This window comes from Pseudomonas sp. BIGb0558 (genome assembly GCF_024807515.1).
In the GTDB taxonomy this organism is placed as follows: domain Bacteria; phylum Pseudomonadota; class Gammaproteobacteria; order Pseudomonadales; family Pseudomonadaceae; genus Aquipseudomonas; species Aquipseudomonas yamanorum_A.
In genome coordinates this window covers 1-90,125 of sequence record NZ_JANUEW010000024.1, presented here as the reverse complement: position 1 = coordinate 90,125, position 90,125 = coordinate 1, and the positions used below count along the sequence as shown (strand labels likewise).

At 61.3% G+C, this 90,125-nt stretch carries 78 protein-coding genes; 43 read left to right on the top strand and 35 right to left on the bottom strand.

The annotated features are described in order from the left end of the window. Positions 1 to 449 precede the first annotated feature (449 nt). From M2400_RS23830 to M2400_RS23805, 6 genes are all read left to right on the top strand, one after another. Entirely contained in the window at positions 450 to 2,075 is a 1,626-nt protein-coding gene (locus M2400_RS23830; protein ID WP_259198411.1) for an ABC transporter substrate-binding protein, read from the top strand. A 67-nt stretch (positions 2,076 to 2,142) separates the two neighbouring features. Next, positions 2,143 to 3,096: an ABC transporter permease gene (locus M2400_RS23825; protein ID WP_177047818.1), complete on the top strand. Its 954-nt coding sequence runs from the start codon at positions 2,143 to 2,145 to the stop codon at positions 3,094 to 3,096. Next, positions 3,093 to 3,929: an ABC transporter permease gene (locus tag M2400_RS23820; protein ID WP_177115885.1), complete on the top strand. Its 837-nt coding sequence runs from the start codon at positions 3,093 to 3,095 to the stop codon at positions 3,927 to 3,929. Before M2400_RS23825 ends, M2400_RS23820 begins: the two co-directional genes overlap by 4 nt. A gap of 2 nt (positions 3,930 to 3,931) precedes the next feature. After that, positions 3,932 to 5,569 carry an ABC transporter ATP-binding protein gene (locus tag M2400_RS23815; RefSeq protein ID WP_177122164.1) on the top strand — a complete coding sequence of 546 codons (1,638 nt, stop codon included), beginning with the start codon at positions 3,932 to 3,934 and terminating at the stop codon, positions 5,567 to 5,569. 84 nt (positions 5,570 to 5,653) lie between these two features. Beyond that, positions 5,654 to 6,823: a hypothetical protein gene (locus M2400_RS23810; protein ID WP_029615849.1), complete on the top strand. Its 1,170-nt coding sequence runs from the start codon at positions 5,654 to 5,656 to the stop codon at positions 6,821 to 6,823. Positions 6,824 to 6,972: 149 nt separating this feature from the next. Further along, the gene (locus tag M2400_RS23805) at positions 6,973 to 7,848 is read left to right on the top strand and encodes a LysR substrate-binding domain-containing protein (protein WP_259198405.1); all 876 of its coding nucleotides are present in this window, start codon (positions 6,973 to 6,975) and stop codon (positions 7,846 to 7,848) included. Here the strand turns inward: M2400_RS23805 and M2400_RS23800 are convergent. The 5 genes from M2400_RS23800 to fae form a co-directional block, all read right to left on the bottom strand. Next, positions 7,814 to 8,917, bottom strand: a complete 1,104-nt coding sequence (locus M2400_RS23800; RefSeq protein ID WP_259198401.1) for a hypothetical protein — start codon at positions 8,915 to 8,917, stop codon at positions 7,814 to 7,816. The genes M2400_RS23805 and M2400_RS23800 overlap by 35 nt on opposite strands. Before the next feature lie 104 nt (positions 8,918 to 9,021). Further along, positions 9,022 to 10,392: an MFS transporter gene (locus tag M2400_RS23795; protein WP_259198398.1), complete on the bottom strand. Its 1,371-nt coding sequence runs from the start codon at positions 10,390 to 10,392 to the stop codon at positions 9,022 to 9,024. A 190-nt stretch (positions 10,393 to 10,582) separates the two neighbouring features. Then, entirely contained in the window at positions 10,583 to 12,016 is a 1,434-nt protein-coding gene (locus M2400_RS23790) for an NAD-dependent succinate-semialdehyde dehydrogenase (RefSeq protein WP_259198395.1), read from the bottom strand. Then, the gene (locus M2400_RS23785) at positions 12,013 to 13,047 is read right to left on the bottom strand and encodes an aldo/keto reductase (RefSeq protein ID WP_169388176.1); all 1,035 of its coding nucleotides are present in this window, start codon (positions 13,045 to 13,047) and stop codon (positions 12,013 to 12,015) included. Before M2400_RS23785 ends, M2400_RS23790 begins: the two co-directional genes overlap by 4 nt. A 10-nt stretch (positions 13,048 to 13,057) precedes the next feature. Then, positions 13,058 to 13,570 (bottom strand): formaldehyde-activating enzyme, encoded by a 513-nt coding sequence (fae, locus tag M2400_RS23780; RefSeq protein ID WP_177047804.1) that lies wholly within the window; start codon positions 13,568 to 13,570, stop codon positions 13,058 to 13,060. 318 nt (positions 13,571 to 13,888) lie between these two features. Between fae and M2400_RS23775 the strand changes: the two genes are divergently transcribed. Next, positions 13,889 to 15,139 carry a ribonucleotide-diphosphate reductase subunit beta gene (locus tag M2400_RS23775; protein ID WP_259198392.1) on the top strand — a complete coding sequence of 417 codons (1,251 nt, stop codon included), beginning with the start codon at positions 13,889 to 13,891 and terminating at the stop codon, positions 15,137 to 15,139. 52 nt (positions 15,140 to 15,191) lie between these two features. Then, positions 15,192 to 15,680, top strand: a complete 489-nt coding sequence (locus M2400_RS23770) for a DUF1289 domain-containing protein (RefSeq protein WP_003208512.1) — start codon at positions 15,192 to 15,194, stop codon at positions 15,678 to 15,680. A gap of 124 nt (positions 15,681 to 15,804) precedes the next feature. Here the strand turns inward: M2400_RS23770 and mdeB are convergent, their stop codons facing one another. Continuing rightward, positions 15,805 to 18,483 (bottom strand): alpha-ketoglutarate dehydrogenase, encoded by a 2,679-nt coding sequence (mdeB, locus tag M2400_RS23765; RefSeq protein ID WP_259198389.1) that lies wholly within the window; start codon positions 18,481 to 18,483, stop codon positions 15,805 to 15,807. Positions 18,484 to 18,674: 191 nt separating this feature from the next. Here mdeB and M2400_RS23760 point away from each other — a divergent pair, with 191 nt between their 5' ends. The 3 genes from M2400_RS23760 to M2400_RS23750 all read left to right on the top strand — a co-directional run bounded on the left by M2400_RS23760 (position 18,675) and on the right by M2400_RS23750 (position 21,352). Continuing rightward, entirely contained in the window at positions 18,675 to 19,601 is a 927-nt protein-coding gene (locus M2400_RS23760; RefSeq protein WP_259198387.1) for a class I SAM-dependent methyltransferase, read from the top strand. Between the two features lie 148 nt (positions 19,602 to 19,749). Continuing rightward, on the top strand, positions 19,750 to 20,466 hold the full coding sequence (gene pcsA / locus M2400_RS23755) for a phosphatidylcholine synthase (RefSeq protein WP_177047796.1): 717 nt from the start codon (positions 19,750 to 19,752) through the stop codon (positions 20,464 to 20,466). A gap of 106 nt (positions 20,467 to 20,572) precedes the next feature. Continuing rightward, a complete protein-coding gene (locus M2400_RS23750; protein ID WP_169388171.1) occupies positions 20,573 to 21,352 on the top strand; it encodes a TSUP family transporter in 780 nt (259 codons plus the stop codon). Here M2400_RS23750 and nudC read toward each other — a convergent pair. The 4 genes from nudC to M2400_RS23730 form a co-directional block, all read right to left on the bottom strand. After that, positions 21,320 to 22,153: an NAD(+) diphosphatase gene (nudC, locus tag M2400_RS23745; RefSeq protein ID WP_177047792.1), complete on the bottom strand. Its 834-nt coding sequence runs from the start codon at positions 22,151 to 22,153 to the stop codon at positions 21,320 to 21,322. The two genes, M2400_RS23750 and nudC, sit on opposite strands and share 33 nt — an antisense overlap. Before the next feature lie 6 nt (positions 22,154 to 22,159). Further along, entirely contained in the window at positions 22,160 to 22,972 is an 813-nt protein-coding gene (locus tag M2400_RS23740) for a crotonase/enoyl-CoA hydratase family protein (RefSeq protein ID WP_177047790.1), read from the bottom strand. Between the two features lie 223 nt (positions 22,973 to 23,195). After that, positions 23,196 to 24,491, bottom strand: a complete 1,296-nt coding sequence (locus M2400_RS23735) for an ATP-binding protein (protein ID WP_177047788.1) — start codon at positions 24,489 to 24,491, stop codon at positions 23,196 to 23,198. Between the two features lie 3 nt (positions 24,492 to 24,494). After that, the gene (locus M2400_RS23730; protein WP_010165572.1) at positions 24,495 to 25,196 is read right to left on the bottom strand and encodes a response regulator transcription factor; all 702 of its coding nucleotides are present in this window, start codon (positions 25,194 to 25,196) and stop codon (positions 24,495 to 24,497) included. 349 nt (positions 25,197 to 25,545) lie between these two features. On the opposite strand from M2400_RS23730, the gene M2400_RS23725 reads away from it, so the two are divergent. The 10 genes from M2400_RS23725 to M2400_RS23680 all read left to right on the top strand — a co-directional run bounded on the left by M2400_RS23725 (position 25,546) and on the right by M2400_RS23680 (position 37,388). Continuing rightward, entirely contained in the window at positions 25,546 to 26,703 is a 1,158-nt protein-coding gene (locus M2400_RS23725; protein WP_177047786.1) for an efflux RND transporter periplasmic adaptor subunit, read from the top strand. Positions 26,704 to 26,715: 12 nt separating this feature from the next. Beyond that, complete coding sequence (locus tag M2400_RS23720) at positions 26,716 to 29,814, top strand: efflux RND transporter permease subunit (protein ID WP_177047785.1); 3,099 nt, start codon at positions 26,716 to 26,718, stop codon at positions 29,812 to 29,814. 53 nt (positions 29,815 to 29,867) lie between these two features. Continuing rightward, positions 29,868 to 30,509 carry a DUF1345 domain-containing protein gene (locus tag M2400_RS23715; RefSeq protein ID WP_177047783.1) on the top strand — a complete coding sequence of 214 codons (642 nt, stop codon included), beginning with the start codon at positions 29,868 to 29,870 and terminating at the stop codon, positions 30,507 to 30,509. Between the two features lie 74 nt (positions 30,510 to 30,583). Beyond that, positions 30,584 to 31,423: an AraC family transcriptional regulator gene (locus M2400_RS23710; RefSeq protein ID WP_177115893.1), complete on the top strand. Its 840-nt coding sequence runs from the start codon at positions 30,584 to 30,586 to the stop codon at positions 31,421 to 31,423. Between the two features lie 54 nt (positions 31,424 to 31,477). Next, complete coding sequence (locus tag M2400_RS23705; protein WP_259198378.1) at positions 31,478 to 32,077, top strand: LysE family translocator; 600 nt, start codon at positions 31,478 to 31,480, stop codon at positions 32,075 to 32,077. Between the two features lie 110 nt (positions 32,078 to 32,187). Next, positions 32,188 to 33,252 (top strand): LacI family DNA-binding transcriptional regulator, encoded by a 1,065-nt coding sequence (locus M2400_RS23700; RefSeq protein WP_310503557.1) that lies wholly within the window; start codon positions 32,188 to 32,190, stop codon positions 33,250 to 33,252. An 89-nt stretch (positions 33,253 to 33,341) separates the two neighbouring features. Beyond that, positions 33,342 to 34,124 carry a sugar phosphate isomerase/epimerase gene (locus tag M2400_RS23695; protein ID WP_259198373.1) on the top strand — a complete coding sequence of 261 codons (783 nt, stop codon included), beginning with the start codon at positions 33,342 to 33,344 and terminating at the stop codon, positions 34,122 to 34,124. Next, a complete protein-coding gene (locus M2400_RS23690) occupies positions 34,117 to 35,061 on the top strand; it encodes a sugar kinase (RefSeq protein WP_177047775.1) in 945 nt (314 codons plus the stop codon). The genes M2400_RS23695 and M2400_RS23690 overlap by 8 nt, the downstream gene beginning before the upstream one ends. Positions 35,062 to 35,115: 54 nt before the next feature. Continuing rightward, positions 35,116 to 36,411 carry an MFS transporter gene (locus tag M2400_RS23685; protein WP_010165554.1) on the top strand — a complete coding sequence of 432 codons (1,296 nt, stop codon included), beginning with the start codon at positions 35,116 to 35,118 and terminating at the stop codon, positions 36,409 to 36,411. Beyond that, on the top strand, positions 36,411 to 37,388 hold the full coding sequence (locus M2400_RS23680) for an NAD(P)-dependent oxidoreductase (RefSeq protein ID WP_177079611.1): 978 nt from the start codon (positions 36,411 to 36,413) through the stop codon (positions 37,386 to 37,388). Before M2400_RS23685 ends, M2400_RS23680 begins: the two co-directional genes overlap by 1 nt. 109 nt (positions 37,389 to 37,497) lie before the next feature. On the opposite strand, the gene M2400_RS23675 is transcribed toward M2400_RS23680, so the two are convergent. Continuing rightward, a complete protein-coding gene (locus tag M2400_RS23675; RefSeq protein WP_177115895.1) occupies positions 37,498 to 39,123 on the bottom strand; it encodes a methyl-accepting chemotaxis protein in 1,626 nt (541 codons plus the stop codon). Between the two features lie 235 nt (positions 39,124 to 39,358). Between M2400_RS23675 and M2400_RS23670 the strand changes: the two genes are divergently transcribed. From M2400_RS23670 to M2400_RS23660, 3 genes are read left to right on the top strand one after another with little or no spacing between them, the layout of a single operon-like run. Further along, positions 39,359 to 40,786 carry a nucleobase:cation symporter-2 family protein gene (locus M2400_RS23670; RefSeq protein WP_259198365.1) on the top strand — a complete coding sequence of 476 codons (1,428 nt, stop codon included), beginning with the start codon at positions 39,359 to 39,361 and terminating at the stop codon, positions 40,784 to 40,786. 13 nt (positions 40,787 to 40,799) lie between these two features. Beyond that, a complete protein-coding gene (locus tag M2400_RS23665; RefSeq protein WP_177047767.1) occupies positions 40,800 to 41,261 on the top strand; it encodes an LEA type 2 family protein in 462 nt (153 codons plus the stop codon). Between the two features lie 4 nt (positions 41,262 to 41,265). Then, positions 41,266 to 41,826, top strand: a complete 561-nt coding sequence (locus M2400_RS23660; protein ID WP_259198362.1) for a GNAT family N-acetyltransferase — start codon at positions 41,266 to 41,268, stop codon at positions 41,824 to 41,826. Positions 41,827 to 42,066: 240 nt separating this feature from the next. Here the strand turns inward: M2400_RS23660 and M2400_RS23655 are convergent, their stop codons facing one another. Together M2400_RS23655 and M2400_RS23650 are read right to left on the bottom strand one after the other, a co-directional pair. Then, on the bottom strand, positions 42,067 to 42,993 hold the full coding sequence (locus M2400_RS23655) for a carbon-nitrogen hydrolase family protein (protein WP_177115897.1): 927 nt from the start codon (positions 42,991 to 42,993) through the stop codon (positions 42,067 to 42,069). Positions 42,994 to 43,102: 109 nt separating this feature from the next. Further along, a complete protein-coding gene (locus M2400_RS23650) occupies positions 43,103 to 43,987 on the bottom strand; it encodes a LysR family transcriptional regulator (RefSeq protein ID WP_259198358.1) in 885 nt (294 codons plus the stop codon). A 118-nt stretch (positions 43,988 to 44,105) separates the two neighbouring features. Here M2400_RS23650 and M2400_RS23645 point away from each other — a divergent pair, with 118 nt between their 5' ends. The 3 genes from M2400_RS23645 (at position 44,106) to M2400_RS23635 (ending at position 47,815) form a co-directional block, all read left to right on the top strand. Continuing rightward, on the top strand, positions 44,106 to 45,494 hold the full coding sequence (locus tag M2400_RS23645; protein ID WP_259198357.1) for a M20 family metallopeptidase: 1,389 nt from the start codon (positions 44,106 to 44,108) through the stop codon (positions 45,492 to 45,494). A 67-nt stretch (positions 45,495 to 45,561) separates the two neighbouring features. Next, positions 45,562 to 46,851 (top strand): MFS transporter, encoded by a 1,290-nt coding sequence (locus tag M2400_RS23640; RefSeq protein WP_259198356.1) that lies wholly within the window; start codon positions 45,562 to 45,564, stop codon positions 46,849 to 46,851. Positions 46,852 to 46,897: 46 nt separating this feature from the next. Next, complete coding sequence (locus M2400_RS23635; protein WP_259198354.1) at positions 46,898 to 47,815, top strand: LysR family transcriptional regulator; 918 nt, start codon at positions 46,898 to 46,900, stop codon at positions 47,813 to 47,815. Here M2400_RS23635 and M2400_RS23630 read toward each other — a convergent pair. Further along, the gene (locus tag M2400_RS23630) at positions 47,790 to 48,041 is read right to left on the bottom strand and encodes a hypothetical protein (RefSeq protein WP_003217960.1); all 252 of its coding nucleotides are present in this window, start codon (positions 48,039 to 48,041) and stop codon (positions 47,790 to 47,792) included. The two genes, M2400_RS23635 and M2400_RS23630, sit on opposite strands and share 26 nt — an antisense overlap. A gap of 164 nt (positions 48,042 to 48,205) precedes the next feature. Between M2400_RS23630 and M2400_RS23625 the strand changes: the two genes are divergently transcribed. Further along, on the top strand, positions 48,206 to 48,526 hold the full coding sequence (locus M2400_RS23625; RefSeq protein ID WP_010172915.1) for a YqjD family protein: 321 nt from the start codon (positions 48,206 to 48,208) through the stop codon (positions 48,524 to 48,526). 40 nt (positions 48,527 to 48,566) lie between these two features. Here the strand turns inward: M2400_RS23625 and M2400_RS23620 are convergent, their stop codons facing one another. Next, on the bottom strand, positions 48,567 to 49,604 hold the full coding sequence (locus tag M2400_RS23620) for an Ldh family oxidoreductase (RefSeq protein ID WP_177079601.1): 1,038 nt from the start codon (positions 49,602 to 49,604) through the stop codon (positions 48,567 to 48,569). Between the two features lie 172 nt (positions 49,605 to 49,776). On the opposite strand from M2400_RS23620, the gene M2400_RS23615 reads away from it, so the two are divergent. Further along, a complete protein-coding gene (locus tag M2400_RS23615) occupies positions 49,777 to 54,867 on the top strand; it encodes a DUF6543 domain-containing protein (RefSeq protein WP_259198347.1) in 5,091 nt (1,696 codons plus the stop codon). A gap of 53 nt (positions 54,868 to 54,920) precedes the next feature. Here M2400_RS23615 and M2400_RS23610 read toward each other — a convergent pair whose 3' ends face one another. Then, entirely contained in the window at positions 54,921 to 55,190 is a 270-nt protein-coding gene (locus M2400_RS23610) for a PepSY domain-containing protein (RefSeq protein WP_010172920.1), read from the bottom strand. A 151-nt stretch (positions 55,191 to 55,341) separates the two neighbouring features. Here M2400_RS23610 and M2400_RS23605 point away from each other — a divergent pair, with 151 nt between their 5' ends. From M2400_RS23605 to M2400_RS23575, 7 genes are all read left to right on the top strand, one after another. Beyond that, on the top strand, positions 55,342 to 56,337 hold the full coding sequence (locus tag M2400_RS23605) for a FecR family protein (RefSeq protein WP_177131486.1): 996 nt from the start codon (positions 55,342 to 55,344) through the stop codon (positions 56,335 to 56,337). Positions 56,338 to 56,696: 359 nt separating this feature from the next. After that, positions 56,697 to 57,116, top strand: coding sequence for a hypothetical protein (locus M2400_RS23600; RefSeq protein ID WP_405046205.1), 420 nt, complete (start codon positions 56,697 to 56,699; stop codon positions 57,114 to 57,116). After that, positions 57,116 to 57,664, top strand: coding sequence for an adhesin (locus M2400_RS23595; RefSeq protein ID WP_259198342.1), 549 nt, complete (start codon positions 57,116 to 57,118; stop codon positions 57,662 to 57,664). Before M2400_RS23600 ends, M2400_RS23595 begins: the two co-directional genes overlap by 1 nt. A 68-nt stretch (positions 57,665 to 57,732) precedes the next feature. After that, positions 57,733 to 58,491, top strand: a complete 759-nt coding sequence (locus tag M2400_RS23590) for a hypothetical protein (protein ID WP_259198339.1) — start codon at positions 57,733 to 57,735, stop codon at positions 58,489 to 58,491. Between the two features lie 61 nt (positions 58,492 to 58,552). Then, on the top strand, positions 58,553 to 59,233 hold the full coding sequence (locus M2400_RS23585) for a C39 family peptidase (RefSeq protein ID WP_259198337.1): 681 nt from the start codon (positions 58,553 to 58,555) through the stop codon (positions 59,231 to 59,233). 39 nt (positions 59,234 to 59,272) lie between these two features. Beyond that, entirely contained in the window at positions 59,273 to 60,022 is a 750-nt protein-coding gene (locus M2400_RS23580; RefSeq protein ID WP_259198336.1) for a hypothetical protein, read from the top strand. A 49-nt stretch (positions 60,023 to 60,071) separates the two neighbouring features. Beyond that, complete coding sequence (locus tag M2400_RS23575; protein ID WP_259198335.1) at positions 60,072 to 61,373, top strand: hypothetical protein; 1,302 nt, start codon at positions 60,072 to 60,074, stop codon at positions 61,371 to 61,373. Between the two features lie 62 nt (positions 61,374 to 61,435). On the opposite strand, the gene M2400_RS23570 is transcribed toward M2400_RS23575, so the two are convergent. Beyond that, a complete protein-coding gene (locus M2400_RS23570) occupies positions 61,436 to 62,764 on the bottom strand; it encodes a sigma-54 dependent transcriptional regulator (protein ID WP_259198334.1) in 1,329 nt (442 codons plus the stop codon). A gap of 341 nt (positions 62,765 to 63,105) precedes the next feature. Between M2400_RS23570 and M2400_RS23565 the strand changes: the two genes are divergently transcribed. Continuing rightward, a complete protein-coding gene (locus M2400_RS23565) occupies positions 63,106 to 63,366 on the top strand; it encodes a hypothetical protein (RefSeq protein ID WP_177047729.1) in 261 nt (86 codons plus the stop codon). A 137-nt stretch (positions 63,367 to 63,503) separates the two neighbouring features. Here the strand turns inward: M2400_RS23565 and M2400_RS23560 are convergent, their stop codons facing one another. Genes M2400_RS23560 through gnd form a run of 3 tightly spaced genes read right to left on the bottom strand, consistent with a single transcriptional unit; the run spans position 63,504 to position 66,852 of the window. Then, positions 63,504 to 64,328, bottom strand: coding sequence for an HAD family hydrolase (locus tag M2400_RS23560; protein ID WP_177079594.1), 825 nt, complete (start codon positions 64,326 to 64,328; stop codon positions 63,504 to 63,506). Further along, positions 64,325 to 65,848: a glucose-6-phosphate dehydrogenase gene (gene zwf, locus M2400_RS23555; RefSeq protein WP_259198329.1), complete on the bottom strand. Its 1,524-nt coding sequence runs from the start codon at positions 65,846 to 65,848 to the stop codon at positions 64,325 to 64,327. The genes M2400_RS23560 and zwf overlap by 4 nt, the downstream gene beginning before the upstream one ends. Beyond that, positions 65,845 to 66,852, bottom strand: coding sequence for a phosphogluconate dehydrogenase (NAD(+)-dependent, decarboxylating) (gnd, locus tag M2400_RS23550; protein ID WP_259198424.1), 1,008 nt, complete (start codon positions 66,850 to 66,852; stop codon positions 65,845 to 65,847). Before gnd ends, zwf begins: the two co-directional genes overlap by 4 nt. Before the next feature lie 244 nt (positions 66,853 to 67,096). On the opposite strand from gnd, the gene M2400_RS23545 reads away from it, so the two are divergent. From M2400_RS23545 to M2400_RS23530, 4 genes are all read left to right on the top strand, one after another. Next, positions 67,097 to 67,273, top strand: a complete 177-nt coding sequence (locus M2400_RS23545; protein WP_256348195.1) for a DUF6026 family protein — start codon at positions 67,097 to 67,099, stop codon at positions 67,271 to 67,273. 153 nt (positions 67,274 to 67,426) lie between these two features. Then, entirely contained in the window at positions 67,427 to 69,166 is a 1,740-nt protein-coding gene (locus M2400_RS23540; RefSeq protein WP_177047719.1) for a phosphoethanolamine transferase CptA, read from the top strand. A gap of 155 nt (positions 69,167 to 69,321) precedes the next feature. After that, the gene (locus tag M2400_RS23535) at positions 69,322 to 71,559 is read left to right on the top strand and encodes a TonB-dependent siderophore receptor (protein ID WP_259198326.1); all 2,238 of its coding nucleotides are present in this window, start codon (positions 69,322 to 69,324) and stop codon (positions 71,557 to 71,559) included. A gap of 152 nt (positions 71,560 to 71,711) precedes the next feature. Continuing rightward, positions 71,712 to 71,927, top strand: coding sequence for a hypothetical protein (locus tag M2400_RS23530; RefSeq protein ID WP_177047715.1), 216 nt, complete (start codon positions 71,712 to 71,714; stop codon positions 71,925 to 71,927). Positions 71,928 to 72,027: 100 nt separating this feature from the next. On the opposite strand, the gene M2400_RS23525 is transcribed toward M2400_RS23530, so the two are convergent. The 4 genes from M2400_RS23525 to M2400_RS23510 all read right to left on the bottom strand — a co-directional run bounded on the left by M2400_RS23525 (position 72,028) and on the right by M2400_RS23510 (position 74,877). Next, positions 72,028 to 72,519 carry a GNAT family N-acetyltransferase gene (locus M2400_RS23525; RefSeq protein ID WP_177047713.1) on the bottom strand — a complete coding sequence of 164 codons (492 nt, stop codon included), beginning with the start codon at positions 72,517 to 72,519 and terminating at the stop codon, positions 72,028 to 72,030. 91 nt (positions 72,520 to 72,610) lie between these two features. Beyond that, positions 72,611 to 73,744: a cell division protein ZapE gene (gene zapE, locus M2400_RS23520; protein WP_259198324.1), complete on the bottom strand. Its 1,134-nt coding sequence runs from the start codon at positions 73,742 to 73,744 to the stop codon at positions 72,611 to 72,613. Positions 73,745 to 73,766: 22 nt separating this feature from the next. Beyond that, positions 73,767 to 74,108 carry a nuclear transport factor 2 family protein gene (locus M2400_RS23515; RefSeq protein ID WP_177047709.1) on the bottom strand — a complete coding sequence of 114 codons (342 nt, stop codon included), beginning with the start codon at positions 74,106 to 74,108 and terminating at the stop codon, positions 73,767 to 73,769. A gap of 52 nt (positions 74,109 to 74,160) precedes the next feature. Continuing rightward, positions 74,161 to 74,877: a YafY family protein gene (locus M2400_RS23510; RefSeq protein WP_177047707.1), complete on the bottom strand. Its 717-nt coding sequence runs from the start codon at positions 74,875 to 74,877 to the stop codon at positions 74,161 to 74,163. A gap of 182 nt (positions 74,878 to 75,059) precedes the next feature. On the opposite strand from M2400_RS23510, the gene M2400_RS23505 reads away from it, so the two are divergent. Continuing rightward, on the top strand, positions 75,060 to 76,115 hold the full coding sequence (locus M2400_RS23505; protein WP_177079586.1) for an aldo/keto reductase: 1,056 nt from the start codon (positions 75,060 to 75,062) through the stop codon (positions 76,113 to 76,115). A 137-nt stretch (positions 76,116 to 76,252) separates the two neighbouring features. Here the strand turns inward: M2400_RS23505 and pepN are convergent, their stop codons facing one another. Genes pepN through M2400_RS23475 form a run of 6 tightly spaced genes read right to left on the bottom strand, consistent with a single transcriptional unit; the run spans position 76,253 to position 82,760 of the window. Beyond that, positions 76,253 to 78,910 carry an aminopeptidase N gene (gene pepN, locus M2400_RS23500; RefSeq protein ID WP_259198320.1) on the bottom strand — a complete coding sequence of 886 codons (2,658 nt, stop codon included), beginning with the start codon at positions 78,908 to 78,910 and terminating at the stop codon, positions 76,253 to 76,255. 13 nt (positions 78,911 to 78,923) lie between these two features. Next, on the bottom strand, positions 78,924 to 79,754 hold the full coding sequence (locus M2400_RS23495; RefSeq protein WP_259198421.1) for a DUF2797 domain-containing protein: 831 nt from the start codon (positions 79,752 to 79,754) through the stop codon (positions 78,924 to 78,926). Continuing rightward, entirely contained in the window at positions 79,751 to 80,011 is a 261-nt protein-coding gene (locus tag M2400_RS23490; protein WP_003217900.1) for a YeaC family protein, read from the bottom strand. Before M2400_RS23490 ends, M2400_RS23495 begins: the two co-directional genes overlap by 4 nt. 15 nt (positions 80,012 to 80,026) lie before the next feature. Then, positions 80,027 to 80,902: a rhomboid family intramembrane serine protease gene (locus M2400_RS23485; protein ID WP_177047700.1), complete on the bottom strand. Its 876-nt coding sequence runs from the start codon at positions 80,900 to 80,902 to the stop codon at positions 80,027 to 80,029. Further along, positions 80,899 to 81,873, bottom strand: coding sequence for a metallophosphoesterase (locus M2400_RS23480; protein WP_259198419.1), 975 nt, complete (start codon positions 81,871 to 81,873; stop codon positions 80,899 to 80,901). Before M2400_RS23480 ends, M2400_RS23485 begins: the two co-directional genes overlap by 4 nt. Continuing rightward, positions 81,870 to 82,760: an NAD(+) kinase gene (locus tag M2400_RS23475; protein ID WP_010210870.1), complete on the bottom strand. Its 891-nt coding sequence runs from the start codon at positions 82,758 to 82,760 to the stop codon at positions 81,870 to 81,872. Before M2400_RS23475 ends, M2400_RS23480 begins: the two co-directional genes overlap by 4 nt. A 143-nt stretch (positions 82,761 to 82,903) precedes the next feature. On the opposite strand from M2400_RS23475, the gene M2400_RS23470 reads away from it, so the two are divergent. Continuing rightward, complete coding sequence (locus M2400_RS23470) at positions 82,904 to 83,890, top strand: DUF1853 family protein (protein WP_259198307.1); 987 nt, start codon at positions 82,904 to 82,906, stop codon at positions 83,888 to 83,890. Here M2400_RS23470 and M2400_RS23465 read toward each other — a convergent pair. The 5 genes from M2400_RS23465 to M2400_RS23445 all read right to left on the bottom strand — a co-directional run. Further along, positions 83,865 to 87,161 carry an ImcF-related family protein gene (locus M2400_RS23465; RefSeq protein WP_259198305.1) on the bottom strand — a complete coding sequence of 1,099 codons (3,297 nt, stop codon included), beginning with the start codon at positions 87,159 to 87,161 and terminating at the stop codon, positions 83,865 to 83,867. The two genes, M2400_RS23470 and M2400_RS23465, sit on opposite strands and share 26 nt — an antisense overlap. Continuing rightward, positions 87,158 to 88,318: a hypothetical protein gene (locus M2400_RS23460; RefSeq protein ID WP_259198303.1), complete on the bottom strand. Its 1,161-nt coding sequence runs from the start codon at positions 88,316 to 88,318 to the stop codon at positions 87,158 to 87,160. Before M2400_RS23460 ends, M2400_RS23465 begins: the two co-directional genes overlap by 4 nt. A gap of 3 nt (positions 88,319 to 88,321) precedes the next feature. After that, entirely contained in the window at positions 88,322 to 88,582 is a 261-nt protein-coding gene (locus M2400_RS23455; protein ID WP_177047689.1) for a PAAR domain-containing protein, read from the bottom strand. 158 nt (positions 88,583 to 88,740) lie between these two features. Beyond that, complete coding sequence (locus M2400_RS23450) at positions 88,741 to 89,517, bottom strand: hypothetical protein (protein WP_259198302.1); 777 nt, start codon at positions 89,515 to 89,517, stop codon at positions 88,741 to 88,743. Beyond that, on the bottom strand, positions 89,514 to 90,125 hold a 612-nt coding region (locus M2400_RS23445), incomplete at its 5' end, for a hypothetical protein (RefSeq protein WP_259198299.1). The genes M2400_RS23450 and M2400_RS23445, both read right to left, overlap by 4 nt.

Here is a 90,125-nt window from a genome sequence, read left to right as displayed (position 1 = left end):
GTGTGTGCCCCCCCCCCCCCAAAACCCCCCCCCCCCCTACGCGGCGGGGCCGGGGGGGGGGGGTTGGTCGGGTTTTTACCCCAAACCCCCAACCCCCCCCCCCCCCACGGCTCGACAGCTGCTACGCATGAGTGAGTTTGGGCCATGCGCATGAATGGCTTTAGATCGATGGGTGGGCTTGGGATCGGTGAGTAACATGCGTTTATAGAACGTTCCAACGCAGAATTTGTCGTTTGTCGATCTTTGCGCAAATGACAAAACTGCGGGCATCTCTAATAAAAACAACATGAGAGCTGCCCTATGTCCTATCCCATTGCCACCCTCCCGACTTCGTTGCGCCTTGTTCTCCTGCCGGCTTCACAGAGGTCCCGGCTGCGCCTTCGCGGCGCTTGCCACTGACCCTTGCGGTTCAACAAAAAAACGCACATTCGCAAGTACCGGAGAGGCTTATGAAAGACTTGACTACCCTGGACGGCGCCGCGCCGCATCCCGCCGTAAATGATCTGTGTGCCCAAGTGCAAAGCGGCGAAATCAACCGCCGCCAGTTCCTGCGCACGGCCGCGCTGCTGGGCATTACCGTCGCCAGCGCCAGCACCTTTCTCGGCTCCGCACTGCTGGGTAACAACGCCCAGGCCGCCGAGCCGCGCCAGGGCGGCAGCCTGCGGTTTGCCTGCGCGATCCAGGAAATCCAGGACCCGATGCTGATCACCTGGATCGAAGCCTCGAACCTGTTGCGCAACTCAGTGGAATACCTGACCTGGGTCGACGCCGACAACATCACCCACCCGTACCTCGCCGAAAGCTGGAGCCCGTCGGAAGACCTCACCACCTGGACCTTCAACCTGCGCCAGAACGTGAAGTGGAGCAACGGCGACACCTTCAACGTGGATGACGTGCAGCACAACATCGAACGCTGGATCGCCGCCGACTCCAAGTCGGTGAACCGCACCGCGTTCCAGGACATCAAGGCCTTCGAGAAAGTCAGCGAGTTCCAGTTCCGCCTGGTGCTCAAGCGGTCGATCCTGGCGATCCCGGAAATGCTCAACGCCTTCACCTGCGCCATCGTGCACCGCAGCTTCAAGGCCGGCGATGACTGGGCGAAAAACCCACTGGGCACCGGGCCGTTCAAGCTGACGTCGTTCGCCGTGAACAAGCAGGCGACTTTCGCCAAGCGCGCCGATTACTGGGGCAAACCGGCGAACCTCGACGAGCTGCGTTATGTCGACATGGGCACCGACGTGTCCACCCACCTCGCCGCCCTGCAAGCCGGGCAAGTGGACGTGCTGTACCGCGTGACCGTGGCCGAGCTGGACCTGGCCAAGCGTCTGCCCGGCGCGCAACTGCTCACCTGCAAATCCGCGCAAACCGTGGTGATGCGCATGGCCTGCGACCAGAAGCCGTTCACCGACCTGCGCATTCGCAAGGCCGTGGTGTTGTGCGCCGACAACGCGCAGATGCTGAAGATCGCCTATCGCGGCATGGGTACCCTCGGTGAAGACCACCATGTGGCGCCCTCCCACCCCGAATATTTCCCGCTGCCCAAGCGCAATCGCGATGTGGCGGCGGCGAAGAAGCTGTTGGCCGAGGCCGGTTTCCCGAACGGCATCGATATCGACCTGATCGTCGGCAACACCCAGGGCCGCTACGAGCAGGACTGCGCGCAGATCCTGCAACAGAACTGCCTGGAGGCCGGGATCCGCATCAACCTCAAAGTGATCCCCGCCGCGCAGTACTGGCCGATCTGGGACAAGGCCGCCTTCAGCCTCACCTACTGGGCCCATCGCCCGCTCGGCGTGATGTCCCTGGAGCTGGCCTACCGTGGCGGCGGCGCCTGGAACGAAAGCCATTACAGCGACCCGGCGTTCGATGCCGCGCTGGACAAGGCCATGGGCATCATCGACCCGAAACAGCGCGCAGTGGCGATGGAAGACGTCGAGCGCATCCTGCAGGACGCCTGCGTGATCGTGCAGCCGTTCTGGGGCGACAAGTTCACCGCCGTGAGCAAAAAGGTCCAGGGCTTCCAGGTGCACCCTTCCGACTTCTACCCAATGGACAGTGTGTGGATGAGCGCTTGAGTTAGCCGCGCCCTCCTCCCTGCCCGCACGCGGGCAGGCATCCCTTGAACAGTCGGAGCATGCACCCATGGCTCATTTTCTGATGCGCAAGTTATTGGCGCTGGTGGCGACCCTGCTGTCGGTGTCATTGATCGTGTTCCTGGCCCTGGAACTGAATATCGAAGACGTGGCGATCAACGTCCTCGGCCCCTACTCCGCCGCCGACCAGCGTGCGGCGTGGCTGGTGGAACACGGCTACAACCAACCCTTTGTGTGGCGCTACCTGGTGTGGCTCAAGGATTTTGTCAGCGGCGACTGGGGCACCTCGGTGTACTTTCGCGAATCGGTGATCAAGCTGCTGCTGCCGAACCTCGCGCAAACCCTGACCCTGGCCGGCCTGGCGCTGCTGGTGATGGTGCCGGTGGCATTGACCCTGGGCGTGCTCGCCGGGATTCGCCAGGGCTCGGCGCTGGACCGGCTGGTGTCGTTCCTGTCGATCGTCACCACCTCGATTCCCGACTTCGCCAGCGCAGTGTTTGTGTCGGCGATCTTCGTGTTCTGGCTCAACTGGCTGCCCGGTGTGAGCAGCATGAGCGACGGTTTCAGCGCCGTGCAGCTGGTGCTGCCCTTGATGGTGCTGTGCCTGTTCGGCATCGGCTACCTGGCGCGGATCACCCGGGCCTCGATGGTGGAAGTGATGCAGGCGCCGTACATCCGTACCGCGCGGCTCAAGGGTGCGTCCACCTCACGCATCGTGCTGCGTCACGCCCTGCGCAATGTGCTGATCGCGCCGGTCACGGTGATCATGCTGTACATCCCGTGGCTGCTGTCGAACGTGATCGTGGTGGAGGTGTTCTTCGCCTACAAGGGCTTCGGCTCGCTGCTGTACACCGCCTCGCTGAACCATGACGTGTACCTGATCGAAGCCTGCGCGATGGTCAGTGCGGTGGTGGTGGGCATCACCAAGATCTTCTCGGACCTGGCCTACACCTGGCTCAACCCGCGCATCACCCTGCGCAGTCTCGGCGGAGGTGCCCAATGAACCTGCTGCATTCCTTCAAACATCCTTTGGCGTTGCTGGGTTTGCTGCTGGTGGGTGGCTGGGTGTTGATCGCGCTGTTCGCGCCGTGGATCGCACCCCATGACCCGCTGGAAAGCTTCACCCCGCTGCTGACCCCGATGACCACCGGTGACAACGGCCAGAGCTTTCTGCTGGGCACCGACATGATTGGCCGTGACATTCTCTCGCGGCTGATCTGGGGCACCCGCACCGTGTTGTTCTGGTCGATCCTTGCCACCCTCACCGCCTTTGCCGTGGGCATCGCCATGGGCCTGTGCGCCGGTTACTTCAACGGTTGGGTCGACAGCGTGCTGTCGTATGTGGCGGACACCGTGCTGTCGTTCCCGGTGCTGGTGTTGTACATCGTGATCATCATCGCCCTCGGCGCTTCGGCGCTGAATATCCTGATTGCGGTGACGTTCACCAGCGCGCCGGCGATCTTCCGGATCATGCGCGCCCTGACCATCGACATCCGCTCCCGGGACTACGTGCTCAGCGCCATCACCCAGGGCGAAGGTTCGCTGCGGATCATGCTGGTGGAAATCCTGCCCAACTGCGGCGGGCCGCTGATTGTCGATTTCTGCCTGCGCATCGGCTACACCGCGATCATGATCGGCGCCCTGGGCTTCCTTGGCCTCGGCCTGCCGCCACCCACACCGGACTGGGGCGGCATGATCAACGACGGCCGCGCCATGGCCATCGCCTTCCCGCACCTGGTGATCTTCCCGTGCATCGCCATCTCCACCCTGATGCTGGGCCTGAGCCTGTTGGCGGACGGCCTGGATGAACACGCCCAGAAAGGCGCAAGGAGTTGAGCATGAACCACACACAAGTGCTGCGGGTAGAGAACCTGTCCATCGAACTGCCCGCAGGCGCCGACCGCAGCCATGCGGTGCAGGGCATCAGCCTGGACGTGCGCAAGGGCGAAATCCTCTGCGTGATCGGTGAGTCCGGCTCGGGTAAGTCGGTGCTGTCGGCGGCGATCATGGGCGACTACGCCAAGGGGTTGCGGCATACCGAAGGCGTGATCGACTTTCTCGGCGATGATATTTGCACCCTCGATGAGGAACGGTTGCGCCAGTTGCGGGGCAATCGCATCGCGATGATTTTCCAGGAGCCGATGGCGGCGCTCAACCCGGCGATCCGCATCGGCAAGCAAGTGGAAGAGATCTTCGATATTCACGCGCCACAGATGCCGGCGGCCGAACGTCGCGAGCGCATGCTGGCGTTGCTGGAATCGACCCAACTGCCGGACCCGCCACGCATCGCCAACAGCTTTCCCCATCAACTGTCCGGCGGCCAATGCCAGCGGGTGGTGATCGCCATGGCCCTGGCGATGAACCCGGACCTGCTGATTGCCGACGAACCCACCACCGCGCTGGACGTGACCACTCAGGCGCAAGTACTGAAACTGGTGCGCGAACTGCGCGGTCGCGGGCAGCACGGCATTCTGTTTATCACCCATGACTTCGGCGTGGTGGCGCAGATTGCCGACCGTATCGCGGTGATGGAAGGCGGCCGGCTGGTGGAAATCGGCGAGCGCGACCAGGTGCTGAATGCCCCGGCCCACGCCTACACCCGCAAGCTGATCGCCGCCGTGCCGGCGCTGCATCCGGAGTTGCACACGCCGAGTGCCGACGGCGAGCTTGCCTTGCGCATCGAGCACCTGACCAAGACCTACACCGTCGGCGGCAGCTCCGTGGCGGCCTTGCGCAACGTCTCGCTGCAACTGCCACGGGGCAAGACCCTGGCGATTGTTGGCGAATCCGGCTCGGGCAAAAGCACCCTGGTTAAGGCCGCGATCCGTTTAGTGGACAGCGACAGCGGCCATGTGTGGGTCGGCGACACCGATTTCCTGGCCCTGCGCGGCTCTGCACTGGCGGCGAATCGGCGGCGCATCCAGATGATTTTCCAGGACCCGTACGGCTCCCTCAATCCTCGGCACCGGGTGGGCGACATCATCGCCCGCGCCGCGCAGTTGCGCGGGTTGTCGGCCAAGGATGCATGGGCCGAAGCCGGTGACCTGCTGGAACAGGTAGGCCTCAAGCGTGACGCCCTCAAGCGCAAGCCCCGGCAGTTCTCCGGTGGCCAGCGCCAGCGCATCGGCATCGCCCGCGCCCTGGCGATGCGCCCGGAAGTGTTGATCGCCGATGAGAGCGTGTCGGCCCTCGATGTGTCGGTGCAAAAGCAGGTGCTGGAGCTTTTGGCCGAACTGCAGCAGCGGCTGAACCTGAGCATCCTGTTCATCACCCACGACCTGCGGGTGGCGGCGCAGATCAGCGACTACATCGCGGTGATGCGCCAGGGCGAAGTGGTCGAGTACGGCACTGCCGAGCAAGTGCTGCTGCGGCCGCAGAACACCTACACCCAGACCTTGCTGGCCGCCGCCCCCGGCGCCTCGGAGCTGCCTGCCGCCGGCCCGCCGCTGCGGCTGATTCGCCCCCAGGCCCAGTGAGTCAACCCTTTACCCCGCGTCGCAGCGTTCGTTGCGGCAAGGGGCTGCTGTTGCCAGAAAATAACCAATAACGAGAGCAAAACCATGCGACCAACCCTTCGTTACATCGCTCTGGTCCCTGTGCTCGGCGCCCTTGCGGCACCGGCCATGGCCATTCAAGTCACCGACAACCTGGACCTCGGTGGCGCCGTGCGCGCCCGTTGGGACTACGACCCGGATCGCGGCATCCAGAAGTTCGGCCTCGACACCGCGTTCCTCAGCGCCAAGTACAACTCCGACACCTGGATCGGCGAGGCGCAGTACCGGTTCTACGGGCGCTCGTACCCGTACCAGTACACCAAGAACTACGGCGATATCCAGTTCGCCAAGTTCGCCTGGGTGGGCTACAAGTTCAACCCCGACCAGCAGGTGCAGGTGGGTCTGAACACCGTGCCGTTTGGCTTGCAACCGTACTTCGGCAGCACCTTCTACGAAACCCTGGGCAACGTCATTGGCCTGGAAGATGTGCAGCAGGTCGGCGCCAAGTACATCCAGCAAAGCGGCGACTGGAACATCCAGGCCGGTTACTACCTGCGCCCGGCGTGGCAAGGCAAAGGCACCAGCAAGGGTGTGACCTATTCCAGCGTGATCTCCGAGGCCGACAGCTACGTCGGCGACGGCAGCAACAACCAGGAACGCAACACCGTGGTGGTACGGGTGGCCAAGGCCATGGACCTGGGCAACTGGAAGTCGGAAGTCGGGCTGTCCGGCCTGACCTCCACCCTGGAAAACAAAGACACCAACAACGATGGCCGGCGCAACGCCGTGGCGATCCACTACCTGGGCAAAAACGGACCGTGGGGCGTGCAATTGCAGGCGGCGCGGCAGCAGATGTCACCGCGTAACCCAGGCACCGACAGCGTGGTGACGCTGGGCGGTTACGACGGCACCTTCAACGTGGCCAGCCGGGGTAATTTGTATGTCGCGGACCTGAGCTATGACGTGGGCGGCAAGTACCTGTTTGACCAGATCAGCGGCGTGAAGCTGTATGCCAACTACAGTGCGTTTGACAAGTCCGAGGACCAGTTCAAGACCTCGCAGCGGGTGATTCTGGGTACTTCGTTTTCGGTCAGCAAATTGTGGGTGGCCACGGAGTGGTTGATCGGCAAGAACGATCCGTATATTGGTGGGAGCAGCTATACCGAGAGTCTGGGGGCTGGGGGGAGTAACCAGTGGGAGAATCAGTTGTATATGAACATTGGGTACTACTTCTGACTTAAGCTCTGTAGCGCTTCAACTGGCCTCATCGCAGGCAAGCCAGCTCCCACATTTCGATCGGCGCCGCGGTCAAAATGTGGGAGCTGGCTTGCCTGCGATAGCGTCAGTACCAACACCATAAAAACAATAAGTGTGGAATCCCTTTCATGCGCCAACTGCCCTCCCTCAACATGCTTCGGGTTTTCGAAGAAGTCGCCCGCCACCGCAGCTTCAGCCAGGCGGCCGTGGGCCTCAACGTCACCCAGGGCGCCGTCAGCCGCCAGATCAAACAACTGGAAGACTACCTCGGCGTCGCCCTCTTCATCCGCACGCCCCAGGGCCTGTCCCTGACCGAAGCCGGCTTCGCCCTCTCCCCGCACCTGAGCGACGCCTTCGACCATATCGAACGCGCCTTGCAAGCCGTGCGCGTACCCAACCTGCGCCAACGCCTGCGCATCGTCGCCCCGCCGACCTGGGCCACCCGCTGGCTGTCCGCACACCTGCGCCGGTTTTGCGAGCGCTACCCCGACATCAACCTCAGCGTCACCCACCAGAACAGTCACGCGAGCCTGGCGGAAATCGACTGCCAGATCCGCTTCGGCCTGGAAGCGGCCCCCCATTGCAGCAGTGAACTGTTGGTGATGGAACGGCACATCGCCGTCGCCAGCCCGGAACTGTTCAGCGACGGTCAGCCGCCCGACCTGCGGCGCTTTGCGCTGCTGCACATCCTGCACGACGGCAAGCGTTTGAAGGTCTGGGAAAACTGGCTGGCGGCCATGGGCCGGGACGATATCGATGCAGAACAGGGCCTGGAATTCAGCACCTTGGACCAGGTGATCCACACCGCATTGGCCGGCGGTGGGCTGGCGGTGATCGACCGGCAGATGATCGAACGCGAGTTGGCCAATGGCAGCCTGCTGCCGATCACCCCGGTTGAGGTGATCGGCCCGTACGGCTATTGGCTGGATGTGGCGAGTGACAAGCAGGGATTATCCAAGGTTCGGTTGTTTACGCAGTGGTTGAACCGGGTGAGTAATCCCTGAATGTGCCGTCGTCAGGCAATGTGACTCGCATGTACTGAAGCTTCAATCCGAACTCAGTGTTCAATCTCTGAATAAATTGGTTAGTGCCCGAATCGAGTTCGGGCTCGGCGACAATGAACATCTTTTCCGGTTCAAGCCCCTTTGGGCGATATGCGTATTCAAGCAATTGCCCGAGCGCATCTCTAACCGCTCGGGCCGCGGTCGACGCCACTTTGATCTCGTACAAAAAGCACCGATTGTCACTGAAGCGGACCAGCGCATCGGCATAACCGCCGGAACCCGATGACTGCTCGGTTCCCACAAGCCCTTTAAACTCGTGATCCAACAACCGAAACAACTCGGTTTGCAGCTTATTGTGCCGTAACCATACTTTCCGCTGAGCAGCCGGTAAATCGTAATAGGCTTCATCAGGCCGCTTTGTATGCCCGGCCTTGAATGAGACTACGTGTTTTTTATTGCGCAACTGCTCGAATACAAACCAGGGGAACATATTACGTTCCAGCGTTTTATCGCTGAAAATCGATAAAGAGCCTAGATGTTTTGCCAACGCTTGAGCCTTATGAGCCCAGTTGCCGTCAGGCACAGAAAATCCGGTATTTTCAGTCAGCCATTGAGAAACCTTGTCCTGCATATGAGGTGCAACCAGCGTGTGATAAACCTCGGGATGGAGGGTCGCGAACGCGCGACCTATCAACAGCCTGGGGAGCTTTTTGGTTAGCTTGTCATCGCGCCATTTCATTAGTCTAAGCAAAACCTGCTGATACTTCTCAGGAGTGCCGTCGGCTGCGATCTCAAGCGTCAACGCCTTGAATTCCTCACGTAAACCGTTGATGGACTCCGCTCCCAATCCACCCTGCCCGATATTACATACGCCATTGTTCGGAGTAAGCCAGATTCTGTCGACGATATCGCCCACACGGCCTTTGTCGATGGCGGACTTCACCTCATCTACTGTTTCCCTGTAATGCGGTTTCCATGAACTCTGATAACGATTTTTAGGCTCCATAAACCTATCGATCATCATCGTTACATCGTTGTTGGCATTGATTCGATAAGTGATCTCGTCCATGACTTGGCTCCACTCAACGGCAGGCTAATGAAATTTGGCGTGTAAGGTACGCCGTTCATGCCGCCCTTCATAGACGAGACCATGACGATTACTAATCGCCGGTTTCATATCGGCGCTACAACCTTAACTCTCCCCTTCGCAGACAGGTTTTCGTCCACGGGGCTCTGCGCCTTGCACGCCTGGCTCAACGTCAACGCCTTGGTCTCCGGCGCCCAGGCCCAGGAGATGATGGCGCCCAACACCAGGATCGCGGCGAGGATGCCCATGGTCGGGCTCAGGCCGATCCCGGCCACGCTCACCGGCAACAGGAAGGTACTGACTGCCGAGCCCAGCCGGCTGACCGCCGTGGCCAGCCCGATGCCGCTGGCCCGCACTTCAGTCGGGAAGCTCTCCGCCGGGAATACACCCACCAGGTTGCTCACCGCCGACAGCACCAGGGTGAACACGCCGAACGTCAGCACCATCAGCCACGCCATGCTGCCCGGCAATACCGCCAGCAGGAACAGCGCCGCCGCAAGGATGATGAACGAGTTGATCAGGAAGCCGCGCCGGGAGAATTTCACGGTGCACCAGATGCCAATCAACGCGCCGATGATCAGCAGCAGGTTGAGCATCAACTCCGTGCCAAAACCTTCGGCCAGGCCCATCTTCTGCAGGATCGACGGCAGGAAGGTGTAGATGGCGAAGTACGGCATCACGATGCACACGAAGAACAGGCAATTGAATGCGGTGCGCTTGCGGTATTCGCGGCTGAACAGCACGCCGTAGCCGGAGCGGGTTTGCGTCGACGGTTCTTCGTCGAGTACCACATGCTCGCCCAGGTGCTTTTTGACGATGGCCCGGGCCTCGGCAATCCGGCCCTGGTTGACCAGCCAGCGCGGCGATTCTGGGGTGCCGATGCGGGCGATCAGGATCAGCCCGGCGGGAATTGCCGACGATGCGAGCATCCAGCGCCAGGCATCATCACCGAGGCTGAGCATGGCCGTGCCGACGAAGGTGGCGGCCACGTAGCCGACGGTCCACACCACGCTGAACGAACCGAGCAGCACCCCGCGATGTTTCTTCGGCGAGAACTCGGCGAGCATGGCGTGGCCGACGCTGAAGTCGCCGCCCAGGCCGATACCGATCAGCACCCGACAGAGGAACAGGCCCATGGCGGTTTCGGCATAGAACTGCATCACCGAGGCAACGGTGATCAGGATGAAGCTGACCAGGAAGATCTTCTGCCGGCCGAGGGTGTCGGAGATCCAGCCGAAAAACAGGCTGCCCATGAACAAGCCGATCAGGGCGGAGGCGCCGATCAGGCCTTGCCAGAAGGCGTCCAGCTGCATCTGTGGGCTGAGCAAGGTGAAGGCAATGCCGATCAGGCCAAGGATGTAGCCGTCGGTGAAGTGCGCGCCGAAGGTCAGGCCGGCGATTTTAAGGTGGAAGCGACCGATTGGCAGGTCGTCGATTTTGATCGATTGAGTGGACATGGTGTTCTCCCTATTTTTGTTTTTGACGGAGTAACAGCGGGCAGGCCGAGGGTGGTGGTGTGTGAGCTTTTTTGTGGGAGCTGGCTTGCCTGCGATAGCGGTGGGTCAGGTTGATCATGGGAGGCTGACAGACCGCTATCGCAGGCAAGCCAGCTCCCACAGGGGATTTGTGGTGTTTGGGGGAATGGGGTTAGAGACCGCCCATCAACAGGTATTTGATCTCCAGGTAATCCTCCAGGCCGTACTTGGAACCTTCACGGCCCAGGCCCGATTCCTTGATCCCGCCAAACGGGGCGACTTCAGTGGAGATAATCCCTTCGTTGATCCCAACCATGCCCGCTTCCAGGCCTTCGGCCATGCGCCATACCCGGCCGATGTCGCGGCTGTAGAAGTAGGCCGACAAGCCGAATGGCGTGTCATTGGCCCGTTGCAGCACTTCAGCTTCGTCCTTGAAGCGAAAGCACGCGGCCACCGGGCCGAAGGTTTCTTCCTGGGCGATCAGCATTTCACCGTGGGCTTCGGTGAGGATGGTCGGCTCAAAGAACGTGCCGCCCAAGGCGTGTCGACGGCCGCCGCACAAAAGCTTGGCGCCTTTCTCCAGGGCATCGCCGACGTGGGCTTCAACCTTGGCCAACGCAGCCGCGTTGATCAGCGGGCCCTGTTCGGTTTCGCCGTCCAGGGCGCTGCCGATGCGCATCTGCGATACCGCTTCAGCCAGTTTGCGGGTGAACGCATCGTATACGCTGTCCTGGATAAAGAAGCGGTTGACGCACACGCAGGTCTGGCCGGTATTGCGGAACTTGGAGGCCATGGCGCCTTTGACGGCGGCGTCCAGGTCGGCATCGTCGAACACGATAAAGGGCGCGTTGCCCCCCAGTTCCAGGGAGACCTTCTTCAGGGTGTCGGCGGCCTGGCGCATCAGCAGTTTGCCGGTGCGGGTGGAGCCGGTGAACGACAGCTTGCGCACTATGCTGGAGGATTGCAGCGCGCCGCCAATGGCCACGGCATCGCCGGACACGATGTTGAACACACCGGCGGGAATCCCGGCCTGCTCCGCCAGCACCGCGAGGGCGAAGGCCGACAACGGGGTTTCTTCCGACGGCTTGAGGATCATCGTGCACCCCGCCGCCAGCGCCGGGCCGACCTTGCGGGTGACCATGGCCAGCGGGAAGTTCCACGGGGTGATCGCCGCGACCACGCCAATCGCCTCCTTGGTCACGATGATCCGCGCATCGGCCTTGTGGCTCGGGATCACGTCGCCATAGGCACGCTTGGCTTCTTCGGCAAACCATTCGAGGAAGCTTGCGGCGTAGACCACCTCGCCCATGGCTTCGGCCAGCGGCTTGCCCTGCTCCAGGCTGAGCAGGTTGGCCAGGTCCTTCTGGTTGCTCAGCATCAAGTCGCTCCAGCGCTTGAGGCGCTGGCTGCGTTCCTTGGCGGTCAGTTTGCGCCAGGCCGGCAAGGCACGGTTGGCGGCGGCAATGGCCAGGTTGGTTTCTTCGGCTCCAGCGCGTTGCACCTCGGCGATCTGCGCGCCATTGGCCGGGTTGAGCACCGGGTAAACCGGCCCACCACTGGACCATTGGCCATCGATGAAATTGCCTGTGCGAATCAGCGGGTTCATGCCACGGCCTCTATCAGGTTAAAGCGGTCCAGGCCCGGACGGGCGCTGCGCAGGATGCGTTTGCCGGCGGTGTAGTCGTTGATCACGTCGCACGGTGTGTAGTTGCGTTCCAGCTCATGCAGTTCTTCGGCGTCGAGTTGGGTGTCGAGGGCGGCGAGCGCGCTGTCAAACTGTTCGGTGGTGTCGGCGCCCACCAGCATCACGTCCACACCCGGGTGATTGGCGACCCAGGCCTGGGCGATCTGCGCATTCGACACGCCACGGGCACGGGCCACACGTTGCACCGAGTGGGCGATGTCGAAGGACGCCTGGTCGCTGTACATCTGTTGGGTGAAGAAGTCGGTCTGGTTGCGGGTGGACTGCACTTCACCGGTGAGCAAGCCACGGGCCAGCGGGCTGAACACCGAGACGCCCAGGCCCTGGTCGCGGCAGAACGGGATCATCTCGCGCTCTTCTTCGCGGTAGGCGCAGTTCAGTTGCAGCTGCATGTTGATCGGCTTGACCCAGCCGTTGCGCTCGCAGGCCATGAGGATTTTCGCCAGTTGCCCGGTGAGCATGGTGGACACGCCGATGTAGCGGGCCTTGCCGGAACGCACGATGTCGTTGAGGGCGCCCATGGTTTCTTCCACGGGGGTGTTCACGTCGAAGTAATGCAGCATGAACACGTCGACGTAATCCATGCCGAGGCGGCTCAGGGACGCGTCAATGCTGTCCATGATGTGTTTGCGCGAATGGCCGCTGGCGTTGATGCCGCTGCGGGTGCCGTAGCCGACCTTGGTGGTGACCACGATGTCTTCACGGCGGGCAACGCGCTTGAGGATGCGCCCCACCACTTCCTCGCCGACGCCGGCAGAGTAGAAGTCGGCCAGGTCGATGAAGTTGACGCCGTTGGCCAGGGCGTGGGCGACGATGGGTTCGCTTTGTTTCTCGTCGAAGATCCACGGTTTCCAATCCGGGGTGCCCATGTTCATGGTGCCCAGGCACAGGCGCGAGACTTGCAGGCCGGAGTTGCCCAAACGGATATATTGCATGGGACAGTCCTCAGGCTTTTGGCGTGTAGAAAGGGTTGCTGATGTGGTTGACCACATCCGCCAGTTGCGCGGTGTGCGGCAAGCCTGTAAGGGCGGCGCGGATCGCGGTGCGGCAGGCGTTGTAGTTGTTCAGGTAGACCGCATCCAGGTCATCGCAGGCCGGGTTGACCCAGTTGGCGGTGACGATGGCCCACTCGTCGCAGGCTTCCGGCGGCAGGGTGCCGTCGAGCAAGGCCTCGAGCACCGCCTTGGCGATCCCGGCCTGGGACGCGCCCCAGGTGGCATTGCCGTGCAGGTCGCTGCCGATGGCGGCCTTGTTGACGTAGAGGGTCATGGGTTTGACCGGGATGTTCGGCTGGGCAATCACCATGAACGGGCAGTGGCCCTGGCTTGGGGACGCCAGGCTGGTGGCGAACGCCTGGCCGGCCGGGCCGTTGCGCGGGCCGATGAGGATGTTGATGTGGGCAGCATTGACGCCTGGGCCTTCGAAGCCTTCGCCGATGTACAGATCAAGTGCTTTCATTTCGCAAACGCTCTTTTTTGTTATGGGGAGCTGGTTGGCGAATTTTTAGCACTGGCCCGGGCGGCAGCCGTAACCATTAAAAGTCATGGGGGTGTGAGTTTTGGTCATGTCCCTGCGACCATCAGACCCTTCCTACGCGTTGACCATCGTTAACACACACCATATAGTGTGCCCACAAACACAGACAACCACTACATAGTGTGCAGGAACGCAGTATATCGACCACACTATGCGCAGTATTTCAATGCCTTGAAGCCTGCAAAACGCACATTTTTGAACGCGGTCACGCCGTCAAACGGACCAGGAAGGAGTAATTCAATGCTGAGTTGGGATGAAGCAGATCAACCAGACACCGGTGACTTAGTCATCCGAGGCGCCAACGCCGGCCACGCCACCGAAGCCAACATGGACCGCCTTGACGGCGCCGGCGCTGCCGCTGCCCTCGAAGCCCGCAACGTGACCGCCAACGACTCGGCCGCGATCATCCGCGCCAAGGCTGCGCTGGACAAACTCGACGTCGCCGAAGGCCTCGCCGAGCTGGAAGGCTCCGCCGCCCGCGTCGCCGTTGACGAAAAGCGCATGATCAACTGCCGCGCCGACCTCAACCAACTCGTACCCTTCAAGTACGACTGGGCCTGGCAGAAATACCTCGACGGCTGCGCCAACCACTGGATGCCGCAAGAGGTCAACATGACCGCCGACATCGCCCTGTGGAAAAACCCTGAAGGCCTGACCGACGACGAGCGCCGCATCGTGATGCGCAACCTCGGCTTCTTCTCCACCGCCGACTCGTTGGTCGCGAACAACCTGGTGCTGGCCGTGTACCGCCTGATCACCAACCCGGAGTGCCGCCAGTACATCCTGCGCCAGGCCTTCGAAGAAGCGATCCATACCCACGCCTACCAGTACTGCATCGAATCCCTGGCCATGGATGAAGGCGAGATCTTCAACATGTACCACGAGATTCCATCGGTCGCCAAAAAGGCTGCCTGGGGCTTGAAGTACACCCGTTCGATCTCCGATCCGAAGTTCGAAACCGGTACCGTCGAGACTGATAAAGAGTTGCTGCGTAACCTGGTGGCTTACTACTGCGTACTGGAAGGCATCTTCTTCTATTGCGGCTTCACCCAGATTTTGTCCATGGGCCGTCGCAACAAAATGACCGGGGTGGCCGAGCAGTTCCAGTACATCCTGCGGGATGAGTCGATGCACCTGAACTTCGGTATCGATGTGATCAACCAGATCAAAATCGAAAACCCGCATTTGTGGGATGCCGAGATGAAGGAAGAAGCGACCCAGATGATCCTGCAAGGGACTCAGCTGGAGATTGAATACGCTCGCGACACCATGCCGCGCGGCGTACTCGGCATGAACGCGGCGATGATGGAGGACTACCTCAAGTTCATCGCGAACCGTCGTCTGTCGCAGATTGGGTTGAAGGAAGAGTATCCAGGGACGACTAACCCGTTCCCGTGGATGAGCGAGATCATGGACTTGAAGAAGGAGAAGAACTTCTTCGAGACCCGTGTGATCGAGTACCAGACCGGCGGCGCGCTGAGCTGGGATTGATTTAAAGCGGCCCCTTCGGGGGCCGTGTTGTTTTAACTGTCGATGCTTTTTTATGCCCAATCAAACCATCAAGACACCCTGCGTCGGCCTGTGCTCCACCGTCTACGGAGACCTGGTGTGCCGGGGTTGCAAGCGATATCACCATGAAGTGATTCAGTGGAACGGCTACAACGCCGAGGAGAAACAGGCGGTGTGGCTGCGCCTGGAACAGCTGCTGGTGCAGGTGATGACCAGCAAGCTGCAGGTGCTGGACCCGCAACGCCTGCGCCAGCAACTGGAAGACCGCAAGATTCGCTTTGTGCCCCACCAGTCGCCGTACTGCTGGGCGTATCAGTTGATTGCCCGGGGCGCGCGGGTGATTTCCAAGCTGGATGCGTATGGGTTGGCGCTGTTGCCAGAGTTTCGCGAGCGCAATCTGGCGGATCTGCGGGATGCGATTGACCGGGAGTTTTTCCTGCTGTCCGAGGCGCATTACGAGCGGTATATCGCGCCGGGGTTTCTGCGGGAGTCTTTTGGGGCGCCGTTGATAGCCAGTATTTAGGCGACAACACAAAACGAATGTGGGAGCTGGCTTGCCTGCGATAGCGGTGGGTAAGCCTGTATCGTTGGTGACTGACACACCGCTATCGCAGGCAAGCCAGCTCCCACATTTAGATCTTTGTCGCTCAGGAGGTCCAGGACGGCTCGCGATCGGTCTGCAACCCATAACGCTCTATCGCCTCTTGGCAAACCTGCCTGTCCAGACTCCCCTGCTCCACCAACGCTGTCAGCGCCGCCAGCACGATGTGATAGCGATCCACCTCAAAGAAATCCCGAAGCGCCGCCCGGGTATCGCTGCGACCAAAGCCGTCAGTGCCCAGCACGGTATAAGCCGAATCCACGTACGACCCAATCATCTGCGGCACCGCCCTTACATAGTCAGACACTGCCACCACCGGCGCGCCTTTGGGCAAGCACTCCGCCAGATGACTACACCGCGCCGGCTGTTGCGGATGCAGACGGTTCCAGCGCTCCACCTCACGAGCATCCCGCGCCAGTTCGCTGAAGCTGGTGACACTGAACACTTCAGCTTCAACCTGCCAATCATCTGCCAGCAACTGCGCCGCGGCCTGGGCTTCACGCACCAGCGTGCCGGAGCCAAGCAGGCGCACCTTGCCGCCGGTCTGCCCGCTCAACCGGTACATGCCTTTGATAATCGCCACTTCGACGCCTGCCGGCAGGCTCGGCTGCGGGTAGTTTTCGTTCATCAGGGTCACGTAGTAGAACTCGTCCACATCGTGCTCCAGCATCTGGCGCATGCCATGGTCGAGGATCACTGCAAACTCACCGGCAAACGCCGGGTCGTACGCGCGGCAATTGGGCACCGTGGCGGCGGTCAGGTGGCTGCTGCCGTCCTGGTGCTGCAAGCCTTCGCCACCCAAGGTGGTGCGCCCGGCGGTGGCGCCCAGCAGGAAGCCACGGGCACGCTGGTCGGCGGCGGCCCATATCAGGTCGCCCACCCGCTGAAAACCGAACATCGAGTAATAGATGTAGAACGGCAGCATCCGCAGGCCATGCACCGAATAACTGGTAGCCGCCGCCACCCAGGAGCTGATGGCGCTGGCTTCGCTGATGCCTTCTTCGAGGATCTGCCCGTCGGTGGCTTCGCGGTAGCTGAGGATCGAGCCGATGTCTTCCGGCTCGTAACGCTGGCCGACACTGGAATAGATACCGATCTGCTTGAACAGGTTGGCCATGCCGAAGGTGCGCGCTTCATCGGCGACGATGGGCACGATGCGCGGGCCGAGGGCCTTGTCCTTGAGCAGATTGGTGAGCATGCGCACAAAGGCCATGGTGGTGGACATTTCCTTGCCGTCCGCCTGGGTGGCAAACGCGCCGTAGCCCGACACCGGCGGCACGCTCACGGTAGGCGCCTGCTGGCCGCGACTCGGCACATACCCGCCGAGGTCGGCGCGGCGCTGGTGCAGGTAACGCATTTCGAGGCCGTCCGGCGCCGGTTTGTAGAAGCTCAGGGATTCGGTCTGCTCATCCGACAGCGGCAACTGGAAGCGATTGCGGAAGGCGATCAAGGCTTCGCGGTCGAGCTTCTTCTGCTGGTGGGTGGTCATCTTGCCCTGCCCGGCCTCGCCCATGCCGAAGCCCTTCTTAGTCTGGGCCAGGATCACCGTGGGCTTGCCGCTGACCCGGCGTGCGGCGTGGTAGGCGGCGTGGATCTTGACCATGTCATGGCCACCGCGCTTGAGGCGGTCGATCTGTTCATCGCTCATGCCTTCGACAAGCTTGGACAGCGCCTCGCTTTGGCCAAAGAAGTGTTCACGGTTATAGGCACCGTCCTTGGCGGCGAAGGTCTGGAATTGCCCGTCCACGGTCTGCGACAGGGTGCGCGCCAGTTCGCCGTCGGTGTCCTTGGCCAGCAAGGCGTCCCAGTCCGAACCCCAGACCAGTTTGATCACGTTCCAGCCGGCCCCGGCAAACAAGGCTTCCAGCTCGTCGATGATCCGACCGTTGCCCCGCACCGGGCCGTCGAGGCGTTGCAGGTTGCAGTTGACCACCCAGGTCAGGTTGTCCAGGCCTTCGCGGGCCGCCAGGGTCAGGGCCGACATGCTTTCCGGCTCGTCCATCTCGCCGTCGCCGAACACGCCCCAGACGTGACGGTCGGTGGTGTCCTGCAAACCACGGTGTTGCAGGTAGCGCATGAACCGCGCCTGGAAAATCGAGCTGATGGGGCCAATGCCCATGGAGCCGGTGGGAAATTGCCAGAAGTCCGGCATCAACCACGGGTGCGGATAGCTGGACAGGCCCCGGGCGCCCGCCTTGCCGGCACCGATTTCCTGGCGATAGTGGGCCAGGTCGGTTTCGCTCAGGCGGCCTTCAAGGAAGGCGCGGGCGTAGATGCCAGGGGCGGAATGGGGTTGGTAGAACACCAGGTCGCCGCCAAAACCGTCGTTGCGGGCGCGAAAGAAGTGGTTGAAGCCCACTTCAAATAAATCCGCCGCACTGGCGTAGCTGGCGATATGGCCGCCCAGCTCGCCATAGGCCTGGTTAGCGCGTACCACCATGGCCAGGGCGTTCCAGCGCACCACCGAGGCCAGGCGCTCTTCGGTGGCCAGGTCGCCGGGGAACGGCGGTTGCTGGTCCACGGCGATGCTATTGATATAAGGCGTGCCGTGCCGGGGTTTCCAGGCGATGTGCGGCGCGCCGCCGGCGTCCGCCAGCATGTCGAGGATCTCCCGGGCCCGGGCGGCGCCGGCGTTGGCCACCAGGGAGGCCAGGGCATCGCGCCATTCCGCCAGTTCTTCCTGGTCCATCGCTGTGTGACTCACTGCACTCGCAAAACCGTTCATGGGCACCTCCGGGCTTTTTTTCCAGTTTATGTCGGTGCCAAGGGATTTTTTGACTGTTGTAAGCCGTCCAACCAATCCTTTTGAGCACAAATCACTGCCAATCGTCTAATTCAGAGCACGTTGTGCTTCAACTCCCTGAAAGCCCGCAATTGTGTTTAAAATGCCGCCCGCTCAATGACCGACGTTGCCCGATGAACCCAGACGCACTCGCCACCCTGCACGCCCATTTGCTGACCGCCCTGCACACCGTCCCCGCCGAGACCCGGCGCCTGTTTCACGGGCGTGGCCGCTGCTGGCCGGGCCTGGAACAGCTGACGGTGGACTGGTTGCAAGGCGTGGTGCTGGTCTCGCTGTTCAAGGAGCCCGAGGCTGCACAGCTTGAGGCGTTGAAGCAGATGCTGGTGCAGTTCGATTGGTCGTCCTATGGTGCCCATACCGTGGCACTGCAACACCGCTACCTGCCGCAAAGCACCACCGAATGGCTGCTGGGCGAGGCGGTCGACGAACTGATCATCACCGAAGGCGGCCTGCGCTACCTCATCGACCTGGGCAAAAAGCAGAACAGCGGGCTGTTCCTCGACATGCGCTACGGTCGCAACTGGGTACGCGAACAGTCCCGGGGCCTGCGGGTGCTGAACCTGTTTGCCTACACCTGCGGCTTCTCCGTGGCCGCCATCGAAGGCGGCGCCGAGCATGTGGTGAACCTGGATATGGCCCGTGGCCCCTTGAGCCGGGGCCGCGACAATCACCGCCTCAATGGTCATGACCTGGGCAAGGTGAGCTTTCTTGGCCACGACCTGTTCAAGTCCTGGGCCAAGGTCACCCACAGCGGCCCGTACGACCTGGTGATCATCGACCCGCCCTCCTTCCAGAAAGGCAGTTTCCTGCTGACCAAGGACTACCAGCGCGTACTGCGCCGTCTGCCGGATTTGCTCACGGCCCAGGGTACGGTGCTGGCGTGCATGAATGATCCGGCCTTCGGCGAAGACTTCCTGATCGACGGCGTAACCCGCGAAGCGCCTGGCCTGCGCTTTGACCAGCGGCTGGAAAACCCGCCGGAATTTCCCGATATCGACCCGCAAAGCGGATTAAAGGCACTGGTGTTCCGTCAAGGCTGATGCCGAAACGTCTTACGCTTGCTACGCTTAACCTACGCCGGGTGGTGAACCTTATCCCACCCTTCCCGGTCGATACTTGCACACTCTGGCCAGATTCGACGGTGTTACCCCGTCGGCTGCCCTGTTTCACCCTTTGGAGAACGCCCCTGTGATATCGACCCTGCATGTAGCCCGTCTCAAGGCCTGGGGCGCCCATGGTTTTACCGCCACCGGCGTGGTCCTGGCCTTCCTGGCCACCCTGGCGCTGCTGGAAAACTCACCCAAGGCCTGCCTGCTGTGGCTGGGCCTGGCGCTGGTGGTGGACGGTGTCGACGGCTCACTGGCGCGACGGGTGAATGTCAGCACGGTATTGCCAAGCTTCGACGGTTCGGTGCTGGACCTGGTGATCGATTACCTCACCTACGTGTTTATCCCGGCACTGTTCATCTATCGCTACATCGATCTGCCGGAGTTCACCCACCTGTTTACGGTGTCGGTGATCCTGGTGTCGTCGCTGTTCTGCTTCTGCAACGTGAACATGAAGAGCAAGGACAACTACTTCGTCGGCTTCCCCGCTGCGTGGAACGTGGTGGCGCTGTGCGTCTATATCATCCAGCCGGATGCCTGGGTCACTTTGCTCACCGTGATCGGCCTGGCGTTGCTGACCGTGACGCCGATGAAGTTCCTGCACCCGTTCCGGGTGAAGCGCTTCATGCCGATCAATATCGCCGTCACCACCATCTGGCTGCTGTGCAGCTTTTTGATGGTGGTGGATTACCCGAATACCAACCCGTGGACCTTTGGGTTGTGGTCGCTGATGTCGGCGTACTTTCTGGGAATCTGCATCTGGCGTACGGCGCTGGAGTGGGTCGGGACACACAAATAAGCAAGCGGCCCCGCTCCCACATTTGGATCGCCTCATACCCGGGTTATGGGTAAGATACCGGCCTTTCGCGCAGCCCTTTCTGCGCCTTGCCGAATAAGTCTTGCCCATGCCCTTCGAACTCAGCGTCGACCTCACTACCCTGGCGATTCTCGCCGTTGTTGCCTTCATCGCCGGTTTCATCGACGCCATCGCCGGCGGTGGCGGCCTGCTGACCACACCCGCCCTGCTGACCGCCGGCATGCCGCCCCACCTGGTGCTGGGCACCAACAAGCTCAGTTCCACCTTCGGCTCGGCCACCGCCAGTTTTACCTTCTACCGCCGCAAGCTGTTTCACCCGCGCCAGTGGGTGCATGCCATCGTCGGTACCCTGATCGGCGCACTCACCGGCGCGGTGGTCGCCCATTACCTGCCCGCCGAAACCCTGAACAAGATGCTCCCGGTGATTGTGTTCGGCTGTGGTTTGTATCTGCTGTTCGGCGGCACGCCCAAGGCGGCGCTGGACAACGACGCGCCGATCAAAAAGAAATGGCAGTCCACCCAGGGCTTTGGCCTGGGCTTCTATGATGGCGTGGCCGGCCCGGGCACCGGGGCGTTCTGGACGGTGAGCACGATGCTGCTGCACCCCATCGACCTGGTAAAAGCCAGCGGTGTGGCGCGCAGCATGAACTTCGTCAGCAACGCGGCGGCGCTGACGGTGTTCATTTTCAATGGCTCGGTGGACTGGATTGTCGGCCTGTGCATGGGCGTGTCGGTGATGTGCGGCGCGTTCTTTGGCGCACGCAGCGCCATCAGCGGCGGCGCCAAGTTCATTCGCCCGGTGTTCATCACCGTGGTGCTCGGCCTGACGGTGCGCCTAGCCTGGCAGCACTGGTTCAGCGTGGCCTAAACGACGGGCCAGGTAGAGGTCGATCAGGTAGCGCGCAATCGAGCGGGACGCCGGCAACGGCGGCAGCTCATGGACGTTGAACCACTGCGCGTCTTCGATCTCGTCGGCCTGGGGCACAATATCGCCGCCGGCATACTCGGCGTGAAAGCCCAGCATCATCGAGTGCGGGAACGGCCAGCACTGGCTGCCCATGTACTGGATATTCTTGACCTCTACCTGCACTTCTTCACGCACTTCGCGAATCAGGCAGTCTTCGGCCGACTCACCAGGCTCGGCGAATCCTGCCAGGGTGCTGTAGACCCCCGTGACAAAGCGCGGCGAACGGGCCAACAGGATCTCATCGCCACGGGTCACCAGCACGATCATGCTCGGCGAGATACGCGGGTAGCTGCGCAGGTCACAGGCCTGGCAGAACATCGCCCGCTCCCGTGGCACCTGCACCATCGCCTGGCCACAGCTTCCACAGAAACGATGCTCACGCGCCCAGGTGCCGATTTGCGCGGCGTAGCCCAGGACTTTGTACAGGGTGTGGTCGCCTTGCAGCATGAAGCCGCGCAGGCCCTGCCAGCCGCAGCCCGGCACATCGGCGGGGCTGTTGAGCTCCAGCAGGTACACCGGCTCACCGTCCAGATGGCCGATGCCATGTTCGGCAAACACCGACAGGTCCTGGCGCTTGAGCCATTCCCGGGGGAACAGCGGGCCGTTCTGGTCGTGTAAAAAGCCTTCGCGACTGCGGGCCACAGCCCAGCCGCCCGGGGCGTCGTTGTCCAGCAGCGTTGTGGTAATCCAGCCTGGGGTCATGTTCAGTCAATCCACGAATTCGGGTTTCTGCTTGCTCATATGGGCCGCGATGGCCACGCGCAGGTCGTTGGATTGCAACATAGCTGAGTTCCAGGTGGCAACGTATTCCAGACCATCATTGATGCTGTGGTCACGCATGTAGCTGATCATCGCCTTGGTGCCGGTGACTGCTATAGGTGATTTGGCGGCGATTTCCCGGGCGATTTCCATCACGCCGGCCAGCAGGCTCTCGTGATCGCTGTACACCCGATTCACCAGGCCGATGCTGCGCGCCTCGATGGCACCGAACTGGCGGCCGGTGTAGGCCAGCTCGCGGAGCATACCGTCGCCGACGATTCGGGGCAGGCGTTGCAGGGTGCCGACGTCGGCGGCCATGCCGATGTCGATTTCCTTGATGGAGAATTGCGCGTCTTCAGCGGCGTAGCGCATGTCACAGGCGCTGATCAGGTCGATCGCGCCGCCGATGCAGTAGCCGTGGATCGCCGCGAGTACCGGCTTGCGGCAGTTGTCGACGGCGTTGAACGAGGCTTGCAGTTCGAAGATCTTGCGCCGCAGCAGCCGCGCATTGCGGCCGACGTCCTTGCCGAATTCGTTGGCTACCGAGGCCAGCATCATCAGGTCGATGCCGGAGGAAAAATGCTTGCCGGCGCCGCTGATGACCACGGCCCGTACGGCGTCGGTGTCTTCGATCCATTGGAAGATGTCGATGATCTCGGTCCAGAACGCGGCGTTCATGGCGTTGATCTTTTCCGGGCGGTTGAGCTGCACATGGGCGACGTTGCCGCTGAGTTCGACGACAAAGGCTTGGTATTCGGACATGGCAGTGATCCTTGACTGGCGGCTGGGGTAAGGGCCGAACTATATCAAGGGTGTGTGATGGCGGGTAAGGCTGTGCATGCGCCAAAAACAGGACTGAAGAACAGCGAAGATCAAATGTGGGAGCTGGCTTGCCTGCGATGGCGGTGTATCAGTTAACAAAGATGCAAGCTGACCCACCGCTATCGCAGGCAAGCCAGCTCCCACAATGGTTTTGCGGTGTTCCTTAGCTTGGTAGCCAGAGGCGGAAGCGTGCGCCGCCCAATGGCGAAGCCTCGGCCGTAAGGGTTCCACCTTGTGCCTCCAGCGCCCGCCGACTGATAGCCAACCCCAAGCCAAAACCGCCAGTAGCGCGGTCACGACTGCGATCCAGCCTATAAAACGGCTCGAAAATCCGCTCTCGCTGATCCGCCGGAATGCCGATGCCGTCATCATCCACCCAGATCTCACACCCCTTGGGACACACCTTCACCCCTACCTGAATCCTTCGCTCGCAATATCGCATTGCGTTGCGCAGCAGGTTCTGCAGGGCCCGGGCAGTCAGGCGCGGGTCCAGGGTGAAGCGCTCCACCGCGCAGTCCAGCACCACGTCCATCACGATGTCGGGGTTTTCCAGTTCGTCGTCGACGCTGCCCAGGATGCTGTCGATAAACTCATCCAGCACCACTTCCACCCGCTCCGGGGTTTGCGCAGGGTTCTGCAGGCGGCTATAGGACAGCAGCTCCAGCACCAGTTCGTCCAGTTCACGAATGTGTGCCACCAGGCCTTGCAGGCGTTCGCGGCTGGCGGCCGGCAGCTCGTCGGACAGCGCCAGGGCCAGGCCGAAATCCAGGCGCGTCAGTGGCGTGCGCAGTTCATGGGAGACCGCGTTGAGCAGGTCGCGCTGCTGATTGAGCAGTTGCTCGATGTCGTTGGCCATGGTGTCGAACACCGCCGCCAGGCTGCCGATGTTGGAGCTGGGGGGAATCTTCGTGCGTGCCGCAAGGTTGCCCTGGCCGAGTTCGGCCGCTGTGCTTTTCAGGCGCTCCAGGTCGCGCCAGTGGGGCCGCAACCAGAACAGCAGGCACGCCAGCAGCGCCGCGCCGATCAGCACGTTCATGCTCCAGTACAACAGGTTCATGTCCAGCGGGTCCGGCGGTACCGAGACCTTGACCACCAGTTGGTCGTCGAGGGCCGAACTGACGTCATCCGCCCAGCCCCACTCGCCCAGGCGAATCACCATCTGGTCCTTTTCCAGCAGGCGCTGTTCTTCCGGGGTGTAGCTGGCGTCCTGGATACGCAGCAGTTGCACCTTCAGCGGCGCAAAATCCGCCGCCAGGCGTACGGTGACATTGGCCCACTGCTCCACCGGCACCCGCTGGTATTCCTTGACGATCAGGCTCTGCATCCCTCGGGACTGCTCGATGTTGTAGCTCATGTAACGGTGTTCAAACAGCTGGATCACCGCCCGCGGCACCAGGTAGATCGCGGCGGCGAAGGTGACGATGGTAATCAGGTACAACCGAATCAGGACGCGAAACATGGCTCAGCATTCCCACTCGGATCGGCTGAACAGATAGCCCTTGCCCCACACCGTCTTGATCTTGCGCGCTTCACCGGCGTGGTCGTCGAACTTGCGCCGCAGCTTGGAAATCGCCACATCCACCGAGCGGTCGGTGCCGTTGAATTCGATGCCCCGCAGGCGTTGCAGGATCTGGTCGCGGCTGAGCACTTCGCCGGCATGCCGGGCCAGCACCACCAGCAGGTTGTATTCACCGCTGGACAGCTCCACCGCCTGGTCGCGCCAGGTCACGGTGCGCTCCGACAGGTCGATGCACAGGTTGCCCATCAGGATCTGGTCGTTGGCGACCTGGGGCTCGGTAAGGCTGCTGCGGCGCAGCAAGGTACGCACGCGGGCCAGCAATACCCGGGGCTCACAGGGTTTGGTGACGTAGTCGTCGGCGCCCATTTCCAGGCCCAGTACCTGGTCGTGGCTGTCGTCGCGGGCGGTGAGCATCAGGATCGGCAGCGTGGCCGAATCGGCCCGCAGCAAGCGGCAGACTTGCAGGCCGTCGAGGCCCGGCAGCATCAGGTCGAGGATCACCAGGTCCGGCGGGTTGAGCCGTGCGCGCTCACGCACGTGGTCGCCCCGGCTGAGCACACTGACGTGATAGCCGTTGCGTTCCAGATAACTGGCAATCAATTCGGAGAGCGCGGCGTCGTCTTCCACCAGGAGAATGTTGGGCATGGTATTTCCAAATAATACAATTTCTAAGTCGTACGCAGATCCAATGTGGGAGCGGTTTTGTGTGGGAGCTGGCTTGCCTGCGATGGCATCTCCCCGGTTTTACTGAATAAACCGAGGCGTCTGCATCGCAGGCAAGCCAGCTCCCACAAAAGCCCAGCTCTCACACAAGCCCCACACATTAGATCTTCGGTGCCTGGAACATCGTGTAAGGTTCGGCGGATATGAAGGATATACGCCCCCGCGCACCTGTGGGCCGCACCTTACATTTCTTCACACACCACCTACAGAGCTTCACAGCACTGTGGCGGGGGCGCCCGTAGGATGCGCCAGTCAATATTGGGATATGAGCATGTCGAAGAATCTGTTTGCGCCGTCTTGCCTGTTGGCCCTGACACTGGCGCTGAGCGCGTGTGGCAAGTCCGCAAGTGAGACCGCCGAGGCACCACTGGCCAAGGTGCGGATCGAAACCCTTGAAGCCAAGCCCCTGTCCATCACCAGCGAGCTGAGCGGGCGGATTGCCGCCCCACGCATCGCAGAAGTGCGCGCCCGGGTCGCCGGCGTGGTGTTGCAGCGGGTGTTCAAGGAAGGTCACGACGTGAAACAGGGCGATGTGCTGTTCCGGATTGACCCGGCGCCGTTCAAGGCCGACCTCGACAGCGCCCAGGCCAGCCTGCGCAAGGCCGAGGCCAATGCCTTCCAGGCGCGCCTGCAAGAGCAGCGCTACAGCCAGTTGGTGGAAGGCAACGCCATCAGCGGCCAGGAATACGACAACGCCCGCGCCGCCGCCCGGCAGACCGCCGCCGATGTGGCCGCCAACCAGGCCGCGGTGCAGCGCGCCAAATTGAACCTGGGTTATGCCACCGTCACTGCGCCGATTTCCGGGCGCATCGGCCGCGCGCTGGTGACCGAAGGCGCACTGGTGGGCCAGAACGAAGCCACGCCGATGGCGCTGATCCAGCAACTGGACCCGATCCACGCCGACCTGACCCAATCCACCCGCGAGCTGAATGACCTGCGCCGGGCCTTCCGCGCCGGGCACTTGAAGCAGGTCGGCCAGGACCAGGCCAAGGCCACGCTGATCCAGGATGACGGCAGCCTGTATCCGTTGCCGGGCAAGTTGCTGTTCGCCGAGATCAGCGTCGACCCGGGCACCGGCCAGATCATCCTGCGCAGCGAGTTCCCCAACCCGGACCTCGACCTGCTGCCCGGCAGCTTTATCCGCGTACGCCTGGAGCAAGCCGTCGACCAGCAAGGCATCAGCGTGCCGCAACGGGCAATCACCCGCGACAGCGCCGGGATCCCGATGGTGTTGCTGCTGGACGCCGAGCAAACCGTAAGCCAGCAGCCGGTGGAACTGGGTTCGGTGGTGAATGACCGGTGGGTTGTCACCAGCGGCCTCAAGGCCGGTGACCGTATCGTCGTCGAAGGCCTGCAACACGCCCGCCCTGGCGAGAAAGTCCAGGTTGACGACAGCCCCGCGCCAATCGCCCAGGCATCCGGCCAATAAGGATCGTTTTCCATGCCGCAATTCTTTATCGACCGCCCGATCTTCGCCTGGGTGGTCGCACTCTTTATCCTGCTGGCCGGCGCCCTCGCCATCCCGCAGTTGCCGGTGGCGCAGTACCCCAACGTCGCCCCGCCGAAAGTCGAGATCTACGCGGTGTACCCGGGCGCCTCGGCGCAGACCCTGGACGAAAGCGTGGTCAGCCTGATCGAGCAGGAGCTTAACGGCGCCGATCACCTGCTGTATTTCGAATCCCAGAGCAGCCTGGGTTCGGCCACTATCACCGCGACCTTCCAGCCGGGCACCGACCCGGAGATGGCTCAGGTCGACGTGCAAAACCGTCTCAAGGCCGTGGAGCCGCGACTGCCCCAGGCAGTGACCCAGCAAGGCTTGCAGGTAGAGAAAGTCTCCGCCGGCTTCCTGCTGCTGGTCACGCTGACCTCCAGCGACGGTAAGCTCGATGATGTGGCGCTCAGCGATTACCTGGCGCGCAACGTAATGAACGAGCTCAAGCGCCTGGACGGTGTGGGCAAGGCCCAGCTGTACGGTGCCGAACGCGCGATGCGGATCTGGATCGACCCGCAGAAGCTGATCGGTTTCAACCTGACCCCGGCCGACGTCAACGCCGCCATCGCCGCGCAGAACGCCCAGGTATCGGCCGGCAGCATCGGTGACTTGCCGGGCACCAAGACTCAGGAAATCACTGCATCGATCCTGGTCAAAGGCCAGCTCTCGACCCCGGCCGAGTTTGCCGACATCGTGCTCAAGGCCAACCCGGACGGTTCCACCGTGCGCGTCGGTGACGTGGCGCGGGTGGAAATCGGCAGCCAGGAATACCAGTTTTCCACCCGCCTGAACGGCAAGCCGTCCACCGCCGTCAGTGTGCAGCTGTCCCCCGGTGCCAACGCCTTGAGCACTGCGACCCTGGTGCGGGCGAAGATGGACGAACTGGCGCGCTACTTCCCGGCCAACGTCGAATACAAGATCCCTTACGACACCTCGCCGTTCGTGAAGGTCTCGATCACCAAGGTGGTGTACACCCTGGGCGAGGCGATGTTGCTGGTGTTTGCGGTGATGTTCCTGTTCCTGCAGAACATCCGCTACACGTTGATCCCGACGCTGGTGGTGCCGATTGCGTTGATGGGCACCTTTGCGACGATGCTGTTGCTCGGCTTCTCGATCAACGTGCTGACCATGTTCGGCATGGTGCTGGCGATCGGCATCCTGGTGGACGATGCGATTGTGGTGGTGGAGAACGTCGAGCGGATCATGGTTACCGAGGGCCTGTCGCCCAAGGAAGCCACGCGCAAGGCCATGGGCCAGATCACCGGGGCGATTGTCGGCATCACCCTGGTGCTGGTGGCGGTGTTCCTGCCGATGGCGTTCATGCCGGGTTCGGTGGGGGTGATCTACCAGCAGTTCTCGTTGTCGATGGCTACTTCGATCCTGTTCTCGGCGTTCCTCGCCCTGACCTTGACCCCGGCCCTGTGCGCGACCCTGCTCAAGCCGATTGCCAAGGGCGAGCACCATGAGAAAGGCGGGTTCTTCGGCTGGTTCAACCGGCGCTTCGAGCAGTTCACCGACCGCTATGAAGGCTGGGTGGCGTATGCCCTCAAGCGCAGCGGGCGCTATCTGGTGATCTATCTGGTGCTGGTGGTGGGCCTTGGGGTGTTGTTCAGCCGCCTGCCCTCCTCGTTCCTGCCGGTGGAAGACCAGGGTTACACCATCACCGATATCCAGCTGCCGCCGGGTGCGAGCAAGAACCGCACGGTGCAGGTGGCCGAGCAGATCGAGGCGCATAACGCCGGCGAGCCGGGCGTGGGCGATACCACGATGATCATGGGCTTCAGCTTCTCCGGTTCGGGGCAGAACGCGGCACTGGCGTTTACCACCCTCAAGGACTGGTCGGAGCGCAGCAGCAAGGATTCCGCCGCCGCGATTGCAGACCGCGCCAACGCGGCCTTCAGCGAACTGAAGGATGCGATCGCCTATGCAATCCTGCCGCCGCCGGTGGATGGCCTGGGCACCTCCAGTGGTTTCGAGTTCCGTCTGCAGGACCGTGGTGGCGTCGGTCATGCCGCGCTGATGGAAGCCCGAACCGAACTGCTGGCCGCCGCCGAGAAAAGCCCGATCCTGGCCAACGTGCGGGAGAGCGCTTTGGCCGAGGCGCCTCAGGTGCAACTGGAAGTGGACCGCAAGCAAGCCAATGCCCTGGGCATTTCCTTTGCCGATATCGGCAATGTGCTGTCCTCGGCCATCGGTTCGGCCTATATCAACGACTTCCCCAACCAGGGCCGCATGCAGCGCGTGGTCGTTCAGGCCGAAGGCGATCAGCGCAGCCAGGTGGCCGACCTGATGAAGATCCATGTGCGCAACAACGCCGGGAAGATGGTGCCGCTGTCGGCCTTCGTTGAAGCGCGCTGGATCCAGGGCCCGGCCCAGTTGACCCGTTACAACGGTTACCCGGCCATCGCGATTTCCGGTGAGTCTGCGCCGGGCCACAGCACCGGTGAGGCGATGGAGGAAATCCAGCGGCTGGTCAGCCAACTGCCCGCCGGCCTGGGCCAGGAATGGACTGGCCTGTCGCTGCAGGAGCGCTTGTCGGGCTCCCAGGCACCGCTGCTGCTCGGCTTGTCGCTGTTGATTGTGTTCCTGTGCCTGGCGGCGCTGTATGAAAGCTGGTCGATCCCGACTTCGGTGCTGCTGGTGGTGCCCCTCGGCGTACTCGGCGCGGTATTGGCCGTGAGCTTGCGCGGGATGCCCAACGATGTGTTCTTCAAGGTCGGACTGATTACGATTATTGGCCTGTCGGCGAAGAACGCGATCCTGATCATCGAGTTTGCCAAGGACCTGTATGACCAGGGTGAAGACCTGATCGATGCCACGTTGAAAGCCGCACGCCTGCGTCTGCGGCCGATCATCATGACGTCCCTGGCGTTCATCCTCGGCGTGGTACCGTTGGCGATTGCCACGGGTGCCAGCTCGGCGAGCCAACAGGCTATCGGTACCGGGGTGATCGGCGGGATGATCACCGCGACGCTGGCGGTGGTGTTTGTGCCGGTGTTCTTTGTGGTGGTGATGAAGCTGGTGAAGAAGCGCCACAAAGACAGCTGAACAAAGGACTCAGGTGGGCTAAGGTAATGCAAACCCTGGCCCATCGAGCTCCCATGCCCTTCCTTGCCCGTACCCACCCTCGCCTGTCCTCCGCCGCCGTATTGGGCCTGGCGGTGGGCCTCCTGGCTCCGGCCGACACGATCATCAGCAAAATCCTTATCGGCTGGAACGCCGGGGTCTGGACCTACCTGGTGCTGATGCTGTGGCTCACCAGCCATTCCCGGGCCGACGACGTAAAGCGCATCGCCGAGATCGAAGACGAGAACGCCAGCCTGGTGCTGTTCATGGTGTGCATTGCGGCGATTGCCAGCCTGGCGACCATTACCTTTGAACTGGTGGGCAGCAAGGACCTGAGCAGTACCGAGCGCCTGTTGCACTACGGGTTTACCGGCCTGACGGTGATCGGTTCGTGGTTGCTGATCGGGGTGATTTTCAGCGTGCATTACGCGCGCCTCTACTACACCTGGGACGGCCCCGAGCCGGCGTTGCGTTTTGCCGAGGATTTACGCACGCCCAATTACTGGGACTTTCTGTACTTCTCGTTCACCATCGGGGTGGCGGTACAAACCGCGGACGTCGGCGTTGCCACCCGCGGCCTGCGCAAGGTGGTGCTGGGGCAGTCTCTGATCGGGTTCCTGTTCAATACCGCCATTCTCGGCTTCTCGATCAACATTGCCGCCGGGCTGTTCGGTTGAGGCTGCACAAAACTTCTAGACGCCAGCCCGCGCCCCGGCGCTAACTGGCGGCAACTACCCGTCATCGGTGCTTTATGACCGCCCACAACTGGATCGACCTGGCTCAGGACGCCGACACCGGCATCGAGACCTTGCGTGCGCATTTCGAGGGGCATGCCTATGACCCCCACTGGCACGACAGTTTCCTGGTGGGCGTTACCGAACAAGGGGTGCAGCAATTCAACTGCCGCCGCACCCGCCATCACAGCACCCCGGGGCAAGTGTTTTTGCTGGAACCGGGAGAAATCCATGACGGCAACGCCCCCACCGCCGAGGGCTTCACCTACCGCATGCTGTACCTCGACCCGCATTGGCTGGAGCGCGAAGTATCGGCCGTGTTCGAGGAAGCGCCGGCCAACAGCCAACTGAGCTTTGCAAGCACCTTGACCACTGATCCGCGCCTGGCACAGGCCACCAGTCACGCCTTCCACAGCCTGCACCACGGCGAACTGCGCATCGTACGCCAAAGCACCCTCGATCAACTGCTGGAGCGCCTGACCGGCCAATTGCAGTGGCGCCAGCGCTATCACGAAGACCCTCGTTTGCCGCTGGTAGCCCACAAGGCCCGGGAATACCTGCACGCCCACCTGCATCAAGACATCGGCATGGACGAGCTGGCGCTGGCCACCGGTGTCGATCGCTTCCGTCTGACCCGCGCCTTCAAGAGTGCCTTTGGCCTGCCGCCCCACGCTTACCTGGTGCAACTGCGCCTGGCCCGCGCCCGCAACCTGCTCGCCAAGGGCGAACAACCCGCCGAAGTGGCGACCGCCCTGGGGTTTGCCGACCAAAGCCATCTGGGCCGCTGGTTCGTGCGGGCCTATGGCCTTACACCGGCGGCCTACCGCAAGCGCTGCTCAAATCTTCCAGACAGATAACCACGCCTTTGTGAAGATCGACGCCATTGATCTGCTCACTGGAGTCGCGCTGCCATGTTCCCTACCTTGCTGCCGTTTTTGCTGTTTGCATTCGTAGCCTCCATCACCCCCGGCCCGACCAATATCCTGGTGCTGAGCAACAGCGCCCGTTACGGCTTCAAGGCGGCCGTGCCAATTATTCTCGGCGCCTGTGTCGGCGCAGCGGGAATCGTACTGTTGGTGGGCTCGGGGTTTGGACAGTCCCTGGCACATTTGCCGAGAGTACAAACCGCCATGCAATGGGCGGGCGTCGCGTGGTTGAGTTACCTCGCCTGGCAGATCTTCATCGCCCCGGCCCATGCGATCCATCCCGATGCGCCCGGAAAACGCCTGGGCCTCACCGGCGCCGCCAGCCTGCAACTGGTCAACCCCAAGACCTGGATGATGGCCCTGGCGGTGGTCAGCGTGTTCGCCGGCAACGGCGAGGAACGCCAAAGCCACGTGGTGTACCTGTCCCTCGCGTTTTTCCTGATCTCCCTTCCCTGCCTGGCCACCTGGGCATTGCTGGGTATCGGCTCGGCCCGGGTGTTCCGCTCGGCCAAGGCCATGCAGCGCTTTAACCGTTGCATGGCGGGGCTGCTGTTGGGGTCGACCTGGTTGAGCGTGCTGCTCTGAATCGCACCGACTATCGGGCCTTGTCCTACAAATTCTTGACGACTTTCCTACTTTAGTGGTTTCCTGAAACCGGTTTCAGTCATTCCAATAAGAAAAGAAGGTCTATGACCGTGAACACTTTTTCCGCCGCCCAGCGCAGCCGCGTGACCATGCTTGACGTTGCCGAGCGTGCCGGCGTTTCCAAAGCCAGCGTTTCACGCTTTATCGGTGAAGACCGCGCCCTGCTCTCAGACGCCATCGCCCTGCGCATCGAACAGGCCATCGACGAACTCGGCTACCGCCCGAACCAGATGGCTCGCGGCCTGAAGCGCGGGCGCACCCGCCTGATCGGCATGCTGGTGGCCGATATCCGCAACCCCTATTCGATTGCCGTGATGCACGGCGTGGAAACCGCCTGCCGCCAGCACGGCTACAGCCTGGTGGTGTGCAACACCGACCGCGACGACGAGCAAGAGCGCCAGCACCTGGCCGCCCTGCGGGCCTACAACATCGAAGGCCTGATCGTGAACACCCTCGGCCATCACCTCGACCAGTTGCTGGAGCTGCAACGGGAAATGCCCCTGGTGCTGGTGGACCGCAAGGTTGAGCCATTGCACAGCGACCTGGTGGGGCTGGATAACGCGGTAGCGGTGCGCATGGCGGTGGAGCATCTCGAACAGCAAGGCTATCGCGACCTGCTGCTGGTCAGCGAACCCACCGATGGCACCAGCTCACGCCTGGAACGCCTGGACAGTTTCAAGGCCGAAATCGGCGAGCGCCCGCTGCTTACCGGCTCGGTGCTGGAGATCGATGATGATTTGAACAGCCACCTGCACGCCTTTCTCTCCCGTGATCACGCCGGCCCCAAAGCCTTGTTTTGCGCCAACGGCATCGCCGCCCTGGCCTGCACCCGGGCGCTGAAAGAACTGGGCTGCAAGCTGTTTGAAGATATCGGCCTGATCGCCCTGGATGACCTGGATTGGTACCCGCTGGTGGGCAGCGGCATCACCGCCCTCGCCCAGCCTACCGAGGCGATTGGCGCCAGTGCGTTTGACTGTTTGCTCAAGCGGTTGCGCGGGGATACAGCTCCCACACGCACCCTGGATTTCCTGCCGCAACTCATCATCCGGGGCTCCACCCAATCCCTTGTAGGAGCTGGCTTGCCTGCGATGGCGGTTTCTCAGGCGACACAGTAGTCGACTGACACACCGCCATCGCCGGCAAGCCGGCTCCTACAGTTTTGCTTTGCGTATAAAAATGAAACCGGTTTCAGAGGTACACAACAATGCATAAATACCCCGTTTCCATCAGCCTCTCCAGCTACGGCGCCGACCTGGTCCGCGATCGCGGCCAACTGACTTTTGTTGATGTGTTGGCCCGGGCCAGCGCGCAACGCATCGAGTGGCGCGAAGAACTGCTGACCACCGAACAGCCCGCTGAACTGGCCCAGGCCGCAGCGGATCAAGGCCTGGAATGCGTATTCTCATCGCCCCTCGAACTCTGGGTGGCCGGCCGCTCGCAGCCCAACGCCGAACTGGCCGCCACCCTCGACCGCGCCCAGGCGTTCGGCGCCCGCTGGCTGAAAGTCTCCCTGGGTTACTTCACCGACACCAACGACCTGGACAGCTTGAGCGCCCTGCTCAACCGCCATCCGGTGAAGCTGCTGGTGGAAAACGACCAGACCCTGCACGGCGGACGCATCGAACCGATGCAGCGTTTTTTCAACGAAGTCGAACGCCTGGCGGTGCCGGTGAAAATGACCTTCGATATCGGCAACTGGCAATGGCAGGACCAATCGGCCCTGACCGCCGCGCGCCTGTTGGGCCGGCACGTGGATTACCTGCACTGCAAGGCCGTCGCCCGACGCGCCGACGGCAAACTGGTAGCCCTGCCGCCGGGCGCCGCCGACCTGCATCTGTGGGAACAACTGCTGAGGCACATGACTCAAGGTATTACCCGGGCCGTGGAATTTCCGCTGCAAGGCGATGACCTGGTGCAGGTCACCGCACAGCAGGTCGCCGCCCTCGCCGTCCTTGGCCAGCCCCGCGTGGAGAATGCCCATGTCTGAGATCGATATCCTGTCGTTTGGTGAAACCATGGCGATGTTTGTCGCCGAACAGACCGGCGACCTGGCCCAGGTTGCGCAGTTTCACAAGCGCATTGCCGGGGCCGACAGTAACGTCGCCATCGGCCTGTCGCGCCTGGGGTTCAACGTGGCATGGCTGAGCCGAGTGGGCGCCGACTCCCTCGGGCGCTTTGTGGTAGACACCCTCCAGAACGAGGGCCTGGACTGCCGGCACGTGGCGGTCGACCCGCTGCATCCCACCGGTTTTCAACTCAAGTCCCGGGAAGAAGCCGGCGCTGACCCTCAGGTGGAATACTTCCGCCGTGGCTCGGCCGCCAGCCACTTGTCGGTGGAGGCGATCAAGCCCGAGCTGCTGCAAGCCCGGCACCTGCATGCCACAGGGATTCCGCCGGCGCTGTCGGACGCCACCCGCGACCTGTCGCGCCAGTTGATGACGCAAATGCGCGAGGCTGGCCGCAGCGTGTCCTTCGACCCGAACCTGCGCCCGTCCCTGTGGGCCAATGAGCAACGCATGATCAGCGAAATCAACGCCCTCGCCTGCCTGGCGGATTGGGTGTTGCCGGGCCTGAGCGAAGGCCGTTTGCTCAGCGGTTTTGAAGACCCGGCCGACATCGCTGCGTTCTACCTGGACCAGGGCGTGGAAGCCGTGGCCATCAAGCTCGGCCCTCACGGCGCGTACTACCGCACGCAGCTGGACCAGGGTTTCGTCGCCGCCGTACCGGTGGCCAAGGTGGTCGACACGGTCGGCGCCGGCGATGGTTTTGCCGTGGGCATGATCAGCGCGCTGTTGGAAAACCTCAGTTTTGTCGAGGCGGTGCAGCGCGGCAACTGGATCGGCAGCCGGGCGGTGCAGAGCCGTGGCGACATGGAAGGCTTGCCGTTCAGGACCGATTTGCCGCATGCGCAAAAAGCCGGTTGATCAGATTTACCCGTTACCTGTTGCCACAACTACAACAAGCTCAGGAGCAACCCTATGGAACCGTTGAAACTCGCCACCCGCCGTTGGTGGTACATCATGCCCATCGTGTTCATCACCTACAGCCTGGCGTACCTGGATCGCGCCAACTACGGCTTCGCCGCCGCCTCCGGGATGGCCGAAGACCTGATGATCACCCCGGGCATGTCGTCATTGCTGGGGGCGCTGTTCTTCCTCGGCTACTTTTTCTTCCAGGTGCCCGGCGCGATCTACGCGCAAAAGCGCAGCGTTAAAAAACTTATTTTCGTCAGCCTGATCCTCTGGGGCGGCCTGGCCACCCTGACCGGCATGGTGTCCAACGCCTACATGCTGATCGTGATCCGCTTCATGCTCGGGGTGGTGGAAGCCGCGGTGATGCCGGCGATGCTGGTGTACCTGTGCCACTGGTTCACCCGCGCGGAACGCTCCCGGGCCAACACCTTCCTGATCCTCGGCAACCCGGTGACCATGATGTGGATGTCGGTGGTGTCGGGCTACCTGGTGCAGCATTTCAGCTGGCGCTGGATGTTCATCATCGAAGGCCTGCCGGCGGTGCTGTGGGCGTTTATCTGGTGGAAGCTGGCGGATGAAAAACCCGCCGATGCCAAGTGGCTGAGCGCCCAGCATAAAAAAGACCTGGAAACCGCGCTGGCCGAAGAACAGGTGGGCATCAAGGCGGTGAAGAACTACGCCGAAGCCTTCCGCTCGCCCAAGGTGATCATCCTGGCGCTGCAGTTTTTCTGCTGGAGCATTGGCGTGTATGGCTTCGTGCTGTGGCTGCCGTCGATTCTCAAGGCCGGCCTGAAAATGGACATGGTCGAGGCCGGCTGGCTCTCGGCGCTGCCGTACCTGGCGGCGGTGATCGGCATGCTGGTGGTGTCGTGGGGCTCGGACAAGCTGCAAAAACGCAAACGCTTCGTGTGGCCGCCGCTGCTGATCGCCTCCATCGCGTTTTATGCCTCCTACGTGTTGGGCGCCGAACATTTCTGGTGGTCGTACACCCTGCTGGTGATCGCCGGGGCGTGCATGTATGCGCCGTACGGGCCGTTTTTCGCGATCGTCCCGGAAATCCTCCCGGCCAACGTCGCCGGTGGTGCCATGGCGCTGATCAACAGCATGGGCGCCCTCGGGTCGTTCGGCGGCTCGTACCTGGTGGGTTACCTCAACAGCAGCACCGGATCGCCCGGCGCCTCGTACCTGCTGATGAGCGGCGCGCTGCTGGTGTCGGTGGTGCTGACGATCTTTCTCAAGCCGGGCGCCAGTGACCGCGAACGCGCCCCGCTGCATTCCCTTGAATTGAAGGTAAAGACCTGATGAAAAAGTCTGTCGTGCTCTACAAGAAACTCTCCGCACCGCTGATGGCGCGCCTGCATGAACAGGCCGAGGTCACGCTGATCGAGGCGCTGGATGACAGCGGCCTGGCCAAGCTGCGCGAGGCCTTGCCGGCCGCCCAAGGCTTGCTCGGTGCCAGCCTGCGCTTGGACGCCAAGCTGCTCGACCTGGCGCCGAAGCTTGAGGCCGTCGCCAGCGTCTCGGTGGGTGTCGACAACTACGACATCGACTACCTGACCCAGCGCGGCATCCTGCTCAGCAACACCCCCGACGTGCTGACCGAAACCACCGCCGACACTGGCTTCGCGCTGATCCTGGCGACCGCCCGGCGAGTGGTGGAGCTGGCCAATATGGTGCGCGCCGGCAACTGGAACCAGAACATCGGCCCACTGCATTTTGGCAGCGACGTGCATGGCAAGACCCTGGGCATTATCGGCATGGGCCGGATTGGCGAAGCATTGGCCCAGCGTGGGCACTTCGGTTTCGGCATGCCGGTGATCTACCACAGCCACTCACCCAAGCCTGCGGTGGAGCAACGTTTCGGTGCCGAGTATCGCAGCCTGCCGGACCTGCTCCAACAAGCGGACTTTGTCTGCCTGACCTTGCCGCTGACCGCTGAAACCGAAGGCTTGATTGGCGCCGCAGAGTTCGCGCAGATGGGCCCGGAGACGATCTTTATCAATATTTCCCGGGGCAAGGTGGTGGATGAAACGGCGCTGATCGAAGCGTTGCAACAGCGCACGATTCGCGCGGCAGGGTTGGATGTGTTTGTGCGTGAGCCGCTGCAACATGATTCACCGTTGCTTCGCTTGAACAATGTGGTGGCGACGCCGCATATCGGCTCGGCCACCCATGAGACGCGGGAGGCGATGGCGAGTTGTGCAGTGGACAATCTGCTGGCGGCACTGGCGGGTGAAAAGCCGAAGAACCTGGTGAACCCGACCGCCTGGAAACACTGACTACTGTGGGAGCTGGCTTGCCTGCGATGGCATCAACCGGGTGTACCTGATACACCGAGGTGTCTGCATCGCAGGCAAGCCAGCTCCCACATTTGGGGTGTAGTGCCTGTCAGATGACGAAGCGCGCCACCATCGCGTTCAAATCCACCGCCAGGCGCGACAGTTCGTGACTGGCGGCTGAAGTCTGGTTGGCACCCGCTGCCGACTGGGTGGCCAGGTCGCGGATGTTCACCAGGTTGCGATCCACTTCGCGGGACACCTGGGCCTGCTCCTCAGAGGCGCTGGCGATCACCAGGTTGCGCTCGTTGATCAGGCTGATGGACTGGGTGATCTGCTCCAGCGCCACACCGGCGGCCCGGGCGATTTCCAGGGTGCTTTGGGTGCGCTGGTTGCTCTGCTGCATGGACTGCACGGCTTCACCGGTGCCGCTCTGGATGCCGGCGACCATTTTTTCGATTTCCTGGGTCGACTGCGCGGTGCGATGGGCCAAGGCCCGCACCTCATCGGCCACCACCGCAAAACCGCGACCGGCTTCACCCGCACGCGCCGCTTCGATGGCCGCGTTGAGGGCCAGCAGGTTGGTCTGCTCGGCAATCGCGCGAATCACGTCCAGCACCTTGCCAATGTCACGACCCTGAGTGGCCAGGCCTTCGATCAGCACCGAGGTGTTTTGCACGTCCTGGGTCATGGTCTGGATCGCGCCCACGGTTTCCACCACACGGTCGCGCCCTTCCCGCGCAGCCTGGTTGGACTGGCTGGACGCCTCGGAGGTGGACACCGCATTGCGCGCCACTTCTTCCACGGCGGCGGTCATCTCGTTCACCGCGGTGGCGGCCTGGTCGATTTCGTTGTTCTGTTGTTGCAAGCCCTTGGAGGCTTCTTCGGTAACGGCGCTGAGTTCTTCGGCTGCCGAGGCCAACTGCGTGGCCGAGCCAGCGATGTGCTGGATGGTCTGGCGCAGGTTGTTTTGCATAGCGGCCAAGGCGCCGATCAGGCGGGCCGGCTCGTCTTTGCCGTCGTCCTCGATCACTTTGCTCAGGTTACCGCCAGCGATGGTTTCGGCGACTTCCAGGGCTTTGCGCAAAGGGGTCACGATGCTGCGGGTCAGCAGCCATGCCAGCAACACGGTCATCAACGCCGCAACGACCGAGACGACGATGATCCCGGTGATGGCGTCCTGATAACTTTTCCCGGCCTCGTCACCGGCCTGCTTGGCATCGGCAGCGTTGATGGCGATCAACTTATTCAGCTGCTCGCCCATTTGGTCGGTACCGTCCTTGATGCGGCTGTTGATCAGCGCGCGCATCTCTTCCACTTTGTTCTGCTGCGAAAAACTCACCATCTCAGCCTGAGCCTTGAGGTAATTATCGAGCGTGAGGGCGAACGTCTTGTACAGCGCAGCCTCTTCATCCCCGGCGGGCATGGCGGCATAGGCAGCCTGGGCAGTCTTGACCTTGCCTTCCAGCACCCCCATTCGGGTCTGTGCCTCCTCCAGCGCGGCCGGCTCACGGTTCACCAGGACGCGAAACGACAATATCCGCAGGCGCAGGACGTTCTCGGTCATGGTGGCCAGATAGCCGACGCTGGGCAGTTGGTTCGCGCCCATGTCCACCGACGCCTGACGGATCAGGGTCATACGATTGGCCGCAAACACCCCAAGCACAATGACGAGTAACGCAATGAAGGCAAAACCAAGGAAAGCCCGAGGGGCGATATTCAACTGGCGGAGGGACATAGGGGGCGCTCTCAGAAGTAGTGGCTGCGAGCATCCCTGCCGCGACACGGCCAGTGTGCGTCAACGCGCGGTTCTGACCGATTGGCACCACTGTTGTAATAGGTATGTGGGCCTATAGGAGATATCGGCAGGCATGGGGATTTAATCGAGGGTCTTTAGAAATATATTTTCACACTTCTGACAACTGGCACTTTCTGGCATCCTGCGCCTCCTTTTTCCTAACCGGGCCCGTATTTTGTCTGACGCTCAAACCCCTCGCCCCCGTTATAAATCCGACCTGATCTACGGCCTCGACGACCGTCCGCACTTCAGCGCCGCGATCTTTGCCGCCCTGCAGCATGTGCTGGCCAGCTTTGTCGGCATCATCACCCCGACGCTGATCGTCGGTGGCGTGCTGGGCCTGGAAAGCGAAGTGCCCTATCTGGTGAGCATGGCGTTGTTCGTGTCGGGGCTCGGCACCTTTGTGCAGGCTCGCAAGTTCGGCCCGGTGGGTTCCGGGTTGCTGTGTCTGCAAGGCACCAGCTTTTCGTTTATCAGCGTGATCCTCAGCGCCGGCTTCATGGTCAAGGCCCGGGGCGGCGGCACCGATGAGATTCTGTCGACGATCTTCGGCATCTGCTTCTTCGCGGCGTTTATCGAAGTGGTACTCAGCCAGTTCATCGGCAAGCTGCGCAAGCTGATCACCCCGGTGGTCACCGGCACCATCATTACCCTGATGGGGTTGTCGCTGATCAAGGTGGCCGTCACCGACATGGCCGGCGGATATGGTGCCAGCGACCTCGGCGCCGCCGGCAACATGGGCCTGGCGGCTTTGGTACTGCTCACTATCGTGGTGCTCAACCGCTTCAACAACCCGTTCCTGCGCCTGGGTTCGATCGTGATCGGCCTGACCCTGGGCTTCGTCGTGGCCTGGTGGATGGGCCGCGTCGACCTGGGCGCCCTGCCCCAACTGCCGTTGATCAGCGTGCCGGTGCCGTTCAAGTACGGTTTCTCGTTCGACTGGGTGGCGTTTATCCCGGTGGCGGTGATCTTCCTGATTTCGCCCCTGGAGGCGGCCGGTGACCTGACCGCCAACTCGATGATCTCCCAACAGCCGGTCAAGGGCCCGCTGTACATCAAGCGCATCAAGTCCGGCTTGCTGGCCGACGGCCTCAACTCGGTGATGGCGGCCACCTTCAACAGCCTGCCGATGGTGACCTTCGCCCAGAACAACGGGGTGATCCAGTTGACCGGCGTGGCCAGCCGTTACGTGGCGTACTTCATTGCCGGGCTGCTGGTGCTGCTGGGCCTGTTCCCGATGATCGGCGCGGTGTTGCAACTGATGCCCAAGCCGGTACTGGGCGGCGCCACGCTGATCATGTTCGGCACCGTGGCGGTGGCCGGGATCAAGATCCTCGCCGAGGCCGGCCTGCACCGGCGCAATGTGCTGATCGTGGCGATCTCCCTGGGCATGGGCCTGGGTGTGGCCGCCGTGCCGGAAGTGCTGCGCGAGCTCCCCAAGGCGCTGCACAACATCTTCGAGTCGCCGATCACCGTGGGGGCGTTCTGCGCTATCTTGCTGAACATCTTCCTGCCTGAGGAGTTCATAGAGTTGGAAGAAGATGAATTCGATCCGGAAGCCTCCACCCTCAAGGTGATGCAGGACCCGGACGTCACGCACTAGGAGAACCCGTTTTATGCGCAAGCTCATGGTCCTGTCACTGCTGCTACTCAGCCTGAGCGCCTGCGCGCTGTTCCCCAACCGCGACCCGCTGAACATCAACGTGGTGGGCATCGAGCCGCTGCAAAGCCAGGACCTCGAGGTACGTTTCGCGGTGAAAATACGGGTGCAAAACCCGAATGAAACCGCGATCGACTACGACGGCGTGGCCCTGGACCTGGAGGTCAATGGCCGGCCCCTGGCTTCCGGGGTGAGTGACCAGCGTGGTTCGATTCCACGCTTTTCCGAGACGTTGCTGACGGTGCCGGTGAGTGTTTCGGCGTTTTCCGTGCTGCGCCAGACCCTCGGCTTGAGCCAGACCCAGAGTTTGAATAACCTGCCCTACGTGTTGCGCGGGAAACTGGCGGGTGGCCTGTTTGGCACCATGCGTTTTGTGGATCGCGGGACACTGGACTTCCCCAACACTGCCACCTGGTAACGACATGGACGCCCTGCCTACGCTGTATACCGAACGCCTGATCCTGCGGCCGCTGACCCTCGAAGATGCCGAGGGCGTGCAGCAGCAATTTCCTCACTGGGAAGTGGTGCGATATCTGAATGCCCTGGTGCCCTGGCCGTACCCGGCGGATGGCGCACGCAGCTATCTGGAGAATGTCGCGTTGCCGGCCATGGCGCGGGGTGAGGAGTGGCATTGGTCGATCCGCCTGAAAAGCGCGCCCGGGGGGTTGATCGGTAATGTCAGCCTGATGGATGAGGTGGACAACAACCGCGGCTTTTGGCTCGCGCCGCAATGGCAGGGCCAGGGGTTGATGGCCGAGGCCAGTGCGGCGGTGACCGAGTATTGGTTTGAGGTGCTGGGGCGGCCTTTGATGCGCGTGCCCAAGGCAGCGCCGAACCTGGCCTCGCGCAGGATTTCCGAGCGTACGGGGATGCGGTTGGTCAGGACCGATGAGGGGCAATTTGTCGAAGGTAATTTCCCACAGGACATCTGGGAAATTACCCGCGAGGAATGGCTGAGGATTCGGGGGGCGTCAGTGTTGTAGAGCAAAATCAAAAGCCAAAGCGGGCACGGTCAACTGTGGGAGCTGGCTTGCCTGCGATGGCATCAACTGGGAGTACCTGATGCACCGAGGTGCCTGCATCGCAGGCAAGCCAGCTCCCACAGAAAAGCAGCTCTGATTCAGCTTCAGATTGGCTGGGCCGGCATTCCGGGCGTTTGCCAAAAGTGACCCGCTGTAAGAGCGCAACCCTAAGCCGCCGTCACCGCAGCAACGGATATGCACTCAATCAGCAATAAACCGCACCCCCGGCTTAGCCCGTTCATCCACGCTCAACTCAAAAATGTCAGGCCGGGCATAATGCCCAACCACATCATAGTCATACCGCGCCCGCACCAGATCATCAGTATCAATCCGCGCCACCAGCAACCCCGCGCCACCGAGCAAGGGCCCGGCAATAACGTCACCCATGGGCCCGACGATCACACTGCCACCGGCAATCAACGGCCGTTCCGCCGGCCAGTTGGCAATCTCCACACCCAAGGCCTCGGGCGACGCCTGCACCTGGCACGCACTGACCACAAAACACCGGCCCTCATGGGCGATATGCCGCATGCTCACCTGCCACATTTCGCGCTCATCCACCGTCGGCGCGCACCACACTTCCACGCCCTTGGCGTACATCGCCGTGCGCAGCAACGGCATCATGTTCTCCCAGCACACAGCGCCACCAATGCGCCCCACTGCCGCCTCGATCACCGGCAACGTCGAGCCATCGCCCTTGCCCCAGATCAACCGCTCCGTGCCGGTGGGCATCAACTTGCGATGCTTGGCCACCAACCCGCCCACCGGCTCGAAATACAGCACCGTGCAATACAAGGTGCTGCCACTGCGCTCGATCACACCCAGTACCAGGCTCGCCCCGGTACGCGCCGACAATCCGGCCAGCGCCTCGGTCTCGGCACCCGGCACATCAATCGCGTTGGCAAAATAACGGGCAAAGGCCTCACGGCCTTCAGGCAGGCGATAACCCAACTGGGTGCCAAACCCTTCACCCTTTGGATAACCGCCGAGCAAGGCTTCAGGCATCACCACCAGTTGCGCACCGCTGCGCCGGATGTCGTCCTCGTAAGACAGGATCTGTTCCAGGGTCTCGGCCTTGCCACCCGGCAAGGAACCGATTTGCAGCGCAGCCACGGTAGAAACAGGCATCACGATCACTCCGAATCAATGGGGGTTACCCATTCTCCGGCCGACAGCAATCATGAATAAAGCCCACTTCACTGCTAAATGATATGAGCCAGATAAATATCAAATCCCCTCAGTTAACGTCTTTCAGGGAGCCGATAAGGGTTTCGATAAAAAGCTCGAGCGCCGCCGGTAACGCGCGTTTGGGCATCGTCAGCACCTGGATTGCGCGGTCCGAAAATTGAGGGTTCGACAGCCCAACGGAGATCAGGTCGTCGCTGCCGTTCGCCCGATGGCTGATCGCGCCGCCAAACGCAATGGTGTCTGTGTTGCGAACGAATTCATGGATAGCGCCCGAATAGTTGCACGTCATCACATGATTGAAAGACAGCCCTTCCATCTGGCAAACGAGGTCGAATAGCTGCCTCTGGGTGGAACCCTTTGGGGTCAGCGCCAACGGATAAGGTGACAGCGACCGGAGCGGTACCTGCTTGAGCGTGGCCAGTGGATGCCCCACACGCATCACGGCCCGGATCGGCGAGCGGCTTGAATGCAGGACCTCCACACCTTCGACAGGCTCGGTGCTGAACACCACCCCCACATCGGCATCGCCGCGCCGCACTTTTTCGGCACATTCGTGAGGCGACATCACCTCCAGCACATACTGGAAGGCCGGATTTTGCTGGTAATGCCGGATCAGGACCTGAGGCAGGAAGTAACGGGAAAGCCCCTCGGTGGATACCAGCCGCACCACTTTCGCCTCCGGGTAATCCCCCGCACGCAGCTCCGACAGCAGGCTTTGCTCCTCCAGCGAGGCACGTCGTGCGTGATCGGCCAAGGCGCTGCCGGCAGCTGTGGGCTGCATGCCACGTGGCCGTCGTTCGAACAACGGCACGCCGATACTTTCTTCCAACAGGGCAATTTGGCGACTCACGGCACTGGGGGCGATATGCAAACGCTCACCGGCAGCGGCCAGGGACCCTGAATCGATCACGGCCAGGAAATAGCGATAGTCCACGGTTTGATTCCTTACCAAGGCATCTATTTATTAGAAGTCAAACGTCAAAAAACAGCAATATACAGTGCGCTACGTGACTTCTATATTGGACTGAATCTCAGCCCGCACCGGAACTGTCATGTCCAAGCAACAAGCGCTCGCGAATGTTCGCCAGTACCTGGCCGACGGCCATTTTGAAGCCGACTTACGCCGTCGGGTCGCGATTCGAAGTGAAAGCCAGAACCCCGCCCAGGCCCACGAACTGACGCGGTACCTGCAACAGGAAATACAGCCTGCGCTGGCAGGCATGGGCTTTGAGTGCCAAATGCTCGACAACCCCTCCGACGCCGGGCCTTTGCTGTTCGCATCGCGCCACGAAGGGGCCGACCTGCCGACGATATTGATGTATGGCCACGGCGATGTGGTACTCGGTTATGACGAGCAATGGCGCGAGGGGCTCAGCCCCTGGGCGCTGACCGTGGAAGGCGACCGCTGGTACGGCCGCGGCACCGCCGACAACAAGGGCCAGCACAGCATCAACCTGACCGCCCTCGAACACGTCATCCAGCAGCGCGAGGGGCGCTTGGGCTTTAACGTCAAAGTGCTGTTCGAAACCGGCGAAGAATGTGGTTCTCCCGGGCTGCGCGAGGTTTGCACAATGCATAAGGAGCTGCTGCAAGCGGATGTATTCATCGCCTCGGATGGGCCGCGCCTGAACGACAGCCGCCCGACGATATTCCTGGGCTCCAGGGGTTCTGCGTTGTTTTCCCTTGAAGTCAAGGCGCGGGACAAGGGCCTGCACTCCGGCAACTGGGGCGGCGTGATGTCCAACCCCGCCGTGGTACTGAGCAACGCACTGGCCAGCCTGGTGGACAAGCACGGACGTATTCGCTGCCGAACGCTGGTGCCGGGCGCCATCCCCGAGTCGGTGCGCGAAGCCATTCGCGACCTGGGTATCGATCAGCATTCCCTGGGCCGACCTTTGGATATGCAGTGGGGCGAGCCCGGCTTGACCTTGGGTGAGCGACTTTTCGGTTGGAACACCCTCGAGATCCTGGCGTTTACCGCCGGTAATCCGTCCAAACCCGTCAATGCCATTCCACCCAGCGCCATCGCTCATTGCCAGTTGCGCTTCGTGGTAGGAACCGACTGGCAACACCTGGAAAGCCTGCTGCGCCAGCACCTGGATGCCGAGGGCTTTGAACAGGTCAATATCGTGATAGACCGTTGCACACCTGCCAGCCGGCTGGACCCTGACAACCCATGGGTGCGCTTTGCCAAGCAGTCGATTGCCGACGCCACCCACCGGCCTGTCGCCGTGTTACCGAACCTGGCGGGCACCCTGCCCAACGATATTTTCGCTGACCTGCTGGGCCTGCCCACACTGTGGATACCCCACTCCTACCCCGGCTGTTCACAACATGCTCCGGATGAACATCTGCTGGGCTCGGTAGTCCTCGAGGGGCTGCAAATCATGACCTCGCTTTTCTGGGACCTGGGTCACCTCGCGCCAACCCAACAACAATAAAAAGTCGGGGTCAGGTCGACCCTTTTTATCTGCCGCTCACCCCCTTATAAAATCAGGAGCGTCAAGCATGACAGCGTTATCGTCCCCCACCGTTTCACCCGCGGTCGCAAAGGCCACGCCCCTTTGGAAACCCGTGGGCGCCGCCTTGATCGGTAACACGCTTGAATGGTTTGACCTGTCGGTGTACGCCTATTTTGCGCTGACCATCAGCAAGGTATTTTTCCCGGCCGCAGACCCGGCGGTCTCGCTGTTTCTCGCCTTCGCCACCTTCGGGCTGTCGTTTCTGATCCGGCCGCTGGGCGCCGCCGTGCTGGGTTCCTATGCCGACCGTGAGGGCCGCAAGAAAGCGTTGACGCTGTCGATCATGCTGATGCTGATCGGCACGGCGATGATCGCGGTCATGCCCAGCTATGCCGCCATCGGGATTATCGCGCCGATTGGTATTCTGCTGGCCCGTCTGCTCCAGGGCTTCTCGGCCGGCGGTGAGTTCGGCAGTTCAACCGCCTTCATGATGGAACATGCACCGCAAAAGACCCGCAATTTTGTCGCGAGCCTGCAGTTTGCAAGCCAGGGTTTTGGCGTGGTCATCGCCTCGTTGTTCGGCTATTTCTTGACCACCAACCTGAATGATCAACAGATGTTCGACTGGGGTTGGCGCGTGCCGTTTTTCTTTGGCTTGATCCTCGCCCCGGTGGGCCTGTACATCCGCCGCACGGTGGATGAGTCGCCCGACTTCAAGGAAAGCGAACCCGGCTCGCGGCCGTTGCGGGAAGTGCTGTTCTCGCAGAAGACCTTGCTGCTGGTGGCCATGGGCGTGCTGATCGTGTCGACAGCGTCCAACTTCATGATCAAGTACATGCCGTCCTATGCCGCCACCACCTTGAACATTCCCCAGTCCACAGGCTTTTTGGCCACGCTGTCAGGTGGGCTCATCCTGACCGTGGTCACGCCGGTGGTGGGGTTCATCACCGGTTACGTCAGCCGGATCAAAATCATGCTTTGGGCCTCGGCCATTTATATCGTCGCGATTTTCCCGGCATTCGTCTGGCTCAACAAAGTCGCCAGCGCAACCTCGTTGTTGCTGGTGGTGTCGATGATGGCGTTGATCAAGGCGGTCTATTTCGCACCGCTGGCATCACTCATGGCCGATGTGTTTCCTGTGCGCACCCGAGTGACCGGCATGTCGCTGAGCTACAACCTGGCCGTGACCATTTTCGGTGGCTTTGCCCCCGTGATCGCAACCGGGCTGATCGCGCTGACCGGCTCGCAACTGGCGCCGAGCTTTTACCTGATTGCGGCAGCCGCGCTGAGTATCAGTGCGCTGTGGGTGGCCAAGAGAAAATTGCAGCTGGTGTAGGGGCGTTATACATTCGGGGCATATTCGGCCACGCACTATGAACCTGATGAATATCGCTAACGTCGATCTGAACCTGCTGAAAACCTTCGAAGCCTTGCACGACGAGTCCAGCGCCAGCCGCGCCGCCCTGCGCCTTGGGGTCACGCAGTCGGCCATCAGTGCCGCACTGCGCCGCTTGCGCGATGTGTATGGCGATCAATTGTTCGTGCGCACCGGTCGGGGACTGGCGCCGACCTTGCGGGCCAACCAGTTGAAGCCGGTGATCAGCGAGGCGCTGGATCGCTGCCGCCAAAGCCTGGCGATGGTCGACCCCCAGGGCAGCCACTATCAGGGCCGTTCGGTGGTGCTGGGGTTGTCGGATGATTTCGAGATTGCCTACGGCCGCCAGCTGATCGATGAGATCGCCCGACGCGCGCCGAAGCTGCGGCTGATTTTCCGCCAGACCCACAGCCAGATCGTCGCTGGTGCCCTGCTCGACCGCAGCCTGGACCTGGCGATCACTGCCGGCGGTTTTGCCGAGCGCCGGCTGAGCCGCCAGGTACTCGGGGAAGGGCATTATGCGTGCCTGGTGGACCCCGCCAGCCTGGCGCCGGGGCAGCAGGCCATCGACCTCGACGAGTTCGTGAGGCGTGAGCATGTATTGGTGTCGTCAGGCGGGTTTATCGGGATTACCGACGAGGGCCTGGCCGCCCAGGGCCTGAGCCGGCACATAGGGGCTTCAACCACGCATTTTGCGGCATTGCCGTTTCTGCTCAAGGGCAGCGAGGCGGTGGCGACCATTCCCGGTCACGCTGCCCAGGCCATCGCCCGGATGACCGGGCTGAACGTGCTGCCCTGCCCGCTGGCGTTGCCGCGTTACCCGGTAGAACTGGGCTGGCGCACCCAGGCGCAACTCGATCCGTTGCTACTCAAGGTGCGTGAGGCGATAGAGGCTTGTTTTACTTCGCCGCCATCAGGCGATTGACTTCACTGCGCACCATGTTGGAAAACTCCGGCGGCGACATGCCGTCGAGTTCCGCGCGTACCCATTCGGCCCATTTGCCCTTGCGCTTGGCACGTTCGCCAAACAGGCGGGCGGCCTCGCCCTTGGCCTTGCCCAGGTTGCTTTGCCACAGGTCGTAGAGACGGGACTTTTCATCTTCCAGCGCGGCGCGCTCGGCGAGGGGCTTGTTGGCCAGATTGAAGCTCATGTTGAATTACCTGCTGCACAAATAGGTGACATCTTACACTGTAGGTCGAAATTTCCGGGTCTGGATTTAACCCAAACTGACGTCAGGGGAAAAAAGCTGCAACTTTTGCCCGCGTCAAACACTCCATTGTTCATTGCCACATCCACCTGCAAGGAGTTAACCCAATGGCCCGCAAATCTGCCGCCCAAGCCGTCGAAGAGCAAATCAAGGATCAAGCCTTCAGTGAACTGACCGCACTGATCGAAGAATCGGACAAGCTGCTCAAAAGCAGCGCGTCACTGGTGGGAGAAGAAGGTGAAACCCTGCGTGAACAGGTCGCCATCAAGCTGAAGCAGGCGCTGGACTCGGTGTCCAACGTGCGCGAGCGCAGCAAGCCGGTGGTGGACGCCACTGAGACTTACATCGGTGGCCATCCGTGGCAGACCGTGGCGATTTCCGCCGGGTTTGGCCTGGTGGTCGGCCTGTTGCTGGGCCGCCGCAACTGACCTGACAAAATGCCTGCGCCCTCCCCGGGCGCAGCGCACTTCATAGCTGTGCCAGCACCCGCAACCGCTTCAATTCCTGGCTATCAAGCTCGATCCCGTCGACCAAGGCCTTCGCCCGTGTGCGATGGCGTCGATCCCCCGGCAAACGCCGTAAACCTGCCGCATGCATCTGTCGCACCAGTTCCTGGCTGCGCTCGGCGAAGCTCTGCCCGGCGGTTTTGCTCGGGTCGATCACGATCAGCAATTGGCCGGTCCACGGGGTGCGGGCACCCGGGTGATCGGACCAGTTGAACTCAAAGGAGAAATTGCCGCCTGTGAGGGCCGCTGCCAGCAACTCCACCATCATCGACAAGGCCGAGCCCTTGTGCCCGCCAAACGGCAGCAGTGCACCGCCTTCGAGGATCGCCTTGGGGTCCTGGGTGGGCTGGCCGAGGCCGTCCACGCCCATGCCCGGCGGCAGGCGTTCGCCCTTGCGCGCGGCAATCTGTACGTCACCGTGGGCGATGGCGCTGGTAGCCAGGTCAAATACGATCGGCAAACCATCGGCGCGAGGCGCGGCAAAGGCAATCGGGTTGGTGCCGAACAGTGGCCGGTCGGCGCCGTGGGGCACCACGCAGGTCATGCTGTTGACCACGCTCAAGGCCACCAGGCCTTCTTCGGCGAAGGGCTCGACATCCGGCCAGAGCGCCGCAAAGTGATGGGAATTGTGAATCGCCAGCAAGGCAATCCCGGCGCTGCGGGCCTTCTCCACCAACAACGGGCGGGCGGCTTGCAGTGCAGGCTGGGCGAAGCCATTGGCGGCATCGACACGAATGAAACCGCTGGCCACATCCTCGACCACCGGTACGGCCTTGCCATTGACCCAGCCACTGGCCAGGGTCGACACATAACCGGGAATGCGAAACACGCCGTGGCTGTGGGCACCATCGCGCTCGGCACTGGCGCAGTTCTCGGCGAGTACCTGGGCCACGTCGGCCGATGTGCCGTGACGCACGAAGACCTGGCGCAGCAGGTCGGTCAATTGGGCATAACTGAGTCGCTCTGATGAAGACTCGACATCCAAAGGCGATGCAGACATCTGAAGCTCCCGTTTAATTATTGGAAAGGGCAACAGCGTACAAAGAATCGGTCCGACGATTAGACAGGGTTTGCCCCATGGCTGTCGACAGGGAACGCCAGACATATCTAGCGCCCTGGGGCGATCGCGGGTGAGTAGGGTCAACACCTCAATTTGCCCAAGGACCCGGAGCATGAGCCAGACTCCCCTACCCTACTTTTTCCCTGAAGCGCTGCGTGATGGCTGGAACGTTTCGGATCGTGAACGGCAGCTGGGCCTTGACCGCAAGGACCATGAATTTCTCGGCAAGGTGTTTTTCGCCACCGACACTGCGCGCCGCCAGCAATCGCCGCCAATGATTGCCCAGCGCATCTGGCTCGATAAACACCGCCCCGACGCGGTCGAGCTGGCGGGCAGCTTTATCTTGAGCTCGACCACTGCTTACCCCCACGCGTTCCTCTACACGCCCTACGGCGGCCTGGAAAAGTTCGATAACCGCACGCAAATACTGGCCGCATTGAGCGAGCGTATGAAAGTCCCGGATCAAGCGGCGCAGCTGCTGTGTTTCCTGCCCCTGCAAACACAGGACGCGCAGGTACCAGACAGCACGCGAGTACTGACCGCCGAAGCCATACTTGAGGGGGTTTTTGAAGAGCAGGAAGTGACCCTCAGCGGTTATCAGGACAAAAATCGCCAGGCGATGCTGACTGAGTTGAAACAGCTACCGGTGCTGAATAGCTTGCTGTCGCAACTGCTGGCCATGGTCTGTCGCCCGCTGTTCCCCGAACTTGACCCCAGCGCCGCGCGTGTCAGCTTTTTCGCCCGCCAACCACTGCAGAACCGCACACCTCACTGGCTTGACTCCCTGCAGATCACGGATGCCGTACTGTTGTTTTACCGCGAGCAAGCGTGGCCGTCCGGGCAAACCCGCGAGTTTATCCATCCCCGGCGCACACCCGATCCCAAGGATGCGCAACGCTGGGAAACCGCGATCCGCCAGGCCGCCGGGCAACTGACGCCGTTCCTGCAAAGCGCGCTGGAGACGTTCTGGAACAGCGAGCTATCACCGGGTCTTTCCCGTCGGGCCTTTTTCGCCCGCGCGATGGCGGCAAATGCACGGCTGGACCTGCTGCTCAAACGCCAAAACTCGATCATCAGTGCCGCGCAAAACCAGGCGCTGGCCGCGCTGTACCAAACCGAAAACGTCGCCGATACGCTGCGCTTCGAAAAGGTGCAGATCTGGGAGCACCCGTCCAACACCGTCTCACTGGCCAGCACCTTGATGATCGGTAACACCCAGACATTTTTCTACACCCCGGGCCTGGGCCTGCAAGTACTTGGAAACTACGATGACTTGATGAACGCCCTCAAGTCGATGGCCAAGGCGCCGGGTTATGACGAAGGCCTCTACAACCTGATGTCCCTGCAAGAGCGGGCGCTGTTTGCCGGCTTCCAGGCGCCGCAGTTTTCCGGCGTGCGCCTGCAAGGCAACCTGTTTGAGCAGTTGTTCGAAGAGATCGTCGTCAAGCAACAGCAGAACCTCGGCTATGCCCTGGACCTGTACCGGCGCACGCGAGCCGCCATAGAGCCCTCGGCCCTGGTGGATTATGCGCTGGACGTGCGCTACATGATTGACAGCCAACTGCCGGGCCTGGATACCGCGGGCCGTTGGACCGCGCACTCGGTGCTCGCCGACCCCACACGTCCGGTATCGCTCACCGCAGAGCGCGCCACGCTGCTGCAAAAGCAGATGGACAGCATCGAGGAGTCACTGGCCGTGCAGGTCCGCGCCCAACCGACCCTGGCGGGCAGCATCCGTCAGGTACTGGCAGCGCAGTTCAACCTTCACCTGCTGAGCGACCTGGACGCCGATGCGATCTACATCAACCGATACGCCGGTACCGCAGGTGCAACACAAGCGGCACCGCCCCTGGAAAGTCAAAGCCTGTCCAGTTACCTCGTCGGGCGCTTGACCCGAGGCCTCGGACCAATCCCCCAAACCTCCGACTACGGTTTGTATCACCCAGCGAAAAAGAGCCTGGCGAAAAAAACCACCCGCCTGGACATTACGCGGGCCAACACCATGCTGGACGCGGCGCTGGTTCAATTGCGCAACCACGACATTGCGAGCCTGCCCCGTGTGTATCTGGAAAACCTCAAGGCCCCCATGGCCCATGCCATGTCGGTGGCCATCCAGGGAGAAGCCCGGTTGCGGCGTCTCAACAACAGCCTGGACGCCCGTGACCAGGCACTGGTCAACACGGTGTTTGATCATCAATACCCGGATCGGCGCCGGCGCCAGGGGCTGGATGGTTTCGTTCCGGACGCCTATGCCCTGACCGTCGAGCCGTCGGGCCAAGCGCAACGGGTGCCACTGGCCCATTGCCTGATACTCACCGAACGCGGTGGCCTGGACCCGTCCCATTCCGGCAGGGCGCTGATGTGGACACCGGCACGTAGCCTGGAACGTTTCGCCAACATCGCCCAATTGCGCGCCGAGCTTGAACGCCGGCTCGCCGATCCCGAGCGGCGCGGCTCGCTCCTGGACAACCTCGATCCACGCCAACGCAAGCCGCATCTGCACTACGCCCTGGGCAGCTTCATGCTGATCAACGGCGATGTGGCGCAACATCGCCAGCAGTCCTGGATAGACCACTGCATCGCACAGCGCGTCCACTGCCTGACGCTCAATTTACCCGGTAGCGCACTGTTAAACCGTTTCGCAGCGCTGGACAAGGCCTTGCCCGTCACCGGCCTGCGACACACCGCACAGATCGCCCAAACCCTGATGGCGCAACAGTCCTTGCCCGCCTGGCTGGGCATGGCGCCGGTCATGGAGCAGCAACGCCATATGGAAATCCTTGAGCAATACCGCCATAACCTCAACGATGACACCGATTACCTGCACGACTTTTCATCACTGTCCCAGTATGTCCACGACAAGCTCAGTACCTTGTTGATGGACTACACCGTGTCCCCGACAAACGTCTACATCAAGCCCCGTCTAGTCCTCGCCGGGCAACGGCAGAACCTGGTGGATTACGCCCTCAATCACATCACGCAGCAAGCCGCCACCTTCGACGTCGATTCCACCGTCACCGGCCTGACGCCCGCAGTCATACGCCAGCTATTGGCACGCCTGACACTCAAGCAGGACAAACAGGCCTATCTGGCCGAGAAACTCACCCCGGGCAAACCCGGTGCCGCGGCTCGCGAGCAACGGTTTATCCGGCAGTTGCCCTGGCAATTATTGCAACATGCCCACGCGCTGATGCTGCAAGAGCGCCTGTCACCCGCAGGTTTGAGCCTGATTCAGCAGATCGTCGACATGCCCGACGCCATCGCCCGCGCCGCCGTCGAAGGCGCCACCGCGATCATCCGCCCGCTGGAGTTGATCGCCACGGTGGGCGCCCGCGCTATCAAGGCCCTTGGGGTCTACGTGATCAGCGCGACCGAAAAACAGCCACTGGTGCTGTACACGCCGTATTGCCCGCAGTTGACGTTCCAGGAGTTTGAAAACCCGGCCAGCCTGCTGCATCGCCTCAACCTCCCCGGCCAGTTGCAGGACTGGGTCATCGGCCTGCTGCCCACCACCGAACAGGCCACCTACAAAAACCTCTGGGCCAGTACGGCAGGCAGCGTTTCCGAAATCTCCGTGGCTACCACGCCGATCCAGGGCCATGCGCTCAAACACCTGTACCGGGACAACATCGCCCTGATGTCGCACATGCTTGAACAGCAGAACCAGCCTGACGGCCAGTCCGGCTGGGACACCATCAAGGCACTGTTTACCGGTGGCCTGCAGCAGGCACTCGAGTTGTTGCCCGGCAAGCTGATGCTGCCGATAGTGGTCTGGCAAAGCTACCGCCTGTTCAAGGCTTCCGCCGAAGCCTTGCAGCAACACCAATGGCGCCTGGCACTGCAGACGTTTATCGATGGCGTCGGACAAATGGCTACGTTGCGCGAGCTGATGCACACACCGTCGATTACAACCGACGCTGAACCACCCTCAGAGATGACGAAAAAAAACCGCACATGGCAGGAGATCGACCTGACTGCCCAGGCACGCACCCGGCTGCAAGCCTACGAGGCCCACGAGCCAAGCCTGGAATCACCGAGTGCCACCACCGGAGTTTTCACCACAAAAACCAACCGTCATTACCTTCCCTATGAGGGCAAGGTCTATCACGTCGAAAAGAGCGGCAGCGACTGGCGGCTGTTCAATGCGCAGTCCAAAGGGCCTTACATGCACCTGGACACCGAGCGCAAATGGCACCTGGATGCCCGCCCGCTGATACGCCGGCACGGCCCCGGCTTCAGCCGAATGCTCGAACGGCGGGCCGTCAGGGGCGTGGCACACGATGTGATGAACATCGAAGCGCGGGGCATGGCCGCGATTCGGCGCCTTTCGCCACGCAGAGCCCAGGCGATAGTCGATGCGTTGGACCTTGCGACGTTTTACCTGCACAACTGCCAGCAGAATCTCCAGTTGCTGGCCCCCCAATACCCGCGGGTCACCCGCATCCATCGCTTCGTCAACCGCTTCTTTGGCATCCCGGCAGACACCGACACCGGGCCGGGGGAATTTCCTCAGGCGCTGGTTAAAAAGCTCCAGGCCACGGTCGATGCCATCCTCGAAGAAGTGCTGGACCCGTCGCTCTACTCACTCAATTCCAAACGGTTCATTGCCGGCGCGCATATCGCAGAGCCCGAACGGCACTGGGCCTTTACCATCGACGATGACCCGGACCGATGCATCTACCTCTCCGAAAATTTCTTCACTACGCCCATGTCACTCTTCGAGGGCCAATTGACCGGCCACTTCGATAGGGAAATGCACGCCCGCGCCACCACGCTGATCCACGAGTTGACCCACATTGTCTGCAACACCGTCGACGCCGCCTACCTCAATACGGTCGCGCCTTTTTCCGACCTCATGGAGGTCCAGACCCAGGACGGGCGCGAGCTTCGCGACTGGATACAAGACCTACAGGAAAATGCCTACTCGGTGAGCACGCCCTTCAGGCAGTTGTTCAAATCAATGGATGCTACGGGTGCGTTTGGGGAGGACTTGGGAACCGATCCCGAAGACGATTACATCAAGGAGCAGATTCTGCAGACCACCGGTGGCGTGGACTTGAGTGATGCGAGAGGGATTTTCAAAACCAACCTGACCCGGCGATTCGATACCCAGGTGGATAACGCCGACTCATTGATCCTGCTGATTACCACCCTGGGACGTCAGTTGGACCCGATACCGGCCGTAGGGCATCAAACGCCGTAAAGCGCATGCCTGCGCAGGCCCCGCCGGGTCTGCGCAGGTTCAATCAACGCCTATCAGTCTTTCTGGTCGCGCAACACGTTGCCTGAGGCGCCGTCGATGCGGAACTCATAGACGATGCCATCGGACTTGCGCCCTTCCCCTTCCCAGTAGCCATCGTTGTCGGCTTCGATCTTGTAGATCTCGATATAACCGGCCTTGGTCTTGGCCGTCTCGATGGCTTTTTCGATGGTGATCCATCCCGCGCCCGGCTTGTCGGCCAAGGCGGCCCCGGCGCTGAGCAAGGCAGACGTTGCAACGAGGGCGGCTAAGGTTTTCTTAAGCATTTTGGTACTCCATTGAGGGAAAGAATGTGACCTGTCCTGATTTTTAGGGCCTTGCAGACGAGAATTAGTTCCAATTGATGTTCATTCGCCATGATGGCTGTTCTCCCACTCCTGCTGTGGAGGTTAGAATGTGGGAAATCAGGATGAGTTAATGACAGATAAGTCCCTTTCAGAAGCCGAATACGACGCCATCACCGATGCTGCTGCGCACTGGTGCATGCGCATGCATGCGGGTGATTGCACGACGGCCGAGCGCCAGGCTTTCGAGCAGTGGCACGATGCGCATCCACTGCACGCCTTCGAATACGCCGCCATGCTGGAAATCTGGGACGTGGCCGATCACCTGCCACGCAGCGCTCCGGCGCCTGTCGTGGTGCCATTGAAATCTCGTCGCCGTTTAAACCACTACGCAGTGGCAGCGGCGGTCTGCCTGGTGGCGTTGCCACTGGCAGCCTTCACCGGTTGGGAAGCCGGTTGGCTGCCCAGTTCGTACAAGCATTACGAAGCCGAAAATACCCTGCGCCAGGTCACCCTCGACGATGGCAGCCAGGTGGAACTGAACCTGGGCACCGAGCTGGTCTACAGCAATTACAAGGACCAGCGCCGGGTCACCCTGAAAAAGGGCGAAGCGTTTTTCAAGGTCAGCCATGACGCGCAACACCCGTTTGTAGTGCGCGCCGGCGACGGGCAGGTTCGGGTGACCGGTACCCAGTTCAACGTCTGGAAATATGAAGACCATGTGCGGGTGATGCTGCTGGAAGGCTCGGTAATGGTCACCAGTGACGATATCCACAGCGGGCTGCGCATGTCTCCCGGCATGCAGGCCAGCTATACCCATGGCGACGCCAGTCCTCAACTGCAACCCATTGCCCCCGGCGACACGGCCCTGGCCTGGCGTGACGGCAAGTTGATCCTCGACAACCTGGCCCTGGCCGATGCGCTGCCGCTGATCAATCGCTACCTGAGCAAACCGGTGATGCTCGCCGACGCCGGCACTGGTGCTATTCGCATCGGTGGCATTTACAACATCAACGAAGTGACCAACCTCGTGCCCTCCCTGCCCAAGGTCCTGCCGGTCTACCTGACCCAGAACCAGGACGGCAACCCCGTACTCAACTCCATTCCGCGTAAAACTCCGAAGGGCTAAGCCTGGAGGGAAGGCCTGCGCCCTTCTTCAAGGGTGCCCGCTGCCTGGAACCGTCCACTTTTGAAACACTTGCACCGGCTGAGTTGACAGCCGGCTGCGGACTGCCGGGTTTGTGGCGCGCAGTGTTTCATCCCTGAGACACCTGCCGGGCGGGCTGGGCGCGGGCCTGGTGTCTCACTTCTGGAACACATCCCGCCGGCATTTCTTATCTCGCACTCATAACGCTTTGAATCTCTTCACAAAATCAAAAGCGGCACAGCTCCTGCTCTCTTCCTGACAACGCTGTTTAGGGTCAGCGCCAAAGAATAAGGAATGCCGTCGTGAAGACACTTAATCCAGGCTCATTGAGCCTCCTGCTGATGAGTTGCGTCCTCAGTGCCAGTGTGAGCGTCCCGGCCCTCGCAGGAGATGGCACCATCGTTGTCGGACGTAACGTGCAAGGCCACATGGCTGGCCGCTCCTCCTTTGGCCCCGACCCTTACCCCACCACCGTTAATGCCAACCCCTCCAAGCAAGTGCTGAGCGCCACTTCCGGTGAGCTCAGCGACCTCGACATCGGTGGCGTCAGCAGCGGCTCCGGCATCGCCCGCTCCATTATGCCCAACGGCAGCCTTCCGGGCCTGAACGCCCTGCAGGGCAGCAGCACATCGACACTTGGGGCCGGCGCAGCTGCCGGCCATGGCGGCGGTGGCGGCAACATGGGTGGGCAGATCAATGACTCGATTTCACGGGGCATGGCGCCGCTGAACAACATTGGCAACTTGATGGGGGGCCAGTGATGAATCGCTCCTGGCTCCTTCTCGCCGCACTGGGTTGCAGCTCGGCAATGGCCGACAACACCGCAGTGATCGATAACAGCGGCCAACAGTATGGCGGTGTGGTCTCGATCAACCAGGCGGCCGGCAATCAGCAACAACAGATAAACAGCCACGCCATCGTCGTCGGCGGCCAAGCCCATGATTCGCTCAACCAGAACCTCAACGGCAAGGCCGATGCGTCTCTGAACGCCACGGCGACCATCCAGGGTTCATCTTTCAGTAATGGCAACGGTGTGCTGGGTATCAACCAGTCTGCCGGCGCCAACACACAAATGATCAATGCCGTGCGGATCAGCATCAACCCTGGCCCGCAAAGCATCGATGACAGCGTCCTGTCGCAACAGAACACGACGCTGATTACAGACTCCGGGTTCACACCCACCACTGGCAGCCGCCAAGTCGTTACCAGCGACCAGGCCTTCACAGGCAGCCGAGGAGTGGTACAGGTGAACCAGAGTGCCGGGGTGGGGAACCGAGTGGCTAACACCCTGGGCATCACTATCAAGTAAGTCCTTGATAGGTATTTGTTAGACCGTACCAACACTTAACCAACTAATTAGAAGCAAGGAGATACACCATGAAACCTACAATGGCTCTTAAACCACTGGTTTTCGCTCTGACTGCGCTCATGGCTGTTGCTGCACACGCAGGTGGCCCTGGTGGCTGGCACCCAGCCCCTGTTCCAACTGGCACCGTCGCCGCTGTTGTGACTGACACTCAAGTCAGCAAAGACAACAAATTCGACGACACCAAAACCACCAACAACGCCAAAGCCGATGGTTCGCTGAGCCACAGCAGCGGTAACCTGGGCGCCAACATCGCTTCCGGCTCCGGCAACCAGCAAGACAACGCCGCCTCCATCACCAGCAGCGCCGATGACGCCGCCTCGGTGTTTGCCGTGGCTGACATCTATCAAGAAAGCCAAAACAACAAGTTCACCAACAAAGGGACCCAGAACACTGCGTCGCTGAACAATTCGGGCAACAACAGCTCCGGCAACGCAGGCATCAACGCCGCCGCCGGCCAAGGCAACCAACAGAAAAACAACCTGGCCATCGTTACCGCCGATGGCAACAATGTGGCTGCAGCATCCAACACCGATCAGCAATCGTTGGATAACCACTTCCTCAACGAAGCTTCTACCACGCATGGCTACGGCAACAGCGGCCAGGCTCAATACGTCAGCAACAACGCCACACTTACCAACTCGGGCAACTACTCTTCCGGCAACCTCGGGATCAACGTAAGTGCGGGTTCGGGCAACCAACAAAGCAACACCCTTACCCTGGGCAGCGGTTGCACCCAGTGTGCAGCAGGCAACGGCGTACGCTTCTGATCCAATCGGGCCTTGGCAACAAGGCCCTTTTTTATTCCAGTGTCCAACAGGTCATTCGATCATGCGCCTCGCGACCCTTACTCTCCTGGTGTTACTCACCGGCCCGACCTGGGCGGGGTCCATGGCCATCCCCGCCATGCCCGGCGGTGGGGTGATTTTCAAGAAGGTCGAGAGCATTCGTGAGCGCCGGTTCGCCAACTTGGTGGAACAGAAAACCGATTTCAGCTGCGGCGCCGCCGCCCTGGCAACCATCCTGCGTCAGGGCTATTGGCTGGACGTCGACGAAGAGCACGTAATCAAAGGCATGCTGGTCAACGCCAATCAGGATCTGGTGCGCACCCAAGGCTTCTCCATGCTGGATATGAAGCGCTATCTGGAAAGCATCGGCATGCGCGCCCGGGGCTACAAAATCGGGCCGGATACGTTGATTACCGTGAAAATCCCGGTCGTGGTGCTGCTGGAAATTCGCGGCTACAAGCACTTCGTGGTGATGCAGCGAGCAGACAAGGATTGGGTCTATATCGGCGACCCGGTCCTGGGCCATAAACGCTACTCGCGGGACGATTTCGTCAAGGGCTGGAATGGCATTGTCTTCGCCGTGCTGGGCGAAGGTTACGACAAGACCAATGTCCTGCTCGACCCGCCCACGCCGCTGACCGCCAAGAACCGCCTGAATGAGTTCAGACCCGTAGGCGATGCCGAGCTGATGGATTTCGGTTTTATCCAGAGCGACTTCTTCTAAAGAAGCGCAATAAGGGGCAGGACGCTCCAGGAGCAGAAGATGAACACTTCCCGTTGGCTGACGGTCTTGTGTCTGGCAGCCTCAATGCCCGCCTATGCTTCATCGGGGTTCAAGCCGATCGAACTCAAGGATTCGGAAATGGCCGAGCTGCGCGGCCGTTATGTGATGCCAGGACGAATCATCAGCTTCGGCATTGTCATGAGCAGTACCTGGACCAACGCCGTAGGCGACAGCATCACCGGCACCGCCAACATGCAAATCGACAAAAGCACCATCACCCCACAATTTTATGTGCAGACCTATGGCTCAAAAGGCACCGGTACTGGCAACCCAGGCACCGGCACGGGCACCGTCGTCGGCGGTGCAGGCCTGGGCAGCGGCCAGGGCGTGACCCAGAGCGTACGTGCTGCCGGCGATGGCAACACGGCCTACAACAATGTGGGGATCAACGTTACCGAAAACGGCCTGGCACCGGCCAACATCGTGCAGTCCGGCAATGTACTGGTGGCGGGCGGCGTCGTAACAGGCACCAGCGCGGCGGGCAATGTCGCGGTATCTGCGCAAAATGGCGGCCTGCAAATGGCGATCCAGGCCAATAACAATCAAGGCAACAGCCTCCAGCAGATCGGCGGCGGCAACGTGCTGCAAGGTACCGTGTTGACCGGCAATACTAACTTCGTCAACAACATCACCCAACTCAACGTCGTCATGGGCAATAACGGACTCAACAACGGCGCGTTGAACTGCAATTTGGACCAACTTAAAGGCCTACGCACTCTCGGTTATTGAACTACGCTGACCGCGAACACCTTCGCAATACAAAAGGACGGCTTATTTCATGCATCGATCGTTATCACTACGTGCGGTGGTCTGTTTAAGTACGCTGTTGCCAGCATCCCTGTTGTATGCCGCACCAGACGCCGATATCGAGACGCTCAAACAAGAGCTTCTGGAGCTCAAGCAGCGCTACGAAGTGCAGCAAAAAGCCCTGGCGGTGCTGGAACAGCGTGTGCGTCAGGTCGAAGACCAGCCCGCAACGCCCGCCCCTAAACGCTTGGCCAAGTCCCCGGCAGACTTCAAGAACAACGGGGCAGCCGTCGCCGGCACGGGTGCTGCGGCTGCGTCGGGTGGTGCGGGCGGCGGAAGTTCGTATGGCCAGGCCCTGAAAGACGACTCAGCCCCGGCGCAGAGCGTGAGCAACCTCTACAACGAGGCCAGTGGCTTTTTCGGCGACGGCAAGTTCAGCTTTGAAACAGGTATCACCTATGCCCGTTACGATGCTCGCCAGCTGACCCTTAATGGTTTCCTGGCGCTGGACTCGATCTTTTTGGGCAATATCAACCTGGACCGAATCAAGGCCGATAACTGGACCCTGGATTTGACCGGGCGCTACAACGTCGACAATCGCTGGCAGTTCGATGTGAACGTGCCAGTGGTTTACCGCGAGTCGACCTATCAGTCCGGTGGCGCGAATGGTGGCAGTGGTACGGCGACGTCCGAGGAGTCGGTCAGTCGCGACCCGACTATCGGCGACGTCAACTTTGGCGTGTCCTACAAGTTCCTGGACGAAACGCCGACTCTTCCGGATGCGGTAGTTTCGGTACGGGTCAAGGCCCCCACCGGCCAGGAGCCGTTTGGTATCAAGCTGGTACAGTCGCCTAACAACACCAACCTCTACGTGCCGGAAAACCTGCCGACCGGCAACGGCGTCTGGTCGATTACGCCGGGTATTTCCCTGGTCAAGACCTTTGATCCAGCGGTGCTGTTTGGCTCACTCTCCTACACCCACAACTTCGAAGAGTCCTTCGATGACATCAGCTCCACGGTGAATGAAAAGGTCGGTGGCAAAGTACGGCTGGGTGACAGCTTCCAGTTAGGTGTCGGTGTGGCCTTTGCCTTGAACGAGAAGATGAGTATGTCGTTTTCGGTCTCCGACCTGATCCAGCGCAAGAGCAAGCTCAAGCCAGATGGCGGCGACTGGCAGTCAGTGGTCTCCAGCGACGCCAATGCCGGCTACTTCAACGTAGGCATGACCATTGCGGCCAGCGAGAACCTGACCATTGTGCCGAACCTGTCCATCGGGATGACGGATGATGCGCCAGACTTTACGTTCAGCCTGAAATTCCCGTATTACTTCTGAGGCACACAAGGAAAAGCCCCGCAACGATAAGGGTCGTTGCGGGGCTTTTCGGTTTACCCGCCCTAGCGGATCTGGTGTTTGTGCAGCAACCGGTAGAACGTCGGCCGGGAAACCCCCAGCACACGGGCCGCGACACTCAGGTTGTCGCTGTGCCGGTTGAGCACATCGCACAGCGCCTGACGTTCGGCGCGGTGCTTGTAATCTTCCAGTGTAGCCATCGGCAGCGCGATTGCCTGTTGGCTTTGCAAACCCAGATCAACGGCTTCGATCTGCCGCCCTTCCGCCAGCACCAGGCCCCGGCGCACGCGGTTGGCCAATTCGCGCACGTTGCCCGGCCAGCCGTGCTCGCCCATGGCCACCAGCGCGTCTTCGCTGAAGCTGCGGGGGCGGCGCCCGGTTTCCTGGCTGTAGAAGTGCGAAAAATGGTTGGCCAGCATCGCCACATCACCATGGCGCTCGCGCAACGGCGCGGTCACCACTTGCAGGACGTTGAGCCGGTAATACAGGTCTTCCCGAAAAGTGCCCTTTTCAACCGCGGCTTCCAGGTCGACGTGGGTGGCCGCCAGTACCCGCACATCCACCGGAATCGGTTGGCTGCCCCCGACCCGCTCAATCTGTTTTTCCTGGAGAAAGCGTAACAGGTTGGCTTGCAGCTCCATGGGCAAGTCACCGATCTCATCGAGAAACAAGGTGCCGCCATGGGCCGCCTCGATCCGTCCGATCTTGCGCTGGTGGGCACCGGTAAAGGCGCCCTTCTCATGGCCAAACAGTTCGGACTGAATCAGATGCTCAGGGATCGCCCCGCAATTGATCGCCACAAAGGGCTTGGCGTGGCGTTGGGACTGGCGGTGCAAGGTGCGGGCGACCAGTTCCTTGCCGGTGCCGCTGTCGCCACGAATCAACACCGGGGACTCGGTGGGCGCCAGTTTGGCCAGCAGTTTGCGCAGTTCCCGGATGGGGCGGCTGTCGCCCAACAGTTCGTGCTCGGGCTGGCCGGCAGGCGCGTTGTTGCCTTTGCCCCGCAGGCGCGCCATACCAAAGGCGCGGCCCAGGGTGACCTGCACCCGCGACACATCAAACGGCAAGGTATGGAAATCGAAGAACCATTCGCAGACAAAATCGCCGACGTTCTGCAGGCGCAGCACTTCGTGGTTAAGCACGGCGATCCACTCGGTGCCGCTGCGGCTGATCAGTTCCTTGACCGCTTCGGGTCGCTCCAGGTGAAACGGCTGCAGGCGCAACAATCCCACGTCACAGGAGCGCTCACCCACCGCCTCCAGGGCACAGCTGTCTACGTCCCACCCCGCCGTGCGCAAACCCGGCAATAGCCGGTGGCAGTCATCACAAGGATCAACCACAAGCAGGCGACGCTGGGCAGGTGTAACAATCATGACTATTCCTTGGCGTCAAAATCGTTAAAGTTATTTAAAAACAGCTATTTGGAAAGTCTGCTGGTAACCCTAGCAAGATCTTGACGCAGCCTTTGTACCGATTCGCTATAAGTCACAGGTAAACCGCGCTTTTCGGTCACGACCCTGCGGTCAATTGCCGCGGCGTAACTTTCAAGAAGCTTTCAAAATAGCCCCTTACATGACTTTAATCAGGGAAAGTTAAAAAATCTTCTTCTAACATGTGACCCGTACCCGGTGATCGTGCATCAGTACAAGTAACCAGTCGTCAGGCACGCCCAACCAACGACTTCACTTGAATGGGCATTTAGAGAGAAGACCCCATGAACGCCCCGCTCCGCATCAACGAAGCTCTTTTGATCGCAGACCGTGCCTTCCAGCCCTTTCAATGTGTGGCCTGGCACGACGGCAACGGCGCCCTGAGCCTGAGCGTCATCGACCGCACCAATACTCGTATCGGACGCAAACAGCTGTCTTCGAGCACTTATTCGGACCCGGCACAGCTAGAGAACTTGCTGTTGCAAGCCCGCGCCGAACTCGACAAAGATGGCTATCAGTTGCAATCCTGGGCGATGCCCAAGTAACTGAAACTGGCGCTCGGCGGCTCTGGAAAGTACGCCGCCAGACCGCACAGTATATTGACTGCTATTAACACGAGTGAGTAGCCAGCCATGCAAGTTGCAACTTTGCATAGCTGGCTACTTATTACGCTGCTTGCCAATTAATAGGCCGAGAGAATAAACCGCTCAATGGCTTCCGCCGCGCCATCATCGACATTACTGCCGGTAACGACGCTGGCCTGACGCTTGACCACCTCTTCAGCCTGCCCCATGGCAATCGACAACCCGGCCACGTGAAACATCGCCGGATCGTTGCCGCCATCACCGATAGCTGCCGTCTGTTCCAGTGGCACACCGAGGTGCGCCGCAAGGGTTCTCAAGGCTTCGCCCTTGTTGGCCTTCATGGCGGTCACATCCAGGAACACCGGCTGTGAACGCGACACCTGGGCTAATCCCTCGACCCTGGGCTGCAACTGCGCCTCAAGCTCGATCAGCAGTTGGGTATTGGTACTGGCGGCAACAATCTTGTCGACCCGATCCAGATACGGCTCGAAGCTCTCCACCACGATGGCCCCATAGCCCAGGCCGTGCTCCTCGCGAACCGCCATCGGCCCGCCAGGATCGCGACGCAGCCAATCGCCATCGGCGAACAGCCAGACTTCCACGTCGGGCTGCGGCGTAAACAAGGCCAATGCCACCAGCGCGGCTTCCGCCGGCAAGTGATGCGCCACCAGGATACTGCCGTCGGGATTGACCAGCGTGCCGCCATTAAAGCCGGCAATGGGCACATCAATGCCCAGTGCTTCGACCTGCTGACGCATGGCCTTGGGCGGGCGCCCGCTGGCCAGGCTGAAAAACACCCCGGCCGCGCGCAAGGCGCGAACCGTCTCGATGGTGCGTTGACTGAGGCTGTGATCCGGATGCAGCAACGTGCCATCCATATCACTCAGGACAAACCGGATGGGTTGACTCGGCAAGTCACTCATCCGAGGCTGTGCCACGTTCGGCCATCGCGGGCCAGCAGCGCGTCAGCCGCCGCCGGGCCGTCTTCACCCGCCTTGTACGCCTGGATACCGTCGTCCTGCTTCCACGCATCGAGGAACGGCTGCACCGCACGCCAGCCGTTTTCGATGTTGTCGGCGCGCTGGAACAAGGTCTGGTCGCCGGTCATGCAGTCGTAGATCAGGGTTTCGTAACCCGTCGACGGCTGCATCTCGAAGAAGTCCTTGTAGGCAAACCCCAGCTCCACATTGGCCATGTCCAGGGTCGGCCCGGGCTTTTTCGCCAGCAGGTCGAACCACATGCCTTCATTGGGCTGGATCTGGATCTTCAGGTACGTGGGCTTGAGCTCATCGACCTCGGTATCGCGGAACTGCGCGTAAGGCGCCGGCTTGAAGCAAATGATGATCTCGGTGTCGCGGATGCTCATGCGCTTGCCGGTGCGCAGGTAGAACGGCACGCCCACCCAGCGCCAGTTGTCGATCAGCACCTTGAGGGCGACGAAGGTTTCGGTGCTGCTGTCGGGCGCAACGTTGGCCTCTTCGCGGTAGCCCGGCAATTGCTTGCCGTTGACTTCACCGGCGGTGTACTGGCCGCGAACCGAGTTGGCCCGTGCGTCTTCCAGCGACCAGGGCCGTATGGCCCCGATCACCTTGGCCTTTTCGCCCCGCACCGCATCGGCGCCAAAGGCGGCCGGCGGTTCCATGGCGATCATCGCCAGCAACTGGAACAGGTGGTTGGGCACCATGTCCCGCAAAGTGCCGGTGTGCTCGAAGAAGCTGCCACGGGTTTCCACGCCAACGGTTTCGGCAGCGGTGATCTGCACGTGGTCGATGTAGTGGTTGTTCCAGAACGCCTCGAACAGCACGTTGGAAAAACGGCTGATGAGGATGTTCTGGACGGTTTCCTTGCCCAGGTAATGGTCGATGCGATAGATCTGCTTCTCGCTCATCACCTTGAGCAGGCAGGCGTTCAGCGCTTCGGCGGTGACGAGGTCGGAGCCGAACGGCTTCTCGATCACCACCCGGCGGAACGCCTCCGGGGTTTCTTCCAGCAAGCCGGCAGCGCCAAGGCGCTGCACCACTTCGGCAAAGAAACGCGGCGCGGTCGCGAGGTAGAACACCGCGTTGCCGGTGCCGCTGTCGGCAATCTTCTTGCCGATATCGGCGTAGGTGCCGTCGTCGAGGAAGTCTCCCTCGACGTAGCTGATGCCTTTGGCCAACTGGTCCCACAACACAGGATCCAGGGCGTTCTCGGCATTGCCCTTGACCTTGCTGGCGGCCTCAGTGCGAATGAAGTCCTCGAGCTTCTTGGCGAAGTCGGCGTCGCTGATGGCGTTGTGATCGACCCCCACGATGCGCAAGCCGTCGCCCAGCAGCCCGTCGCGACTGAGGTTGTACAGCGCCGGCATCAGCAGGCGCTTGACCAAATCACCATGGGCACCAAACAGAAACAGTGTGGTGGGCGGAGCGGGTTCGGCCTTGGGTTTCTTGCCGTTCGCGGTCATTTTTTGGGTGTCTCCACATGGCCGCCAAAGCCGAAGCGCATGGCAGAAAGCATTTTGTCACCGTAGGTGCTCTGCTGACGCGAGCGGAAGCGCGCGAACAACGAGTTCGACAGCACCGGTACCGGCACCGATTGCTCCATGGCGGCTTCGATGGTCCAGCGGCCTTCGCCACTGTCGGCGACAGAACCGGAATAACCGTCGAGTTTTGGATCGGTGGCCAGTGCATCGGCGGTCAGGTCCAGCAGCCAGGACGAGACCACGCTGCCACGGCGCCACACCTCGGCGATGTCGGCAACATTCAGGTCGAAACGCTGATCTTCCGGCAGGTTTTCCGAGTTCTTGGTTTTGAGGATGTCGAAACCTTCAGCGAAGGCCTGCATCATTCCGTACTCGATACCGTTGTGGATCATCTTCACGAAGTGCCCGGAACCGGCTGGGCCCGCGTGGATATAACCACGCTCGGCACGGCTGTCCGCTGTGGCAGAACGGTCCTTGGTGCGCGGGATGTTCCCCAGGCCCGGGGCCAGGCTTTCGAAGATCGGGTCCAGGTGCTTAACGGTCTCGACGTCGCCGCCGATCATCATGCAGTAGCCGCGTTCCAGGCCCCAGACGCCGCCCGAGGTGCCGACGTCGACATAGTGCAGGCCTTTTTCCGCCAGGGCCTTGGCCCGGCGGATGTCATCCTTATAGAAGGTGTTGCCGCCGTCGATGATCACGTCACCGTCTTCCAGCAGTTGGCTCAGTTCTTCAATGGTGTTCTCGGTCGGGTCGCCTGCCGGCAGCATCACCCAGATTGCCCGGGGCTTTTGCAGCCCGGCCACCAGGCCAGCCAGGTCGGCAACGCCCGTGGCGCCCTCGCCTGCCAAACCTTTCACGAATGCTTCATTGCGGTCGTAAACCACGGTGGTATGCCCATTGAGCATCAGGCGCCGCGCAATGTTGCCACCCATGCGGCCTAGTCCAATAATCCCCAGTTGCATGTGCTGATGCTCCTTACTACGAATAAATGTGTGTCACAGTTTATAGCGCAATGAGGCTAATGAGGGTTAGTCCAGAGCGGATTGGCATAGTTTCATGACAAAAAGTGGCCATCCTTTAGCCTTCAGTGGGATAAAAGTCACAACGACCATCAAAAATAAAAAAGTTCCCTTCGTTAAAAAAAGAATTCAGAATTGCCCCGACTGCTGCCGAGAGCCTTGAATCGAGCGCTCTGGCACCGCGATACACCGGCTATTTGCGAGGTAAGCAATGAGCACTGCACACATGACCCGTCCGCCACAGACCCTCTACGTCACCATTCGCCGTGATGAATTGCGCCAGTTGAAAGACGAACGCGATCAACTGCAGCAGGAAGTCATGCGTCTGCGTTCACACTTGCAGGGCCAGCTCAACCAGCCGTCCGGCAACCAGCCCGCTCTTTGCTGAACGTGAGCTGAACGAACCGTTCAGGAATAACTCACGAAGTTTTCACATCCCCCTCCCGATACTCCCGCCCATTAAGGCCGCGCCACGTGCGCAGGCCTTCTGCTGCGTGCTTGCTCGCGCGGCGACTGAAAAATCATTGGGTTGGAGCGCTGGATGTCGATGTTCAAACGCAGCACCACGTCTGCGAAAGGTTTTGATTGGGCCGGCCTCGGCTGGATGTTCCTGTTCTTCTGGTATTTCTCGGGCATTACCCAACTGCTGATCCAGCTGACCGGCACCTCCGGCTTCAGCGGTTTCCGCCAGGCATTCTTCATGAGCGCCCTGTGGCTGGCACCGATGCTGTTGTTCCCGCGTCGCGCGCGCCTGCTGGCGGGATTGATTGGCGTGGTGCTGTGGGCCTGCTCCATGGCCGCCCTGGGTTATTTCTTCATCTACCAGCAGGAATTCTCCCAAAGCGTCATCTTCATCATGTTCGAGTCGAACATTTCTGAAGCGGGCGAGTACGCCACCCAATACTTTGCCTGGTGGATCGTGTTGGCGTTCATTGCCCACACTGCCATGGCCATTTTCCTGTGGACCCGCGTGCGTCCGGTGTACCTGCCCCGTGGCCAGGCAATACTGGCGGCCACGGCGATCGTGATTGCCATCGTCGGTTACCCGCTGGTCAAGCAGATCGCCAAGAGCGAAACCATGGAACTGGCCATCGACCGCTTCGAAACCCGCATCGAACCGGCCGTGCCATGGCAGATGATCGTCGCCTACCGGCGCTACACCGAACAACTGGACAACATGCAAGGCATGCTGACCAGCGCCAGCAAGATCCCGCCCCTGACCAACCTCAAGGACAGCATGGCCGGCCAGCCCTCGACACTGGTGCTGGTGATCGGCGAGTCCACCAACCGCCAGCGCATGAGCCTGTACGGCTACCCGCGCAACACCACGCCGGAACTGGACAAGCTGCGCGACCAACTGGCGGTGTTCGACAACGTCATCACCCCGCGCCCCTACACCATCGAAGCGCTGCAACAGGTGCTGACCTTCGCCGACGAAGAAAACCCGGACCTGTACCTGAAAACCCCGTCCATCGTCAGCGTGATGAAGCAGGCCGGCTACAAGACCTTCTGGATCACCAACCAGCAGACCATGACCAAGCGCAACACCATGCTCACGACCTTTTCCGAACAGGCCGACGAGCAGGTGTACCTGAACAACAACCGCAACCAGAACGCGCGCCAGTACGACGGCGACGTGCTGGAGCCGTTTGCCAAGGCGATGTCTGACACCGCCGAGCGCAAATTCATCGTGGTGCACCTGCTGGGTACCCACATGAGCTACCAGTACCGGTACCCGCCGACCTTCGACAAGTTCACCGATCGCCAGGGCGTGCCGGCCGGGATCAGCGACGCACAATTGCCGACCTACAACAGCTACGACAACGCCGTGCTGTACAACGATTTCGTGGTGTCGAGCCTGATCAAGGATTACGCCAAGACCGACCCGAACGGCTTCCTGCTGTACCTCTCGGACCACGGTGAAGACGTGTTCGACTCGGCCGGCCACAGCACCCTGGGCCGCAACGAAGGCAAGCCGACGGCGCCGATGTACACCATTCCATTCATGGCCTATGCCTCGCCCAAGTGGCGCGAAAGCCATGACTGGAGCTTTGCCGGTGACTTGCAACGGCCCTACAGCAGCTCGCAGCTGATCCATACCTGGGCCGACATGGCGGGCTTGAGCTTCGATGAACTGGATCACAGCAAGAGCCTGGTCAGTGACAGCTTCAAGCCACGACCGTTGCTGATTGGCGATCCGTATGCACGCCAGCAAAAGCCGCTGATTGATTTCAGCCTGATCAAGCCAAAGACCGACGCCGCCAACGTGGTCCTCAAGTAGCTTGAACAGCCCGGGTTTCATCCGCTCAATGCGGTGAAACCCGACTTGGCCGCGACGCCAAGATAATAATTATTCTCGTTTATCGCTAAAGTTCCCCGCCTCCTTTCGTCTTTGAGCCAATGGCATTTTTCATAGACGACAAGGAGTTCGCCGCGATGTTCGCGCCTATTACCCGTTCCATGACCTTGACCCTGGGCCTCTTCAGCGTGGTGCTGAGCCCGGACCTGCTGGCCGAAAACGACCCCGACCAGGAACCCAAAGCGCTGGAGCTGGGCAGCACCAGCATCACCGCCGAAGGCCTTGGCGCCAACACCGAACATACCGGTGCCTACACCACAGGCTCAATGAACACCGCCACCAAGTTGAACCTGTCCATCAAGGAAACACCGCAGTCGGTCTCGGTGATCACCCGCCAACAGATGGACGACTTCAACCTCAACACCCTCACCGAAGTGATGCGCCAGACTACCGGCGTGGTGGTGCAGCACCTGGACTCCGACCGGGTCGGCTACTCATCCCGCGGCTACGGCATCACCAATTTCCAGATTGACGGCATGCTCAACACCTTCGGCCGCATGAAGTCCGATGCCGACACCATCATCTACGACCGGGTCGAGGTAGTACGCGGTGCCACCGGCCTGACCACCGGCGCCGGCGACCCCTCGGCCACGGTCAACATGGTGCGCAAACGCCCGACCGCACAGTGGCAGGCCAAGACGGGCGTCAGTGGCGCCTCCCATGACAATTACTACAGCTACCTGGACGTTGGCGGCCCCCTGGCCTTCGATGGGCGCCTGCGGGGCCGCACGGTGCTCGCCTATCGGGACAGCCAGTCCTATCGCGACAACTACGCGCTGCAACGGGAAGTCGGCTACGGCATCCTCGAGGGCGACCTCACCGACGATACCGTGCTGGCGGTGGGCTTCGATTACCAGAACAAGCATGTGCAGGGCACGGCCTGGGGCACCTTGCCCTACTGGAACAGCGACGGCAGCAAAGCCAAGCTGCCCCGCTCCGCCAACATCGCGGCCACCTGGAGTTCATGGCCGCTGAAAGACGAAACCACCTTCGCCACCCTCGACCACCGGCTGGCCGGTGACTGGCACCTGAAGGCCGCGTACACCCACCGCGAAAGCGACACCGACGGCAAGGTCTACTACGGTGGCTCGGGCTTTCCCAATGCCGACCGCAGCGGCATGACCGCCTGGACCAGCCACATGCTCGGCACCTCGAAAATGGACGTGGTGGACTTGAACCTGGCCGGCTCCTACTCGCTGCTGGGTCGTGAGCACGAATTGATGGTGGGCTACGGCGAATCCGAGCAGCGCGATTCTTCGCCACACCTGCGCGACGGCCCGGTGCCCAAGGACTACACCAGCATCGACGACTGGAAACACATGGGCGCAATCGGCAAATTCCCCGACTCCAATACCGGCCTCAAGGGCGAACAAGGCAGCACCCGCCAGAAGGCCGGCTACCTGGCCACCCGCCTGAGCCTGACCGATCGCCTGCATGCCGTACTGGGCAGCCGTTACGGCAGTTGGGAGATTGAAAGCACCACGTACAACTACGACAAGGACACCGACCAGTACCTCGGCGCGTCAAAATCCAGCCAGACCCACAACGACATGTGGACACCCTACGCCGGCCTGCTCTACGACTTGACCCCGGAGTACACCGTCTACGCCAGCTACACGGATATCTTCAACCCGCAGAGCGAGCGCGACGCCAGCAAAAAGTACCTGGAGCCGGTGGTGGGCAGCAACTATGAAGTGGGCCTCAAGGGCAGCCTGCTGGAGGAACGTGTGAACGTGGCAGCCGCGTACTTCTGGAGCAAACAGGACAACGTCGCGGAACTGGACAGCTCGGCCCAACCGGACGAGGAGACGGGTGAGCAGTTTTACAAATCCGGCGGCAAAGGCAACAAAGTGCAGGGCTTCGAGGTGGAAGTTTCCGGGGAGGTGCGACCTGACTGGAACCTGACCGCCGGCTACACCTACACCCACTCGCTGAACGGCGACAAGCAGCGCAATAACACCAACCTGCCGCTGAACCTGCTCCGCGTGTCCACGGCCTACCGCCTGCCCGGCGAGTGGCATGCGCTGACCGTGGGCGGCGCAGTGAACTGGCAGAGTGACTTCTACGACTTTGCCTATCGCCCGGTGGGCCGGGACACCAGTGGAACGCTGATCAGGGAACGTACACGGATCACTCAGCAGGCCTACACGGTGGTCAACCTGATGTCCCGCTACCAGTTCGACGACCACTTGTCGGCGTCACTTAATATCAACAACCTATTTGATAAAAAATATTACGAACGCGTCGGGTTTTATAATGGCGTGTATTGGGGAGACCCACGTTCCATCAGCCTTGCACTGGATTGGAAGCTCTGAGTTCATTGTCGAAACAGATTGGAAGTTAACGAAATCGTTAACTTCCGGTCAGCCCGAGGTTAACCCTTACTTAATACTATTGGCTCACAGTCTCCCCATCCCGCCGCTGACCACAACGCGCGGAACCCAACACACTTAAATGAGACACTGCCATGAAAATTTCGACTGTTATCCTTGCCGGCCTGATGACCATGACCTCCGTAGCTGCCTTCGCAGAAGGCGGTTCAGAGCGCTCGAAGGAGTTCTACAACAACTTCACGTTCGTTCAGGAACAAACCCACGGCGCGGCGCAGCAAACCGCGCTGGCTGACGGCAAGACTGCCAAGCCCGCAGCAGCCGATCAAACTACCAGTACACCCAACAGCTGATTTACCCGTAATACCCTGTGCTATTCCGCTCTGATAGCCATGGTCAACTTGGCGCCACTTGCTGGCGCCTTTTTTTTGCCTTTGATTAACTAAACATTAATTAAAGCGGCTTACTCCAAAACAACATCCGGCCATGCTCCGGATCAAATACCGCGTCGTCAAAACCAAACTTGCGATAGGCCGACTGTGCCACCGCATTGCCTTCGAGCACCTCAAGGGTGATTTTGCAGCAGCCACGCTGACGAGCGATTTCCTCGACCTTTTGCAGCATCTTCTGGCTCAGGCCCAAGCCACGGAATTTATCCATCACCACCACGTCGTGCACGTTCACCAGCGGGCGGCAGGCAAAGGTGGAAAACCCTTCGAAGCAGTTCACCAGGCCGGCGGGAGTCCCGCCAACAAAGGCCAGCACACTGAACGCATGGGCACGCTTGGCCAACTCGGCCGGCAGTTGCTCCAGGCGATCGGCCGGCAGGCTGTGGCCGCCGCCCATCGGGTCTTCGGCGTAATGGTTGAGCACCAGGCCAATGGCCTCGGCGTGAACCGGATTGGTGTAGCTGGCTTGCAGCACCAGGATGTCTGCGGTGTCCATTTCCTTCCTCATTAACGGTGCAACAGGGACTCGGTCCCCATAAAAGGGATCGATTGTAAGCGGGGAGCGGGCATTAGCTGAAGGAGATTAACTACATTTCCCCGCGTGAAAGCGCGTCAGGCTCACCAAAGCGCGCCAGCTGCATCTCCTGCAAGCGGCTCAGGGTGCGCCGGAATGGAAACTCCAGGTAACCCTCGGTGTAGAGGCTTTCTAATGGCACCTTGGCCTCGATGTACAACGGCACCTTGCGGTCGTAGCACTCGTCCACCAGCGCGATGAAGCGCCGGACACTGTCGTCATGCACCGACAGCTCCGGCAGTTCCCGGTCACCGGCATCCACGCGCTGGGCGGCGTCTTCCGTGCCTCGGGCGATGCGCCCTGGACGTTTTTGCGCGCTGAGGTTGGGCACCTCGCCCAGCAGGATGGCCTTGAAACGATCACACAGCAGCATGAAATCCATGGCGGCCAGGGGCTGTTCGCACAGGTCGGCATAGCGGCACCACAGCACCGTATCGCTGGACTGCACCGCCACGATGGAGCGGTAGCCCACAGCAACCGGCGCGCGGCTGACGGCTTGCCCCTCGCTCAACTGGCGAAACACCTCGGCCAACGCCTCGGGCTGGTCAACCCAGTAACGCTGCAGCGCAGTCCCGGGATGCAAGCGATGATCTTCGCCACCGTCAACCGCCACTACCCGCATATGCTGCTTGATGGCCTCGATCCCCGGCAGGAAGCGGTCACGGTTGAAACCATCGGCATACAGCTGATCCGGAGGTTGATTGGAGGTGCAGACCATCACCACGCCTTCCTCGAACATCACCTGGAACAGCCGGCCGAGAATGATCGCGTCACCGATGTCATTGACGAACAACTCATCAAAACACAGCACCCGCACCTCCCGGCTCAGCTCACGGGCCAGGGCCTGCAAGGGGTCGTGGGTGCCGGTGAGCTGGAACGAGCGCTGATGCACCCAGCCCATGAAGTGGTGGAAATGCTGGCGCCGCGCAGGCACCCGCAGGCTCTGGTAGAACTGGTCCATCAGCCAGGTCTTGCCGCGCCCGACCGGCCCCCACAGGTACACGCCAGTGACGGGGCCATGGCCGTGATGCAGGGCCTGATGGCAGTCTTGCAGGGCTTGCACCGCCTCACGCTGGGCGTCGTCGGGGACAAAACCCTGTTCGGTGATGGCGTGCTGGTAGGCGGCGAGTGGCGAGTCGAAAGTCATGCCCGGCAGTATGCCATGACGGCTACAGGGAAATATCCAATCGGGAAATCTTGCCTTGCTCATTGAGGCGGAAGGTATAGCGCAGTTCCAGCGGGCTGCCGGGAAAGCTGCCGGTGACCAGGTTACTGACCAGCACCTTGCCCGTGCGATGCTGCACATTGAGCACCTGCACTTTGGGCTGATAGCGGCGCCCGGTGTCTTCCATCCACCGGGCAATGGCGGCGGTACCGACCTGGTGCTCGCCTTCGTCGAACACGTTGGCATCCTCGGCAAAACAGTTGACTACCAGCGAAGTGTCACCGGTATTCGCGGCGGCAATGTAAGTCGCAATCGCCGGGGCCAGTTCAGGGGTGGGTTGGGACATGGTGACAGCTCCTTGTTGGTGATTTATGGAGCCATGCTAAAGCAGCACTGTGTCAGTTCTTGTCAGGAGTAAACGGCCCGGATTCGTTCTGTTCCATCAGCTTGCGCCAGCCCCGCAACCAGTCACTGCGCCGGCCCGGATAACGCTCACCTTGCAGGCGCGCGGCGGCCACCCGGTCGGTGCGGAAGGTGCGATAGGCACCGCGCAACTCGCACCACGCGACGATCACCCGCACTTCGTTCAGAAAGCCCAGGGCCAGGGGCCAGATCAAGCGTTGGCTGGGGGTCTGGCTGGCGTCGGCGTAGTCGATATGCAGCTTGGCCTGGCCGCGAATGGCCTCGCGGAACACATTCAACGGCACGCGGTTTTCCGGGTAGCCGAAGCCAGGGGGGCCCGGCAGCAACGTGGGATTGCGCAATGCTTCCTGTGCGGCCGGGTCCAGCACGTCGGCGATCTTTGCCAGGGCATTGGCCGCCGCCTGGCTCAGCACGTCATCGCCACGCTGATCGACATACCGCAAGCCCAGCACAATGGCCTCGGTTTCGTCGGCATTGAGCATCAGCGGCGGCAGGAACAGGCCGGCACGCAGCACGTAACCCACACCCGCCTCGCCGAAAATCGGCGCGCCCAGGGCCGTCAGCTCGGCGATGTCGCGGTACAGCGTGCGTTCGGAAATCTCCAGCTCCGCCGCCAGCACGGCGGCCGTTACCGGGCGTTTTTTGCCCCGCAGGACTTGCAACAAGGTCAGCAGACGACTGGTACGCGACAAGGTGATCACGCTCGAAAGAGGAAGGTGGCGCAGCTTAGCAGAGGCCTCCGTCAGAAAGTGTCAGGAGCAGCGCCCTTCCCTTCAGAAGACAAAAAAAGCCCCTTGACGAAAAATATGACTCACATCATATTAAATAGATGTTGCAAAACATTTAAACCAATCACAGCGTCAGGAGTTCTCTTATGCGCAATAAAGTCTTTGGCCGTCGTAGCGGCCTGCGGGTGTCGGAGCTGGCCCTGGGCACCGCCAATTTCGGCACAGGTTGGGGCCACGGCGCCGAGCGCGAAGAGTCCAAGCGGATTTACGACGGTTACCTGGAAGCCGGCGGTAATTTCCTTGATACCGCCAACGGCTACCAGTTCGGCCAATCGGAAGTGCTGCTCGGCGAGTTCATCGCCTCGGAACGCGATCGCCTGGTGATTGCCACCAAGTACACCCTGCGCACCCAGCCGCAAGACGAAGGCACGATCAAGCTGGGCAACAATCGCAAGAACATGGTGCGCGCTGTCGAGGAAAGCCTGAAGCGCTTGAACACCGACCATATCGACCTGTTCTGGGCGCATATCAGCGACAACGTCACGCCGATGGAAGAGATCCTGCGGGGTTTTGATGACCTGGTGCGTGCCGGCAAGATCCACTACGCCGGCTTGTCGAACTTCCCGGCCTGGCGCATTGCCCGCGCCGACCTGCTCGCCGAAGTACGCGGCTTTGCGCCGCTGGTAGCGATCCAGACCGAATACAGCCTGGCCGAACGCACCGCCGACCGTGAGTTGCTGCCCATGGCCGAAGCACTGGGTTTGGCGGCCACGTTGTGGTCACCGCTGGGGGGTGGTTTTCTGACCGGCAAGTACCGCAACAGCCAAGGCGATACCCGCGCCAGCAAGCTGGGGATTTTGGTTCATGCCGAGAAAAGTGCGCGGGAAACGGCGGTACTCGACACCCTGCTGGCGGTTGCCGGCGAGCTGAACGCCACGCCGACGCATATCGCCATCGCCTGGCTTCGGGAAAAAGCCCGTCGTTCTACCACCGCGCTGATTCCGATCCTGGGGCCGCGTACCCGCGAACAACTGGATGGCACCCTGGGCGCGCTGACGGTGCAACTTTCGGCCGAGCAAGTGGCCCGCCTGGACGCTGCAAGCGCGATACCGCTGGGCGTGCCCCACGAGATGATCGCCGAGCGCTTCCCGCGCTATACCGCTGACGAGGCCCAGGACCTGCGCTGGCCGCCGGTTATCTAAGGCCAGTTGTGGTGAGGGGGCTTGCTCCCGCTGGGGTGCGTAGCGCTCCCAGGATTTTGGGGCCGCTACGCAGCCCAGCGGGAGCAAGCTCCCTCGCCACATATGAGTGCTCAGCCTTAAAAAAGCGGCGGTCTCGGTTACGCGAGGCTCTTGCTCACCACTTCAAACACATCGCTGGACAGCTCGCCGGAAGCGCGAATCCGCTCCAGCTCACCTTTCATCAATGCCTGCCGCGCGCTGTCGTATTTGCGCCAGCGGGTCAACGGTGCCAACTGCCGCGAGGCAATCTGCGGGTTGAAGCCGTTCAACTGGATCACCAGGTCCGCCAGGAAGCGATAACCCGAGCCGTCTGCTGCGTGGAAGTTGATCAGGTTCTGCCCGGCAAACGCGCCGACCAGCGCGCGCACCTTGTTCGGGTTCTTGATATTGAACGCCGGGTGCTGCATCAACGTCTTGACCCGCTCCAGCGCACCCGGCAAACCGCTGCCGGCCTGCACGCTGAACCACTGGTCCATGACCAGCGGGTTGTCCTTGAAGTTCTCGGCGAACACCGCCAGGGCCTTGGCCTTCTCTTCTTCGAACGGCGAGTTGACCAACACCGCCAGGGCCGTCAGGCGCTCGGTCATGTTGTCGCAGGCATCGAACTGCTCAAGGGTCGCCGCCAACACTTCAGGCTTGCCACTGAGCATCAGGTACGACAGTGCGATGTTCTGCAAGGCACGACGGGCAAAGTGTTCCGCCTCGGCCACGTACGGAGTTTTCTTCGACAGGTCGCGATTGGCCTGGTAGCGCAACCACAGGCCTTCGAACAGATTCTCGGCCAGTTGCTCGCGGGCAAACTCGCGGGCCGCGTGGATGGCGTCGACATCCGCCACTTCGCTGATTTCGGTCAGGTAGGCTTCACTCGGCAGCGACAGCATCTCGGCGACCATCGCCTGGTCCAGGCTTTCATCGCTCAATACGCTGCGCAGTGCAGTGATCAGGCGTTGATCCAGCACCAGCGCCTTGCCTTGCTGATGTTGGCCGATCAGCTCCTGCAACACTTGCACCGACAGTTGCTGGCCGGCGTCCCAGCGATTGAAACCATCGCTGTCGTGCTGCATCAGGAACATCAGTTGGTCACGGTTGTACGGGAAGCTCAGCTTCACCGGTGCCGAGAAGCCACGCAGCAGCGAAGGCAGCGGGTGTTCGGCGATGTCGACAAAGGTGAAGGTCTGTTCAGCTTCGGTCACCGAGATCACCCGGGACGTGGCGCCAGCCGTCGCTTCGCCGGCCAGGCGCAGGGCGATACCCGCGCCCTTCCCGTCCAGCAGGCCCAGTTCGACCGGAATCACGAACGGCAGTTTTTCCACCTTATCCGGGGTTTCCGGGCAGCTTTGACGGAAGGTCAGGCTGTAGGTTTTTGCGGCTGCGTCGTAGGACTCGCTCACCGCCAGGCGTGGCGTGCCGGCTTGGCTGTACCAGCGCTTGAACTGGGTCAGGTCGGCGCCGTTAGCGTCTTCCATGGCCTTGATAAAGTCATCGCAGGTCACGGCCTGGCCGTCGTGGCGTTCGAAGTACAGGTCGCTGCCTTTACGGAAGCCTTCGGCGCCGAGCAAGGTCTGGATCATGCGGACGACTTCCGAACCCTTTTCGTACACGGTCAGGGTGTAGAAGTTGGAGATTTCGATAAAGCCATCTGGACGCACGGCGTGAGCCATGGGCCCTGCGTCTTCGGCGAACTGGTGAGTGCGCAGGTAGGCCACGTCCTGGATACGCTTGACCGTCGCCGAGTTCATGTCGGCAGAGAATTGCGAGTCACGGAACACCGTGAAGCCTTCCTTCAGCGACAGCTGGAACCAGTCGCGGCAGGTCACGCGGTTGCCCGACCAGTTGTGGAAGTATTCGTGGGCGACAATCGCCTCCACACGCTGGTGCGCAGCGTCGGTAGCGGTTTCGGCGCGGGCCAGCACGGCGCTGGAGTTGAAGATATTGAGGCCCTTGTTCTCCATGGCGCCCATGTTGAAGTCGTTGACCGCCACGATCATGAAGATGTCGAGGTCGTACTCACGGCCATAGGCTTCTTCGTCCCAGCGCATGGACTTCTTCAGGCTGTTCATGGCGTGCTGGCACTTGTCGATGTTTTCCGGCTCGACATAGATACGCAGCGCCACGGTGCGCTCGGTCAGGGTGGTGAAGGTGTCTTCCACACACCACAAATCACCGGCCACCAGTGCGAACAGGTACGCCGGTTTCTTGAACGGGTCTTCCCAGGTCGCCCAGTGCCGGCCGTCTTCGCCGGGGCCGGAAGCAATCGGGTTACCGTTGGACAGCAGCACCGGGTAGCTGTGCTGTTCGGCGATCACCGTGGTGGTGAACACGCTCATCACGTCCGGGCGGTCGAGGTAATAGGTGATCTTGCGGAAGCCTTCGGCCTCGCACTGGGTGCAGAACATGCCGCTGGATTTGTACAGGCCTTCCAGGGCGGTGTTGGTTTCCGGGTGGATCTTCACCGTGGTGTCGAGGGTGAAGGTCGCGCTGGTGGGGTGCACGGTCAGGTGGCTGTCGCTCAACTGGTAGTCCGCGTCGGTCAGTTCCTGGTCGGCCAGGTTCACGCTCAACAGCTCAAGCTGCTGGCCGTCCAGCACCAGTGGCGGCAAGCCGGCGCCACGTTCGGGGTTGCGGCGCATCACCAGTTGCGCGTGGACCAGGCTGTGGTCCTCGAACAACTCGAAGGTCAGGTGCGTCTCGTCGATCAGGTAGTCCGGCGCCTGATAGTCCTTCAGGTAAATCATCTTCGGCTGTTCGGTGCGCATGTCTGTCGTCCTTCTACTGATGCACGGCGAGCTGGTAGGCCGTGTATTTACGAATGTTGATCACGCCGGTATCGAAGATCAGGTATTGGCCCTTGATCCCCATCAGCGTGCCTTCGGCAATCGGGTTCTTGTCCAGGTTGAAGCTGACGATCTTGGTCGGATACTGCTCGATCGGGTAGCGGATTTCGATCGGTTCGATGTCGCTCACCGGTTGGATGGCCTGCAGGCCAAAGCGTTCCTGCAAACCGAGCAAGCCTTCGGCACAGCTGGCGAACAGTTCGTCGCGCACCTGGCCAAGGTTGACTGCCTGGGCGTCGCCCTTGAGCAGCGCGCGCCAGTTGGTCTTGTCGGCCACCTGGCTGCGGAACAGGTCTTCGACGAAGCCCGACTGCTGGCGCGTGGCAACGCGCATGATCGGCAGCGCCTGGCTGGCACCCTGGTCCAGCCAGCGGGTTGGCAGCTGGCTGGCGCGGGTGATGCCGACCTTGATCCCCGACGAATTCGCCAGGTACACCACGTGGTCGGTCATGCAGAATTTTTCACCCCAGGCCGGATCGCGGCAGGTGCCGGCGTCGTAATGGCAGCGCTCGGGGCTCATGATGCACAGGTCGCACTGGGCCAGTTTGGTCATGCACGGGTAGCAGTAACCCTGGCTGAAACTGGTCTTGGTCTTGCGACCGCAATGGGTGCAATGGATCGCACCGAGGTATTCCAGGCGCACGGTGGTGCCGATCAACGGGTTGACCGGCACCTCGGTATCGCCGAGGCGAAACGCGTATTGAACGGTCGGCTCACCCAACTGCGCCGACATTTTGCTGACTGCACCACGGCCAATCTCAATCAATGGATGGCATCCGACTTGAACAGGATGTTCGGCACCGGCGCCGACTTCGAGGCGCATTCCTGCGGGCCCATATAGCCGGTGCGCTGGTCTTCCGGCAGGTTCTGCAGTTCCCAGGCGATGACCGCCTGCAACGACAGTTCACGCTGCTCGGCGGTGAGCTTGCGGCCATCGGACCATTTGCCGATTTCCACGGCGAGCTTGAGGCTCTCGTAGATGTCCGGGGTGATGTTTTCGATCATTTCGACAAAAGAGGACATAAGACTCTTCCTTAACTAAATAGGAGACATTTTGCGGCGGCTGTACAAGCCACCCAGCAAACCGGTCAGGCACCCGATTACCAGGCCACCCACGTGGGCCGCATTGGCGATTTCGCCGAAGCCGATCATCGAGACCAGGCCCGACAGGCACAGCACCAGCCACACCAGCATCATCACCAACACCCCGCGAGGCAGGCGATACGCCGGATTAGGCGACAACAGTTGATAGATCCAGCAATGCCCGAGCAAGCCGTACAGCACGCCGGACAACCCGCCAAACAGGCCGGGGCCGCCAAAATAGTATTGAGCGTAGTTCGACACCAGGCTGAACAACAGCGTCAGGCCCAGCAGGTTGATGCTGCCCTGGCGCAGCTCGATACGCCGCCCCAGTTCCCAGTACCACATGCCGTTCATGGCCAGGTGCAGGATGCCGAAGTGGATCAGCATCGGCGTGACCAGCCGCCACCACTGCCCCGAGGCCAGGCTGTCGGCCAACGGGGTGAAACGGATGTACTCGCCCACCACGCTGAACGGCAGGAACGTCAGCCAGCTCATGGCTTGCAGGTTGTCCCCCAGCAGCGTGACGGCGGCGACGATGATGCTCAGCAGCAGGATAAGTCCGGTCACCGGGCTGTGGCGCAACTGCTGGACAAAACCCGGACGCCTGGTCGACGTTTCCTGCACCGGAATATCCAGTTGCTGGTCCGGGTCGCCGGCCGGGAAACGCTGGTACAAGACCTTCACGTCTTCGCTGATGGAGTCGGGTACCCACAACACCTGCTCCCCGGCCTCTTCGCTGACGCGATGGGGCACTTGCATGCGTTGCAGCAGCTTGACGAAACCACTCAAGTCCACCGCCAGCGGCAAACGTAAAACAGCCACGGTACTCATGAAATAACCTCAGGGCGCTCGACATCGACCCAAACAAATTTACGTGGGTCCAGGCGGGTTTCCTGATCCAGCCGGTAGGCCACCAGCTTGCCGTACAGCACCGCGCTGTAGTCCAGGCAAGCCAGGTTCGGGCGGATCGGCGCCGGTTTGCCGCTGCGCCAGTAGTGGCCGACGAACAGCAACGGCTCGTCGACGCCGTAGCGCAGCAGGGAATTCTTTTCAGTGGACGACAGTGGCGTGGCGGCCACCGGTTCTGGCAGCGCATCGGGCTGGAACACGATGTCGCCGTAGGTCTTGGGGTCGTCTTCCCAGAATTTGGTACGGAAAAACGAGCGCGTCAGGCCGTCGCCGCCGGTCAGGGTCATGCCGTCCGGCAGGCGCATATCGGTGCCGCGCAACAGGCGGTCGAAGGCATTGCTGGCAAAACTGCCGGGCACGGCGGCGGCTTGCAGGAAGTGCTGGTCGATGCAGCCGTCCGGGAAATGCGCGCGCAGGGGTTCGATAAAGCCGTTGTCCCAGCAGGCGTGCACCACGCGGAATCGCCCGGCATCGACAAACAGCGGCATGTCGTAGAACCAGCCGAGGAAGTCGTGCCAGTCCGCCGGATGCTGTTCGAACTGGGTCAGGGTTTCGTGGATCAATCGCGCATGGCGTGGCGTGTGTTCGCGCACAAACTGCTTGCCGCTGCCCGGAGTCGCCGGCGTGCTCCAGCCCAACGCATTGAACTCATGGTTGCCCATGATGCACAGCGCCTGGCCGGCCTCGGTCATGTCGTGGACGATATGCAGCGCCTCGCGAATGCGCGGGCCACGGTCGATGATATCGCCGAGGAACACGGCCATTCGCGACGGATGGCGCCAGGTGCCGCCCTGCTTGTGGTAACCCAGTTGCTTAAGCAAGTGCTCAAGGGTATGAGCGCAACCGTGCACGTCACCAATCAGGTCGTAGCTACGCGCGGGATCGAGCATCAGTCGCCTCCACCCCCCAAGCGGCTGCCCCAGCCCAGCTTGGTGCGGCACACTTCGTAGTAGTTGTGGTCCAGCGGGTGGATCAACCGCAACTTCTGTGCCTTTTTGCTCACGGTGATGGTGTCACCGGGGGCGCAGGTAAAATGGTTCTGCCCGTCGCAGGAGACTTGCGGGTAGATCTGCATGTCTTTGGACACCACGATTTTCAGCTCACTGTTGCCGTCGACCACAATCGGTCTGCTGGACAACATATGGGGGTACATCGGCACGATCACAATGGCATCCAGCTTGGGATGCATGATCGGGCCGCCGGCAGACAGTGCGTAGGCCGTCGAACCGGTGGGCGTAGCGACGATCAGGCCGTCGGCCTTCTGGCTGCACACGAACTGGCCGTCGATGTACAACTCGAACTCGATCATCCGGGTCGACTTGCCGGGGTGCAGCACCACGTCGTTGAGGGCGTCGCCCTGGCCGATGGCTTCGCCGTGGCGGCGCACTTCGGCTTGCAGCAGGAAGCGGTTTTCCACCAGATAATGGCCGTCCAGCACCTTGGCCACTTCGACTTCCAGGTCGTCGGGGCGAATATCGGTGAGGAACCCCAGGCTCCCGCGGTTGATCCCCAGCACCGGCACGTTATGCCGCGCCAGCGCACGGGCGGCGCCCAGCAGGCTGCCGTCGCCGCCCACCACGATCACCATGTCGCAGACTTCACCGAGCATCTTGCGCGACGAGGTTTGCAGGCCATGGCCCGGGAGGATTTCAGCGATGGTGTCTTCGAGGATCACATGCAGGTGGCGCTCGAGCAGAAACTTTTTCAGCCGGCGGACGGTGTCCAACACCTGGGTACTGCCCAGGCGACCGATAATGCCGATATTGCGAAATTGCTCCATGGGGCTCCTGCGGGGTTCGGGTTCTGCAAAAAAGAACGATTATGGGCGAAAGCCGGCGTTACACAAAATCCTTTGTCGCCGCAAACCCCAGACGACAACGGTTCTCAGCCCCCTTCCCGGCCGTAAAAGGCTATGCTCGGACCATGACCCTGTTCCCTGATCTGCAGCACCTGCCCCGCCAACTGCGTCACCCCGAGGTGCGCGACCTCGCGTGGGTGGTGCTCGCCCCGCCGATGCTCGCGCAGACGCCGTGGCCGCAGCGTCACCCGCTGACCGGCAGCGACTGGGTGCAGGCCCCGCATAGGCTGGAACACTGGCTGCGGCAACTGGACCAGGACAGCAGCGCCTTGCTGCACTGGCTGAGCCAGGCACGCACCCGCCGATTGGGCCTGTATTACGAACGGCTGTGGCAGTTCGCGGTGCAACACGCGCCGGGCGTGGAATTGCTGGCAGCCAACCTGCCGATCCGCCAGGCCGGGCATACCCTGGGCGAACTGGACATGCTGCTGCGTGACCGCGATGGCGTGCACCACTTGGAACTGGCGATCAAACTCTACCTGGGGCCCCAGGACGGCGACGGCCAGGACACGGCGCAATGGCTCGGCCCCGGCTGCCATGACCGGTTGGACCGCAAGCTGGCCCATCTGGCCCAGCATCAATTGCCGATCTCCGCCCGGCCGGAGAGCCGGGAAGTGCTGGCGGCCCTGGATATCCAGGCCTTTGATGCGCATCTATGGCTGGGCGGGTATTTGCTCTACCCCTGGCCTGGCCTGGCGCATGCACCGGTGGGCGCACATCCGCAGCACCTGAACGGGCGCTGGCTGCATCAGCGCGATTGGTCGAGGTTTATCGAGCAGAGTCCCGCCGGTCGCTGGCAACCGCTGCCCCGCCACGCATGGCTGGCGCCGGCGCACTACCCGGCGGACGAAGCCTGGGACGCAGCCCGGATGCAGCACTGGCTCACCGAACTGGACCCCATGGCACCTGCACAATTGCTGGTGCGCCTGGTGGAAAACAGCGAGGGCGAGTGGGAGGAAGCTGAACGGTTGTTCCTGGTGGCCGATCTTTGGCCAAACGTACCCGGGAAGATCACATCCCCAGGGTTCATCCTTCACTCCGCTCCCCCGTAAGAAAAATCTGCGCCGGCAACGTAAAACCCCGCAATTTCAACAACGCCAGCGGTCCGGCGTCCAGTTCTGTGCGCAGGTGCCAGGTCAGATCCAGGCCGTCCGGCGCCTTGAGCACCATGCGGTAGCGGCTATCGCCATCGTCCAGTGCGGTAAGCCGGGCTTTTTCCAACAGGCGGATCAGGCCCCAGGTGCCCTGGTAGTCACCGAACAAACGTTCTCCGGTGTGCACGCTGGTCCAGCTCAGGCTCGCTCCCGGATAGTCGCTGCGCCCGGGCCAGTTGAAGCGTTGCCAACTTTCTTGCTGGTTGAAGTAGTGGTGCCGTTCGCCGTTGAGGATGAAGGTGGTTTGCACGATGTCTCGAGCAGCCTTGCCCTGGAGTTCGAAACTCAGGCCCATGCCACCGTCGGTGTAGAGCACATCGGCAAGGTCGCTCAGTTGGTTGATAGCCGCGAGAAACTGCGGATTGAAGCGCAGGCCCTGGCTGTGCCGGTCGGCCACCCAGCGGTTGCCCTCCTTACGCAACACGCCGCCCAGTTGGCTCTGGAGAAACTGTTCGATGCGCCCCGAGTCGGCGCGGATCATTTGGCCGAGCATCGGTAACGAGGCGTCGCTGGCGGTGGCGGCAAACGGGTAGCGGCTGGCGAAAGCGCTGTGCCAAGGCGTGACAATCGCACGCTGCCACTGGCGATTGAGGCTCGCGGCTGAGGGTTGCAGCACGCGCTGCCAAGCGTGATCCAGGGGCTGCACGAACAGCGTTTCGCCCAAACCTGACCACTCGGCGCCGAGGCTGGCGGCGATCAGGCTGCCGTAGGATTGGGTGTCAGTCAGGTCGATGCTCTTGCCCTGGAACACGCTTTGCGCCAAGGCTTGGGTCATGCCCTGCGGATCAGGTGCGTGGCTGATTTGTTGCAGCTTCAGACGGGCACGGGTGACCTGGGTGAGGAAGGTGTGCAGGTTGAGGCTCTTCTCTTGGCTCATCAGGGAGAGCAATGGGCCAAACGTCGCCTCCAACGGGCCGGTCTGCAGTGGTGGGTCGATCATCTCCACCTTGTCCTGGCCAATCAGTTGCTGGGCGGATTTCACCAACGTGTCTTTCAGCCCTTGGCCACGGGTGCCGGCCTGGCCCTGGTAGGCCACGGTGTTCATCAGTGCGATCAACGGCGATTGGCGGGCGTCGCTCATCAGGGTCAATTGGTCGATGACATCGGGCAGGCTGTCTGAGGGATGCCAGCGCAGGCTGTTGAGGAAGTCCAGCCAGGCGCTGGCGTAGTCGTCGAAGTAGTGCTCGGTGAGGCGTTTTTTCAGCATGGCCGGCGTCAGGTCGCTGGCGATATCACTGAGCTGATCGCTGAGGACCCAGTCGATTTGTTCGCGACGGGCTTCGGCAATGTCGTCGATGGCCCGGCTCACCTGGCCCTCCCAGGCTTGTCGGGTGAACACCCCGGGTACGCGGGCATCGCTGGAAAACAACGCCTGGGCGTCGGTGGCACCGACCATTTGGCGCAGCTCCAGGGCGGGTGAGTGATTGATGGAGGCGTCGAGCACCTGTTGGTACAGGCTGGCTTCGGCATTGCGCTGGCCGAGTTGGCCGAGGAGAACTTGCCGGGCCTGGGCGATCAGCTTCGGGTCGGCCGGGATGCGCCACTCGGGATGCGCGGACAGTTGCTCGCTGTAGAACTGCCAGAGATCGGGCGACAGGGTTTGCCACAAGCCGGGGGAGACGCCGGGACGCAACGGTTCGGCGTCATTGAGGGTTTTAGCGAGGAATTCGGCGTCGGTTTTTTCCGGATGCGCCAGCATCAGGTAGGCCTTGAGCTGGCCGTAGGCAACCCGGGCCTCGCTGGCGCGCTCGGGACTGTCCGGCGCAAGCTGGATCAAAGCCATGAGTTGGCGTTGCAGGTTAGCCGCAGCCGGATCGCGCATCAGGCGGTGGTTGGCTTCGACATAGCGCGGCCACAGGGTGTCGAGCAGGGCCTGGTTCTGGTTCAGGCCGAAACGTTGGTGCCAGGGCGTACCGTGTTCGGCGCGGTAGTCCAGCCGACCGAGTTCGCGGGTCAGCTCGTGCAAGGCCCGGAACTGTTCGTCGCCTTGCCTGGAGTGCTGCAACGCAGTCAGCGAGGTTTGCACGTGGCTGATCAGGGCCCGGTTGCTGGCGTAGGACAGCAGCAGGCCGGCGGCCCACACCAGCGCCAGGCTCATGGCCAGGGCGTAACCGATACGCGGGGTGCTCCAGCCGACCCGGCTGATAAAGGGTTTGTCCCGCAGAACACCTTCCCAGGCCGGGTCGATGGGCCAGAAATGATCCTTGGAAATGCGCTCCACCGGCAGACTGAACCACAAGCCACGCAGGGGCACGCCGCGGGCGAACTGACCGAATAACGGTGCGAGCGCCTGACACCAGCGGGGAATGCCTTCGGCCCCCAGATCGCGGGCCAGACGCAGGAGGAAGTCGTGGGCGTTGTTGATTTTCATCTGAGCCCAGCCGGCGTTGCGCAGGGGCTCGATGAGGGCGGCGAGACGGGTTTCGAGGGCGGCGGCGGTGAGTTTTTGCGGCAGCCGACAGCCGACGGCGTCGACCTGACGTTTGGCTTGCGGCCATTGGCTGTCGCAGACCTGCCAAAGATGGAGCGGGAGTTGCCAGCGCAGCCCAGCGGACAGGTACCGCAAGTAGCGAACACCGGCGGCCATCGCAGCATCGTCAGCGCTTTGATCGCTGCTGAGCGCCCAGACGACACCGTCCAGGGCGCGCCAGCGGCTCAGTGCACGCCACTGCGCCAGCAATGACTCATCCAGTTTGGTATGCACGCTGCCGCCCCACAACAGGACGGTGTTTTGTCCTTCCAGCCAGTGGTCCTGGGTCAGGCTGGGGGCGATGGCGGTAATCTGTTCAGGCTCGCCGAAGACGATAAAAAAACGCACCTTAAGGCGCCAGAAGAAGCCGTATTTCACGTGAAGCGAACAGATAAGCTCATCGAGCTTAAAAGCCGGCTTATGCGATGGCGTCAAAGGCGCGTCCGGTTGAGGATAGACCTTATCCACCTGGCCCTGATCACGATGGTTGAGTCGCTTGAGCTGTATCAACAGACGTGGTGCAAAAAGCCCGACGGCAGCCATAAGAATGATCAGCAAGAAAACAGAAATCCTTTGCCCTGGCTCCAGTAATCCCACCTCCTGACCATACCTCCAGATCACCCAACCTAACACCGAGGTCAATGCAACGGCCCATACCGACGTGCCAATCAGGCGCCACGAATTGCTTCCCTGCTTCATGCCAACTCTCCAGTGGTAACGGTGCTGATCCAATGCCGCGTTTCGTCCCGAGTCAGCAACAGCAAAGGCCGTTGCTGATGTCGGGCGACTTCAATCCCAAGGGCTGCCACCAGCCAGTGGCTGAAAGGTCCCGAGCGTCCCCAGAGGTATTCCTGAATCCATAGTTGCCCAGCCGTCAGTGATGCGCCGCAATGGCCGCTGATAGCCGCGACATCGCCGGTCAATGGATGCCAGTCTGCGTCGTCCGCCAACACGCTTGAGGCCTGACGCGCGATGGGCTGGGTTTGCATGAACAGCGTCAGTTCGTTCTTTAACTGGGTGGTGTCCAACGGCATCGGTCGCAACAACCTTCCCTGCACAGGCAGCTCCCACTCAGATGCCAGCCTGTCCGGACACAACAGCAAAGCCGCCAATCCATCGGAATACGCCACCTCGCCGCGTACCTGCAACACCAGGATCAACTGAAGGGCCGGGCTGGCCGTCTTCAATATGTCGTCAATCCACTGGTAGGGCAGTTCATCAGTCACGGTGAGTTTTTCCGGTATGGGCGTGCCCATCACGGCCACCCAGCTCTGCTTCCAGGCATCGCGCAGCGCCAAGTGATGCATGGGCTCGACATCACTCAACAAGGTGACGTGCAGCGCCCGACCCGCAGGCAGAGCCAGCAATGTCGCGTCCAGCGCCTGAAGCAGCAACTGCAACCCCGTTAGCGCACGCACATGCGGGATCAACAATGCCGTAATGCGCCTTGCTTGCCCGCTACGGTTTGGAAAGCTGACAGCACCTTGCGCCAGCGCGCTGGCAGACACCTGATCCGGCAGCAGCACGCAACTGCCGCACACCGCCATATACCGTTGCGCCCAGCCCTGCCAGGCCTGTTGCGCAACCAGTGCCTCCTCCTCAAGAAACTGCTGATGACTCAGCGCGCCGCCGTAGAAGTAAGCGCGCGCGCCAAACGCGAGGAGCCAGATCAGCAAGGGTGAGCCGGACACCGCCCAGATGTTCACGGCGTGCAGCGGCGGCACGCGCTCAGAGGCGTACAGCAAGAACAGCAGCACACTGGCCAGCACCGCCACGACCGCCGCCAATATCCAACGGCTCACCACAATCGGTGCCGGAACTTCCCCCCTATCGGGCGCCTGACGATCCCAGCCCATGGCTCAATCCACCCTGCAATCGGAAGCACTGGAAATCACCTGGCAACCGCACTCGCTGTGACAGCCGTTGACCACCATCGCCCGACCGTTTTCAGACCATTGATCGGTACCCTCGGTAATCGCGTTACGCCCATGCAGGGGGCAACTGACTTCGTCACCGACTAAAGCCACGAGCCTGCCATTTACGAACATAGTGGAAGACGCCGAGATCACTTCGCCGTCGTGGGTGGTTTTATCACCCAGCAAAACAAATTCTTGGGACATACGAATTAATTCCAATGGTTAAGACTGGGCTAATGACTGGCTGTAAGGGTCGTAGGGAAGAAGCACGGTGACGGGGGCGAACAGCCTTGTACCGCGCAGCCAGACGGGTGACGTGACCCCGGTAAATAGAGTGATGAATCCGAAGGGAAGAACCATGTTCATTTTTGCGCCTGCGCAGCCAGGCGGATGGCTTGTAATTTGCGGAAGTCGGGTTTGGAGCGACCGTCGGCTGAGGTGCTGCCGTCGGGGTAGGTGAAGGCGGTGTGGTTACCTTCCTTTTTAATCTTCGGTCCAGCCGAATACACCGCGAAACCTGAGTGCAGAACCGGCTCGAAATATATTTGGCGAGCTTGCAATGCCTGGTAGCTGAGGTAAATATCGCCCTCACCCGCCAAACTTACGGTTTTTTTGTAAGGTCCCAAAAACTCTTCATCGATCCAGGCGTAATAGTCCTTCTTGAGCGTCAAGTCTCCTTCAACTTCTATCGGTATTCCGGAGGTTCTCAACGGACGGTTCTGGTCAAACTTCACGCCAATACCTCCCCCCGCCCCCCAAGTCACGTTCTCTCCAAAACGCTTGGGATCGCTATACACGACCCCGAAGGACACATTACTCAAATGCCATTGGCACGCACCGCCGCCTTCTATCGGTAACTTGGCTTCGTAGAGATCACTCTGTCCCAGCTGTTGCAGTTGCACGTCAATCCCGTGATAACCCTGCAGCTCAATGCGTTGGCCGCTGGCTCCGGAAGTAATGCGTTTGCAGATGGGCGAGCGATACATCACCTCCAGAGTGCGCGCTTTCAAATCCTTGGGCACTTTCACCGTGATGGTCATGAGTTCGCTGTCCGGAGGCGGCGCCAAACTACGGTCCATGGCACAACCGCTCAGGCTGGTGAACAGCGTGATCATGGTGAGGGGAAGAACAATGTTCATTGTTGAACCTCCGCAGCCAGGCGGATGGCTTGTAATTTGCGGAAGTCGGGTTTGGAGCGGCCATCGGCTGAGGTGCTGCCATCGGGGTAGGTGAAGGCGGTGTGGTTACCTTCCTTTTTAATCTTCGGTCCAGCCGAATAGACCGCGAAACCTGAGTGCAGAACCGGCTCGAAATATACTTGGCGAGTTTGCAATGCCTGGTAACTGAGGTAAATATCGCCCTCCCCCGTCAAACTTACGGTTTTTTTGTAAGGTCCCAAAAACTCTTCATCAATCCAAGGGTAGTAGTCTTTCTTGATCATCAAATCGCCCTCAACTTCAATATCTGCACCTCCTCGTAGTGAGTTGTTTTGATCAAATATCGCTACAATTCCGCCTCCCGCACCGTAAGTGACATTCTCGCCAAATTGCGCGGGATTGCTGTAGGCAACGCCAAAGATGACGTTACTCAAACGCCACTGGCACGCACCGCCGCCATCCATTGGTAACTTGGCTTCATAGAGATCACTCTGTCCCTGCTGCTGCAGTTGCACGTCAATTCCGTGATAACCCTGCAGTTCAATGCGTTGGCCGCTGGCTCCGGAAGTAATGCGCTTGCAGATGGGCGA

Bases quoted from the DNA above. Each gene is read 5' to 3' on its own strand.
- M2400_RS23820 (WP_177115885.1), top strand. From the start codon at position 3,093: ATGAACCTGCTGCATTCCTTCAAACATCCTTTGGCGTTGCTGGGTTTG.
- M2400_RS23785 (WP_169388176.1), bottom strand. From the start codon at position 13,047: ATGCAATATATCCGTTTGGGCAACTCCGGCCTGCAAGTCTCGCGCCTG.
- M2400_RS23530 (WP_177047715.1), top strand. From the start codon at position 71,712: ATGAAAATTTCGACTGTTATCCTTGCCGGCCTGATGACCATGACCTCC.
- M2400_RS23730 (WP_010165572.1), bottom strand. From the start codon at position 25,196: ATGCCCAACATTCTCCTGGTGGAAGACGACGCCGCGCTCTCCGAATTG.
- M2400_RS23610 (WP_010172920.1), bottom strand. From the start codon at position 55,190: ATGCTTAAGAAAACCTTAGCCGCCCTCGTTGCAACGTCTGCCTTGCTC.
- M2400_RS23470 (WP_259198307.1), top strand. From the start codon at position 82,904: ATGACCCTGTTCCCTGATCTGCAGCACCTGCCCCGCCAACTGCGTCAC.
- M2400_RS23540 (WP_177047719.1), top strand. From the start codon at position 67,427: ATGTCGATGTTCAAACGCAGCACCACGTCTGCGAAAGGTTTTGATTGG.
- M2400_RS23725 (WP_177047786.1), top strand. From the start codon at position 25,546: ATGTCGAAGAATCTGTTTGCGCCGTCTTGCCTGTTGGCCCTGACACTG.
- fae (WP_177047804.1), bottom strand. From the start codon at position 13,570: ATGAAAGCACTTGATCTGTACATCGGCGAAGGCTTCGAAGGCCCAGGC.
- M2400_RS23595 (WP_259198342.1), top strand. From the start codon at position 57,116: ATGAATCGCTCCTGGCTCCTTCTCGCCGCACTGGGTTGCAGCTCGGCA.
- pepN (WP_259198320.1), bottom strand. From the start codon at position 78,910: ATGCGCACCGAACAGCCGAAGATGATTTACCTGAAGGACTATCAGGCG.
- zapE (WP_259198324.1), bottom strand. From the start codon at position 73,744: ATGACTTTCGACTCGCCACTCGCCGCCTACCAGCACGCCATCACCGAA.
- M2400_RS23490 (WP_003217900.1), bottom strand. From the start codon at position 80,011: ATGTCCTCTTTTGTCGAAATGATCGAAAACATCACCCCGGACATCTAC.
- M2400_RS23575 (WP_259198335.1), top strand. From the start codon at position 60,072: ATGCATCGATCGTTATCACTACGTGCGGTGGTCTGTTTAAGTACGCTG.
- M2400_RS23685 (WP_010165554.1), top strand. From the start codon at position 35,116: ATGGAACCGTTGAAACTCGCCACCCGCCGTTGGTGGTACATCATGCCC.
- M2400_RS23760 (WP_259198387.1), top strand. From the start codon at position 18,675: ATGAACCCAGACGCACTCGCCACCCTGCACGCCCATTTGCTGACCGCC.
- M2400_RS23450 (WP_259198302.1), bottom strand. From the start codon at position 89,517: ATGAACATTGTTCTTCCCCTCACCATGATCACGCTGTTCACCAGCCTG.
- zwf (WP_259198329.1), bottom strand. From the start codon at position 65,848: ATGACCGCGAACGGCAAGAAACCCAAGGCCGAACCCGCTCCGCCCACC.
- M2400_RS23750 (WP_169388171.1), top strand. From the start codon at position 20,573: ATGCCCTTCGAACTCAGCGTCGACCTCACTACCCTGGCGATTCTCGCC.
- M2400_RS23705 (WP_259198378.1), top strand. From the start codon at position 31,478: ATGTTCCCTACCTTGCTGCCGTTTTTGCTGTTTGCATTCGTAGCCTCC.
- M2400_RS23660 (WP_259198362.1), top strand. From the start codon at position 41,266: ATGGACGCCCTGCCTACGCTGTATACCGAACGCCTGATCCTGCGGCCG.
- M2400_RS23515 (WP_177047709.1), bottom strand. From the start codon at position 74,108: ATGTCCCAACCCACCCCTGAACTGGCCCCGGCGATTGCGACTTACATT.
- M2400_RS23615 (WP_259198347.1), top strand. From the start codon at position 49,777: ATGAGCCAGACTCCCCTACCCTACTTTTTCCCTGAAGCGCTGCGTGAT.
- M2400_RS23680 (WP_177079611.1), top strand. From the start codon at position 36,411: ATGAAAAAGTCTGTCGTGCTCTACAAGAAACTCTCCGCACCGCTGATG.
- M2400_RS23625 (WP_010172915.1), top strand. From the start codon at position 48,206: ATGGCCCGCAAATCTGCCGCCCAAGCCGTCGAAGAGCAAATCAAGGAT.
- M2400_RS23585 (WP_259198337.1), top strand. From the start codon at position 58,553: ATGCGCCTCGCGACCCTTACTCTCCTGGTGTTACTCACCGGCCCGACC.
- M2400_RS23545 (WP_256348195.1), top strand. From the start codon at position 67,097: ATGAGCACTGCACACATGACCCGTCCGCCACAGACCCTCTACGTCACC.
- M2400_RS23715 (WP_177047783.1), top strand. From the start codon at position 29,868: ATGCCCTTCCTTGCCCGTACCCACCCTCGCCTGTCCTCCGCCGCCGTA.
- M2400_RS23805 (WP_259198405.1), top strand. From the start codon at position 6,973: ATGCGCCAACTGCCCTCCCTCAACATGCTTCGGGTTTTCGAAGAAGTC.
- M2400_RS23535 (WP_259198326.1), top strand. From the start codon at position 69,322: ATGTTCGCGCCTATTACCCGTTCCATGACCTTGACCCTGGGCCTCTTC.
- M2400_RS23560 (WP_177079594.1), bottom strand. From the start codon at position 64,328: ATGAGTGACTTGCCGAGTCAACCCATCCGGTTTGTCCTGAGTGATATG.
- M2400_RS23640 (WP_259198356.1), top strand. From the start codon at position 45,562: ATGACAGCGTTATCGTCCCCCACCGTTTCACCCGCGGTCGCAAAGGCC.
- M2400_RS23830 (WP_259198411.1), top strand. From the start codon at position 450: ATGAAAGACTTGACTACCCTGGACGGCGCCGCGCCGCATCCCGCCGTA.
- M2400_RS23605 (WP_177131486.1), top strand. From the start codon at position 55,342: ATGACAGATAAGTCCCTTTCAGAAGCCGAATACGACGCCATCACCGAT.
- M2400_RS23485 (WP_177047700.1), bottom strand. From the start codon at position 80,902: ATGAGTACCGTGGCTGTTTTACGTTTGCCGCTGGCGGTGGACTTGAGT.
- M2400_RS23800 (WP_259198401.1), bottom strand. From the start codon at position 8,917: ATGGACGAGATCACTTATCGAATCAATGCCAACAACGATGTAACGATG.
- M2400_RS23740 (WP_177047790.1), bottom strand. From the start codon at position 22,972: ATGTCCGAATACCAAGCCTTTGTCGTCGAACTCAGCGGCAACGTCGCC.
- mdeB (WP_259198389.1), bottom strand. From the start codon at position 18,483: ATGAACGGTTTTGCGAGTGCAGTGAGTCACACAGCGATGGACCAGGAA.
- M2400_RS23770 (WP_003208512.1), top strand. From the start codon at position 15,192: ATGCCCAATCAAACCATCAAGACACCCTGCGTCGGCCTGTGCTCCACC.
- M2400_RS23505 (WP_177079586.1), top strand. From the start codon at position 75,060: ATGCGCAATAAAGTCTTTGGCCGTCGTAGCGGCCTGCGGGTGTCGGAG.
- M2400_RS23655 (WP_177115897.1), bottom strand. From the start codon at position 42,993: ATGCCTGTTTCTACCGTGGCTGCGCTGCAAATCGGTTCCTTGCCGGGT.
- M2400_RS23475 (WP_010210870.1), bottom strand. From the start codon at position 82,760: ATGGAGCAATTTCGCAATATCGGCATTATCGGTCGCCTGGGCAGTACC.
- M2400_RS23775 (WP_259198392.1), top strand. From the start codon at position 13,889: ATGCTGAGTTGGGATGAAGCAGATCAACCAGACACCGGTGACTTAGTC.
- M2400_RS23590 (WP_259198339.1), top strand. From the start codon at position 57,733: ATGAAACCTACAATGGCTCTTAAACCACTGGTTTTCGCTCTGACTGCG.
- M2400_RS23710 (WP_177115893.1), top strand. From the start codon at position 30,584: ATGACCGCCCACAACTGGATCGACCTGGCTCAGGACGCCGACACCGGC.
- M2400_RS23695 (WP_259198373.1), top strand. From the start codon at position 33,342: ATGCATAAATACCCCGTTTCCATCAGCCTCTCCAGCTACGGCGCCGAC.
- M2400_RS23635 (WP_259198354.1), top strand. From the start codon at position 46,898: ATGAATATCGCTAACGTCGATCTGAACCTGCTGAAAACCTTCGAAGCC.
- M2400_RS23795 (WP_259198398.1), bottom strand. From the start codon at position 10,392: ATGTCCACTCAATCGATCAAAATCGACGACCTGCCAATCGGTCGCTTC.
- nudC (WP_177047792.1), bottom strand. From the start codon at position 22,153: ATGACCCCAGGCTGGATTACCACAACGCTGCTGGACAACGACGCCCCG.
- M2400_RS23580 (WP_259198336.1), top strand. From the start codon at position 59,273: ATGAACACTTCCCGTTGGCTGACGGTCTTGTGTCTGGCAGCCTCAATG.
- M2400_RS23675 (WP_177115895.1), bottom strand. From the start codon at position 39,123: ATGTCCCTCCGCCAGTTGAATATCGCCCCTCGGGCTTTCCTTGGTTTT.
- M2400_RS23525 (WP_177047713.1), bottom strand. From the start codon at position 72,519: ATGGACACCGCAGACATCCTGGTGCTGCAAGCCAGCTACACCAATCCG.
- M2400_RS23720 (WP_177047785.1), top strand. From the start codon at position 26,716: ATGCCGCAATTCTTTATCGACCGCCCGATCTTCGCCTGGGTGGTCGCA.
- M2400_RS23620 (WP_177079601.1), bottom strand. From the start codon at position 49,604: ATGTCTGCATCGCCTTTGGATGTCGAGTCTTCATCAGAGCGACTCAGT.
- M2400_RS23630 (WP_003217960.1), bottom strand. From the start codon at position 48,041: ATGAGCTTCAATCTGGCCAACAAGCCCCTCGCCGAGCGCGCCGCGCTG.
- M2400_RS23460 (WP_259198303.1), bottom strand. From the start codon at position 88,318: ATGGGCTGGGATCGTCAGGCGCCCGATAGGGGGGAAGTTCCGGCACCG.
- M2400_RS23735 (WP_177047788.1), bottom strand. From the start codon at position 24,491: ATGTTTCGCGTCCTGATTCGGTTGTACCTGATTACCATCGTCACCTTC.
- M2400_RS23790 (WP_259198395.1), bottom strand. From the start codon at position 12,016: ATGAACCCGCTGATTCGCACAGGCAATTTCATCGATGGCCAATGGTCC.
- M2400_RS23570 (WP_259198334.1), bottom strand. From the start codon at position 62,764: ATGATTGTTACACCTGCCCAGCGTCGCCTGCTTGTGGTTGATCCTTGT.
- M2400_RS23690 (WP_177047775.1), top strand. From the start codon at position 34,117: ATGTCTGAGATCGATATCCTGTCGTTTGGTGAAACCATGGCGATGTTT.
- M2400_RS23810 (WP_029615849.1), top strand. From the start codon at position 5,654: ATGCGACCAACCCTTCGTTACATCGCTCTGGTCCCTGTGCTCGGCGCC.
- M2400_RS23565 (WP_177047729.1), top strand. From the start codon at position 63,106: ATGAACGCCCCGCTCCGCATCAACGAAGCTCTTTTGATCGCAGACCGT.
- M2400_RS23665 (WP_177047767.1), top strand. From the start codon at position 40,800: ATGCGCAAGCTCATGGTCCTGTCACTGCTGCTACTCAGCCTGAGCGCC.
- M2400_RS23455 (WP_177047689.1), bottom strand. From the start codon at position 88,582: ATGTCCCAAGAATTTGTTTTGCTGGGTGATAAAACCACCCACGACGGC.
- M2400_RS23825 (WP_177047818.1), top strand. From the start codon at position 2,143: ATGGCTCATTTTCTGATGCGCAAGTTATTGGCGCTGGTGGCGACCCTG.
- M2400_RS23645 (WP_259198357.1), top strand. From the start codon at position 44,106: ATGTCCAAGCAACAAGCGCTCGCGAATGTTCGCCAGTACCTGGCCGAC.
- M2400_RS23815 (WP_177122164.1), top strand. From the start codon at position 3,932: ATGAACCACACACAAGTGCTGCGGGTAGAGAACCTGTCCATCGAACTG.
- M2400_RS23465 (WP_259198305.1), bottom strand. From the start codon at position 87,161: ATGAAGCAGGGAAGCAATTCGTGGCGCCTGATTGGCACGTCGGTATGG.
- M2400_RS23600 (WP_405046205.1), top strand. From the start codon at position 56,697: ATGAGTTGCGTCCTCAGTGCCAGTGTGAGCGTCCCGGCCCTCGCAGGA.